This window comes from Lentzea sp. NPDC054927, assembly GCF_053610285.1.
Map to the genome: position 1 here is coordinate 1 of NZ_JBSGXZ010000001.1, position 114329 is coordinate 114329.

Annotated in this window: 103 protein-coding genes, 1 tRNA gene and 2 pseudogenes (1 of these 106 running past the window's edge); 54 read left to right on the plus strand and 52 right to left on the minus strand. The window is 65.9% G+C overall.

Annotation, left to right across the window (positions count from 1 at the left end):
* Positions 1 to 1302 (plus strand): MFS transporter (locus ACWGE0_RS00005; RefSeq protein ID WP_452258637.1); only part of this gene is annotated, 1302 nt, incomplete at its 5' end.
* Here ACWGE0_RS00005 and ACWGE0_RS00010 read toward each other — a convergent pair.
* On the minus strand, positions 1299 to 3167 hold the full coding sequence (locus ACWGE0_RS00010) for a heavy metal translocating P-type ATPase (RefSeq protein WP_452258638.1): 1869 nt from the start codon (positions 3165 to 3167) through the stop codon (positions 1299 to 1301). The two genes, ACWGE0_RS00005 and ACWGE0_RS00010, sit on opposite strands and share 4 nt — an antisense overlap.
* 50 nt (positions 3168 to 3217) lie before the next feature.
* Here ACWGE0_RS00010 and ACWGE0_RS00015 point away from each other — a divergent pair, with 50 nt between their 5' ends.
* The 3 genes from ACWGE0_RS00015 to chrA all read left to right on the plus strand — a co-directional run bounded on the left by ACWGE0_RS00015 (position 3218) and on the right by chrA (position 5375).
* Positions 3218 to 3577, plus strand: coding sequence for an ArsR/SmtB family transcription factor (locus ACWGE0_RS00015; protein WP_452258639.1), 360 nt, complete (start codon positions 3218 to 3220; stop codon positions 3575 to 3577).
* A 65-nt stretch (positions 3578 to 3642) separates the two neighbouring features.
* On the plus strand, positions 3643 to 4014 hold the full coding sequence (locus tag ACWGE0_RS00020) for a hypothetical protein (RefSeq protein WP_452258640.1): 372 nt from the start codon (positions 3643 to 3645) through the stop codon (positions 4012 to 4014).
* Positions 4011 to 5375 carry a chromate efflux transporter gene (gene chrA, locus ACWGE0_RS00025; RefSeq protein ID WP_452258641.1) on the plus strand — a complete coding sequence of 455 codons (1365 nt, stop codon included), beginning with the start codon at positions 4011 to 4013 and terminating at the stop codon, positions 5373 to 5375. Before ACWGE0_RS00020 ends, chrA begins: the two co-directional genes overlap by 4 nt.
* Here chrA and ACWGE0_RS00030 read toward each other — a convergent pair whose 3' ends face one another.
* The 8 genes from ACWGE0_RS00030 to ACWGE0_RS00065 all read right to left on the minus strand — a co-directional run bounded on the left by ACWGE0_RS00030 (position 5376) and on the right by ACWGE0_RS00065 (position 13804).
* On the minus strand, positions 5376 to 7352 hold the full coding sequence (locus ACWGE0_RS00030) for an amino acid adenylation domain-containing protein (RefSeq protein WP_452258642.1): 1977 nt from the start codon (positions 7350 to 7352) through the stop codon (positions 5376 to 5378).
* Complete coding sequence (locus tag ACWGE0_RS00035; RefSeq protein ID WP_452258643.1) at positions 7349 to 7579, minus strand: acyl carrier protein; 231 nt, start codon at positions 7577 to 7579, stop codon at positions 7349 to 7351. The genes ACWGE0_RS00030 and ACWGE0_RS00035 overlap by 4 nt, the downstream gene beginning before the upstream one ends.
* Positions 7580 to 7592: 13 nt before the next feature.
* Positions 7593 to 9143, minus strand: coding sequence for an MBOAT family O-acyltransferase (locus ACWGE0_RS00040; RefSeq protein WP_452258644.1), 1551 nt, complete (start codon positions 9141 to 9143; stop codon positions 7593 to 7595).
* The gene (locus ACWGE0_RS00045) at positions 9140 to 10288 is read right to left on the minus strand and encodes a hypothetical protein (RefSeq protein WP_452258645.1); all 1149 of its coding nucleotides are present in this window, start codon (positions 10286 to 10288) and stop codon (positions 9140 to 9142) included. The genes ACWGE0_RS00040 and ACWGE0_RS00045 overlap by 4 nt, the downstream gene beginning before the upstream one ends.
* A gap of 21 nt (positions 10289 to 10309) precedes the next feature.
* The gene (locus tag ACWGE0_RS00050; protein ID WP_452258646.1) at positions 10310 to 11662 is read right to left on the minus strand and encodes an aminotransferase class V-fold PLP-dependent enzyme; all 1353 of its coding nucleotides are present in this window, start codon (positions 11660 to 11662) and stop codon (positions 10310 to 10312) included.
* Between the two features lie 330 nt (positions 11663 to 11992).
* Entirely contained in the window at positions 11993 to 12772 is a 780-nt protein-coding gene (locus tag ACWGE0_RS00055) for an ABC transporter permease (RefSeq protein WP_452258647.1), read from the minus strand.
* Positions 12772 to 13413 carry an ABC transporter ATP-binding protein gene (locus ACWGE0_RS00060; protein WP_452258648.1) on the minus strand — a complete coding sequence of 214 codons (642 nt, stop codon included), beginning with the start codon at positions 13411 to 13413 and terminating at the stop codon, positions 12772 to 12774. Before ACWGE0_RS00060 ends, ACWGE0_RS00055 begins: the two co-directional genes overlap by 1 nt.
* A gap of 28 nt (positions 13414 to 13441) precedes the next feature.
* The gene (locus ACWGE0_RS00065) at positions 13442 to 13804 is read right to left on the minus strand and encodes a hypothetical protein (RefSeq protein ID WP_452258649.1); all 363 of its coding nucleotides are present in this window, start codon (positions 13802 to 13804) and stop codon (positions 13442 to 13444) included.
* Positions 13805 to 13932: 128 nt separating this feature from the next.
* Here ACWGE0_RS00065 and ACWGE0_RS00070 point away from each other — a divergent pair, with 128 nt between their 5' ends.
* The 4 genes and pseudogenes from ACWGE0_RS00070 (at position 13933) to ACWGE0_RS00085 (ending at position 16288) form a co-directional block, all read left to right on the plus strand.
* Complete coding sequence (locus ACWGE0_RS00070) at positions 13933 to 14634, plus strand: response regulator transcription factor (protein WP_452258650.1); 702 nt, start codon at positions 13933 to 13935, stop codon at positions 14632 to 14634.
* On the plus strand, positions 14631 to 15341 hold the full coding sequence (locus ACWGE0_RS00075; RefSeq protein ID WP_452258651.1) for a histidine kinase dimerization/phospho-acceptor domain-containing protein: 711 nt from the start codon (positions 14631 to 14633) through the stop codon (positions 15339 to 15341). Before ACWGE0_RS00070 ends, ACWGE0_RS00075 begins: the two co-directional genes overlap by 4 nt.
* 12 nt (positions 15342 to 15353) lie before the next feature.
* Positions 15354 to 15668, plus strand: a pseudogene (locus ACWGE0_RS00080) (sensor histidine kinase); the annotation flags it as partial.
* A complete protein-coding gene (locus ACWGE0_RS00085) occupies positions 15665 to 16288 on the plus strand; it encodes a LamG-like jellyroll fold domain-containing protein (protein WP_452258652.1) in 624 nt (207 codons plus the stop codon). The pseudogene ACWGE0_RS00080 and the gene ACWGE0_RS00085, both read left to right, overlap by 4 nt.
* Before the next feature lies 1 nt (position 16289).
* Here the strand turns inward: ACWGE0_RS00085 and ACWGE0_RS00090 are convergent, their stop codons facing one another.
* The 6 genes from ACWGE0_RS00090 to ACWGE0_RS00115 form a co-directional block, all read right to left on the minus strand.
* Positions 16290 to 16721, minus strand: a complete 432-nt coding sequence (locus ACWGE0_RS00090) for a chromate resistance protein ChrB domain-containing protein (RefSeq protein WP_452258653.1) — start codon at positions 16719 to 16721, stop codon at positions 16290 to 16292.
* Entirely contained in the window at positions 16718 to 17209 is a 492-nt protein-coding gene (locus tag ACWGE0_RS00095; RefSeq protein WP_452258654.1) for a Chromate resistance protein ChrB, read from the minus strand. Before ACWGE0_RS00095 ends, ACWGE0_RS00090 begins: the two co-directional genes overlap by 4 nt.
* Positions 17210 to 17332: 123 nt before the next feature.
* A complete protein-coding gene (ligD, locus tag ACWGE0_RS00100; RefSeq protein WP_452258655.1) occupies positions 17333 to 18646 on the minus strand; it encodes a non-homologous end-joining DNA ligase in 1314 nt (437 codons plus the stop codon).
* Between the two features lie 36 nt (positions 18647 to 18682).
* Positions 18683 to 19318, minus strand: a complete 636-nt coding sequence (locus tag ACWGE0_RS00105) for an ATP-dependent DNA ligase (RefSeq protein ID WP_452258656.1) — start codon at positions 19316 to 19318, stop codon at positions 18683 to 18685.
* A 74-nt stretch (positions 19319 to 19392) separates the two neighbouring features.
* Positions 19393 to 19719: a hypothetical protein gene (locus tag ACWGE0_RS00110; RefSeq protein ID WP_452258657.1), complete on the minus strand. Its 327-nt coding sequence runs from the start codon at positions 19717 to 19719 to the stop codon at positions 19393 to 19395.
* Complete coding sequence (locus ACWGE0_RS00115) at positions 19709 to 20038, minus strand: hypothetical protein (protein WP_452258658.1); 330 nt, start codon at positions 20036 to 20038, stop codon at positions 19709 to 19711. The genes ACWGE0_RS00110 and ACWGE0_RS00115 overlap by 11 nt, the downstream gene beginning before the upstream one ends.
* Before the next feature lie 109 nt (positions 20039 to 20147).
* On the opposite strand from ACWGE0_RS00115, the gene ACWGE0_RS00120 reads away from it, so the two are divergent.
* Positions 20148 to 20495: a helix-turn-helix domain-containing protein gene (locus ACWGE0_RS00120; RefSeq protein ID WP_091680007.1), complete on the plus strand. Its 348-nt coding sequence runs from the start codon at positions 20148 to 20150 to the stop codon at positions 20493 to 20495.
* A gap of 20 nt (positions 20496 to 20515) precedes the next feature.
* On the plus strand, positions 20516 to 21451 hold the full coding sequence (locus ACWGE0_RS00125) for a transposase (protein WP_452258659.1): 936 nt from the start codon (positions 20516 to 20518) through the stop codon (positions 21449 to 21451).
* Between the two features lie 181 nt (positions 21452 to 21632).
* On the opposite strand, the gene ACWGE0_RS00130 is transcribed toward ACWGE0_RS00125, so the two are convergent.
* Positions 21633 to 22415 (minus strand): winged helix-turn-helix transcriptional regulator, encoded by a 783-nt coding sequence (locus ACWGE0_RS00130; protein ID WP_452258660.1) that lies wholly within the window; start codon positions 22413 to 22415, stop codon positions 21633 to 21635.
* Between the two features lie 186 nt (positions 22416 to 22601).
* Here ACWGE0_RS00130 and ACWGE0_RS00135 point away from each other — a divergent pair, with 186 nt between their 5' ends.
* The 5 genes from ACWGE0_RS00135 to ACWGE0_RS00155 all read left to right on the plus strand — a co-directional run bounded on the left by ACWGE0_RS00135 (position 22602) and on the right by ACWGE0_RS00155 (position 26319).
* Positions 22602 to 23408 (plus strand): alpha/beta fold hydrolase, encoded by an 807-nt coding sequence (locus ACWGE0_RS00135; protein ID WP_452259315.1) that lies wholly within the window; start codon positions 22602 to 22604, stop codon positions 23406 to 23408.
* A 235-nt stretch (positions 23409 to 23643) separates the two neighbouring features.
* The gene (locus ACWGE0_RS00140; protein ID WP_452258661.1) at positions 23644 to 24321 is read left to right on the plus strand and encodes a hypothetical protein; all 678 of its coding nucleotides are present in this window, start codon (positions 23644 to 23646) and stop codon (positions 24319 to 24321) included.
* Positions 24288 to 24614 (plus strand): hypothetical protein, encoded by a 327-nt coding sequence (locus ACWGE0_RS00145; protein WP_452258662.1) that lies wholly within the window; start codon positions 24288 to 24290, stop codon positions 24612 to 24614. Before ACWGE0_RS00140 ends, ACWGE0_RS00145 begins: the two co-directional genes overlap by 34 nt.
* A 20-nt stretch (positions 24615 to 24634) precedes the next feature.
* Complete coding sequence (locus ACWGE0_RS00150; protein WP_452258663.1) at positions 24635 to 25831, plus strand: FAD-binding protein; 1197 nt, start codon at positions 24635 to 24637, stop codon at positions 25829 to 25831.
* Positions 25832 to 25986: 155 nt separating this feature from the next.
* Complete coding sequence (locus ACWGE0_RS00155; protein WP_452258664.1) at positions 25987 to 26319, plus strand: DUF6355 family natural product biosynthesis protein; 333 nt, start codon at positions 25987 to 25989, stop codon at positions 26317 to 26319.
* 15 nt (positions 26320 to 26334) lie between these two features.
* On the opposite strand, the gene ACWGE0_RS00160 is transcribed toward ACWGE0_RS00155, so the two are convergent.
* Together ACWGE0_RS00160 and ACWGE0_RS00165 are read right to left on the minus strand one after the other, a co-directional pair.
* Entirely contained in the window at positions 26335 to 27060 is a 726-nt protein-coding gene (locus ACWGE0_RS00160; RefSeq protein ID WP_452258665.1) for a helix-turn-helix domain-containing protein, read from the minus strand.
* Entirely contained in the window at positions 27057 to 27407 is a 351-nt protein-coding gene (locus tag ACWGE0_RS00165; RefSeq protein ID WP_452258666.1) for a zinc finger protein, read from the minus strand. The genes ACWGE0_RS00160 and ACWGE0_RS00165 overlap by 4 nt, the downstream gene beginning before the upstream one ends.
* A gap of 266 nt (positions 27408 to 27673) precedes the next feature.
* Here ACWGE0_RS00165 and ACWGE0_RS00170 point away from each other — a divergent pair, with 266 nt between their 5' ends.
* The 6 genes from ACWGE0_RS00170 (at position 27674) to ACWGE0_RS00195 (ending at position 33275) form a co-directional block, all read left to right on the plus strand.
* Complete coding sequence (locus ACWGE0_RS00170; RefSeq protein ID WP_452258667.1) at positions 27674 to 28849, plus strand: helix-turn-helix domain-containing protein; 1176 nt, start codon at positions 27674 to 27676, stop codon at positions 28847 to 28849.
* A gap of 6 nt (positions 28850 to 28855) precedes the next feature.
* Positions 28856 to 29596: a 5-formyltetrahydrofolate cyclo-ligase gene (locus ACWGE0_RS00175; RefSeq protein WP_452258668.1), complete on the plus strand. Its 741-nt coding sequence runs from the start codon at positions 28856 to 28858 to the stop codon at positions 29594 to 29596.
* A gap of 147 nt (positions 29597 to 29743) precedes the next feature.
* On the plus strand, positions 29744 to 30598 hold the full coding sequence (locus ACWGE0_RS00180; protein WP_452258669.1) for a radical SAM protein: 855 nt from the start codon (positions 29744 to 29746) through the stop codon (positions 30596 to 30598).
* Positions 30599 to 30616: 18 nt separating this feature from the next.
* A complete protein-coding gene (locus ACWGE0_RS00185) occupies positions 30617 to 31360 on the plus strand; it encodes an AAA family ATPase (RefSeq protein ID WP_452258670.1) in 744 nt (247 codons plus the stop codon).
* A gap of 47 nt (positions 31361 to 31407) precedes the next feature.
* On the plus strand, positions 31408 to 32187 hold the full coding sequence (locus tag ACWGE0_RS00190) for an aminoglycoside phosphotransferase (RefSeq protein WP_452258671.1): 780 nt from the start codon (positions 31408 to 31410) through the stop codon (positions 32185 to 32187).
* Positions 32188 to 32276: 89 nt separating this feature from the next.
* Positions 32277 to 33275, plus strand: a complete 999-nt coding sequence (locus ACWGE0_RS00195) for a helix-turn-helix domain-containing protein (protein ID WP_452258672.1) — start codon at positions 32277 to 32279, stop codon at positions 33273 to 33275.
* A 59-nt stretch (positions 33276 to 33334) separates the two neighbouring features.
* On the opposite strand, the gene ACWGE0_RS00200 is transcribed toward ACWGE0_RS00195, so the two are convergent.
* From ACWGE0_RS00200 to ACWGE0_RS00215, 4 genes are all read right to left on the minus strand, one after another.
* Positions 33335 to 34348 (minus strand): tyrosine-type recombinase/integrase, encoded by a 1014-nt coding sequence (locus ACWGE0_RS00200; RefSeq protein WP_452258673.1) that lies wholly within the window; start codon positions 34346 to 34348, stop codon positions 33335 to 33337.
* Complete coding sequence (locus ACWGE0_RS00205) at positions 34345 to 34662, minus strand: AbrB/MazE/SpoVT family DNA-binding domain-containing protein (RefSeq protein ID WP_452258674.1); 318 nt, start codon at positions 34660 to 34662, stop codon at positions 34345 to 34347. The genes ACWGE0_RS00200 and ACWGE0_RS00205 overlap by 4 nt, the downstream gene beginning before the upstream one ends.
* An 857-nt stretch (positions 34663 to 35519) precedes the next feature.
* The gene (locus ACWGE0_RS00210; RefSeq protein WP_452258675.1) at positions 35520 to 36365 is read right to left on the minus strand and encodes a hypothetical protein; all 846 of its coding nucleotides are present in this window, start codon (positions 36363 to 36365) and stop codon (positions 35520 to 35522) included.
* Between the two features lie 46 nt (positions 36366 to 36411).
* Positions 36412 to 37614, minus strand: a complete 1203-nt coding sequence (locus tag ACWGE0_RS00215) for an HNH endonuclease (protein WP_452258676.1) — start codon at positions 37612 to 37614, stop codon at positions 36412 to 36414.
* Between the two features lie 319 nt (positions 37615 to 37933).
* Between ACWGE0_RS00215 and ACWGE0_RS00220 the strand changes: the two genes are divergently transcribed.
* Both ACWGE0_RS00220 and ACWGE0_RS00225 read left to right on the plus strand, forming a co-directional pair.
* Entirely contained in the window at positions 37934 to 40081 is a 2148-nt protein-coding gene (locus ACWGE0_RS00220) for a molybdopterin-containing oxidoreductase family protein (protein WP_452258677.1), read from the plus strand.
* 151 nt (positions 40082 to 40232) lie between these two features.
* Complete coding sequence (locus tag ACWGE0_RS00225) at positions 40233 to 42437, plus strand: NACHT domain-containing protein (protein WP_452258678.1); 2205 nt, start codon at positions 40233 to 40235, stop codon at positions 42435 to 42437.
* 27 nt (positions 42438 to 42464) lie between these two features.
* On the opposite strand, the gene ACWGE0_RS00230 is transcribed toward ACWGE0_RS00225, so the two are convergent.
* A complete protein-coding gene (locus tag ACWGE0_RS00230) occupies positions 42465 to 43121 on the minus strand; it encodes a DUF6875 domain-containing protein (RefSeq protein WP_452258679.1) in 657 nt (218 codons plus the stop codon).
* A 1124-nt stretch (positions 43122 to 44245) separates the two neighbouring features.
* Here ACWGE0_RS00230 and ACWGE0_RS00235 point away from each other — a divergent pair.
* From ACWGE0_RS00235 to ACWGE0_RS00260, 6 genes and pseudogenes are all read left to right on the plus strand, one after another.
* The gene (locus ACWGE0_RS00235; RefSeq protein ID WP_452258680.1) at positions 44246 to 46315 is read left to right on the plus strand and encodes a hypothetical protein; all 2070 of its coding nucleotides are present in this window, start codon (positions 44246 to 44248) and stop codon (positions 46313 to 46315) included.
* Complete coding sequence (locus ACWGE0_RS00240; protein WP_452258681.1) at positions 46305 to 47225, plus strand: hypothetical protein; 921 nt, start codon at positions 46305 to 46307, stop codon at positions 47223 to 47225. The genes ACWGE0_RS00235 and ACWGE0_RS00240 overlap by 11 nt, the downstream gene beginning before the upstream one ends.
* A gap of 18 nt (positions 47226 to 47243) precedes the next feature.
* Entirely contained in the window at positions 47244 to 52733 is a 5490-nt protein-coding gene (locus ACWGE0_RS00245; RefSeq protein ID WP_452258682.1) for a DEAD/DEAH box helicase, read from the plus strand.
* A 544-nt stretch (positions 52734 to 53277) separates the two neighbouring features.
* A pseudogene (locus ACWGE0_RS00250) lies at positions 53278 to 53606 on the plus strand (transposase); the annotation flags it as partial.
* A gap of 275 nt (positions 53607 to 53881) precedes the next feature.
* Entirely contained in the window at positions 53882 to 56026 is a 2145-nt protein-coding gene (locus ACWGE0_RS00255) for a hypothetical protein (protein WP_452258683.1), read from the plus strand.
* A 1018-nt stretch (positions 56027 to 57044) separates the two neighbouring features.
* Positions 57045 to 59834 (plus strand): hypothetical protein, encoded by a 2790-nt coding sequence (locus tag ACWGE0_RS00260; protein ID WP_452258684.1) that lies wholly within the window; start codon positions 57045 to 57047, stop codon positions 59832 to 59834.
* 11 nt (positions 59835 to 59845) lie between these two features.
* On the opposite strand, the gene ACWGE0_RS00265 is transcribed toward ACWGE0_RS00260, so the two are convergent.
* The 3 genes from ACWGE0_RS00265 to ACWGE0_RS00275 form a co-directional block, all read right to left on the minus strand.
* Positions 59846 to 60688 (minus strand): DUF5753 domain-containing protein, encoded by an 843-nt coding sequence (locus tag ACWGE0_RS00265; protein WP_452258685.1) that lies wholly within the window; start codon positions 60686 to 60688, stop codon positions 59846 to 59848.
* A 63-nt stretch (positions 60689 to 60751) separates the two neighbouring features.
* Entirely contained in the window at positions 60752 to 61651 is a 900-nt protein-coding gene (locus tag ACWGE0_RS00270) for a helix-turn-helix domain-containing protein (RefSeq protein WP_452258686.1), read from the minus strand.
* On the minus strand, positions 61617 to 61874 hold the full coding sequence (locus tag ACWGE0_RS00275) for a hypothetical protein (RefSeq protein ID WP_452258687.1): 258 nt from the start codon (positions 61872 to 61874) through the stop codon (positions 61617 to 61619). The genes ACWGE0_RS00270 and ACWGE0_RS00275 overlap by 35 nt, the downstream gene beginning before the upstream one ends.
* Positions 61875 to 62836: 962 nt before the next feature.
* On the opposite strand from ACWGE0_RS00275, the gene ACWGE0_RS00280 reads away from it, so the two are divergent.
* Complete coding sequence (locus ACWGE0_RS00280) at positions 62837 to 63769, plus strand: hypothetical protein (RefSeq protein ID WP_452258688.1); 933 nt, start codon at positions 62837 to 62839, stop codon at positions 63767 to 63769.
* On the opposite strand, the gene ACWGE0_RS00285 is transcribed toward ACWGE0_RS00280, so the two are convergent.
* The 3 genes from ACWGE0_RS00285 to ACWGE0_RS00295 all read right to left on the minus strand — a co-directional run bounded on the left by ACWGE0_RS00285 (position 63758) and on the right by ACWGE0_RS00295 (position 66189).
* Entirely contained in the window at positions 63758 to 64108 is a 351-nt protein-coding gene (locus ACWGE0_RS00285) for a signal peptidase I (protein ID WP_452258689.1), read from the minus strand. The two genes, ACWGE0_RS00280 and ACWGE0_RS00285, sit on opposite strands and share 12 nt — an antisense overlap.
* Entirely contained in the window at positions 64105 to 65136 is a 1032-nt protein-coding gene (locus ACWGE0_RS00290) for a transcriptional regulator (protein WP_452258690.1), read from the minus strand. The genes ACWGE0_RS00285 and ACWGE0_RS00290 overlap by 4 nt, the downstream gene beginning before the upstream one ends.
* 669 nt (positions 65137 to 65805) lie before the next feature.
* Entirely contained in the window at positions 65806 to 66189 is a 384-nt protein-coding gene (locus ACWGE0_RS00295; protein ID WP_090062704.1) for a helix-turn-helix domain-containing protein, read from the minus strand.
* Between the two features lie 349 nt (positions 66190 to 66538).
* On the opposite strand from ACWGE0_RS00295, the gene ACWGE0_RS00300 reads away from it, so the two are divergent.
* The 5 genes from ACWGE0_RS00300 to ACWGE0_RS00320 all read left to right on the plus strand — a co-directional run bounded on the left by ACWGE0_RS00300 (position 66539) and on the right by ACWGE0_RS00320 (position 71770).
* Positions 66539 to 66877, plus strand: coding sequence for a WhiB family transcriptional regulator (locus ACWGE0_RS00300; protein WP_452258691.1), 339 nt, complete (start codon positions 66539 to 66541; stop codon positions 66875 to 66877).
* Positions 66874 to 67206 carry a hypothetical protein gene (locus tag ACWGE0_RS00305; RefSeq protein WP_452258692.1) on the plus strand — a complete coding sequence of 111 codons (333 nt, stop codon included), beginning with the start codon at positions 66874 to 66876 and terminating at the stop codon, positions 67204 to 67206. Before ACWGE0_RS00300 ends, ACWGE0_RS00305 begins: the two co-directional genes overlap by 4 nt.
* Entirely contained in the window at positions 67203 to 67796 is a 594-nt protein-coding gene (locus ACWGE0_RS00310; protein ID WP_452258693.1) for a hypothetical protein, read from the plus strand. Before ACWGE0_RS00305 ends, ACWGE0_RS00310 begins: the two co-directional genes overlap by 4 nt.
* Entirely contained in the window at positions 67793 to 69871 is a 2079-nt protein-coding gene (locus ACWGE0_RS00315) for a cell division protein FtsK (RefSeq protein WP_452258694.1), read from the plus strand. Before ACWGE0_RS00310 ends, ACWGE0_RS00315 begins: the two co-directional genes overlap by 4 nt.
* A 150-nt stretch (positions 69872 to 70021) precedes the next feature.
* A complete protein-coding gene (locus ACWGE0_RS00320; RefSeq protein WP_452258695.1) occupies positions 70022 to 71770 on the plus strand; it encodes a recombinase family protein in 1749 nt (582 codons plus the stop codon).
* Here ACWGE0_RS00320 and ACWGE0_RS00325 read toward each other — a convergent pair.
* Positions 71752 to 71834 (minus strand) — tRNA-Leu (locus ACWGE0_RS00325). The genes ACWGE0_RS00320 and ACWGE0_RS00325 overlap by 19 nt on opposite strands.
* A 491-nt stretch (positions 71835 to 72325) precedes the next feature.
* Here ACWGE0_RS00325 and ACWGE0_RS00330 point away from each other — a divergent pair.
* Positions 72326 to 73003: a squalene cyclase gene (locus ACWGE0_RS00330; RefSeq protein WP_452258696.1), complete on the plus strand. Its 678-nt coding sequence runs from the start codon at positions 72326 to 72328 to the stop codon at positions 73001 to 73003.
* Here the strand turns inward: ACWGE0_RS00330 and ACWGE0_RS00335 are convergent.
* Positions 73000 to 73422 carry a hypothetical protein gene (locus ACWGE0_RS00335; protein ID WP_452258697.1) on the minus strand — a complete coding sequence of 141 codons (423 nt, stop codon included), beginning with the start codon at positions 73420 to 73422 and terminating at the stop codon, positions 73000 to 73002. The two genes, ACWGE0_RS00330 and ACWGE0_RS00335, sit on opposite strands and share 4 nt — an antisense overlap.
* A gap of 207 nt (positions 73423 to 73629) precedes the next feature.
* On the opposite strand from ACWGE0_RS00335, the gene ACWGE0_RS00340 reads away from it, so the two are divergent.
* Positions 73630 to 73968, plus strand: coding sequence for a VOC family protein (locus ACWGE0_RS00340; RefSeq protein WP_452258698.1), 339 nt, complete (start codon positions 73630 to 73632; stop codon positions 73966 to 73968).
* Positions 73969 to 73976: 8 nt separating this feature from the next.
* Here the strand turns inward: ACWGE0_RS00340 and ACWGE0_RS00345 are convergent, their stop codons facing one another.
* From ACWGE0_RS00345 to ACWGE0_RS00360, 4 genes are read right to left on the minus strand one after another with little or no spacing between them, the layout of a single operon-like run.
* Entirely contained in the window at positions 73977 to 74582 is a 606-nt protein-coding gene (locus ACWGE0_RS00345; protein ID WP_452258699.1) for a response regulator, read from the minus strand.
* Positions 74579 to 75739 (minus strand): sensor histidine kinase, encoded by a 1161-nt coding sequence (locus ACWGE0_RS00350; RefSeq protein ID WP_452258700.1) that lies wholly within the window; start codon positions 75737 to 75739, stop codon positions 74579 to 74581. Before ACWGE0_RS00350 ends, ACWGE0_RS00345 begins: the two co-directional genes overlap by 4 nt.
* Positions 75712 to 76419, minus strand: a complete 708-nt coding sequence (locus tag ACWGE0_RS00355) for an ABC transporter permease (RefSeq protein ID WP_452258701.1) — start codon at positions 76417 to 76419, stop codon at positions 75712 to 75714. Before ACWGE0_RS00355 ends, ACWGE0_RS00350 begins: the two co-directional genes overlap by 28 nt.
* On the minus strand, positions 76416 to 77300 hold the full coding sequence (locus ACWGE0_RS00360) for an ABC transporter ATP-binding protein (protein WP_452258702.1): 885 nt from the start codon (positions 77298 to 77300) through the stop codon (positions 76416 to 76418). The genes ACWGE0_RS00355 and ACWGE0_RS00360 overlap by 4 nt, the downstream gene beginning before the upstream one ends.
* Before the next feature lie 247 nt (positions 77301 to 77547).
* On the opposite strand from ACWGE0_RS00360, the gene ACWGE0_RS00365 reads away from it, so the two are divergent.
* Both ACWGE0_RS00365 and ACWGE0_RS00370 read left to right on the plus strand, forming a co-directional pair.
* Positions 77548 to 79890, plus strand: a complete 2343-nt coding sequence (locus tag ACWGE0_RS00365) for a helix-turn-helix transcriptional regulator (protein ID WP_452258703.1) — start codon at positions 77548 to 77550, stop codon at positions 79888 to 79890.
* Positions 79887 to 82463, plus strand: a complete 2577-nt coding sequence (locus ACWGE0_RS00370; RefSeq protein ID WP_452258704.1) for a hypothetical protein — start codon at positions 79887 to 79889, stop codon at positions 82461 to 82463. The genes ACWGE0_RS00365 and ACWGE0_RS00370 overlap by 4 nt, the downstream gene beginning before the upstream one ends.
* A gap of 143 nt (positions 82464 to 82606) precedes the next feature.
* Here the strand turns inward: ACWGE0_RS00370 and ACWGE0_RS00375 are convergent, their stop codons facing one another.
* Positions 82607 to 85342 carry a BTAD domain-containing putative transcriptional regulator gene (locus ACWGE0_RS00375; RefSeq protein WP_452258705.1) on the minus strand — a complete coding sequence of 912 codons (2736 nt, stop codon included), beginning with the start codon at positions 85340 to 85342 and terminating at the stop codon, positions 82607 to 82609.
* 164 nt (positions 85343 to 85506) lie between these two features.
* Here ACWGE0_RS00375 and ACWGE0_RS00380 point away from each other — a divergent pair, with 164 nt between their 5' ends.
* The 8 genes from ACWGE0_RS00380 (at position 85507) to ACWGE0_RS00415 (ending at position 92681) form a co-directional block, all read left to right on the plus strand.
* Entirely contained in the window at positions 85507 to 85980 is a 474-nt protein-coding gene (locus ACWGE0_RS00380) for a peptidoglycan-binding domain-containing protein (RefSeq protein WP_452258706.1), read from the plus strand.
* A 124-nt stretch (positions 85981 to 86104) separates the two neighbouring features.
* Positions 86105 to 86773, plus strand: a complete 669-nt coding sequence (locus ACWGE0_RS00385; protein ID WP_452258707.1) for a GAP family protein — start codon at positions 86105 to 86107, stop codon at positions 86771 to 86773.
* 58 nt (positions 86774 to 86831) lie between these two features.
* The gene (locus tag ACWGE0_RS00390) at positions 86832 to 87989 is read left to right on the plus strand and encodes a PucR family transcriptional regulator (protein ID WP_452258708.1); all 1158 of its coding nucleotides are present in this window, start codon (positions 86832 to 86834) and stop codon (positions 87987 to 87989) included.
* A gap of 143 nt (positions 87990 to 88132) precedes the next feature.
* On the plus strand, positions 88133 to 88726 hold the full coding sequence (locus ACWGE0_RS00395) for a DUF6801 domain-containing protein (RefSeq protein ID WP_452258709.1): 594 nt from the start codon (positions 88133 to 88135) through the stop codon (positions 88724 to 88726).
* Between the two features lie 27 nt (positions 88727 to 88753).
* Positions 88754 to 89644 (plus strand): glutaminase, encoded by an 891-nt coding sequence (locus ACWGE0_RS00400; RefSeq protein ID WP_452258710.1) that lies wholly within the window; start codon positions 88754 to 88756, stop codon positions 89642 to 89644.
* Positions 89645 to 89663: 19 nt separating this feature from the next.
* Positions 89664 to 90989: a M20/M25/M40 family metallo-hydrolase gene (locus ACWGE0_RS00405; protein ID WP_452258711.1), complete on the plus strand. Its 1326-nt coding sequence runs from the start codon at positions 89664 to 89666 to the stop codon at positions 90987 to 90989.
* Positions 90990 to 90999: 10 nt separating this feature from the next.
* Positions 91000 to 91785 carry an SDR family oxidoreductase gene (locus ACWGE0_RS00410; RefSeq protein WP_452258712.1) on the plus strand — a complete coding sequence of 262 codons (786 nt, stop codon included), beginning with the start codon at positions 91000 to 91002 and terminating at the stop codon, positions 91783 to 91785.
* Between the two features lie 62 nt (positions 91786 to 91847).
* A complete protein-coding gene (locus ACWGE0_RS00415) occupies positions 91848 to 92681 on the plus strand; it encodes an alpha/beta fold hydrolase (RefSeq protein WP_452258713.1) in 834 nt (277 codons plus the stop codon).
* A gap of 168 nt (positions 92682 to 92849) precedes the next feature.
* On the opposite strand, the gene ACWGE0_RS00420 is transcribed toward ACWGE0_RS00415, so the two are convergent.
* From ACWGE0_RS00420 to ACWGE0_RS00430, 3 genes are all read right to left on the minus strand, one after another.
* Positions 92850 to 93293: a hypothetical protein gene (locus ACWGE0_RS00420; protein ID WP_452258714.1), complete on the minus strand. Its 444-nt coding sequence runs from the start codon at positions 93291 to 93293 to the stop codon at positions 92850 to 92852.
* Between the two features lie 186 nt (positions 93294 to 93479).
* Positions 93480 to 97121 carry an nSTAND1 domain-containing NTPase gene (locus tag ACWGE0_RS00425; RefSeq protein WP_452258715.1) on the minus strand — a complete coding sequence of 1214 codons (3642 nt, stop codon included), beginning with the start codon at positions 97119 to 97121 and terminating at the stop codon, positions 93480 to 93482.
* Between the two features lie 46 nt (positions 97122 to 97167).
* Entirely contained in the window at positions 97168 to 97908 is a 741-nt protein-coding gene (locus ACWGE0_RS00430; RefSeq protein WP_452258716.1) for an MmyB family transcriptional regulator, read from the minus strand.
* A 69-nt stretch (positions 97909 to 97977) separates the two neighbouring features.
* Between ACWGE0_RS00430 and ACWGE0_RS00435 the strand changes: the two genes are divergently transcribed.
* Positions 97978 to 98913, plus strand: coding sequence for an aldo/keto reductase (locus ACWGE0_RS00435; protein WP_452258717.1), 936 nt, complete (start codon positions 97978 to 97980; stop codon positions 98911 to 98913).
* A gap of 6 nt (positions 98914 to 98919) precedes the next feature.
* Here the strand turns inward: ACWGE0_RS00435 and ACWGE0_RS00440 are convergent, their stop codons facing one another.
* The 4 genes from ACWGE0_RS00440 to ACWGE0_RS00455 form a co-directional block, all read right to left on the minus strand.
* Complete coding sequence (locus tag ACWGE0_RS00440) at positions 98920 to 99132, minus strand: DUF5703 family protein (protein ID WP_030475146.1); 213 nt, start codon at positions 99130 to 99132, stop codon at positions 98920 to 98922.
* Positions 99129 to 99812 (minus strand): YncE family protein, encoded by a 684-nt coding sequence (locus ACWGE0_RS00445; RefSeq protein ID WP_452258718.1) that lies wholly within the window; start codon positions 99810 to 99812, stop codon positions 99129 to 99131. The genes ACWGE0_RS00440 and ACWGE0_RS00445 overlap by 4 nt, the downstream gene beginning before the upstream one ends.
* Positions 99813 to 99892: 80 nt before the next feature.
* Positions 99893 to 100495 (minus strand): carbonic anhydrase, encoded by a 603-nt coding sequence (locus ACWGE0_RS00450; RefSeq protein ID WP_452258719.1) that lies wholly within the window; start codon positions 100493 to 100495, stop codon positions 99893 to 99895.
* Positions 100496 to 100684: 189 nt separating this feature from the next.
* Complete coding sequence (locus ACWGE0_RS00455; protein ID WP_452258720.1) at positions 100685 to 101650, minus strand: aldo/keto reductase; 966 nt, start codon at positions 101648 to 101650, stop codon at positions 100685 to 100687.
* Positions 101651 to 101722: 72 nt separating this feature from the next.
* Here ACWGE0_RS00455 and ACWGE0_RS00460 point away from each other — a divergent pair, with 72 nt between their 5' ends.
* Genes ACWGE0_RS00460 through ACWGE0_RS00470 form a run of 3 tightly spaced genes read left to right on the plus strand, consistent with a single transcriptional unit; the run spans position 101723 to position 104299 of the window.
* Positions 101723 to 102772, plus strand: coding sequence for an LLM class F420-dependent oxidoreductase (locus ACWGE0_RS00460; RefSeq protein ID WP_452258721.1), 1050 nt, complete (start codon positions 101723 to 101725; stop codon positions 102770 to 102772).
* The gene (locus ACWGE0_RS00465; RefSeq protein ID WP_452258722.1) at positions 102769 to 103596 is read left to right on the plus strand and encodes an undecaprenyl-diphosphate phosphatase; all 828 of its coding nucleotides are present in this window, start codon (positions 102769 to 102771) and stop codon (positions 103594 to 103596) included. Before ACWGE0_RS00460 ends, ACWGE0_RS00465 begins: the two co-directional genes overlap by 4 nt.
* A gap of 10 nt (positions 103597 to 103606) precedes the next feature.
* On the plus strand, positions 103607 to 104299 hold the full coding sequence (locus ACWGE0_RS00470; RefSeq protein ID WP_452258723.1) for a histidine phosphatase family protein: 693 nt from the start codon (positions 103607 to 103609) through the stop codon (positions 104297 to 104299).
* Here the strand turns inward: ACWGE0_RS00470 and ACWGE0_RS00475 are convergent.
* Positions 104271 to 105443 carry an RNA polymerase sigma factor gene (locus tag ACWGE0_RS00475; RefSeq protein ID WP_452258724.1) on the minus strand — a complete coding sequence of 391 codons (1173 nt, stop codon included), beginning with the start codon at positions 105441 to 105443 and terminating at the stop codon, positions 104271 to 104273. The two genes, ACWGE0_RS00470 and ACWGE0_RS00475, sit on opposite strands and share 29 nt — an antisense overlap.
* Positions 105440 to 105814, minus strand: coding sequence for a YciI family protein (locus ACWGE0_RS00480; RefSeq protein ID WP_452258725.1), 375 nt, complete (start codon positions 105812 to 105814; stop codon positions 105440 to 105442). The genes ACWGE0_RS00475 and ACWGE0_RS00480 overlap by 4 nt, the downstream gene beginning before the upstream one ends.
* 108 nt (positions 105815 to 105922) lie before the next feature.
* On the opposite strand from ACWGE0_RS00480, the gene ACWGE0_RS00485 reads away from it, so the two are divergent.
* Complete coding sequence (locus ACWGE0_RS00485; protein WP_452258726.1) at positions 105923 to 106372, plus strand: YybH family protein; 450 nt, start codon at positions 105923 to 105925, stop codon at positions 106370 to 106372.
* An 85-nt stretch (positions 106373 to 106457) separates the two neighbouring features.
* On the opposite strand, the gene ACWGE0_RS00490 is transcribed toward ACWGE0_RS00485, so the two are convergent.
* The 4 genes from ACWGE0_RS00490 to ACWGE0_RS00505 form a co-directional block, all read right to left on the minus strand.
* Positions 106458 to 107930 (minus strand): M4 family metallopeptidase, encoded by a 1473-nt coding sequence (locus ACWGE0_RS00490; RefSeq protein ID WP_452258727.1) that lies wholly within the window; start codon positions 107928 to 107930, stop codon positions 106458 to 106460.
* Between the two features lie 365 nt (positions 107931 to 108295).
* Complete coding sequence (locus ACWGE0_RS00495) at positions 108296 to 109414, minus strand: site-specific integrase (protein WP_452258728.1); 1119 nt, start codon at positions 109412 to 109414, stop codon at positions 108296 to 108298.
* Positions 109411 to 110457: a threonine aldolase family protein gene (locus tag ACWGE0_RS00500; protein ID WP_452258729.1), complete on the minus strand. Its 1047-nt coding sequence runs from the start codon at positions 110455 to 110457 to the stop codon at positions 109411 to 109413. Before ACWGE0_RS00500 ends, ACWGE0_RS00495 begins: the two co-directional genes overlap by 4 nt.
* A complete protein-coding gene (locus ACWGE0_RS00505; protein ID WP_452258730.1) occupies positions 110457 to 110828 on the minus strand; it encodes a DUF4180 domain-containing protein in 372 nt (123 codons plus the stop codon). The genes ACWGE0_RS00500 and ACWGE0_RS00505 overlap by 1 nt, the downstream gene beginning before the upstream one ends.
* Before the next feature lie 219 nt (positions 110829 to 111047).
* Between ACWGE0_RS00505 and ACWGE0_RS00510 the strand changes: the two genes are divergently transcribed.
* Both ACWGE0_RS00510 and add read left to right on the plus strand, forming a co-directional pair.
* Positions 111048 to 111770 (plus strand): alpha/beta hydrolase, encoded by a 723-nt coding sequence (locus ACWGE0_RS00510; RefSeq protein ID WP_452258731.1) that lies wholly within the window; start codon positions 111048 to 111050, stop codon positions 111768 to 111770.
* Between the two features lie 54 nt (positions 111771 to 111824).
* Complete coding sequence (gene add / locus ACWGE0_RS00515; RefSeq protein WP_452258732.1) at positions 111825 to 112799, plus strand: adenosine deaminase; 975 nt, start codon at positions 111825 to 111827, stop codon at positions 112797 to 112799.
* On the opposite strand, the gene ACWGE0_RS00520 is transcribed toward add, so the two are convergent.
* The 3 genes in view from ACWGE0_RS00520 to ACWGE0_RS00530 are tightly spaced (at most 57 nt apart) and all read right to left on the minus strand, a layout consistent with a single transcriptional unit that may run on beyond the window.
* Positions 112766 to 113116, minus strand: coding sequence for a hypothetical protein (locus tag ACWGE0_RS00520; RefSeq protein ID WP_452258733.1), 351 nt, complete (start codon positions 113114 to 113116; stop codon positions 112766 to 112768). The genes add and ACWGE0_RS00520 overlap by 34 nt on opposite strands.
* Positions 113117 to 113169: 53 nt before the next feature.
* On the minus strand, positions 113170 to 113721 hold the full coding sequence (locus ACWGE0_RS00525) for a DUF4240 domain-containing protein (protein ID WP_452258734.1): 552 nt from the start codon (positions 113719 to 113721) through the stop codon (positions 113170 to 113172).
* A 57-nt stretch (positions 113722 to 113778) separates the two neighbouring features.
* A protein-coding gene (locus ACWGE0_RS00530; protein ID WP_452258735.1) for a DUF4240 domain-containing protein crosses the window boundary here: on the minus strand, positions 113779 to 114329 show its 3' portion. The gene runs 31 nt beyond the window's last position; 551 of the gene's 582 nt are visible here — the last part of the coding sequence; the start codon falls outside the window, past its right edge; its stop codon occupies positions 113779 to 113781.

Below are 114329 nucleotides of genomic sequence, written 5' to 3' on the forward strand. Positions count from 1 at the left end.
CTGTTCGGCGCACACGTCGTGGCCCTCACCGGCACCGGCCTGGCGACCGTCGCGCTGGGACTTCTGGCCTACGACCTGGCCGGCGCGGATGCGGGGGCGGTGCTCGGTACCGCACTCGCGATCAAGATGATCGCCTACGTCGGCGTGGCCCCGATCGCGGCCGCGCTGCTCGGGGCGTTGCCACGCCGCGCCGTGCTCGTGACGCTGGACCTCGTGCGCGCTGGGGTCGCGGTGACGCTGCCGTGGGTGGACCAGATCTGGCAGATCTACGTCCTGATCTTCTTGCTGCAGGCGGCTTCGGCGGCGTTCACACCGATCTTCCAGGCGACCATCCCGGACGTGCTGCCCGACGAACGCGAGTACACGCGCGCAGTCACCCTCTCGCGGATGGCCTACGACCTCGAAGGCCTGCTGAGCCCGTCGCTGGCCGCGGCGTTGCTCGTGCTGATGAGCTTCAACGACCTGTTCCTCGGCACGGCGATCGGTTTCGTCGGTTCCGCTCTGCTCGTGGTCTCGGCGGTGGTGCCGCGGCCGAGGCCGGTGAGGCGCGATGAAAGCCTTTATGCGGCAACGACTCGCGGTATTCGGATCTACCTGGCGACACCGCGCTTGCGCGGGTTGCTGGCCGTGCACCTCGCGGCGGCCGCAGCGGGTTCGATGGTGCTGGTGAACACGGTCGCCTACGTGCGTGATGTGCTCGGCCGCGGCGCCTCTGACGTTGCCATTGCGCTGGCGTTCAACGGCGTCGGATCATTGGCCGCCGCGCTGGTGTTGCCCAAGCTGCTTGACCGCCTGACCGACCGCGCTCTTGTGCTGCGAGCCTCGGTGGCACTGGTCGTACTCCTGTTCGCCGGTTCCACGTTTGCCTCGCTGCTCGGCGGATGGCATTGGCCCGCGCTGCTGGTGCTGTGGGTGTTGATCGGTGCCGGATGCTCGTTCGCGCTGACACCGGGTGCGCGGCTTCTGCGCCGATCCGCTGACTCCTGCGATCGGCCCGCGTTGTTCGCCGCGGACTTCGCGCTGTCACACGCCTGCTGGTTGCTGTGCTACCCGCTGGCCGGGTGGGTGGCCACCGCCGCGAACATGACCACGGCATTCATCGTCCTTGGCGGCATCACGGCGGTTGCGGCGCTCGTGGCATGGCGCCTGTGGCCGACGCATGACCCGGAGGTGGTGGAGCACGTGCATCAGGACCTCGAGCCCGATCACGACCATCTGCACGACGCGGTGCTCGCGGGCGGCGCGTGGCGGCACGCTCACGAGTTCCGCATCGACGACCACCACGAGCGTTGGCCTCGCTAGAGCCGTCGGCCGAAAGTCAGCAACCGCATCCCGTTGAGCGCCACGAGGACGGTCGAGCCTTCGTGGCCCGCGACGCCCAAGGGGAGTGGCAGCGTCCCGAACAGGTCCCACGCCGACAGCACCACGATGAACGTCCCCGCGATCACGAGGTTGGCGACCACGACCCGCCGTGCGCGTCGGGCGAGCGCTACCACCGCGGGGACCACGGTGAGGTCGTCGCCCACCACGACCGCGTTGGCGGTGTCCACGGTGAGCGCGGAGCCTTTGCGCCCCATGGCGATACCTGCGTGCGCCGTCGCGAGCGCAGGCGCGTCGTTCACGCCGTCCCCCACGAACAGCACGTTGCCGCTCATCTCGCGCACTGCCTGCACCTTGTCCTGTGGCAACAGACCCGCGCGTACCTCGCCGATGCCGACGGCAGTTGCAACCCGTTGTGCCGCTGCGTGATTGTCGCCCGTAAGCAGAGCAGGGCTCTGTCCGGTGAGAGCGGTGAGTTCGTACACTGCGGCTTGACTTGACTGCCGGACCTGGTCCGCGAGCTCGATGACGGCGACTTGGCGGCCGTCCACGACGACCTCGACCGCGGTGTTGTGCTGGGAGTCGTGTCGCCGCACGGCAACCGAGTGTCCAGAGACCCGCGCGGTCACGCCCACGCCCGGTGTGGCCTGGAAGTCGCCGGCCGGGGGAAGGCGAAGTTCTCGCCGCCGCGCCTCGGCCACGATGGCCCGCCCGATCGGGTGCTCGCTGAACTGTTCGGCCGCCGCGGCCAGCGCGAGCACCTCGTCCTCGTCCTGCTCGGTGGCGATGCCGACGACCTGCGGTGTGCCTTCGGTGAGGGTGCCGGTCTTGTCGAACGCCACCACGCTGACCGTGCCGAGCTGCTCCATGGCCACGGCAGACTTCACCAGCACGCCACGCTTGCCCGCGTTCGCGATCGCCGCCAGCAACGGAGGCATCGTCGCCAGCACCAGTGCGCACGGCGAGGCCACGATCATGAACGTCATCGCCCGCAGCAACGTGGGCTCGAGCGCCGCGCCGAACAGCAGCGGCAGTGCGAACAACGCCAGCGTCGCGGCCACCACGCCGACCGAGTAGCGCTGCTCGACCTTCTCGATGAACAGCTGCGTCTTCGCCTTCGTGGCCGAGGCCTGCTCGACCATCTCCACGATCCGGGCGATCACGGAATCCTTCGGATCGCGGTCGACCCGCACTCGCAGCACACCTGTGCCGTTGAGCGAACCCGCGAAGACCTCCTGCCCGCGTTGCTTCGGGACCGGTAGCGGCTCGCCGGTGATGGAGGCCTCGTCGACCTCGCTGCTGCCGTCCACGACTTCGCCGTCCGCGCCGATCCTCTCGCCGGGGCGCACGAGGATCTCGTCGCCGATCTGCAACGTTTCCGCGTCCACCTCCCGCTCGCTGCTGTCCGGCAGGAGCAGGCACGCCCGCTGCGGTGCGAGGTCGAGCAGGCCGCGCACCGAATCCGCGGTCCGCTGGGTGAGCACGGCTTCGAGCGCGCCGGACGTCGCGAAGATGACGATCAGCAGGCCGCCGTCGACGACCTGTCCGATGGAGGCGGCGCCGATCGCCGCGACGATCATCAGCAGGTCGACGTCGAGCGTGCGGTCACGCAGAGCCTTGATCCCGGCGAGAGCGGGTTCCCAGCCGCCGGCGACGTAACAGGCGAGCAGCAGCGTCCACCACGTCCACGGTGCCGAGTCCACGAGCTTCGCGCCGACGCCGAGCAGGAACAGGGCGGTGGCCGCGATCGCCCAGCGGACTTCGGTGATCGCGAACGGCGAGCGCTTGGGTGCTGGTGTCCGGTGCGGGCTGTCGATGAGGAGCGTCGAAGTCACGCCGGGCACCATACAGGAACATCTGAAGACCTCTTCATGTGTTCACTGAGTAGGATACCGTCATGGGTCACGGAGTCGAGGGCAGGACCACACCGCCGGCGCAGCTGGACGCCGAGTCGGCGGCGACGGTGGCGGCCACCCTTCAGGCGCTGGCGACGCCGAGCCGCCTGCGCATTCTGACCCGCCTCCGCCATGGCGCCTGCCCGGTCAACGAACTCGCGGACGCCGTGGAGATGGAGCAGTCCGCGGTCTCACACCAGCTTCGGCTGTTGCGGGCGCTCGGGCTGGTCACCGGCACGCGTCAGGGACGCAGCGTCGTCTACAGCCTGTACGACAACCACGTCGCGATGCTGCTCGACGAGGCGGTCTACCACATCGAGCACCTGGGCCTCGGCGTCACCGACATCGATACCACTGCCTGAGAATCCGCCTACGGCCGTCGCGGTTGAGTGTAACCACGGTTACAGTTCCGCCGACGGAGGTGGTCATGTCCGAGCGCGACAAGACGGTGCTGTTCGTGTGCCCGCATGGGGCGGGGAAGAGCCGGATGGCGGCGGCCTGGTTCAACGGTGCTGGTGTTCCGCACTGGAGTGCGACCACGGCGGGGATCGAACCCCAGACGGAGGTCAGCGCACACGCGGGTCGGCTGCTGGCCGGGACGCCGGTGGAGGCGTTGCTGGATGAGGAGGTGCCACGGCCGATCTCCGCTGTGCCGCAGGCGGATCTCGTCGTCGCGATCGACTGTGAGAACCCGCTCGAGGGCGCGGTGGCGTGGCAGCTCGCGCACTCGGTGTTCGACGACGCGATGTGTGAGGAGATCCGCAGCCGGGTCACGGAGCTGGCGGCAACGCTGCGATGACGGCGAGCGAGTCCGAGAAGGCCGCACGTCGTGACGTGGTGCCGTTTGGACAGGCGGTGAAGGCCTGGTTCACCATCTCCCTGCAGACGTTCGGCGGTCCGGCCGGGCAGATCGCGGTGATGCAGCGGCACCTCGTGGACGAGCGGCGCTGGATCGGGCAGAAGCGGTACCTGCACGCGTTGAACTTCTGCATGTTGTTGCCCGGCCCGGAGGCCCAGCAGTTGGCCATCTACGTCGGATGGCTGCTCAACGGCATGCGCGGCGGTCTCGTCGCAGGGACGTTGTTCGTGTTGCCGGGACTCGTTGCCCTGCTGGGACTGTCGGCGATCTACGTCGGATTCGGCGACACGAAGGTGGTCACTTCGATCTTCGCCGGTCTGGCGCCGGCGGTGGTGGCGATCGTCGCTCAAGCGGTGTGGCGGGTGGGTTCGCGGGCGTTGACCAGTTCGGTGCTGGTCGGCTTCGCGGTCGTGTCGTTCGTGGCGCTGGCCGTGTTCGGCGTGCCGTTTCCAGTGGTGATTCTCGTGGCGGCCGTGGCTGGATGGTTGCTGCACCGCTGGCGGCCAGCACTCGTCACGGCTGGCGGCCATGGAGGGGAACCTGATGGTCCGGTGCCGCTGATCTCGGACGACGAGTTGCACCACGACCAGCCGTCGAAGCGTCGCACCGCCGTCATTCTGGGTGTCGGGCTGACGGCGTGGTTCGTACCGGTCGCGGTGGTGGCGGCGGTGACCGGGATCGGCAGTGTGTTCACGCAGCAGGGGTTGTTCTTCTCCGGGACCGCGGTGGTCACGTTCGGTGGTGCCTACGCAGTACTTGCTTACGTCGCCCAACGTGCAGTGGAGCACTACGCCTGGCTCTCCGCCGGGGACATGGTGCGCGGGTTGGCTCTGGCGGAGACCACTCCTGGACCGCTGATCATGGTGGTCCAGTTCGTCGCGTTCCTGGGCGCTTATCACCACCCCGGCAGCGTGAATCCGTGGCTGGCCGGGGTGATCGCCTCGCTCCTGACGACCTGGGTGACGTTCGTGCCGTGCTTCCTGTTCGTCCTCCTCGGGGCGCCGTACATCGAACGGTTGCGCGGCAACCATGCCTTGTCTGCCGCGCTGACCGGCATCACCGCCGCAGTGGTCGGCGTCATCGCCAACCTCGCCCTGTACTTCGCGCTGCACACGCTGTTCGCGGAAACTCACACCGGTCCGCTGCGCATGCAGGTGCCCGACCTGGCCACCTTCCGGCCGAGCTCGCTCGTCATCGCGCTGGTGGCCGCGGTGCTCGTCTTCCGGCTCAAGTGGCCTGTGCTGCGGGTGCTCGGGGTGGCGGCGGTCCTGGGTCTGGTGGCAGGCCTGCTCGGTTGGTAGTCAGGGCAGTGCGGTGCGGTCGACCTTTCCGTTGTGGGTCAAGGGGAACTGGGGGAGTGCGGAGATGCGTTCCGGCACCAGGTAGGGCGGCAGTTTGGCCTCCAGGTGCTTGCGGAGGGTGTCGACGTCGGCGTTGGCCGGTGTGACGTAGGCAGCGAGGCGTTTGCTGTTGCGGCTGCCGGTGGCGACCACGACGGCGCCGGTGACGTCGGAGTGGGAGAGCAGCGTGGCTTCGATCTCGCCGAGTTCCACGCGGAAGCCGTTGATCTTGACCTGGAAGTCCTCGCGGCCGAGGAACTCCAGGTTGCCGTCCGGCAGGTAACGGCCGAGGTCGCCGGTGCGGTACAGACGTTCGCCCGTCACCGGATGGGTGATGAACGATCTGGCGGTCTTCTCGGGGTCGTGCCAGTACCCCAGGGCAACGCCGCGGCCGCCGATGTGAAGCTCGCCCGGCACCCAGTCGGGCTTGCGGCGCAGGCCGGCGTCGAGGACTTCGAACGACTGGTTCGACAACGGTGTGCCGTAGGGGATGCTCGGCCAGCTCGGGTCCACCGCGCCGATCTCGTAGAAGTTGGACCAGATCGACGCTTCGGTGGCGCCACCCATGCCGATCAGCCTGATGTTCGGGGTGGACAGTGCGCGGATCCGGTCCGGCAGTGACACCGGGATCCAGTCGCCGCTCATGAGCACCAGCCGCAAGGAGTCTGCGAGCCGCAGTTCGCGTCCGGCGGTGTACTCGACGAGCATCTCCATGAGGGCGGGGACGCTGTTCCACACGGTGACGTCGTGCTGGGCCAGGAGTTCGGCCCATTCCCACGGCGCGCGGTCCGTCCCAGGAGCGGGCAGGACGATGGCGGCTCCGACGGCGAGTGGGCCGAAGATGTCGTACACGGACAGGTCGAAGCTGAGCGAGGACAACGCGAACACGCGATCGTTGGCGCCGACGTCGAAGCGCTGGTTGATGTCCAGCACGGTGTTGAGGGCGCCGCGGTGGTCGATCATCACGCCCTTGGGCAGTCCGGTCGAGCCGGACGTGTAGATGACGTAGGCGAGATCCGTTGGCTCTTGTGACCACTCGACGACAGGTTCTTCACCCACGAGGTAGCTGTCGTCCATCTCGATGTGCGGACACGGCAGGTTTTCCGTGACACCAGGTTGGGCCACCGCCATGGTGACCTCGGCATGGTGGAGCAGGTGGTGTAGTCGTTCGGCGGGGAGATCCGGCGAGATCGGCACGTAGGCCGCGCCTGCGGCCAGCGCGCCGATCACGGCAGGCACCTGTTCCCAGCCCTTGTGCATGATCACCGCGATCATCCGGTGCCCGCGCACCAGCGAGGCGACCTGAGCGGCGCAATGACGCAGCTCGCGGTAGGTGAGGGTCCGCTCGCCGATCACGGCGACAGCGTCCGGGGTCAGTTCCGCCTGCTGCCAGAACGGCTCGTGCAGCAGCACGTCGTCGAACGGGCGATCGGTGGCGTTGACCTTCTCCCTGAGCCGGATCTGCTCCGGAGGCACACATTCCGGTAGCGGCTCGTGCCACGCGTGGTTGGTGAGGGTGTGCAAGAGGGCCTCATGTGCCGTCGTCATGGCGTCGACCACGCCGGCCGCGAACAAGCCGTCGGCGGTGTCCCACGTGAGGCCGTCATCGATCCGGTGGATCAGCAGAGAGCTGGCGGCGAAGGTTGTCGCGGGCTCTTGGAGCTGGGCGCTGATGTCGTGGGCGCAGTCGAGGAACGAGCGCCGCGGGTCCATGTCGACGGTGACTGTGTGATCCGGTGGCACGGTGAAGCGGATCTGCGGCTGGCTGGACCAGTCGGCGACCACGCGAGCGAACGCGGTTGCCAGCACGACCCACAGCGGAAGCCCGTGGCCTGCAAGGGCTTGCTGGACGGAGTCGGGCAGTTGGTGGTGGCGTCGGCACATCACCGGATCCCGCACCGTGGCGGGATCGGCGATGAGCGGGAGTCTGTCGCTCATGCGGCTTCGACTCCCTTGCGGGACAGAACGGAGCGGATGTCGCCCATGGAACGCATGGTCGCCATCTCGGCGTTGCTGAACCGCGTGCCGAACGCCTTCTCGATCCTGACGAGAAGGGCGACGTGGCGCATGCTCGTCCAGTTGGGCACCGACTGCTGGTCGGACTCGTCGGTGAAGCTGGTCGCGGGCTCTTCGAAGACCTCGGCGAAAACCTCGGACAGTGTCATGACTCTGCTCCCCTCAGAATCGGTAGTACAGGAACGGTGACGGGCCGCCGGCGAACACCAGCGCGGTTGCTGCGGCGGCCGCGGTGAGCAACGCCCACCGCATGTTCAGCTGCCAGCTCAGCCGGATCCGTGACGGCTTGTCCGGCAGGGCGCCGGCCATGGTGGGCAGGCCGACCTCGTAGCGGCCGAGGATCTCCTGCGTGTTGCGCGGGAAGAAGACCGCGATCGCCAGCAACGCCAGCACCCACAGCACCGCCGGAATGACGGTGACAGCTCCGAACAGGTTGGTGGTGCCGTAGAACTGGCCGATTGGAGCGCCGGAGGGACCGAACCCGAACATGGCCAGCAGGACGGTGTGGGCGGCACCGAGGTTGGGTGCGCGGAAGTAGGTCAGCGAGGACGCGAACACGATCATCATCAGCAGCCATCCGAGGACACCGGGCATGCGCAACTTGGCTTCGCGCCAGACGAGATTGATCGCCATGGCGACGCCCTGGATCGCACCCCAGATCACGAAGCCCCAGCCGGCGCCGTGCCACAGCCCGACAAGCAGGAACGTGATGAGCACGGGTAGGCACAGCACCAGCAGCACGCGGACTGCCGTGGAGTGCCCCTTGCTCATGCTGCGCCGCATGAGGGTGGCAGCCAGCGGGGTGTAGACGAAGTCGGTGAACCAGCGGGTCATCGTCATGTGCCAGCGACGCCAGAACTCGATGATGCTGGTCGCCTTGAGCGGTGAGTTGAAGTTCAGCGGCAGCCGGATGCCGAGCATGTAGCCGATGCCCAGGGCCATGTCGGTGTAGCCGGAGAAGTCGAAGTACAGCTGCAGGGTGTAGGCCAGCATGCCCAGCCACGCGTTGGTCACGCCGATGTTGTCGTGGCCGGAGGCGAACGTGAACAAGGTGCCCGCGTACGGGGCGACGCTGTCGGCGAGGACGGCCTTCTTGAACAGGCCCATCGCGAACATCGTCACGCCCACGGCGATCTGCGTGGTGCCGGTGCGCTGCCGCACCGGGGTGTCGAGCTGGTCGAGCACCTCGCCGGGACGCACCAGCGGACCTGCGGTCACGTAGGGGAAGAAGGTGCCGAAGAGCGTGTAGCGCAGAACGTCCGGCCGTTTGCCCTGACCGGCGAAGGAGTCGATCAGGAAGCCCATCTGGATGAACGTGTAGAACGACAGCCCGATCGGGTACGCGGCCGTCGACCCGCTGAGGTGCGTGCCGAACAGCGCGTTGATGTTGTCGGCGAGGAAACCGGTGTACTTGTACGCCCCGAGCAGGGCGAGGTTGCCCACGAGCCCGGCCGCGAGTGCGATTCGGCGTGCGCCGCTTCCTTGCTCGCGGGTGCTCATCCACCACGCCACCAGGAAGTTGAACGCCACCGATGCGATCAGAACGAGCAGGAACCCCTCGCCCTGCAAGGAGTAGAAGGCCAACGACGCGGCGATCAGCCAGATCAGCGCAGGCCGTTGACTGCTGAAGATGCAGGTGAGCAGGTAGTAGCCCGCGATGACGATCGGCAGGAAGCCGATCAGGAACAGGTAGGACGTGAAGGTCAGCGTCATCTCTTCACCCCGGTCACCAGGTCGGGCATGTCGTTGAACACGTCCTGCATGCACTGCCACGTCGGGTGGATGTGGTCGACGAAGTTCTCCGGCCCGCAGTTCGGGTAGCCCGCCGGGTCGTAGTGGTTGTACGCGATCGCGCCATGGGTCGCTTGCAGCTCGGAGGCGACTGCCTGCAGCCCGTGCAGCGTCTTGGCGAACGGGTAGCTCTGGATGCGTTGCCAGTACCCGGGGTGGTAGGGCGACTGGGCGACGAACACTTTGACGCCCTTGGCATTCAGCCAGTCGATGAGCTTGCCCATCAGCTCGACCTCGCCGCGGTCGATGCCCGGTTTCGTCGGTCCGGCTCGGAGGATCTCGCCGTCGACGAACTTGTCGACGAAAGCCTTGGTGAACTTCGCCTTGCTCTCCCCGGACCAGTGCAGTGAACCGTCAGCGGCGATGATGTCGAGATTCTCGGTCTCCGACTCCGCGGTCATCCTCGGACCGGACGCGGCGGCATCGACCTGCAACCAACGGCTGAACAGGTCTGGGAACGAGTACTGGCCCGACACCTGCTGCACCGGCGCTCTGTCCGCATAGGACACCGGCGGGACACCGAGGCGGCGTGCCATCTCGACGTAGTCGGACTGCCAGCCCTTCCAGTCGTACGTGGTGCGCTGGGGTACCGGCTGCAGCGAGACGAACCGCAGGCTGAACACCATGGTCTTCGGCAGCCTGCCCGCCTTGTCGAGGATGTTGGTCAACGCCAGCATGTCCTCGACCTGGTCGTTGCTCACGAAGGCGTTGAACACCTTGTGGCCGCCGGGGACGATCTCCGACCGAGCCTCCTGCCACCGGCTGCCACCGAAGATCACCACGTCCGGTGTGGTCGTCATCCGCTCGATGGTCGCCTTGCGCACCTTGCGCAGGTCGATGTTCGGGTCGTAGTTGGCCAGGTTCTTGCCGTCGGCCAGCCCCTGCGCGATCTCGGCGATGGCCTTGTCGTCGTATACGTACGGATTGAGCCGGGCGTTGGCACTCCCGACCGCCGCGAACACCGCCGCGGCCAGCAGCACCACGACGAGCACGTACATCAGGGCCGCGCGTTTGCCCGGTGGACGGTCCGTTCGATCCTGCGGTTCTGTTGTCACTGTTGTTGTCATCGGTTCCCCCCTTGTTTCTGATCAGGCCATGGCCCGTGACACGCGCCAGGCGGAGTCGAGGAACCGGTCGACGTCTTGGCGGTGGTGGAAGAGGTGAGTGGACACGCGCATCGCGTAGTGCGGTAGCGGTGATCCGATCACCGGGACGATGGTGTTGCGGATGGTGATGTGGTGTTCGGTGAGCAGTCGCGCGACGAACGCGTCAGCCTTGGCCTTGTCCTGCACGTCGGCGGGCCGTGCGAACGGGTTGAATGCGGTCATCGCCGAGAGCAGCCTGGGATCGGACTTCGCGCTGTAGAGGGCGCCGACGCCCCACCGTTCGGCGACGCCGGCTTTGAGCCGGTTCGCCAGGCCGATGGCGTAGTCCTGGATCTTCTTGCGGCCCAACCGGTCCCAGGTCGCGCAGGCGGTGGCGAAACCGGTCATCTGAGCCAGGCTGGGGTTGCCGACGTCTTGCAACAGCGCTGCGACGTCGTAGGAGGCGGCGCCGTTGGTGGTGCGGGGCGGGAGGCCGGCGTCCGGGTAGTCCTGGGTGGAGGTGATCGCGGGCCAGAACTCCGGCAGCGGGTTGGGGTTGAAGGCGGGCAGCACCTTGTTGCGCAGGTACAGCACGCCGGTACGCGCGGGGCCGCACTGCCACTTGCCGCCGGAACCGGCGAGGAAGTCCACGCCTAGCTCCCGGTACTGGTACGCGAACAGGCCCGGCACGTGCGCGCCGTCGCACACGCTGATCAGCCCGTGCCGCTGCGCCAGCTGCGCGAGCAGGCGGATCGGCAGCATGGTGCCGGTCCGGAAGATCGGCGCAGAGAACAGCAACACCTTGGTGCGCGGCGTGATCGCGTTCTCGAACAACGTCACGTAGTCCTCGGCCCGCTGGTTGTCGCCGACTGGGAGAGCGACGCGCTTGACGGCGATGCCGCGCCGGTTGCGCAGGATCGCCAGTGGCGTGTTGACCGCCGGGTGCTCGTGGTTGGTCGTGAGCACCTCGTCACCGGCACCGAGCGCGAGTCCGTTGAGGACGGTCCCGACGCCTTCGGTGGTGTTGCCCGAGAGCCACAGCTCGTCGGGGTCGCAGCCGAAACCGGGCGCCACCTGGGCGCGGATGTCGGGGAACGTGCCGTGGTAGTTGCTCGCCGCCTGCCGTGCCACCCGGTTGAGCTCGTTTGTCTCGGCGGTCAGCACGGCGCGCGGGGGAGAGCCGACCGTGCCGACGTTCATGAACAGCGGGTCGCGGTCCAGCACGAAGAGGTGTCGCCACGACTCGCCGTCGTTGGTGGTCGATGGATCGGCGTGCCCGACGGCGGGAAGCCCGATTCCCAGCGCTGCTCCGGCTGCACCAGCTGACAACAGCAATTGGCGGCGGTCCAAATTCATCAGTCCTCCGTGCGGGCGTGCCGAATAAACCCTTCGCCGACAGGCGCGGGGCTTGAGTGCAACCGTGGTTACTCCCCGTGGAACGCAGGAATGCTAACCCCTCGATAGCCGAGCTACAAGAATTCGTTCCGCCCTTCACCAGCGGTTTTATTGCTTGCCAAACGGCAAGGAATTAGCTGGTTGCGGTCGGTGGACCAGTGTCGTTCCGCCGGTTGACCCGATTGTCATTTGCAACGCGAATGGGCACTTGCCGGTCGAGAAGGTGTCGAATTATGTGTCGTTTAGTGTTCTGGAGGGCGACCATAGGAAATGTCAATGCCGATGTTTTTACTATGGCGCCACGGACAAGTTGATCAGCCGGTGGGCGTCGTCGAAAAGTGTGCGCTCGGCCAGACGGGCGGTCGCGAGCGCGGCCAGCGCGGCTGCGGCGAGGAGCATGTACATCACCACGATCTGGTACCGGATCGCGGTCAGCGGGTCGACGCCCGCCAGGATCAGCCCGGTCATCGCCCCCGGCAGGCTGATCAGTCCGACGACCTTCGTGGAGTCGATCGCGGGCATCAACGCGATGCGCAGCGCGGAGCGTTGATGGGGGAGGAAGGCCTCGCGGGCGGGTAGGCCGAGGCACAACCGGGCCTCGATGGCCGGGCGAGACTGGCGGACGTCTTCGTTGATGCGATGCAACGTCACGCCGGCCGCCTGCATCGCACCCGACACGATCATGCCGCCGATCGGGACGATCACCCTTGCCTGAGTGGAGATCACACCCAGCACCACCAGTGCGCCGAGCGTCACGGCACTGCCCGTCGCCACCCCGGCGGTGGCGGCCCAACGGGCGCGTGGCAGCCCGCCACCGCGGCGACCGGCCACCTGACCTGCGATCAGGATCATGACCACAACCCAGGCAAGGGCACCGGGAAGACCGGTGTGGGCGAACAGAAAGACCAGCAGTGCCCCGACCGCGATCAGCTGGACCGCCGCGCGAACGGAGGCGATCGCAAGCTCGCGAGTGACGTGCAGGCGCTGCCAGTACGTCACAGCGGCGACGAGGACGACTAGCAGCAGCGAGGCGGCGACACCGCTCCAGTCGAGCGGGGACACATCGGCCATCACCGCGCCTCTCCTCGAGCGACGAGCCTTCCGTGCTCCAGCACGAGTACCTCGTCGGCGACGTCCCGGACGAGGTCGAGGTTGTGGCTGACCAGCACGACCGTGCCGCCTCCTGCCGCGTGTGCCTTGGCGAGGTCGGCGATCAGCGCGGCGCTCACCTCGTCGAGTGCGGAGGTCGGTTCGTCCAGCAGTAGTACCTCTGGCTCGACGGCCAACGCTCGCGCGAGACAGACCCGCTGCGCCTCACCGCCGGACAGCTCGCGGGTCGCACGCGCCGCGAAGGACGAGGGCAGGCCGACCATGGTCAGGAGGTCGTCGGCCTGGCTCTCGGACAGCTCATGCCGTCCGATCCGGAGCTCGTCGGCCACGTGGTTTGTGAGCAGGACCGGTCTCTGGGCGATCAGGGCGACACGGCGGCGCAGTGGCAGTACGTCGAGCTCGGTCAGAGGCACGTCGTCGAGCAGGATCCTGCCGGCATCGGGTTCCTCGAGCCGGTTGAGCAGGCGCAGCAGCGTGGTCTTGCCCGCTCCGCTCGGGCCGATCACGCCGGTGCAGCGACCGGCCGGGATGCGGGCGCTGACCCCGTTGAGCACGTGCGCCGAGCCGCGGCGAACCGTGACGACGTCGAGGACAAAGGTCACATCGGCTAATGTAACCGTGGTTTCAAACTCAGTAGAGGTACACGTCGACGACTAGGGCGGCGAGAGCCGCCAGCAGTGCGTACGCGGCGACGCGGCGGGACGGTTCGGCGGGAAGGAGCCCGTAGGTGAGAACCGCGGCGGCGAGGGTGAACACGCCCGAGCCGGTGTCCTGCCAGCTGACCGGGAACGCGGCGATGGGGGCGTCGACGAAGAACTGGGTGCCGTTCGTGGCGCGCAGGATCGCGTTCCACGCCACAGGGCCGATCACAGCGGCCGCCGTGCCGAGGGCGATCACAGCAGGTCGGCGGCCGCGCACCGCCAGGGCGAGCAGGACTGCCGCGGCGACCGCGGACAACGCGGCGCCGTAGAGGATGGTGTTCCAGTCGATCACAGTGGTCGCTCCTGAGGAAGTCGCGGAGTGCTGATGCACGGTTGTAGTGACCGGAGATGAAGACCGGATGAAGGTACCGAGCGTGATCTTCATCGGGGCTTCACGCAGGCGGGGCAGGGTGACGGGCGATGCGGATTCTGGTGGTGGAGGACGAGCCGAAGATGCGAGGGTTGCTGCACCGCGCCCTGACCGAGGAGGGCTACGCCGTCGACACGGCGGCTGATGGTCGGGAAGCGCTCACGCTGGCGGCCGTCGCATCGTTCGACCTCGTCGTGCTCGACGTCATGCTGCCGGAGGTGAACGGCTTCCAGGTGGCCGATCGGTTGCGCCGCAACGGAGTCTGGACCCCAGTACTCATGCTCACCGCGCGCGATGCGATCGCCGACCGAGTGCGCGGTCTGGACGGCGGCGCCGACGACTACCTCACCAAGCCGTTCAGCCTCGACGAGCTGTTCGCCCGCCTGCGCGCGTTGATTCGCCGCGGCCCGGTGGAACGCCCAGTGCTCCTCGAAGCGGGCGACCTGCGACTGGACCCCGCCACGCATCAGGTATGGCGTGGCGACTCTGCGATCGAGCTGACGGGCAAGGAGTACGCCGTGCTGGAGGCGCTGATTCGGCGGCCAGGCACGGTGTTCACGCGCGACATGCTGCTCGAACACTGCTGGGACCTGGCCGGCCGCGGCGGTTCGAACGTCGTCGACGTGCACATCCGCGCCCTGCGCGACAAGATCGACCGGCCGTTCGAGGCGGCCGCGATCGAGACCGTGCGCGGTGCCGGATACCGGCTGCGCCGCGACGGCGGCCGCACTCGTGTGCCAGGCCCGCGGTGAACCACCTGCCGTTGCGCGTCCGGCTGACCGCGGTGTTCGCCGCGGCGATGGCCCTCGTCCTCGCCGGAGCCGGTTACCTGACGCTCAACCGGTTCGAGGAAACCCAGACTGAGTATCCGTCCGGCGATGCGGGTGAGGCGGCACTGCGCGACCTCGGGGTGGAACTCCTGATCGCGCTGCCGTTGGTCCTGGTGGTGGCGACAATGGGTGCGTATCTCCTTGCGGCAGCGGCATTGCGCCCGGTGGAGCGACTGCGTGCCCAGGCTGCGGCCATCACCGACACCACGCCGGATCGCCGTCTCGACGTCCCTCTCGGTCGTGACGAGATCGCCCGTCTCGCCGAGACGCTCAACGACATGCTCGGCCGGTTGCAGGCCGCACTGGACCGCGAACGGCAGTTCGTCGCCGACGCCAGCCACGAGCTGCGCACGCCTTTGAGCCTGCTGCAGATCGAGCTGGACCTGGCACTGCGCCGTCCCCGCACCGTGGAGGAACTCACCGCCGCACTCGGGTCGGCGCACGAGGAGACCCGGCGCGTCGTCAGGCTCGCCGAGGACTTGCTCCTGCTCGCCCGTTCCGACCAGCCACGTGCCGACGTGCCAGACTCCGTGGTCCTCCTGTCCCCGTTGCTCGATCGCATCGCGGGCCGGCGCGGCTGCGACGTCGACAGTCCTCCGGAGCTCGCGGCGGCGGCCGAGCCCCTGTGACTCGAACGTGCGGTTACGAACCTGGTCGACAACGCCCAGCGGCACGGCCGCCCGCCGGTTGTCGTGACCGGACGCTGGGTGGACGGACAGGTGGAGGTCAGGGTGCGCGACCACGGCTCCGGCTTCCCGCCGGAGTTCCTCCCGCACGCCTTCGACCGCTTCAGTCGCGCCGACGCCGCCCGTTCGGGCTCGGGCACCGGCCTCGGGCTGGCGATCTCCGCAGCCGGCGCCATCGGGCACGGCGCCGCCAACCACGCGGAAGGCGGAGCCGAGGTGTGGCTCATCTTCCGTGCCGCCACCAGCGATCGCGAGGCAACGCCAAGATGATCCGCACACTGTTCGCACTGACGCTCCTACTGGCCGGATGCACGTCCAGTCCGGTCGAAGGACGCGCGCCCACTCAGGGGTCGACCGCTGCGGCAGGCCACACCGAACGGTTCACGTTCGACGAGAACACCGACGTGCCCGCCGCGTTCGACGGCACCTGGACAGTCCGTCCGGAGAACGGAACCAACGCGCTGTGCCAGACCGGGGATGCGACCTTCCCCGCGATCGCGTTGACCACCGGCAACTATCGCGACGGAGTGGTCACCGTGCGGTTCAACCCCATCTCCGGCAAAGAGGACCAGGCCGCCGGAATCATCTTCCGCGTCGTGGACAAGGACAACTACTACATCCTGCGGGCCAACGCCCTCGAGGGGAACGTCAACTTCTACACCTACGTCGACGGCAAACGCAGCAGCATCAAGGAGTCCAGCGTCCCGGTGGCCGCGGGCTCCTGGCACGAGCTGCGCCTCGAGGTGGACGGTTCGACCATGACCAGCTACCTCGACGGCACCCGCCTGGTCACCGCGACCGATTCGACCTTCACCGCCGGGCGAGTCGGCCTGTGGACCAAGGCCGACTCCCAGACATGCTTCGACGACCTGACGATCACCGCTCGCTGACTTAAGCCGGCTCGCGGCCGAGGAGCCCAGCGCGTTTGAAGTACTCGTAGAGCCCGTCGAAGATCGGCTTGGTGACGGTGAGCGTGTGCTTGTCGTCGCCGATCATGGACAGACCGCGGAGAACGACGTCGAGGCCGGGAGCTTCAGGCGCGTCATAGCGTTCGTCGTCGATGTCGGCTTCATGGATGATCTCCGCGATCCGCCACAGCACCGGGTCGGTGATGTCGTACCGGCGCAGGATGGTCTCGAAGCTGCAGTCCCCGCCGTGGTGGCCGAGGTCGACCCCGCGCATGTCGAACGGTGTGGCGTCCGGTGGCACCTCAGCGGGGTCGGTGACGAACACGAACTCCGCCTCGGCGTCGACGCTGCGGCGGATCAGCCAGGCACAGGCGGCGCGGTCGATGTGGATGCCGGCGCGGGTGGCCCACTTCATGCGGTCTCCTGCTGTGTGTTGTCCGGGTGCAAGCCGGTGACCGCGCGTTCGGCGGCCAGTCGTTGCGGGGGAGGGAAGTAGTCGCGGCGGTGGATGCGGCGCAGTTCGGCACGCAGTCGTCGCATGACCCGAAGCCGCTCCGGCTCCGTCGATGCCGCAGCTTGCTCGGCGTCGGCGAGAACGTTGGCGTATTCGGCGGCGCGGGCGTCCGCCATGGTCTGGGCGAGCTGACGCTCCTGGTCGAGGCTGGCCGGTTGGGCCAGCCACACCATGGCGGAACCGTCGGCCTCGAGGACCTCCTCGGCGATCCACTCCAGGTGTTCGCGGGTGCGGGCGTCCGCGGGCAACGCGACCAGTCCGTCGCCGAGCTGAGCGACGCCCAGCCGCTTGAGTTTGCGCCACACCGTGATGCGGGGTGTGGACGGCTCGCGGGGAATCCGGTAGGACAGCAGCACCCACTGACCCGGTGTGCCCGATTGGCTGGACATAGCGCTGCTCACCCGATCAGTTTGGCTGCTCGCTCGTCACCGGTCAGCTCGTGGGGTGCGTGTTGTGCGTATCGACAGCGGTCCGCAGCCTCGCACCGTTGTCGACGACCCGTTCGCGCGACGTCAATCGGGAAGGGGTGCTCTGTCCCGCTCGACTGGCGAGAAGAGGTCTCCGAGTTCTGTGGCGCGGTCGAGCATGTCGTCGGCGTGGAACGTCAGCTGTTCCGTGCGGCGGCATCCGCGGACCTCGTCCCAGGTGATCGGTGTCGCGACGGTCGGCTCGTCACGACCGCGTAGTGAGTATGGCGAGATGGTGGTTTTGGCGGCGTTGTTCTGGCTCCAGTCGATGAACACCTTGCCCTCGCGCTGCGCCTTGGCCATCGTGGCTGTGACCAGGCGTGGTGTTTCCCGTTCGAACGCCACCGCGATGGCTTTTGCATAGGCCGAGGGACTTTTGGCGTTCGCCGTCTCGATCCCCGCATAGACCTGGAGGCCCTTGGAGCCTGATGTCGTGGCGACCGGAACGAGCTCGTCGGCGACGAGCACGTCGTACAACCGTTCGGCCACCCGGCAACAGTCGACGATCGTGGTGCCAGGACCGGGATCGAGGTCGAACACGAGCCGGTTCGGCAGGCCGCGCGTGCCGCCCGAAACAATCCACTGAGGAACATGCAGTTCGAGCGCGGCGAGGTTGGCGGCCCACACGAGTGCGGCGAGCTCTTCCAGCAGGGGATAGCGAACGATCTCGTCGGCGTCGGCTCCGCGTCGGGAGCCGCCGCCGCGCAGTGGCACGGTCGGCAGCCAGTCCGGTGCGCTGGCGTCGGTGTTCTTCTGGAAGAACTTCTGTCCGTGAACCCCGTTGGGGAACCGTACGAACGTGACAGGCCTGTCGCGCAGATGTGGCAGCAGGATCGGCGCGATGCGGCTGTAGTAGGCGATGACCTCGCTCTTGGTGGTGCCGTCCGGATACAAGGGCTTGTCCAAGTTGGACAGTATGAGCGTGCGTCCACCGGCGTTCACCGTCACGCGGTTTCTGATCTCGGGTGGCGCAGCTGCGGGTTGAGGGCCGGGGCGGCCGGGTTGCGGCGCGATCACCTCGGAGGGTTCCCGGTCCGCGCGCAGGCCGCGCCACGCGGTGTGCCGCAGCCGGCCGTCGTCGCCGCGGGTGAACTGCCGGAACCGCACCTCGCCGACCAGCACCGGATCTACCCACCGGGCGCGCACCACGTCCTCGCGCGGTGGAGTAGTCGCGAAGGGATGACCGGAACGCTCCAACGGTTGCAGCCGGTCGCGCAGCTGGTCGCGTTCCTGGCGGGTGAAGCCTGTGCCGACGTCGCCGATGTAGACCAGCTCGCCTGTGTCTGGATCGTGCGCGCCGAGCAGGAGGCCGCCGACGGTGCCGGTGAAGCCGCTCTGGCCGGGCCGCCATCCGCACACGATGACCTCGCGTGTCTGTACGAGCGGGTGCTTGCACTAGAAATCGGGGCGCTTGCCAGGGAGGTAGGGGGAATCCAGTCGCTTCGCGACGAGTCCTTCGTGGCCTTCCGCGGCCACGCGTTCGAGGAGCCGCTGCGGGGTTAGGCGCTCTGCGGTGAGGTCGCCGGTGGTGAACGAGGGCACGACGGTGATCCGGAACGGATCGGGCATCGGGAGCTCGGCGAGCTGATGCCGTCGCTGTTCATACGGCTGGTCGAGGAGGAGTTGGTTGTCGAGCTGCAGGAGGTCGAACGCCAGGAAGCGGACCGGCACGTCCTCGAAGGGGTCGGCGCGTTTGGCGGTGCGGTGTTTCTGGAAGCGGCCCCGACGTTGCTGCAGCAGGCCGAAGTCGATCTGGCCAGCCTCGTTGTAGACGACGACCTCACCGTCGAGCACCGCGGCGCGCCCTTGCAGCGCCGCGGTGAGCACGCCGGTCAACTCGGTGAACTCGGCGGTGAGGTCGAGACCGTTGCGACTGGTCAGCACTGTCGTTCCGTCGGCCGCGATCCGCATTGCGACGCGGTAGCCGTCCAGTTTGTACTCGTATGCCCATTGCCGCCCCTCGCGCAGGCGGCCGCCGTCGGGTTTGGCGAGCATGGGGTTGATCCAGGCGGGAACGGAGTCGTGTGCCACCGCGGCCTCCGATCCTGGCGTGTTGCCTGCTCACCAGGAATCTGAAGGTAACCCGAACGGCCTAGCTTCGCCCGTCAGCGCAGCTCGGCTCTGTCGCGCAGGCGCAGCACGTGGAACGGAACCAGTTGGTCGACGAGATACACCTTCTCGGGCCGGCCGTCGGCGTAGCCGATCTCGTAGTTGACGACGCCGAACCAGTCGCCGTCGACACTCGGGAATCGGCCGTGAAGCCTGCCGGGCACCTCGCCGGTCATGTCCAGGCCGGTCTCGATCACGTGTCGAGGTGCACCTGCGACGCGGGCGAACAGGCGATCCAACTGGACCCCGACGCTGGTGAGCACAGCCCGCCGGCCGTGGACGTCGTCGCCCTCCCAAACGGTGTACGGACTGTTAAGCGCCATGTCCGCCTACCGTGGTCAACGCTCGGCTTGCGCGGTGGAGTACGAGTTCGAAGTAGCGCTCCTCGGACAGCTCGGCGCTGTCGGGAGCGGGCGCCGTGGCCGCCAGCCGCCAGACGTCGTCGGCGCCGTTGGTCGCGCACGCGAGGCAGCTGATGTGAGCCTCACCGTTTCGCACGACCGCGCGGAACCGGGCGTGGCCGAGCGTGTGCCGCCCGAGCTTGCACCTCGCCGGCAGGAGGGCCACCGGTCGTCCGGTCGAGTCGTACCTGTAGGTGAGCGTGCCGTCCATTTGGGACGGTTTGAGAAGCTGCCGATCCATGACGCGAAAACCTATCACCGCGTTCGTACATATGTTCGATTGGATGCGTGTGGAGTGCGTCAGACTTTGTGGCAGGGTCCGAGGCTGATCGGTCACGAAGGGTGTCTGGGTGAGCAGATCGCAGAAGCCGTCCCGGCAGGTGCAGGTGGACGAGCAGATCCAGGTCGTCTTGGCGGTGTTGAAGGGCGAGTTGTCGCTGGCCGAGGCGGCGCGCCGGCATGGTGTTTCCTCGGCGACGGTGGGGAACTGGCGGGACCGGTTCGTCGACGCGGGCAAGGCGGGCATGGACCGGTCGCTGCCCGGCCCGGACGGCGGTCAGTCGCAGACCGAGCGGCGGCTCCGCACCGAGTGCAAGGAGCTCAAGCTCGCCCTGGCGGAGGCGACGGTGCAGCTGCGGATCTGGCAGAAGGGCTCGGAGTACATCGACGCGGTCCCTTCGCCGACCTCGAGGCCCTAAGAGCGACACATCACGTGTCGGTGTCGAGGTTCGCAGCACTGGCCGGGATCCCGGAGCGGACCTACTGGCGGCGACTCGCGCGTCACCGCGCTGGCGGCCCGTCGAAGGGTCCCTGGTCCGCGCCGAAGGTGGACACAGTCGAGGCGACCGCGGCGAAGTACGCCGCGGACTGGCCCGCCTGGGGACACCGCAAGATCGCCGCGATGATGCGCGCCGACGGCCACACAGTGTCCACCTCGACCGTGGAACGGGCGTTACGCCGCCGCGGGCTGCTGCTGCCGTCCGGGTTCCGCGCCGACCGCAGATCCTGGTCACGGCTTCGCAAGCGGGTGTTCCGTGACCCGCCGACCGAGCGGAACCGGGTCTGGCAGATGGACTTCAGTGAGTTCGAGACCGCCCGCGGCGGGATCTGGCGGATCTGCGCCGTTATCGACTACGCGAGCAAGTACTGTCTGGCCGCCACCGTCACCCCAACCAGCCGCGGTCAGGACGCGCTCGCCTGCCTGCGGCGTGCGGTGGTCGAGGCGGAACGGGTCCTCGACCTCGATGATCTCCGCGCCGACCGGGGCTGGATGGACGTCATCGACGCCGACGACTTCGTCATCGGCGAAGCGCCCGCACCGGTCGCGGTGGTCACCGACAACGGGCCGTGCTTCCGCGGGACCGTGTTCGCGGAGGCGTTCACCGGCGACGACCCGCTGTTCCGCCATATCCGCACACGGGTGAGGAGCCCACAGGCCAACGGCGTGGTCGAGCGGTTCTTCGGCACGCTGAAGTACGAGCACCTGTATCGGGCGGTGATCGGCGACGGCAACGCGTTGGCCGTCGAGATCAACTGCTTTCGCCACACCTACAACACGTTGCGACCGCACCAAGCCCTCAACGACCGGACGCCGCGACAGGTGTACCTCACCAGCCGGAGAGCCAGTAGCCACCCGGTCCTGTCGTCCCGTTAGGGGATGGGCTACTGCAACAAGTCGATCATGCTCGGTCGTGGACCAGCGCCAGGCGTTGAGCTGCGGGTCGCTATCCAAGTGGTGCGTCGTCGTCTCGGCGATGAGTTCCGCGGGCCCGCGGAGTCTGAACTGTCGGCCGGCGTAACCTCGCCACCGGTGTCCGGGGTCCGCGGACTGCCGCTCACCCCCGACGACTTCTTGCGCTGACGGCGGGATCCGGGTGTTCGGCGTTCGGTGACTCGGGGCTAGGTGAAACGGGGCCCGGCGACACGGGATCCGTCGGCCCGGGGTCCTGTGGCGCCGGATAACGCACGGCTGCGGGAAAGCAGCGCAGCAGTGCGGCGAGCCGCGTGGTATCGCCCGCCACCTCGGTGTCTGCCCGCTCGACGGCGTCGTGCAGCGCCGCACCGGCGAACACCAGATCGCGCAATGTCGCCGCCTCCGGCACGGTCAGCCACGCCTCGGGTTCGGCGTGCTCACCGCGGTCCAACTCGAGGCGCCCGCCCGCAACGGTGATGCGGAACCGATCGCCCGCGACGTCCAGCTGGCAGCGCAGCGACAGCTCACCCGCCAGTGCCGGATCGAAGGTGGCGCGCAGGGCGAACAGCAGCGCGTCGACGCTCAGTTCCGCCGCGCCGTCCTCGGGCAGCGGTGCGCGGCTGCCCCAGTGGGCGAGCGCGCGGAGCACGGGCTCCAGTTCCTGCCCGCGCTCCGTGAGTTCATACACGGCGGCGGGCGCAGGCGGTCCCAGGCGCCTTCGCCGCACCAGGCCGTCGGCTTCGAGCTCGCGCAACCGCTGCGCGAGGACGTTCTGGCTCATCTGCGGCAGCCCGCGGTGCAGGTCGGAGTAGCGCTTCGGGCCGAAGACCAGTTCCCGCACGACGAGCAACGCCCACCGCTCGCCGACCGCATTCAGCGCTCGCGCGATGCCGCAGGGGTCGTCGAACAGCCGCTTCTTGCTCATGCACCCGATTGTACTTGCACAACAGGTGTGAATGCTACTAAATTAGGAGTGTGAATCTGTGGCCTCCGTCGACGGCACCGTCATCGGCTACACACGGCACGGCGACGGGGCCCCGGGTGGTCCTTGGTCGACATGCTCCGACGGTGACGACCACGCATCGAGAAATGGAGAGAAGCAGTGAACGAGATGACACTTCGTGTGACGTCTACCGACGGTACGAGGATCGCCTACGACCGGAAAGGCACTGGCCCGGCGGTAATCCTGGTCGGCGGCACCCTAGACGACGGCGCTGAGAACGCGCCGCTGGCCCGGCTCCTTGCCAACCATTTCACGGTCTACAACTACGCACGACGCGGCCGGGGCGACAGCGGCAATACACCGCCGTACGCCGTGGCGCGGGAGGTGGAAGACCTCGACGCGCTGATTGCGACAGCCGGCGGCTCAGCTCACGTGTACGGCGCCTCATCTGGCGGCGCCCTCGCGCTGGAGGCAGCAGCGGCAGGTTCGGCGATCGACAAGATCGCGGTGTGGGATGTGCCGTACGTGATCGGGGACGACCTGTGGCCGAGGTTCAACCAGTACATCGCGGACACCCACGAGGCATACAAAGCCGGCCGGGACGAGGAGCTCCTGGAACTGTTCATGAGGCTTACCGGCGGACCCGACGCGGACATTGCGGCTGGCAAACAGCACCCGCTCTGGGCCTCGTCCGTCGCGCTCGCCCACACGCTCGTCAAGGACGCCATGGTCCTCAATGACTACAAGATCCCCACAAACCGACTTGCCCGCATCACTCAGTCGGTCCTGGTGACCACCGAGGGTCCGACCACCCAGCCCCAGTTCGCAGGCCTCCCGACCGACTTCTTCGACCGCGCCGCGAAAGCGATAATTGCTGCCATTCCCCAGACCGAACGACACACGCTCGACGGGCAGGGACACGTCGTCGCCCCCGAACTCATGGCCCGTGTACTGAAGACGTTCTTCAACCAGTAACCCGTCGACTGATCAGGTCGCGACCGTGGGTCGCTTCGGAACGCAGGCCCATCGGCCACGTCAGCATCGGTCGGTGAGCGGCGACTCCTGAGTTCCGGCAGTCCACCCGCTTGGCTGCCACCGGCCACGGGTGCCCGACCGGTTGGTGTTCTGGGGAATCTTGATCCGCCTCACCACGGGGGGCGTCGTGGGTCGACATCGAAGCAATCCTCGAACACGTGCCGCTCTGTCGCGTTTGGTCGATCTCTACCTGAACACCGGAGCCGCGGCGATCCGGATGTTGTGGCCGTCCCGGCCGAGGAGGCCGCTCGATATCGCTCGGGTCGACATGGCGACGCTGACGTTCAATCGGCCAGCTGATGCTGTCCGGTGGTTCGAGGACGAGCTGCAACTCCTCGTTCGTCTGGTCCGGTGCGGCGCTCGCTGGAACCTCACCTCGGTCGCGTACCTGCCGGTGGTCGTGAACGAGATGCTGTTCCACCGCCGCGCCTGGTCGTGGTGGGTGCCCGCTCTGCGGGACGCGCTGGAGATGGCGCAGCAGGGTGGCCACCGCGATGCGGAGGCGTGGGCGCTGGAGACACTCGGCGACGCGGGCATCGACGAGTTGAAGGCCGCGTCGTCTGCTGGCCCGTACCGGCAGGCAATGCAGATCAGGACCGAGCTGGGCGACCTCAGCGGAGTCGCCGCGTGCCACGTCGGCCTCGGCCGGGCTTGCTACCAGCTCAACGACCTCGACGCCGCCACCACACACCTTGAGGCCGCTCGCCAGTTGAGCACAGAGGCCCAAGACCAGTGGGAGTTCGCGGTGGCGTCCGCGCACCTGGCATCCGTGCTGGCCGCTTCGGGCGACGCCGCCGGGGCACGACTCTGCTCACGCAGGTGCAGACGATCTTCGACGAGGCCGAGGACCTGATGTCCTCGGGGTGCACGTCGACCCTGCTGGCGGGTCTGGCCGAGTCGGGTGCCGAATACGAAGTCGCTCTGCACCACCTGGAGAACGCGCTGCGCACCTTCAACAAGGTCGCCGACGTCTGGAGCCAGGCCCACATCCACAGGCGCGTCGGCGACCTGCACGCCGCCCGCGGCAACCTCCACGTCGCCCACAAGTCGTGGTCCGCGGCCGCCGAACTGCTCAGTGGAAACACCGAGCCGACCGCAGCTGGGTTGCGGGAACAGCTGATCGAGAACCTCAAGGATGACGTCTAGTGCACCAGGCGCTCAGCACCATGCCCGCGCTCACCGGAAGTCTGGACATCGATGAGAACGCGCTCGCGTGGGCCGCGCACGACTACGGCGACACCGTTCACCACCTTCCGACAGCCGTTCTGCGGCCTGCCGACGCGGCCGACATCAGCGCGGTGATCAAGCACGCCGGCGAGCACGACTTCGCCGTCGTCCCACGCGGACAAGGTCACTCCACCAGCGGCCAAGCTCAGGCGCCCGGCGGAGTCGTCATCGACATGACTGCTCTCTCCGCGGTCCGCGAGGTGGGACCAGACCGGGTGGTGGTCGACGCGGGCGCGAAATGGAGTGACGTGCTGCGCGCGACCCTGCCGCACGGGCTGACGCCGCCAGTGCTCACCGACTACCTCGAACTGACTGTCGGCGGCACCCTGTCCGTCGGCGGCCTGGGCGGGGCCAGCCATCATCACGGCGCCCAGACCGACAACGTTCTCTCGCTCGACGTCGTCACCCCTACCGGCGATGTCGTGACGTGTTCGCCGAGTTCGAACCGCGCCGTGTTCGATGCAGTTCGCGCGGGCAGGGGACGCAATGGCGTGATCACCCGCGCCAGCCTGCGCCTCGTCCAAGCCCCTGAAACCGTTGCCTGGCACAAACTCCACTACGACACCATCGGCCAGCTCGTTGCCGACCAGCGCCAACTGGTGACCACTGGAGAGTTCGACTACGTGGAGGGGCAACTCAAGATCCGTGAAGGTGAACATGTCGCTGAACTGGAGGCCGTCACGTTCACCGGAACGAGCAGCGGATCAGGTGATCTCAGCGGCATGTCCTTTCGCGAAGCCGAAACCCAGGCTGTGACCTACTGGGACTTCGTCGATCGGCTCGCACCTGGAGAACCCGTCCTGCGTGAAGTCGGGCTCTGGGACTCGCCGCACCCGTGGTGCAACCTCCTCGTACCAAGCGCCGCAGCAGAGGATCTGCTTCACCACGCTGATCGCGAACTCGGCGCCGATCTCTACAGCGACTTCGGCCTCGTTCTCGCCTACCCGTTGCGCACCGACAGGATCACCACGCCGCTGATTCGCCTGCCCGGCGATGACCTGGTGTTCCTCGTCGCAGCTCTGAGGTACGCGCCAGCAGCATCACCACAGGTCCTCACCGCGATGCACGAGGCCAACGACCGCTTGATCGGCGAGACGCTCGCCGCCGGAGGCACCTTGTATCTCGATCCGCTGTGAGCCGGGCGTCTTCCGTCTGCTGTGCACGGGCAGACGGAAGACGTCTTCCGAATCCACTGTGGACGCCCGAAAACTGAAGTGCACCAACCACTTCAGGAGAAGGGCAGAACCAAACCATGAACGGACGACTTGCTCGCACCGCTACGGCGGCAGGGATGGTGCTCGTGAGCGTTGCCCTGGGCTTGATCGACTCACCTTCCAGCGCAGCCGAACCCAATGAGCTGCCACCCTGTGGCTTCTCCGAGCTGAATCCGCCACGAGGTCAGCAGACGGCACGCTACTACCACTGCGGAGGCGGCTTCATCCTGATCAAGTATCACTGGAGCCGGGGAAGCACTGGCACAACATGCCTTCCTCCGTGGGACGTGCATCCGTTCTTCTGGGACGGGGAGTACAGGGTCGTGAACGCCTACTACGTCACCACCAGGCCGAACCTCACCGGTCCGCCCGATGACCTCAGGTGCTCGTTGGTCCAACCGCGAGTTTGACCGACAAGCGTCGAGTCACCGAGAGGTGCTGATCGTTGTGCGCTGGGGCCTTGTTCGAGCAAGCTCGCGAAGGCGACGTTCGGCGAACTTGTGAGTGAGCACCGCACGGAACGTCGGTTCGGCGACTCGCAACGCCAACACCTGCTTGTCGGGCTTAGAGCGGCACGTAGCTTGGACGATCAGGTCGGCCGCGTCGACCTTGTAGACGTGAGCGAGCTCGGCGAGCGTGATCAGGGTTGGTACTGCGCGCCCGTTCTCGAACTGCGACAGCTCGGTGTTCGAGATAGTCGACACCCTCTCGGCAACCTCTGCCTGACTTGGTCCGAACGCGATGCGCGCGTCGCGCAGTGCTTTGCCCAACGCGACCGCATACGGCTGCTGCGTGGAGAAGTCTCCCAACGCACGGTCGATGTCGAGTCCGCGCTCGGCCGCCAGTTCCCGGAGGTCGGCGTCGTCGGCTTGTTGAACCAACGCGCGTGCTCGGTCGACGCGTTCCGCCGACAACCAGAAGTGATCTTCGGCGGGGAAGACATCCACGTCGGTCCGCCGACCGAGCACGCGCACCTTCGTGAACCGGCGCAGTTGGTTTAGCAGGTCAACCGCCGCGAGGCGGGTTAGCTCCGAGAGACGAGCGACGTTGTGCTCGACGCCCACTCGGTCGAGGAAGGCCACCAGGACGAGGCCGCCTTTGCGGTTCCAGGACAGACGTGTGTCCTTGGAAGCCCGTTCGGTGATCTTCATTGGCGGGCTGTTTGGAGATGGGCGCCCTGAGCGATCAACGTGTCGACGACGAGCGCAAGCACGTCGATCGGACCGTCGTTGTCGGATGCCTTGGACGCTCCGGGACGCGAAGACAAGGGCCCAGCGTCTCGACCCTTTCGTGGCCACGGCAGGATGCCTTCGGATTCTCGCCACGCCAGGTCGCACTCGTTGCACGTCGGCCAGTAACGAGCTTCGTTGGGCCACCTGTCAGGACCCGCCGTCACCTCGATACCGCAGAGGGTGTGGCCGACGTCGTCGACGCCTAGTTCCTGTGGTATCGCATGGCGGCCCTCGTCGTGTGGCTGCCATTTGTAGCTTCGAACCATGCCCGATCACTTCCCGTGAACGTCTGCGCGAACAGCGCACCTGATGTCGGCAGTGATCCACGGAAATCGACATAACTGTGGAGAACCAGGGCGGGTATCCATCCGCGACCCAGCAGGAATCGGTCATCTGGCGCTCCTGCCTGCGTAAACGCCGGGATGACCCGACCGGGTGGAAATGAAGTTCTCTTGGCGGAACGGTTGTTCGGTAGGTGTTCCGAGCTAGCCTGTGCAGGCACAATGCGCCGAATTCGCGTCAGGGGAGACCGATGGCGAAGCCGAGGAAAGGGCTAGCCGCCCGCCGCAAGGCTATGGGGTATTCACAGGAGAGCCTGGCCGAGCTCATGCGAGTCACTCCCGGAACCGTCGGTCGCTGGGAGCAGGGCAAGTCCGCCCCGGAGGCCTGGCTCCAGCCGCGCCTCGCGAAGGTGCTGGTGGTGTCCGTTCAGGAACTGATCGACATCCTGAACCCGCATGCTGAGTCGCCGGCACCAGGGCCCGATGACGCTGATCGTCTGGAACGCGCGCTCGCGAACCCGTCAAAGGTCGACCTCGTCACGGTGGCGGAACTTCGTCAGCGCGTCGCCCTGTTGAGCGTCCTCTATGACGGCGAGCGATCGACCGGGTTGCTTGCCGAGGCGGGACAGGCGCTCGGGCAGACCCGATTGCTTCGCGACCATGCCCGCGAGTACCGAGTGAAACGGGACCTTCTGGCGGCTGAGGCAGAAGCGTCCACCTTGATGGGGCAGTTCGTCTGGGACGCGTCTCAGCGTCGCGATCACGACGCCGCGAAGAAGCACTTCACGACCGCGGCAGAAGCAGCCCGCAAGATCAACGATCCGGTGCTGAAAGCTGTCGCGCTCCTGCGAACGTCATACGTTGAGCTGTACGGCACCGAGGACCCAGTCGAGGGCCTCGTTCTGACCGAACGTGCGGCCGACGTGGCTCGGGGGCACAGCGATGTGTTGACGGGGCTGGCAGAACTGCATGCCGCTGAAGCGCAGGCGATGGTCGGAGAACGCGATGCGTGTGAGCGTTCGCTGGACCGAGCGCAAGACCACTTTGGACGGATCTCGGCCGACGAGCCAGTCGTGGAGATGTTCTCCGAGACGCAGTACGACCGCCTGGCGGGATCCTGCTACTTGCGTTTGAACGACGCTTCCAGGGCTCAGTCGACGCTGGAACGGATTGCTTCCCAAGCGCCATCCCGCTCGAAGTCGCGCAGCATCGTGCTGGCGAACTTGAGCTTGGCGCACATCCAACAGCGCGAACTCGATCACGCCGCGGCGGCCTTGCACATTGCGATCGACTGCGTCGAGAGCACATGGGGCAACGGTGGCCTCAAGGTGATCTTCGGCGTGGCACGGAAACTCCGGCCCTGGCGGAAGGAACCTGTGGTAGGTCAGGTGTATGACCGCCTGTTCACGATGATGGCGGCGTCGTAGAAAGGTTTGCCTGTGGCGAATCCGGACGAGGCTAAGAACGAGATCCGCCACCGCGTCTGGGACTTGCTCACCGAACACCGCGCCGCTCAACCTGACGTGCACGGCTCGATCCCGAACTTCGTGGGTGCCGAGCTGGCAGCTCAAAGGCTCGCGGAGCTGTCGGTCTGGAAGCAGGCACACGTGGTGAAGGTGGTACCGGACAAGCCGCAGGCGCCGGTCAGAGTGCTAGGTCTTCAGCAGGGCAAGCTGCTTTACGTTGCGGTGCCCAAGATCGCAGCGGCGAAGCCGTTCTACGAGCTCGATCCTGCGAAGCTGCCTGTCTCGCCTGAGGAAGCTGCGGTGCCGAAGAAGGCTGCGTTGTTCGCGAGGACCGTCGACACGGACGACATACCCAAGATCGACCTGCTCGTGTGCGGAACGGTGGCGGTGAATCGCCGAGGCGTCAGGCTGGGCAAGGGCGCGGGATACGCCGACATCGAGGTCGCCCTGCTTCAGGAGGCAGGGCTGATCAGTGAGGCGACGACGATCGTCACAACCGTCCACGACCTCCAGGTGGTCGATGGCGATCTCCCGGAGACCAGCCACGACTTCTCCGTCGATCTGATCGTGACCCCGACTCAGGTCATCGAGTGCGGGCCGCCTCGACGGCCGGCGGGGATTCTGTGGTCAGAGCTGGATCCAGCGAAGATCGCTGCCATTCCGGCTCTCGCCTCGCGGGCAGCTCGGCGCCCTGCGTCTGACCAGTGACTACCTGATCGGCACAGCGACGTCCTCTGGCTTGGAGCGCCTCCAAGAACTACGCAGGTAGTACGGCGGAGCGCGAGAAGCGAGGGGAAACAACACGTGGGGGCTCAACTCGACCTGCAAGCGCAGGTGAGGTTCGCATGGCTTGAGGTGACTGGGAAGTGTCAGCTGCAGTGTGACCACTGCTATGCCGACTCTGGCCCGGCTGGTTCGCATGGCGCGATGACTGCCGAGGACTGGGGTAGGTCGATCGATCAGCTCGCCGGCCTCGGAACGCGCATGGTCCAGTTCATCGGAGGCGAGCCGACACTGCACCGCGCACTGCCTGGACTCGTCCACCACGCTCTTGACCGCGGGCTGAGGGTCGAAGTGTTCACGAACCTGGTGCATATCCGTCCAGAGCTGTGGGAGGTCTTCTCACGGCCGGGCGTCCAGCTCGCCACCAGCTACTACTCGGATGACGCCAAGGAGCACGAGCGGATCACACGAGGTGCGCGTAGCTACGAGCGAACGAGGTCGAACCTCGTCGAAGCCGTTCGGCGATCGATTCCGGTGCGGGTGGGCGTGATCGACGTCGACGAGGGGCAGCGTGTCGACGGGGCAGTGGCCCAGTTGAGAGGTCTCGGCGTCGAAGGCGAGGTGCGGATCGATCGTCTGCGGCAGGTCGGCCGTGGCGTGCGTGACAGGTCGCCTGACCTGGGTGAACTGTGTGGCCAGTGCGGTGACGGTAGGGTCGCGATCGCACCGGACGGGTCGGTGTGGCCGTGCGTGTTCTCCCGGTGGTTGCCGGTAGGCAATGTGCGGGAGGAGTCGCTCGCCGACATCCTGACGGGATCGAGGATGACGGAGACCGCATCATTGCTCGCGACGGATTTCGCCCGGCGAGCTCTGAACCCGTGTGTGCCCAACATGTGTGATCCGCAGTGCGGGCCCAGCTGCAGCCCGGCGTGTCGGCCTGCCGGCAACTGCACGCCTACGGGAGCCTGCGCTCCGGACTACGACTGATCGAAGGAACTTCCACCTATGCTCGCCCGCCGTGCGTACATCCCCAAAGAGCTGCTGCCTCGTGGCTCCCGGAGGCCGTGGCCGCTCGATGTTCCGTGCGTCGCCCAGCTGGCAGACGAAGGGATGACCTTCGAGCGGCCGGTGACCTTCCTGGTCGGCGAGAACGGCTCTGGCAAATCCACGTTGGTTGAGGCCTTCGCTGAGGCGTGGGGGCTGGACGCGCAGGGCGGGCGGGCGGGGCGGAAGTACGTCAACGACAGGCCGAAGTCCGAGCTCGGTGAGATGGTGCAGTTCGACACCACCGCCCTGGGTGCCCGGCACCGCATCGGTCCGCGGACCAAGCGCAAGGGCTACTTCCTCCGTGCGGAGACCGCGTTCGGGTTCATGAACGCGGTCAGCGGCATGAACGGGTACTGGGACGAAGACACAAGCGAGATGAGCCACGGCGAAGGCTTCCTCACCGTGTTCGCAGCGATGTTCCGCGAACCCGGCTTCTACCTGATGGACGAGCCCGAGGCCGCGCTGTCGTTCCAGTCCTGCCTGCGCTTGATGCACCTCATGCACGAACTGGGCAAGTCGGGTGCGCAGATCATCTGCGCGACCCACTCGCCGATCCTGGCGTCCACACCGGACGCCGACATCATCGAGGTGGGGGAGCACGGCTTCCAGCGGTCGAAGTGGGAGGACCTCGCGCTGGTTGACCACTGGCGCCGGTACATGGCCACGCCCGAGGCCTACTTGCGCTACGTCACCGAGGAGTAGCGGTGCCCGAGGACCTCACCGACGCTGACGCCCAGTTTCGTGAATGGATGCGTGAGAACCTTCAGCGGGCCGCAGCGCACTTCGGACTCGCTCTCGCCGGCGAGCCTCGGCTCGGTTGGATGGACCGCTCGGTCAGCGCACTTGCCGTCCGTGGCGAGGAGCAGTTCTGGTTGCGGGTGGTGTCGGAGAACAAGCAGTGGATTGACGGAGCCTTCTGGACCGGCAACTTCGACGCCAACGTGTTCACCGGCCTGGCCAAACCGCGCGTGCTGGACGTCTACGAGTGGGAGGAGCACCGGCAACAGCGCGCAGAGGTGCTGACCTTGTTGCCAGGCTCGCCGTGCTCCCACACCGACGCACTGCGCGAGCCGATCGATCTGTCCGACGCATGGTGGGCTGAACTTCGTCGCACGATCGACACCGTCGCCTCGACACCGACGGATCGGGTCAAGGCGGACCAGGAGCTGGTCAGCAGCCGAATCCGGCAGCGGTTCGGGGACGCCATGAAACCTGTTGTCTCCCAGTGGGAAACCGTGCACGGCGACCTGCATTGGGCCAACCTCATGGGACCTGGCTTCGGCCTGCTCGACTGGGAATGGTGGGGACGCGGGCCAGTGGGCACGGACGCCGCGACCTTGCTCTGTTACAGCCTTCTGGTGCCGGAGATGGTCGAGCGGGTTCGGTCCGTCTTCGGCGATGTGCTCGAGTCCGAGCCAGGGCGACTTGCTCAGCTCTATGTGGTGGCCAGGCTCTTTCGCCGGATCGACAAGGGTGATCATCCGGACCTCGCCTCAGCGCTTGCGGCTCATGCAGAGACGCTGGTGTGAGCGTCCTGGCGATGGCGCAAACACCTGATCGGGCTACCCCTGCATGCCCGCGGCATTTCTGCAGGTGAGACGTAGTAGTTGCGGGATTTGTGCTGGGTTGCTGCGCGATTGATGAGCTGGTCTGCGCTGGGCTGGGGCAGTTGGCTGATTGTGCCTGGCACAACAGATCCCAGCTACAGCAAGGAATTTCCCATGCCGAAGAGGTTCTCCACGCTCACGGCCGCGAGTTCGGCGACGGTCTCCGCGCGGCCATCAACGCCTCTGGCATGACGGCGCGGAGGATCGCCGAAGTTCTCGACTGGAACGAGGCCAAGGTCTCGGACTTCGTGAACGGCAAAGGGGGATGCACCGAGATCGAGCTAGCGCTGCTGCTGGGTGTCTGCCGCACGCCGCCGGAGGAACGTGACCACCTGTTGGAGCTCTTCCACGCGGCGGAGGAGACCAGGGGCTGGTGGCAGAGGCACGGGTCGTGCGTGCCTGTGCGGCTTCGCACGCTCGTCGAGCAGGTTGCGGCGGCCAAGACCTTGACCACGTGGCACCCGCATGGGCTTCCGGTGTTCCTGCAGTCGGTCGACTACATGCGTGCGGCGATCTCGGCTTCTGCGAATGTGCCGGCCGAGGAGATCGATCAGCGGGTGAAGGCGGGACAGCAGTTGCAGGAGCTTCTCTCGGGCCGTGGGCTGCAGTGCACGTTCTACATCCACGAGCAGGCGCTGCACCTACCGGTCGGAGGCCATGACGCCCACGTCGGGCAAGTCCACCACCTACTGCTGATGACAGTCCGCTCCAACGTCAAGATCAGGATCGTGCCGACCGCGATCGGTGCCCACGCGGGCATGAGCGGGGCCTTCACGCGCCTGACCTTCAAAACGTACGAGCCGCTGGTCTTCCTAGAGCACGAGAACTCCACGCTCATCGAAGAAGACAAGGCTGCGGTCGACGGCTACGAGGAGGTTGTTCGCTCGCTCGACAGCGCCAGCCTGGACGCGGACCAGTCGAAAGCCGTGATGCTCCAACTCGGAGAAAACCTGTCCGCCGTCGATTCCTCGGGACATGCGGGGCCTCTGCCCGGCAACCACACTTCGTGAGTCGAGGGCTGCCCGCTCGTCCTGCGTTGAGCGGGCAGCCCTCGACCGATCTGGACGAGCTACGTAGTCAGCGGGTGGTGTTCGTCAGTGAGTGCGGCGAGTGCTGCGGCGACTTCTTCAAGGGTGGCGCGGATGTAGGTCGTGGTGCTGCCCGCGTCGGTGTTGGTGTCGTTATGCCCTGCGAAAGCGCGGGCGACGCCGTAGCCGAATTGGCGCTCGACCCACGTGAGCGTGGTGTAGCGGATCCAGTGTGTGCTGACGCCCTGCTTCGCGGCCCAGGGCAGGTTCTCGCCGACGCGGCTCCAGAGGTGGTCGTAGCGGTGGTAGGTGATCTGTCGGCCGTCCGCGTAGCGGAGGAGGCGTCCATTCATGGGTGCGCCGCGATGTTCGACGTGCTGGAGCAGGTGCCACATCAGCGTCGGCGAGACAGGCTGCCAGCGTGAGGTCTCGCCCTTCTCCCGGAGGTAGACGAGACACTGCTCCTCGTCGAGGTCCCTGGGACGCAGTGCCAACGCTCCGCCCCGGCGGGCCGCGGTCTCGGTGTGAAACCGGACGATCAGCGAGTCGAGTTGGGGATCGTTGCCGGTTGTCGCGACGACATCGTTGAGCTGGTCCATCTGCTTGCCGGACAACGCCCGTCGATTGCTGGGCTGGCGCCGGGGCTTCGGAACCTTGGCGGCGGGGTTGGAGCGTTCGTCGATGAGCTCGTCGCTGACGGCGTGCCGGTAGAGGCAGCGCAGGGCTGCGATGAGGTGTTCGGCGGCGGAGTTGCCGTTGCGGGTGTTGCGGCGGACGGTCAGGTTGGCCTTGATGTGCTGGACGAGCCGGTGGATGTCGGTCGGGGTTCGGTCGCTCAGCGAGATGTCTGCCCACTGGTCCAGCACGCGGTTCCAGTACGGGCTGTAGGCGCGGCGGGTGCCGTCGCTGACAGCTGCGGCCACGACCGGGATGTACTCGCCGAACGTGGGAGCCGGCGGCTTGACCGAGTTGAGCAGGTCCTCGGCGGTCACGCCCATCCGGTCCAGAACCAGACGCGCGGCATCGAGCTCGGCTTGGGTCGGCGCGCCGGTCATACCTCCTCACCGCCTGGCAGAACGGCGAGAAGCAGCTCGTCCAGTGCGACAGGTGAGAACACCGTGATCGTCTGACGGTCGATATGAGCCGTCAGGAGGACCCGGTCCCCGGAACTCAAGCCAGCGACACGGCGGGCGTCGGCAGGGATCCGGAGATAGCCCTCTTTGGTGAGCTTGAAGACGCCGTGAGAGTCGGCGGCCACGACCAAGAGGCCGTCGTGTTCGCGGATGCTCAGGCGGGTGCCCGCGTCCCAGTCCAGCGCGACGGTGATGTGGCGGTCCGCGACTCGGCCGCGTTGATCTACGGCGGCCATGCGATACACGACGTTCGTCTGCCGGAGCGGCCGTGATGCAGGGACAGCGATAAGCGGGAGCGGCTGACCGGCAGCGCGAGTGGAGACGCCCGTCGTATTTCCTGGGCCGCTGCGGGGAACGATGGGGCGGATGTAGGAAAGGGTCATCGAACGCCACCTGCATGTGGCGCCGAAACGCAAAACAGGTGCTCAAGTGGACTTGAGCACCTGCCACGCAGTTGTCGCAAATTTGCGACATTTTCGTGTCCGAGGGCGAAGTCGCACACTATTCACCCACGTAGCCCTACCTGGCCCTGGGTAGCCCACCTGGCCCGTCCGGCACATGAGGCCCGTCCCGCGGCGGTCACGCGGGACCGGCCTCATGTCGTGGAACTGGGCGCCTCTACCTGCAGACATGTGACGGCGGGACGCGGGACAGCCTGAACCACACATGTCCTGGCGCAGGGAGACACGCCTCGGGTCGGGTAGATGAGAGCGGTCGCGCTGCCGGGACGGCTGACGCTTGCTGAAGGGTCGTTGGCGCACTTGCGTCCTGCGTGGCGGGGTCCGCTACAACCGCCGTCGACCACACCATGTACGGCACCGCACGCCACCGCCACCCGATCGCAGAGCCGGGACATGGACCCGCAAGTTGCCGGCGAGTCCTCGGCGGCTGATCAACGAGTGCGAACCTGCAGTAGCTCCGGCCCTTACACGCCCCCTGCAGGCGCTGGAGCACGCCATCCACGCCCTGGACATCTTCCGCACTCTCGACGACCCGGTTGGGAACCTGGGCGCTCAACGCAGTTCCTTCTTGCCAGTACTGCTGTACCTTGTCAGTCGCGTTCGTCAGTTCCGGTCGTATGTGCTCCACCTTACTAATCAACATCTCCGTGGCGGCGCTCAGAGGCCATGATTGTGGTGGCGGCCTCGTCAATCGCCTTCGTGGATGGCAGATGTACTTCGCCGAACTCGGTGGCTCGGTCAAGCGTGATGTCAAGGTAGTGAAACCCGGGACTTGCGCCACGTAGGAGATCCTGGACTCTCTTTTTTCGGCCTGCCCCCTTGCTTCGGAAAAGCTCGTTCGATACCCAGAGGCTGATTATTATGTCCCCCATCCAGGCGTCCGTCCTGAAAAGAGCATCGGCGAGCGGGTGTACCCGCAGGTCCACGCCCCGTGAGCGCAGTGCAATCACGGAGTAGACCTCGCGCAAGAAACTATAGTAGGAGAGTCCAATGCGCCATTTCAAGGATTCTCCGGCGATCCGCGGACTGACTCCACTCCTTTCGATTACCTTCTTCCGGTTTGCAACCTCCTTTCCGAACAGCTGATACCCTTCCTCCTCCTTGAAAAGGAACTGGTAGAAATCTTGCCAGTAGGGTAAGTGACCTCTTGTCTCCATGAGATGATGAAAAAGATGAGTGAAGGCGAAACTTGGATACCAGTCCCGCGCCTTTTTGACCGACTTGATCGCGGCTTTCTTGATGTCGCCTAGTGGGTGCTCGGTTGCCGAGCACACCTCCTGGACGTCCTGTGGAGTTAGCTGGTACAGCACACACGTCGTGTGCTCGCGAACGAGGTTCACCACATGGCGCCGTTCAGGATCCCCCTGCCAGCGTCGGTACTCACTGTCCATCGTCTCCGTTACAACGAACTTGGCCTTCACCTGATCGAACGAAGTTGTGATGCTCGTCTGGGTCCCACTCGGCAGCTCATTGGTCACGCAAGGCAACATAGCGACGAGTGCTCCAGAGCGGAGGTGCTTGTCGTTATCCGCGGTAGACGTTGGCGCGGTGCCATGTGAAGTAGTGCTGCGAGCTGGTGCGGTGTGCTCCGCAGGGACGTCCGTGCAGCTGGTTCAGGTGATCGCGCAGCCGGCCGCGGAGTCCGTCCTCGAACCACGAGAGAACGCGACCGGTGTCGTCCACGGTGATGTGGCCGGATTCGAACAGGCTGTCGCAACCGAACGTGCATGCCAGCATCGCCACGTTGGTCAGGTCGTTGCGCTCGTCGTCGGTGCACAACGATCGCTTCTTGATGTGCGCCGCGACGAGGAAGTCCCCTGGGTAGTCGTGTCCGCACAGGTCGCAGGGTGCGGCGGTTCGGCCGCCGAGCAGCACCCTGCGCAGTTCCCTCTGCTCCTTGCGGGTCGTGACCTGCGCGCTGCCGTCGAGCACGGGGAACCGCCGGATGCACACCGGGAACTTCTGGTCGTGCAACGTGACCATGGCTGGCCGGCGAGAGACAACTGTGCCCGGAATGGTCGCGAGTACAGCTCCGACGAACGAGGAACGGTGCCCGAGCTCGTCGACGCTCACGAGTACCGATCCCTGCGCGTGCAGCTTCTCCAGGCCGGCCTCGACATCGCGAACATCGACCCATTGCCCCTGTGGTGACCGGTCGGTGGTCACCCGTACCTGTTTCTGGTTGACCTCGACGATGGTGTTCACGCTGCCGGTCACCGTCTCGATGGGATCTCCTATGAGCAAGCGCAGCAGAGCCAACGCGTCCGGTGCCTTGCCGCGGTTCGCCGGTTGTGCCAGGTCCGCGGCCAGACGGTCGGTATCGTCGGCGGCGTATCCAGGCACCCGCAGCCTGAGTCGGATCTGCTTGGTGGCGTTGCCGTCCGGGTTTTTACCGATCTTTCCCTGTGCGCGGCCCAGCTTCTTGCGCAGCGCCTCGATGTCGGGCGTCGTCGCCAGAACGACCGGCGACTCGACGATCGTGCGTTCCGTCTCGGGCAGATGCTTGACCGGGGTGGAGTCCACGACCCCGCTGTCCAGTACCGCGCCGTGTTCGCGAAGGCGGTGGAGCAGCAGCTCCAGGGCGAGGTTGTACTGGTGGTTGCGGCCGTGCGGCCTTCCGTTGACCTTGCCGCCCGCACTCTTCATGACCAACGCGAGGTGGTCGCCGTCCGCCTCGATCTCGAACTCCGCGTTGAGCACGGCGCCGGCGTCGTCTGTTGCGCGCATGCCTTCGTCATCGGCGCTTGCTACGACCGAGTTACCGCAGCCATACGCCAGCAGATGATGCCTGAGTCTCCTTGCCCTGGGCTGCGGCCTGCCGAGGAGAATCGTTGCGCGAGGTGTTCGCAGGTCCGCCTGAACCGAACCACCGCGCATCGGTAGAACCAAACGGTGGGCGGGCGCAAGCCATCAGCAGCAGACGGTTGAGGGCTAGAGTTCAGCTTAGGAGGACGATGGAGTGGGATCAAGTCCGCGTGGCGATTTGGCATCGCCGTTCAATAGTGATATCAAGAATCAAGAGGACAAATTGAGTGAAGCTTCGAATGTGACCAAGAAGCGTACAATCTGTGGAATATGTGAAGCTTCCTGTGGACTTATTGCAACCGTGGTCGACGGGAAGCTCGCAAAAATAGAGCCAGACGCTGACCATCCAGGCTCAGGCGGATACGCCTGCGCAAAAGGTTTGAACTTCGACGAAGTGGTTTACGATCGTGACAGAGTGGTTCACCCACTGCGTCGTCGCGAGGATGGAACTTTCGAGGAGGTCGAGTGGGAGGTTGCACTCAAGGAAATATCTAAAACTCTTCGAGGGATCGTAAGGAAGGACGGTTATGAGGCCACTGGTCTCGCATGGGGAAACCCGATGGCATGGAACTTCTCGGGATACATTACGACGATAGGAATGGCTGCAGCATTAAAAACGAAGCACGCGTACTCGTCGTCTTCTCTTGATATCAATAACTATTGGGCCGCCGCTCACATGCTATACGGTGATCCGACTGTAAACCTACTACCGGATTTCGCGAATACAGACTTTGCCTTGATCATTGGAGCGAATCCCATGGTTTCGCGTGGAAGCATGGTCACAACCGGGAGAATCGCTGAGGTGTTGCGGGAAATACCGAAGCGAGGTGGTCGCGTGGTGGTTATTGATCCACGGAGAACTGAAACTGCGAAGCTCTTCGAGCATATAGCAATCCGGCCAGGGGCGGATGCATGGCTATTGGGAGGAATCGCAAAGATCATTATCGACGAACAACTCTATGACGCCAAATTTGTGCAACAAAGCACAACGGGATTTGACAGCCTGCGCGCATCGCTAAACGGGTTTAACCTCAAACGCGTAGAATCTGAAACAGGTATTCACGGTAGCAGCATAACTCTGCTTGCGAGGAATTATGCGGCGTCTCCGCGCGCTAGCGTATACGGCCGATGTGGTGCCTCGCTTGGTCGGCACTCGACACTGACCAAGTATCTTATCGATGTACTATCTATTCTTACCGGGAATTTAGACCGGCGCGGAGGCATGATCTTCGGTGTGCCCGTTTTCAATATTGCGAAAGGTGCACGCATTCGAGGTCTATCTGGACGTGGGCGATGGCGAACTCGTGTTGACGGCGTACAGGAATTGATGGGTACGGCACCAATGGTGTGCATGCCGAGAGAAATATCCACCCCAGGAAGGGGTCAGCTACGCGGCCTCATCATGTGCTCCGCGAATCCAGTTACGTCGGCGCCGGGCTCAGCTGAGTTCGAGGCTGCTCTCAAAGAGCTGGAGTTGCTGGTTTGTATAGATCCGTATATCACCGAAACCACACAGCATGCACACTGGATTCTCCCTCCATCGCTGTGGCCCGAGCGCGAGCAAATGCCCATCTTCACTCAACAGCAAGCAACTGTGCCTCATGCGCAGTGGGCGAAACCCGTGATAAATCCGCCTACGGATGTGCGCGACGACTGGTGGATCCTCGACCAAATATCACGGAGAATCGGAATCAATCCTTCGCTTCTTCCTGGAGCGCAACTGCTGGGAAGGATTGGGTTTAGACCATCTCCTTCTGCGATCCTTAACATGATCCTCCGAATAGGAAGTTTCGGTGACCGTTTCGGACTGCGGAAGGGGGGACTCAATAGAGGAATGCTGCAAGAGCACGGTGGTGGAGTGAAGCTGGCTGACGAGTGTCCAGTCGGCGTGCTTCACCGCAAGATCCAGACAGGTGACGGCAGAATACGCCTGCACCAGAAAGAGATCCTCGCTGAAATTGGTCGAATGGCCACAAATTCCGAATCGATTGACGACGAACGGCTTCGTCTATTTAGTATCAGGCAAGCGCGCTCACACAACAGTTGGCTCCACAACATCCCATCATTGGTATCGCGCACCAGAACGTGTGCGGCGAGGATTAACCCGATAGACGCGAGCGCCCTTGGCGTTAGGTCGAGTGAAGACGTGCGGTTGGTATCAGACTGGGGTGAAATAGTTGTCCAACTCGACGTGACTGATGAGATAATACAGGGTGCTGTCGGATTGACCCACGGTTGGGGACACGGCGGATTGTGGGAACAGGCGAGAGAGGCGGGCGGCGCTGGCTACAACCGATTGACATCGGCGGGTCCAGGTGATTTTGATAGGCCTTCTGGAAACGCAGTTTTTAATGGCATCCTTGTGCGCATCTTGCCCGTCAGAAGGTGAAAATATCTGGTGTCGTCACCTCGCTATGAAGTGTCCGGGCACACTCACTGGCAGACGGAAATTCCAGACCAAGTGTAATTATCGACAAATCATTGCCAAGAAGTGGCTGATTTGTTACTTCGTGTCGGAACTATGCAAGTAGCATCTTCGGATGCGGAAGTGGTCGATCGGAAGAGTGGTCGCTGTCGTCGGCGGGTTAGCCGCGATTGGATGCACCTGGTGGTTGCTTCAAATCAGCACAAGAGGTGCCGAGATCGCCAATATCATCGCCCTTCCGGTTGCCGCTGTGAGTGTTGTTGCTGGTATATTGGCATTAAAACCGTTTTCTATTCGAGATGCTTCGCGGAGTGCGACGATATGGCCTGCAGACGTCGTGAGTGAAGCTCTCGATCGGCTCGCTGAACAGGTCAAGTTCCAGTGGGAAGATGAAGAAGCATCTCGCAGATTGCATGATCCACACCCGCTGAATGTACGTGTCTCTGCAGCCGCACGCGAGCTAGGTGACCATTCGCAAGTCGTCTTCCTTGATCGAAACAAACGCCGACCAGCGGCCCTCAATGGCGATCTCGCAACCATCAGCGAGGTATTTGAGCGTGTGTCGACTGGCCGTGCTGTCTTGATAGGGGCCAGCGGGTCAGGCAAAACCGTTTTAGCAATGAGACTGACGTTAGCACTGCTGGAGAAAAGACCGAAGGATGCTAGCGGGGGCGGTGTACCTGTTCTGTTCCATATGGCCACTTGGGATCCAGCCGAGTGTTCTTTGAGAAGGTGGATGGAATCGGAATTACGTAGAAATTATGCGCACCTGAATCTGACTTCTCCTCAGGGTGAAAGTTTGGCAGCCAGGCTATTGCGGACCGGTCAAATAGTTCCGGTTCTCGACGGCATGGACGAGGTTGCCGAGAGCGCCCGAATCGACGCGGTACGCGCCATTAATGCCTATCTTCGTCCGGCGCAGAGAATCTTTGTGACCTGTCGATACAAGGAGTACCTTGACGTCATCGCCCGCGGAGATGTGATTACTGGTGCTGCGGTGCTTCGCGTGGACGCGTTGAAACTTGACGAATCTATTAGGTACCTCAAGTTGACAAGCAGAAGCGAGGCTGAATCACAGTCTAAGTGGACGGATTTGAATACAGAGCTACGACAGGTTTCGCCTCCTATGATAGTAGAGGCACTTAAGATAGTGCTGTCTTCTCCGTTGATGCTGAGCCTGATGAGAGTTGTATACAGCGAGAGTGATCGGAATCCGGGCGAGCTGTTGCAGCAGCCGCCTAAATATAGGTCGGTGACTGAGTGCGTGCGAGCCATCGAGGAGTCGCTACTTGATCTGTACATTCCGGCGGTGATCAGCACGGCTTCCTTTGCCGGCGGAAACGACCACCGACAGACATTGCCATCAAACTCGCACTACTTTACCTATTTGGCGAAGCATCTATCGAGTTTAGGTACCTACAACATCGCGTGGTGGGAGCTGTATAGGGCGATTGGCAAGCCGATATTTGGACTTGTTATAGGCTTGACGCTAGGCTTGCCGATATTTGCGCTGGCCGTGGTGGATGCCCTTCTTCCTACCTGGCCATGGCAGGAGGCTCCACGACTCATCTTAATATCAGGAGGAATCTTCTCTTTGTCTGCAGCAATCGGAGTTGGACTTCTTACTGCGCATGGCTTTCATGTTCGCCCTGCTCTGATTAAGCCTAGCTTACGCCGAAGATCTCTCGTCGAGATTTACCGCGTGGGAGTCGAAGCCCTCCGGGGAAAGTTAGTGGTAATGAGTTGGATCGGCGCGTTTGAACTAGGCGGGATTGCCCTGGGGGTTATGTCATATCAATTGACCGGGCGACCGGAAGCTTTTATTGTCGGTCCCGTTGGATCCGGAGTAATTGCAGTCGGCATGCTAGGTGCCGTAGTGTTCGTGTTAGGCTTGAATGAGCCTGTCGACCTGAATGCAGCAGCAAGTCCAACGAGGGTTCTAGCCTTAGATAAGGTTAAAGCAATTTCGCAAGGTATTTCCCTGGGGGCAGCTGGCGCCACCATGTTTTGGGGTGTGGGATCCTTCTGCTTCTATCCGCTCTTCGGCGTCTCTATGTGGCTGGTATTCAGTTGGCCTGTGTTCTTTGCTTTGTGGGCGTTGACGATTCTGGTGGGCGCGACTGTCTGGGTGACGCTCTTTTCGGCGTGGGGAATGTTTTGGGTTGCGTCGAGGTGGCTCGCGTTCCAGGGGCGACTACCGGGCGATTCGATGTCGATGTTCCAACATGCGCACAGGCTGGGTATACTTCGTATTTCTGGACCGATGTACCAGTTCCGTCATGCCAGACTGCAGGATCGACTGACCGACTCGTCGCCATGACGGGCTAGAGCTGGCAGTAGAGGGTCCTCAGGATCTTCTTCTGGTCAGCCATTTGTCAAACTCTTCTAATCGAAATTCCCGAGTCTCTGGCGATAATTCGAGGCTTGCAAAGATTCGTCGGTCCTGCGGCAAGAGGTTTCGCACGAGAATCATGGGAACAGGGCTTCTGAGTGTTAATTCTCCGCTGTGCGTGAGAGATCGACGAGTTCTCTCTTGGTGGAAAAGTCCAAGCATTAGACCTTTCTTTAGGGCTAGTGTTTTGAATGTTTCTTGTTGTTGTTCAAGTTGAGCGTATATCCGCCTTGTCGCGAGCAAGAAAAGTATTCCGGTTATATGGTGCAGTCTCCCGGGCCCTGATTGTGGCAGTAATAGATCAAACGCATTTATGGCGTCTTCCGTTGATTTTGCAATCGTTGAAGGATCGTCTCCTTCGTTGTGCAGCCTTAAGTGTATCGTGTCGAGCCTGGTCGCAGTCGAGGCCCAAGGGCAAATAGGTCCAAGATGTTCCTTGCCGGGGATTTCTTTGCTAATGTAATCTTTGATCCACTTGGCTGCGCTATCGACGACATTACTGGCGTCGCCATGAAGGTGCTGTTGTAAGTCAGAGACTGTGCGGAACGCCTGATTCAGGTTTCCTTGTTTGTTGGCCAGGGGTTCGTCTGGCCGTGGGTAGTGGCCTGCCATTTTTGGCCTTTCGGTGAGCTTTATCGTTAGTGGTCCACTGAGCAAGATTTCTCGTGGTCGATCGACTCTGGCGTCGCCGGTCGGCGATTGATCATGCAGTCAAGCTAGTGCTCTGAAAGCATCAGTTGGAGTTGATGTTAGACGTCAGAGGGCTGAGTCGTTGCCTGGATAGTCGTCACTCTAGTTCGGCCCGTTACTGCCATAGGGAGCTGAGTGATAGGAGTTTCATATGTGCTTTTGGCCGGTTGCTGGAGTCGGAGGACTCTGTTCGCCGGGTCTTCGAGGTAGTAAGGAAGTCCACTGACTCATGCTGTGCTGTGCGGTTGTCGTCGCGCATGGTGTGTTCAGAACTCATGGGACGGCTGGTTCGATCCTGAGCGTGTTGCGTTGATCCTGCGGTTTGGGGCCGACGCGCTGGAGTGCTTCGGACCAGCGATCATGGGCCTGTTTGGCACAACGTGAACTCGCCCTCTAAGGCGCATTTGAGGAAGACAAACCTGGGTTACGAGCCGGTGTTGCCTTCGTTGACGTCCTTGACTAACAGACCTCTCATGAGAGCAGGACCACCGAACATCGTGCAGGCGGAGAAGAACGTCTCGTCGTCCGTAGATCAAGTGCCGCGTCGCGGGCGCGATGTTAAGGCTCACCTCTGCGTTCACGACATCGGTGTGGTCAGGTGTACCTGCTCTGTTCAGCGAACGTGGGGCGGTTCCGCGACCGCCGGTGTGAAGGTGCCTGCGAGCCGGTCAGCTCGAGTTGTAACACGCGAGCGGTGAGCGCCGAATGTCAGCGCAAGAGCAACCCACGGTGCATGCACGCGCACCCCGCGCACCGTGTGAACAAGCAGGCGGTGTGCAGTTGTGAGGTCATGACCGCTGACGGCGCAAGCCAGTGTATGAGCCACACGAGTGTGCACCCCATGTGCCATGGCGGTGCCACTCAAGGAGACGCGGGTGCGCTCGCATTGCCACACAGCACTGTTGCGATCGGCCGAGCTGCCGTTACTCAAGTTGCGCCGGTCGGCTATCGGAGATTGCGGGCGCTGTAGCGGCGTCACGCGAAAGAAAGGACGGGGAGGTCGTCGCGAGGTGCTGTCACTGGATACGCCTAGCATCGAGGCACGAGTGAAGACGGCGGATTACGGGTATTGGCAGCAGCTGCTCGCCGAGACGTTCCTTACCCGCCCGATGGTGCCTGTTGTCTTGTTCATCGACGACGACGAGCTTCTACGTATCGCACCGGCCGACCTGAATCCAGCCGACTCTCTGGCCGCTGCCGTCGGTGAGTTGCTATTTCTCAGCGGTGGACGTAACACCTTCAGTCGTGTGCGCCACATGCAGAAGGTCTGGCAGCAGGGTGATCAGACGCTGCCGCCGCCCACGCTTCCAGTACTGGCGTTGAGTGTCCTTGCCGCGTCTCGGATGCACCGTGACTCCGAAGTAGCTGCAAACAACTTCTATACCCGCCTGGCTCAGGCTCTTGCCCCACATGCGTCTCAAGAGGCGACGGCGAACGTCCGGGCCGCGCTGAGAGAATCAGGCGCGTTCGCCGATGTGGCTGACATGTGGAGAGTGCTCGACCACTGGCTCAAGAGTCTCGGTGGCGCCCGCGGCATCTCGACAATCCGCGATCATCCAGGCTTGACTCGCATCGGCTACCCGCTCTCGCAGGCAGTGCTGAGGCGTTCTGATCGTGCCCGGCTGACCAGGTTCTTCGCGAAGCTAGACGTGAGTACTGCCGGCGTACCTGGTACCAACGCTCTTCTGTCGTATCTGAAAATGTGGATGTCAACGCCGCGTGGTCTGAGTCCGGCCTTCCAGCAGCTGGTCAGCGATCCGCTGCAGGCGGAACTTGTGGGTCAGCTGCTTGTCGGACTCGCCGAAGACTGGGATGGGCGCGTCATCACCGCGGATGGTCTGCGTCGCCTGGACATCAAGCTTGCCCTCGACGTCAAACGCCAGCGGGTCAGCTGGGTGATCACGACAGCGGACGGGGTAGACGAGGACGTCTTGCGGGGTGAGATCGCAGGCAAGCAGTGTGAGGTGGCGATCTTCAGGGATCCGTACAGCTCGCTGTACACACTCGACCGCGACTTGCCGGCAACTGTGCAGGACCTGACGCGGGGACTTCGCTTCGCAGGACAGCAGTGCGCCGCGCGATTCTCGCCTGCGGAGGTCCTCGTCTTCGCCGAAGATCCTGACGTGGGTTGCTGGCTTTCCTGCCAGTCGGTCAACCCGCATGAGGAACACCTGATCGCTGCGCGGGACGACGTTGCTGCCGGATTGGAGCGCGTGCTCGTTGAAGCTGCCGAACCTGGCTGGCGGCCGGTCGGCCGGTCAGGTCCGGCACAGCTGTTGCCGGGCTGGAAGCTGTACAGGTCCGTGGTGTTCGGTGATGCGGGACGCCTAGATGCCGCGCTGAGCCGGACACCAGTGCTGCGGACGAGCCCGGTGCGTCCGGACCTGGTTGCCCGGCCGCAGCTCACGAATGGATTGCGGCTGGCGCGTCACGTCACCCGCTTTGCCTATCTGAGCGGCGGCGAACCCGATCTGCTCCTGCCTTCAGGGCAGCAGTCCCGCACAGTGGAGGCTGCGCTCGACGGAGTGGTGCAGCAACCATCGTTCGTCGCGTCGGGCTTCCCGATTTCCTTGCGGCGCATAGGTCCGCTGACCGCAGATAGACACGAGTTGCGTGTCGACGGGGAAGTACTGGTCTTCCACGTGATTGACGCGGAGCCCAGCGATGACGGATCGAATCGGGGCGAGCTTGGCTGGGACGGCAATGCCTCTCTCTCCGACGACCAGGATCGCTTCGAAATCTGCGGAGCTGAGGTTCACGGGCCTCCTGACAGCGAGCCCGTGCTCGCTCGCCGAGGTCAAGACGAGACCTGGCTGTTGCGCGAGGACGGCATCTGCTCGCAGATAGAAGAGCCAGAGCCTGCCGAGGTGCTGGCGCGGGTCTACGGAATCACGCCGTACTACTTCGAGGTGACCACCACTCCGTCGGCGGCATGGCTCGCGCAGCGACGTGGCGACGCCTGGCAGGTCCGTTTGCTGCAGCCGAACCGGCCCGCCTTCGGATACTTGGATGCCGTATCCGCGTCGTTGTGGGCACGTATATCTGGACATGAACAGCCCGCAGAGCCGTTGTGGGGCAAGTATCTGCTGCAGTGGGAGCGTCATTGTGGACGCTGAGTTGATGCTGCGTTGGATGAGTGAAACAGGCGCGGGCAGCATTCGCGACCTCGGAGACAAGCTGCGGTGGCTGGCACGCACATCGGATCTGAGCATCCACTCGTTTGCTGGCGAGCAATGGGTACGTGACGCGTCCTTGCTGGCACATGCCGAGGTGAGGTGGGACGCGGACCGCTGGGCCATCGCCCCAACCGTGATTACCAGGCTTCCCGCTGCTGACGGCTCAGCTGTCGTGGCCGGCGCAAGACCAGCCAGCCTGCGTGAGCGGCTAGAGGAAAGCAACGTCTCATTCCTCGCCTGCACGGCAGAGCGCGTTGCTGGCTATCTGCCCTCGCCGGAGACGTGGATCATCCAGTTCGACGACGTCGCGACGCTGCAGAAGATCGCGGAGGAGGCCGGAGCCGTCTACGGAGGCTGTGCCGCCGTGCGGCTGTCCAACCGCCTGCCCTCGCTTGCGCTGGGCAGTCCCGCGGCGCCTCCTTCGGCGGTCGCAGTGGACCTGGACCAGCTGCAGCCAAACGGCCAATTCAGCTCAGCCGAACCGAATCCGACCCGGGACGGCCTGTACCGCATGCGCGTGAACAACCGGCGGGTACACCTGTACCGACACGACGGCGACTGGTACCACTGCGATCGCTCGACGGGTATCTACGTGGTTCTCGCTCGGCGCGGGACATCTGTCCTGCGGTGGCGTCGTGACAAAGGTCGCGGGCGCGAGACAACCGGCACGCTGTTCGTGGACCGGAGCGCCCCGCTGCCCGTTTTGCATGCGCGAGCCGCCACGTTGTGCAGCGGATTTACGCCTCGCCTCAACCAGGCCGCGCAGACCTTCAGCTACGGCAACGTACCTCGCACAGTGGCGGGCCAGATTGCGGTATCGCTAAGCCAGAACCTCGAAGAAGTTAGATGAACGGGAAGCGAGCAGCGAGTGAGCTCTCCGCACGATGAACCTCAGCGCCACCTTGGCGCGCTGGCAACCTTCCAGCGCCTGCGGGATGCGTACTTGAGGTACTACGACACGCCCTTCGGGCTCGCTGACCGCCGACTGGAAAAGGAGCGACGCGACCTGCTGAACCGCGATGGGGGCATCTACCGCCTTCCTCTGCTTGAACTACGGCAGGAGTACGTGACCGCGCAGCGGTCACTCGCAGAATCCGCCGCAGCCGCTGGCGCGCCACCCGAGCTCGCGGATTTCGCGAACGCGGGCCTCATCCCAGTGGGGCGCCCGCTCTACCAGCATCAGGAAGAGGCCCTCATCGCAGGCCTGACGCGTGGTCAGAACATGGTGATCACCGCCGGCACGGGCTCGGGCAAGACGGAGTCGTTCCTCCTGCCCCTGCTGGCGACGCTCTTGGAAGAGTCCAAGCAGTGGCAAGGCGGGCTGGCCGAACCCACGAAGCCTTGGTGGCGGTCGGACACTGCACCGTTCACTGAGCAGCGCAGCGGCGAAACCGGGCGCTCCGCAGCCGTTCGCGGCCTGATCCTCTATCCGATGAACGCGTTGGTGGACGACCAGCTCACCAGGTTGCGCAAAGCGCTCGACAGCGACATGGCGAGACAGTGGCTGGACGCGAACCGCCGCGGCCACCGGTTCTACTTCGGCCGCTACACCGGCGCGACGCCAGTGACCGGCAGTCCGGCCAACTCGCTCGCAGTGAAGGACCTGCGTACCTACCTGCGCGAAACCGAAAAACGTGGTACTCAAGCGCGTGCGGAGTCCCTCGAGTTGGGGCGGGAGGAGGTCCAGTACTTCGTGCCGCGCCTCGACGGCGCTGAAATGCGTTCGCGGTGGGACATGTCGGCAGCACCGCCCGACATCCTCATCACCAACTACTCCATGCTCAACGTCATGCTGTTGCGCGAGCGTGACGGGCACTTCTTCGACTCGACGCGCAAGTGGCTCGACGAGAGCGTGGACAACCGGTTCACGCTCATCGTGGACGAACTTCACATGTACCGCGGTACAGCTGGAACTGAAGTCGCCTACTTGATCCGCACGCTGAAGAGCCGTCTGGGACTAGACCAGCGGCCCGGACAGCTGCGTGTGCTGGCGGCGAGCGCATCGTTGGATCCACATCGCGACAGGAGATACCTGCAGGAGTTCTTCGGCGTGGATGCCAGTACCTTCCGATTCATTGCCGGTGACACCGTAAGGCCCGCCGATGGGGCGGGCGGGACACCGGCGGACGCGGTGAAGATCGCGGCCGCGGCGCCGGGCCACGCCGCGCCGCTGGCACGCGAGCTCGGCGTTGTCGATGCCCTGCGCCGTGCGTTCTATGACCCTGCTGGCGAAACCGGTACGACTGCTGTCGCCAAACCCGCAGCGGCCCTGGCCAGGCGGCTGTTTCCCGATGGCCAGCCGGAGATCGCCGAGTCAGCTCTAGAGCGGATGCTCGACGAACTTGCACGAAACCCGGAGCCTGGCGACCCGCGGTTGCGAGCACATCTGTTCTTCCGCAACGTGCCTGGCATGTGGGCATGCACCGACTCTCGTTGCCCCGACGTACCTGGAGGTGCTTATCCAGATCGCACTGTGGGCAAGCTCTACTCCGAACCAGTCTCTCGCTGCAGCTGCAGTGCGAGAGTGCTCGAGTTGTTGTACTGCCAGAACTGCGGCGACGTACTGCTAGGCGGGTTTGCGCCCTCAGGAGCCACACAACGCTCCAGCGTGGACACCATGCTCTTGGCCGACATCCCCGAGCTGTCCAAACTGCCAGACCAGGTCAAGCTCGACCGCACCGCTGCGAACTACCTGGTCTATTGGCCTCGTGCTGCCGCCACACTGACCCAGCTCGACGACATCAAGTGGACCGCCGACAAGAACGCAGTGAGCTACGCGTTCCGCCGCAGTGTCCTAGACCCGCGCAAGGGTGAACTGCGCAACGATCCGGATGGGTTCACCGGCTGGAGTTTCCACGTCACCGCCAGCCGGAACAAGGCCGGCAGCGTCCGGATCAACCCGGAGGTACTCAGCCCGTATCCCACCCGTTGTCCCTCGTGCGGAGACGATTGGGAGATCAAGTACGGGCCCGGGCCGCTCCCATTGACTGATCGGAGGCGGCAGCGCTCGCCCATCCGCGGGATGCGCACCGGTTTCGAAAAGATCAATCAGGTGCTCACGACTGAATTGGCTACTGACCTCGTTGAGGACGAGCGCAAGGTCATCGTGTTCACCGACAGCCGCCAGGACGCCGCGAAGCTCTCAGCTGGCCTGGGACTGCGCCACTATCAGGACCTGCTGCGGCTGCTCCTCTACACACAGCTGCGACAAGGCGCCAGTTCCGCCGACGATGTGACCTTGGCACGCGAACATGTCGTCAACGGCGTTCGCACCGAAGCCTCGTTCCTGGCGTTGCGCCGCTTGCGTGAACGCGACAACGCTGCCTTCAACGCCCTGCGTGATGTCTGGGAGGGGGCACCAGGCACCACTCCGGAGCAGGAACGATCACTCGCCGCGCAGATGGCACGGCCGCTCACGCTCGCGGAGTTGTCCGGCGCCCTAGCCGGTGACCTGTTGTCGATGGGAATCAACCCCGGTGGTCCCCAAGCCAGCTTGCAAAAACGGGGGTGGGGCGCCACCTTAGTGCGGTGGACCAGTTTGTACGACTGGGAATCGAAGCCGCCGAGGCCTCGAGGAAACCTGAGTTCTGAGCAAGACGCCCTGCTGTCCTCGATTCAGGATTCCTTGCTGACAGAGATGCTCAACGGTCTGTTCTCGGGAAGCGGCAGGGACTTCGAGTCGCTTGGACTGGGATGGTTGTCCGTCGACGACGACCAGGAGCCTGCAGACTCGTCTCCAGACACGCCAACTGCGTACACCAGAGCTGCGTTGCGAGTCCTGGCTGACCAGCGGCGCTTCAACGGGTTACGCGACGGAAGGCCCGAACCCACCACCAGGCTGCGTGACCTGTGGAAAGAGATCGAACACCGCGGCGGTCCAGCTATGGACGACATGCGCGACATGGTCATCGCCAGGTGGGGCGATGCAGTGCGCGACTACGTCATCGATCCCCGCAAGGTGACGCTGCGAGCAGCAACTGGACAAGCTTGGACGTGCACCTCTTGCCAGCGGCAACATCTCAACGTCGGGTGCGGCAGATGCACGAAATGTCATGCCCCTTTGCCGACAGAACCTTCCGTGTTGCAGACCGAGGACGACTACTACGCGTGGAAGGCCATCAGCGGGGACGGGTGCTTTAGGCTCAACTGCGCTGAGCTCACGGGGCAGACCGATCGCATCGACGCACAGTCGCGGCAGTCACGATTCCAAGGGGTCTTTCTCGAACGGGACGAGTACGAGCTGCCCGATGCGGTTGACCTTCTCTCGGTCACCACCACGATGGAGGCAGGTGTTGATATCGGCGCGTTGTCGGCGGTGGTGCTAGGCAACATGCCCCCGACGAGGTTCAACTACCAGCAACGTGTCGGACGCGCTGGACGCCGGGACACACCGGTAGCCGTCGCACTGACCGTGTGTCGTGGCCGCAGTCATGACGAGTACTACTTCGACCGCCCGGAAGCGATCACGAACGAGCCGACGCCCAAGCCGTACCTGACGCTGGACCGGAACGAGATCTACACCCGGTCACTGCGCAGTGAGGTGCTGCGTCTTGCCATGGCGGACATCTCTGCTGACATCATCGGAAACGGTGAGGCGCTGGACTTCACGGCGAATGTCCACGGCCAGTTCGGGCTGGTGTCCGATTGGCCCAGACTGCGTGTTGAGCTGGACAACTGGCTACGCAACAACATCGAGGTTGTGGAGCGTGCGGCAGCAGCGCTGGCAGGACACACTCCGTTCGCCGGCAGCTCTGCAGATGTAGCACGTGCGTGTAGTGAGCGCCTTGTATCGGTCATCGATGAGGCTGTGGACGCGCCAGCTGGGCATCATGAACTGAGCCAGCGGCTCGCCGGCCACGGAGTGCTGCCGATGTTCGGATTCCCGTCCAGCGTCCGCTACCTGCATTTGCAACGCCCGAAGAAGGCGTACCCATGGCCACCGCCTGGCGTGATCGACCGTGACCTGGCCATGGCTGTGGGGCAGTTCGCGCCCCTGAGCGAAGTCGTTCGCGACGGCGAAGTCCATCCAGTGGTCGGCATAACCGCATTCAAGCCCATACGCCCCACCCCGAAGCCGGAAGCCGAGCCACTGGGACCGCAGCGGCAGATCAGCGTCTGCCGCTCCTGTTCTTACCTCACGGAGGCGCCATCCAGCACCGACGACCCGGTGGACGCGGCTGATTGCCCGCAATGCGGCGCACCGCCCGGCACCTACAGCACGATGCCGCTGAGGGAGCCGCTCGGATTCCGCGCGGGCAAGGCTCGTGACTTCGACGGCAACTTCTCATGGTCGCCCAAGTCCATCTCGTCGCGCGCGCACACTAACCTCGCTGCCCTCACTCAGGTTCAGCAGAAGGCCGCGGTCGTCTACTCCGGACCTGGCCGCCGATTCGTGATCAACGACAACAGCGGTCAACTGTTCGCCTTTAGCGCTGTCTCAGACGACAAGTTCGACTGGGGCGGGTACGTCTCACTCGACGCGATCGAGAAGGGCCTGCTGCACCCGAACGCCGCTGGTGGCGATCCTTTCCACGTCGCCCTCGGCGCAGTGCAACCAACAGACTTCCTGTTCCTCGGGCCACAGCGTTCCACTTCGGACCACGGGATTAGGCTTGACCTGTCGGTCAGCAGACGACAGCCTTCAGGCGCGCGAGACTTGGCCGACGGACGGCGTGGAGCGTGGTACTCCCTCGCGTTCTTGCTGCGCACCACGGCGGCAGCCCTTCTAGACGTGGAGCCACGGGAGCTGAACGCCGGAATCTACGCTGGGAACATCAATGGCACGCCAGTCCCGTTCGCGTTCATCGCGGACACCCTGGAGAACGGCGCCGGGTTCAGCAGTCACCTTGGCAGCGAAGCGGTGCTACCCGATCTCCTGAGCCGCATCGACGTCTATATGGAAGAACTGTCTGAGGCTGCCCACGCCACGGAGTGTGACTCTTCGTGCTACAGGTGTCTCCGCGACTACGGCAACATGGCCTACCACGCACTGCTCGACTGGAGGCTGGCGTCCGACCTGTTCGGTGTGCTCATGGGGCGAGGTCTGCGCATTCGAGTCGCCGAGGAGTCCAAGGCGCTAGAACGATGGGCGAAGGCGTACAGCGCAACGATGCTCGAGGGCACGCCGGCAGCAGCGGCCCTGTACAACGATCCCTATGTCGGTGAATGTGTGGTGATTGCCCGCCACCCGTTCGAAGCATCCGATCGCGCCCTCCTGGCGCCACGCCTTGCTGACATGCTTGCGGTGGCCAAGGCTCAGCATGCCGAGGCTGTGGTCGTCTTCATCGACACGTTCACCCTCGATCGAGATCCTGGGCGAGTAGCCGAGATGTGCGAGGAGGCAGTCAATACTTATTGACGGCAATACCTTTATGGGAGCCTTTCGGGATTGGCGAGCGAAGTCCTGATCACCTATGTATTTTCGATGCCCGAGGACGAAGTCGCACACTATTCACCCACGTAGCCCTTCCTGACCCCGAGTAGCTCCATGTGGCCCGTCCAGCGCATGAGGCCCGTCCCGCGATGTTCAGGCGGGACGGGCTTGCGCATTGCGTCTGAGGGGCGCACCAGCAGGTATCCGCAGAGGGACAGGGGACAGCCTGATCCAGACGTGTCCCGTCGCGGGAAGACGTGTCTGAGGGGATGGTGGGAGTCGTGTCGCCGGGACGGCTCCGTGGCCTTACGCAGACAAGTCCGCGCAAGGCCAGCTCGGCTGGCGGAACGCGCGACTCCACAACTCCCGGTTGACCGGTCCAGGCGTCGGCGTGGATCGCCTACCATCTTGAGGTGGACGAGCTCGACATTGTCGAGGGAACTGGGCAACGCCGGAAGCGACACCACTACTTCCCCGTGTCCGGTCTGGCCGGACGGGCTGACAGCAAGGGGCAGGTCGCGGTGGGGGTGAGATCACCGATCATCTCGGCTATGACAAGCGCGACCCGGCCGGCTGCGGGACCGGTAACTCGCGCAACGGCACTCGCGCCAAGACTGTGCTCACCGATGTCGGCCCGGTCGAGATCGGTGTGCCGCGTGACCGCGACGCGAGCTTGGAGCCGAAGATCGTCGCCAAGTGGCAGAGTCGCTTGCGTGATCTGGACGAGATGGTGATCTCCTTGGCTGCCAAGGGACTCACGACCGGGGGATCTCCGCGCACCTGACGGAGGTCTATGGTGCCGGGGTGTCGAGGTAGACCATCTCCACCATCACCGACGAGGTCGTCGAGGGCATGGTTTAGTGGCAGAACCGGCCGCTAGACCCGATTTATCCGGTAATCTTCATCGACGCGATCCACGCGATACGGCTGCGAGCCGTAGGCAGCGACGGACCAGATACTGCCAACTGGCGGCTAGCCTCATGATTCACGTCAAGATGACGCCGAGTTCAGCGTGCCGAATGAACCGAGTCGCTCCTGGGTGGTGCACAGCCAGATTCTAGGTCACGTAGAAATCTAGCCTGATGTGGCTTTAGACTCTAGAAACAATCATGGTCCGGTTTCATCATTGGTGTATGGTCAAATCTCCTTCGCGTCCATCCGTATTGACCTGGCAACGGCTGACAACACTGGCGGTCGCCTTCCTGCTCGTGCCATCACTAGTTGCTGGAAGTTGCACTCGCAGTACAGATCAACCGGAACAGCCGCAGATTCCTAATTTGTCGACAACTGTGCACACTGAAACCGTAAACAGTGTGAAAGAAGTTGATCATGCAGCGGCGCGGTACATTAATCAGCTTGGCGGCAGTGTTGATGATCGATCCAATGCTTTGCTTCAGTTGTATCCGATGATGGGCTATCCGGTAATTGATGATAATGGCACCCGTGTTATCACCGCTGGTTACAGTGGTGAAGGATTTGCTGCATATTGGTGGGAAGTCTGGTATCACGCAGCGAGTCCGCACGCGGGTGGGCTTAGTGTGGCCGACATTGCAGACATGCTAGCCGATGCTGCGGTTAATCCTTCGACGGTTCCTGAATTCGCGCGCTCGGGAATACGAAAATCCATGCTCAATGATCTCAGTGAGGCCGGCTCTAGCTCGGATCTGCGCACGAGGGCGCTGGGAGCGGCTGTGCGTTCGGCCGCCCGTGTTCACGGGAAGGGGCAGTTCGGCGACCCTGACCTAGATCCCTCACAGGTCTTCGTCAGTTCAGATGTGGCCTTGCTGGTGCTACGAGCGGGCGCGGCAGACCTTACTTTCTCGGCATCTCACCAGATTACCTCGCAAGGGTCGCTATCGAATGGTCCGGCCACCGACAAAGGCGACATTGAAGAATCCAGGCCGTGTCAATTCAACGCGACGGAAAGTGGCGTTATTCGCATTGCGGAAGAGGTAATAGCTCGTGGGTTTCGTGGACAACACCTAATTCCGGCGCCGTGGGGTCCTGAAGGTGCGCTGGGCTGGAAAGTTAAACTGCCCGGCCTTCAGCAGGTGTTGGAACAGCTTGGTGATCGGACCAAGTCGTTGTTGGGGAAACTTGGAGTTGCGCAACTTGTTCTCGACCTGCTGAAACTCCTAGTTCAGCTGTTTTCTTTGGATGTGGAAATCATTCCCGATAAGAGCCCATTGGTACGCACGAAGGAAGTTGGAAGTGCAGGTGAGCGGACTCATCTGACCGCGAAGCTTACCTATAACCTCGGCTCTAAGGCTTTTGTAAATTGTTTTAGACTGGTCTTCGCGAACATGGGAATGAAGTTTAGCGTACCATCTGACGGGCCACTATACGACGCCGACGTTACGTTTGTTGGCCTTAATGGATTTGGTCCTGCCTTCCTCTCGCGAGGTTCCGGTGAAAAGCTAGTCGAGCTTTGGGACCATCCCGGCGGGACCTATCACGCGCCAACCGGCCGCGATGGCACCGTGCGAATCGGGGTTCAGGGAACGCCTCAGAAGAAGCCGTTATCATCGCCGATTTCGGTGAGGAAGAGCTATGGGATGATGCTCGACATCCAGCTCCGTCGCGCGAACGTGTTTAACGACTTTTGGGATGCATTTAATACTGCCGTGAAGGGTACGCCTTACCAGAGTGCTGCTGACTTCATGATCAATATTATGAAGCGTAGTCGATGGGGATCAGGCGCGTTCGACTTTGAGCTCACCGACTGGACAAGTATGCCGTCTTTTGTGATAGATGAGTATCGCGAAGAGGTCCGTGCCACACTTGCAAACTCTGAGGGAACCGGCAACCATGACGAGGTCAGCCGCTCGGTCGGGCGTGGCCCAACTTCGTCTATGGACTGCCATCCGCTGCGATCGCCTGAGTGCTGGCTTTTCTTGAAAGTCCATACCGTGAGTACATATAGCGGCGCACTAAGCTGCGGAGAGGTTTATCCACCCCACGAAATCGACAATGGCGAGCAACACCTCGCGACGCTTGCGTACGATCCTACCCTGAAGGCAATCAATTGGTCGTATTCGACTTCTTTACTTGTAGGTAGCTACGCTACCGGGAGCTGTATCGCCGATGGGGCAGTCCAGAATCCAAACCTAGTGGCTACAATCAATATTGGTGATTTGATGAGTGGTCGACAGGTGAGCGTTGTATGGAAGGGTGGAGGTAACACTCTCGGTGTGGCCGGTGGGAGTATGGGGTATAAGGTCGACGTTACCGCAATAATTAGGAGGGTTAATGGAGATGGTACGCCTTACGCAGAATAAGATTCCCTGGCGATGTTCTGACACGCAGACTCCGCATGCGTGCGTCCGAGCACCTTCTTGCCTACCTGACACTTCGTCGTGAGCGGCAGCAACACACCGCACCATGCATCTTCTTTACGTGAGTCACGGGCGAGCGATAGACGCCCACATCTCGTGAACGTGAAGGCCGTCGGTGTTATTGCACCACGATCGTATGAACCACACGCACGCCCTTGAGACCATGGCTTGGTCGTCGAGTCTTATGCCGGACCCTGTGTCAAGTTCCGTGCCGCGTTCCATATCGGAATATGACCCACCAGGCGGCATCTGTTGCCATCTAGGGACTACTTCCCCCCGAGACTGAATGATCTTGCGTGCCGGGCAGTGGATGCACCAGCAGCTAGGGGCCACTGTGGTCGCTTGGCCGCGGTGAGCCAGTCTGTTGTCAAAACGCCGCGCCAACGGATCGCAGGTCTGATGAGCATGCCAACGGGCCTTGTTCTGCGAGTTCGACTTGAGCAGGGCATCTGAGATCGGCGGATCTGTGGCCATGATGATCTTCATCGTCCCGTGTGGCGGCCGGAAGCTGTCACATCCGGCGCCAGCCCCAGCCCGCGCCGGCCGACGAGCGTCGATCGCCTCAAGCTGACGGGCCGTGGGACAGGACGGCATCCTGCCACTGTCGGCCGCATGGTGGTCCAGCAGCAGGTTCACAACCAAAGTACGTCCAGCATGAGATCCGCCGACACGCGCCGCTGGGGTGTCGCTCCGCGGGAGTCGGTGCCAGCGGGCCGATTGTCGGCGCGCTCGGCACGCGCGGTCGTAACGATGGACCGGTGTGGTGGCGAAGTAGGAGGCATAACAGCCAGCCAAGTAGAGAACGGAGGTTCGGGTACATTCGCCATTCGATGGGCTCAAGCCGCCAATCGGGTGATGGATCGAACGTGATCGACGGAAGGGGTGAGCGTTACGGGCTACATCTTGGCGTGAAGAATGCTTTGATCTGGAGAAGCAGCTTATGGAATGAGGTTGTGTCGCCGTGCAGATCGCCTTCTTTGACTCGGATAACGACGAGCTGGCGGCTTATCGCAAAGGGCGTCTTTTTGAGCGCTTCACTGAGAGGCTTGTCGATCTGTGCGGGTACGAGCAGGTTGTGTTGCGGGCGAAGCGGGCAAGCCTCGAATATGACATCGAGGCGGTCTCAAAGATGACCCTGCGTCAGCTAGATGGTGAGGCGAAAGCTCACGAGTCCTCAATCTCCGGCAAGGAAGTCAGTGCTTTCGTCGGAAAACTGATTCCCCTCGCTGTTACTAGGGGTGGGGTAGATGGGCTCTTCATCTCGACGTCGCCGTTCACGCCAGATGGCGCTGATTATCTGCGGTCGCTTACCCCGGAAATCTTGACGGCGACCAAGATGACAATTAGGACGTTGGTTGGCCAAGAGATAATTGATTTTCTCTTCAAGAACGGGGCTTGCGCATCTGAAAGCGCCATCCGCGCCAGGGTGCACCAAGACACTCGCCTAGAGCCGCTCGACTCGTGGTATGTCATTGGAGAGCACGGCGATGTCATTGTTGCGTCTTGTGGGCCAAGTGCGGCCTCAGCGCCTACCAACTTCCTCGCGTACAGCACTGCCGGCGAGAGAACCGACCTGAGCGAGTCAGATGTCGCGCGGTTGAGGCTTCAAGTATCTGACCTTCAAAACCTTGCCTACTTTCGAGTGGGCGAGTCGACGGGCGAGACGGTTGAGCGCGCCAGCTTGCCAAGCGTGCTTGCCGGTGCTGGGTGGTTCGACTACAAGTTTCCCAGCCCTCCGGAATGCTTCATTGGGCGTACCGATCCACTTGACGAGATAGTCGGCTACCTTAATAGGGTCCGCGAGGAAGGCATCACTGCTCGGACGATCCAGGTCTTGAGTCGATCTGGCGTTGGAAAGAGTTCGCTCCTTCTGAAGGTTGCAGCTTCCGAAGGGGCAATTGCTTCGGTGACGGTTGACGGACGAAATCTGCTCACGCCTTCGGATCTTAGACTTGTCGTATCCAGTCTGGTGAAAAGCCTAAACGATGCCTGTGAGGCGGTCCTTAATCCTCCAGGTAGACAAGAGGATATATCGGGAAAGCTCGGCGAAGTGGGCTCTCTAATTAAGGAGCGCAACGAGGTTGCGACGATCCAGATTGACCAATTTGAGGCGCTGCTCTCCCGCCCGAGTGTGTTCCAGGGTGTTCTTGACCTGGTAGTGGAAACTACAGAGCGCACGCTCCCAATCGTCTGGATCATGGCGCGTAAGAACGACCTGGCTGCCACATACGATGAGGGTGCTGCCATTGACCTTGCCCGCCTAAACGAGCTTAGCTACTCGATCGAGCTGGATGATTTTTCGGTCGTTGAGGAGAAGGCTCTTTTGAATCGGCTCTCAACTGAGCTTGAGACTAAATTGTCACCTCAATTGACAGAGGCTATCCTCACCTTCTCCGCCGGATTTCCGTGGCTTCTAAAGCGAGTCTGCGCACACATACTTGGGATGGCTAAGTCTGGTACAGACGTCGGTCAGCTGGCGCGGGGAGGCTTGCGCGCCGAGGATCTTTTTGACGAGGATCTTGCAGGGCTGGACGAGGCAGACAAGGCTCTGCTTAGAGTCTTTGCCGCGAACCTGCCAAATACTGCGGCTGAACTCAGCAGGCGTCTGGAGGGGGAGGTCAGCTTTCAGCGGTTGACCGACAAGCTAAACGATTTCCTTGGTCGGAAACTGCTGCGACTTGCGGGAGACGTTTACGACACCTATAACGACGTCTTCAAATCTTACCTACTGACCAACCGGATACCTTTCCAGGCCCGCTATGTGTTCAGAGTTACCCCTGGCGCGGCACTTGGGCTGTTGACAACTATTTCCGATGAAGGTCCTCTCGATGCGGCCACTTTTGCTAAACGTATCGGAGGCAACCCGACTGCTGTGTACAACAAACTGCGGGAGCTTCGGCTGTTGGGTTTTATTGATCCACAGCCTGGCAGGGTAGCGCTTTCGGCGGAGGCTACAGCTGCGATTGATTCAGAGCAGATCGGAGATTTCCTGCGAAAGGCACTCCGTGCCAATGCGCTGGTTTCGCGTGTCCTGGATCTCGTTGCGAGCGAGGAAAAGGTAGATCTCGGTGCTGTTACTACACTATTGCAGCGAGAGCTTCCTCACATTAGAGTGAACAGCACTACGTGGGCGCAATACTCTAGCATTCTAGTGAACTGGCTCCGTTATGCCGGGATTATTGACGTTGAAGGCGACCTTATTAGACAGCGTGAGTCCGCGTCGGACGAGATGCTGCTGCGGCGTGAGTTCAACCTTGGTAACTTTACTCCTGGAACTTTTGTTCCATCAACAAGGCCACCGAGGGTTAGGGGGCTTGTCGAATTTTTGCGGAACGGCACAACGAAGCGCTCGGAGGTGCGATCGCATTTCGGGTCGAAATATGTGGCTGCAGTTGTAAGGGATGCGCGAGCCCTAAACCTTGTAGAGGACGACGGTGACGTCGTGCGCCTCACAGCGCAAGGGCGGGCACTCGTGGCGAACGGTGCGGAGATCACTGATCGCGATATTGCGGTTCTGTGTCTATCGAAGCAGAATGTTGCCGCTCTCATTGATGCGGCATCTGTCGGTGCGCTTAGCAAGAATGATCAGCGTGAGGTATTGAGCAGATTCGGGTCGGCAAACTGGTCAGAGCAGACTTGGGGTTGGCGGGTTGGGATCATCACCTCGTGGGTGGTGGCAACGGGTCAAGCAAAGGGCGGCCGGATAGGGCTTCGAAGCACAACTCCTGCAAGGGAACGCGGGCAATCTTGAACGGGGTGTGACTAGATGTCTGCGGCGGTCTCGGCGATGAGTTCCAACGAGTCGCCTTCGTCGAGAGCCAACGTCCGTAGCACCGAGAATCGTTCCGCTACCTGCTCGATTCGAGCGTGGGTTTCGACGTACTCGGAGCACAAGAACGTCTCCGTGTACACCACGTCGTTGTGCTGTCGGTGCGGAAAGCTCATCCATGTGAAGGGGCAGCTCGTCCTGGGGTAGGCCCCAGCCGCGTACGGCACCACCTGAAGGCTCACGTCTGGCAGCTCGCTCACCTCCATGAGGTGAAGCAGTTGGGCTTTCAGCACGCGCCTGCCGCCCACTACCTGTCGCAGCACTGCTTCCGGGAACACTGCCTCCACCGCTAGGGAATCGTCACCGCTTGATCGGGTCGCCCATGTCTCCCTGACGCGCCTGAGCTGCGCAGCTATGGCCGGGTCGTCCCACTGCGTCGTTGCTGTGGTGTAGTCGGCGAGCTGGAAGATGGTCGGCACTGTGTCGGTGGCGAACGTCCGCATCCGTGTTGCATCAGCAATCAGGAGAGGAAAGTCCTCAGCCGGATCGAAGATGGCCGCTTGGGGCTGCCGGAGCGCTCTCAGATCCGCGGCGTGCTGAGCCTGCGACATCACGAACTGCCACTCAGGTGTGGGCACCTTATAGACATAGCCCAGCGCCATGACGTCGATGGCCGCGGAGGGCTGTATCGAGTTCTCCATCATTGACAGCTTGGCGCTGCTGAAACCGACGCGACTGCCTGCTTCGACGAGACTGAGGTCGCGTTCGTCTCGCCACTTGACCAGCTTTCGGCCGACAGCGCGTTCGAGCGCAGTGGCTCGGAAGTCCTTAGGCATGAGGAGATCGACGCCTCACGATCAGTCTGCTCGCTCTCATCTCGGTGGCGAAGCGCTTGTCGCCTACAGCGGCGGAAAGGGCTCGTCCTCGTCTTCGCGGATCACGTCCTCGGCTCCGTCGGACTCCTGGAGGCGCACGCATCGGCGGGAGATCCACTTCAGCGACTGGTCCTCGTCGAGGCTGATCGCGTCGAGTGCCTGGACGACTGCTTCGTAGCCTTCGACCGCGTGTTCCTCTTCGACGAAGAGGCTGGAGTTCTCTGTCATGGTCCAGTTCAGCGGCTGGTACTTCGGGAACGTGAGCTGCGTGAACGGTCCAGCCATGCCGGCATGCGCGCCAGCTGCCGCGGGCACGATCAAGATCCGGATCTTCCTCCAGGCCGCCATGCGCATGAGGTGTTGCAGCTGGGCGATGTGCCCTTCGCGCCCACCGACCTGGAGTTCAAGCGCGAACTCGTGGATGTAGAACGTGCAGTCGAGGCCGTTGCGGAGCAGCTCCTGCATCTCGTGCAACGCACGCAGCCGCTCGTCCAGTTCGGTCGCCGGCATGGTGGCTGAAGCGGCCAGCACTCCACGCGCGTAATCAGTTGTCCGGAGGAGGTCCGGGATTGCATGAGGTTGCCAGCTGACGAGGGTCTTAGCCGCGGCAAGGTTGCTGCGGGCTGTGTGCGATCGGACTGGTGCGCGCTTGCCGTGTGGCTGCCACCAGCCGTTCAGCTCGGTAGCGGGGAAGAGGCTGAGCAGGTACTCGCGCTCGGGCTCAGGTACTCGGCAGATGCCGAGTACCAACGCGAGTTCCAAGGTGGTGACCCCGCCCTTGCCGTTCACCATGTCCGAGACCTTGGCCTCCTGCCAGCCCAGCAGGTCGGCGAGCTGTCGAGAGGTCATGCCCGCCTGCGTGATGGCTGCTCGCAGCCTCTCGCCGAACTCACGGCCGCGTGCGGTGGAGTACCTCTTGGGCATGTCCCGATTCCTTGCTCTGGTGCGAAGAACTTGATGAGAAGCTCGGCATCGGTGTGCTCGCGGACCTGGAGGGCTGGCCGTTCTCGCCGTGGTTGTTGGGCGCCTCGTCGAGCGCCTTCTCGTTGAGCTGGTTCTCGCGTCGCTGTGATAGCAACTCGGAGCGCTGCTCGTTGGTGAGCGACAACCACTTCTCGCCGAACGCCGCGGCGGTGAGGCCGTCCATCCGAGCGCCCCGCCTAATGGCTGGGGCTCTGGTGACGTCGGCGTGCGGCTGTTCGTTGCCACCAGTCGAAGTGGTCGCCGATGACCCATGACCATGTCGCCGCTGCTATAAGGCCGAAGACGACCGTGATCGCGGTCATGGCGACTCCCTTCCCGCAGGCGTGCGTTTTGGGGTGTCCGGTGACGTGTCTGAGGCGGACGCGGAGTCCTCACGTCACCGGACGGTCTGACGGGTGTTGAGTGGGCGTGTCAGACTGAAATCAAGATTTCATCAGCGCTCGGTCAGCGGTACGGCCTGCGGGCGACCTGGGACGTCCTGATTCGACCTGGGGGATAGGAGGGGCGATGCGGACGTTTCGCACTGTGCTTGAGCAGCGGATTTGGGAACGCCGGCAGACGCTGGAGGAGTTCGTCGAGGAAGCCGAGTTGTACGCGCGAGAGCATCGGGAGCCGGGGTCGCTCGGGCTTCGGCACCTTCAGAGGCTTGTTTCCGGGCGTCGGTCTGGTGGTGAGCCTCTTGGCCAGGTGAAGGCGAGTACCGCCCGACTGCTGGAGAGCATGTTCGGTGCGACGGTCGAAGTGTTGCTGTCTCCGTCGGCGGAGCACGGTCCTGCGGAAAGCGCGGTTGGCGCGGCGGCTCATCCGGGCTTGGCGGGTGCGTTCGAGTGGCTTGACGGTGCGGCTGGCTGGCCGTCAGGTTCGGCCGCGGCGAAGCTGAGTGCCGGGTTGAAGGTCGCTGACGTCGGGGTACTCCAGGGACAGCGGGCACGGCGGGGTGGGATCGGCCGGAGTCAGATCGCGGACGTTGTGAGGCGGTACTACCGAACCGACGCCACGTTCGGGGTCCGTGGCCTGGACTTGGATGTTCGGACCAGCGTGTTCACGCGGGCCGAATGGAATGACCTCGGGCTGTCGCTCGACGCTGGCCACGAGCGACTGGCTCTCGTGCAGCGAGCTGGGGCGGTGCCTGCTTTGGACACAGGCTGCGCGGAGGCGGCTGTCCAACGGCTCGTGGTGACTGCTGCTTTCGGTGTGCGGTTCGCGAACCTGCCGCTGTACCGGTTGGCGGAGATCAACGTCGGCTCACGGGGCATCGGCGGAGCCGTCGACGTGGGGAGCTTCGTCGAGTACGCGCTGACGATGGACCTGCTCGAAGCGGATCTGGCGGATGCGGTGGCGAGCGGTTCCGGCGCGCTGCACCCGTTGCGGGACAAGTACTTGCCGGACATGTGTGCTGTGCTCGATGTCGCTGGGCGCGTCTGCGCGGGTGGGGTTCTGTCGCTTGTGGCGATTGCGCGGCCGGCGGACCCGTTCCGTGGTGCTGCGGATTATGCGTTGATCGTGCAGATGCGGTCGGACCAGGTGGTGAACGCCGCTGGGAAGCTAGCGGTCATCCCGAAGGGCTTTCATCAGCCGCTCACCGATCCTCGGGCTGATGTCCGGATCGGTGCCACGCTTCGGCGAGAGCTGGAGGAGGAGTTGTTCGGCCGCGGCGATGTGGACGCGACTGCTGGTGGTGCGCGGGCGGCATCGCCGATGCATCCTGGGCGCTGGTCTGCGCCGATGCGGTGGCTGGAGGACGAGGTCGGTCGGATGAGGATGGAGTGCACCGGGTTTGGGCTGAACCTCGTGAGCGGCAACTACGAGTTCGCGACGCTCGTGTTGATTGAGGACGAGGAGTTCTGGCCGCGGTTCGGTGGGCAGCTTGAGGCGAACTGGGAGGCGTCTGGGCTGACGTTGTACTCCAGCTTGGACGGCGAACTCATCACGGATCTGGTGCAGCAGGAGGCTTGGAGCAACGAGGGGTTGTTCGCGTTGCTCCAAGGGCTCCGGCGGCTGCGTGAGGTCGGTGGCTCGCGGGTGAAGCTGCCGAACTTCGAGCTGTCAGGTCTGTGACGGCCAGCGGACGGTCATGACGATGGAGTCCGCGAGGGCTTCCCACGAGTGGTCGACGCCTGGACCCCACATGATGTAGTCGCCCTGACGACTCATGGTCTTGCTTCCGTCGGTGGTGTCCACGCGGAAGTTGCCTTCTATCAACAGAACCAGCGTCGTGCGCTGGTCGTCGGCAGTCCAATCCGGACGCTTGTCACCAGCGGGGTGCGTGCCCCACTTCACTTCGACGTCCTTTTGGGAGCGGACGCCGATCGACGGGTCGATGAAGTGTCCGACCAGCCAGCCGCGGGTTTCCGTGCTGTCGTCCGCGGCGTTGCCGGCTTGCCAGTTGGCGGTCACCTGATCTCCCATTCGATCTCTGGCAGGTCTACGCGGGTGCCGCCGATTTCACGGAGGCGGCGTAGGCCCTGCAGAAGGGCGAAGAGCCCTTCGTTGCTCCAAGCTACATCGTTGACGAGTTCTTCCAGGAGCTCCGCGTCGCGGCTGGAGTACTGGTGCAGACGGGTCGCTTCCCAGTTGGCTTGGACGTCTCCGCCGTAGCGCGTCCAGAACTCCTCGTCCTGGATGACGATGAGGCTGGCGAACTCGAAGTTGCCGCTCACGAGGTTCAGGCCGAAGCCTGTGCACTCCATGCGAAGGCGGCCGGGTTCGGCCAGTAGCCAGCGCATCGGCTCGGAGAGTCGGCTTGGGTGCATGGGGTCTGCGTGGCGCTGCTCGCCGACGGTGTTGTCCACGTCGTCGCGGCCGAACAGTTCCTCTTCCATCTCGCGGCGGAGGGTCGCACCAACCTGTGTGTCGGCGCGGAAGTCCGTTAGCGGCTGGTGGAAGCCCTTGGGGATCACGGCCAAGCGGCGGGCTGCGTTGATCACATGGCCCGACCGTTCCTGGACGAGCAGGAGGTAGTCCGGCTCGCTGCGGAACGCGTCCGCGGGGCGGGCGATGGCCGTGAGCGCGAGGGCTCCGCCTGCGCACATTCGGTCGCCGATGTTGAGCGCGGCCGTCAGGTTCGGCATGTAGGTGTCGCGGAGGGGGAGTGCGCCGGGGCTCGTCGGCTTGTCGGTGGTGAGTGCGTCGACCAGCTCGCCTTCGAGCAGGTCCATCGTCACCACGTACCCCACGAAGTCCGTCACGCCCACGGTGCCCGCGAGCTGGTGCTTCCGCATGTTCACGTCGAGCAGCCGGAACAGCGGCATGTTCACCATGCGGTGTCCCAGGGCCAGCGTTTCGGCCAGCCGTTGCGCGGCGCGGTCTGCGCTCGCCTCGTCCATCGTGATGTTGTCCGCCGGGGTTACGCCGGCGAGCTTGAGCTTGTCGTGCTTGGGGAACAGCGGGCAGTCGAGGTCCAGCCAGTCCGGGTGCGTCAGCACGGTCGTGGAGGCTGCCGTGTTCGTGCCGAACGTTGCGGAGTAGCGGCCGTGGCCGGTGGTCGAGGTGCCGTAGTAGTTCGCGAGTGCGCTGGCGGTGTCGCGTTGGTTGACGCGGCCACGGAGGACTCCGCGGTCCTGGAGGGCGTGCAGGTCGAGGGCTGCGAGGCGCGCGGCTACTTCGCTGCGGGCCGTACCGGGGTCCCAGCCTGCATGGGCGTCGAGCCAGTTCAGAGCGGCAACGATCGTCGAGTCTTCGCTGAGGCGGAGTTCGGCGTCTGCGGACGCGCCGTCCGGGGAGGTCCAGCGGGCCGCCGTTGACCAGCTCGTGAAAGCGGCCGACCGCGTCGGTTGGTGCGTTGGTCAGGGCCTGGTCTAGTTCGCGCTGGAGTCCAGAACGCGGCTTGGTGTCCGGCTTCTGATGCCAGGAGGCCACTGTGCGGACGCCGATGCCTAGATGTTCGGCGAAGGCCTCGTGAGTCATGCGTAGTGCTGCCTGTAGGCAGCGCGCTGATTGACCGGTCCACTCGTCGTTCACGCTCATGCTCGCGCTACCCCCGGAGCGCAGAACCTGCATTGAACTTACATTGGACATGCATGGGTTCGGGCGCTGATTCACGCTGGAATTGGTGCATGAAAATCAAAGCGCTCAACCAGCAGAAACGCACCGCGCTACCGGTTCTCGCGGACTTGCTTCGCTACCGACGCGAGGTCCGACTTCAGGTCGTCGAGGCGTTCGGTGATGTCGATCAGGCGCTGTTCGACACTGTCCAAACGCGACCAAAGCGAGTCGCCGGGGTCGGTGATCGGCTCGTCTCGCTCGGGTGGGCGGCGGCCGTGGAGCACTGCGTCGAGGTGCATCGGGTGCCAGCCCATGGCTGTAGACAAGGACTCCAGCGTCCGCGGCCCCCGCCGGCGCTCCACTGTGTTGTGTTGGATCTCGCGAACGATCGCCTGGGAGACGTTCGAGCGTTCTGCTAGCTCACGTTGACGCCAGCCGAGCTCGTTCACGCGCTCGTTGATGGCTCTGGCGACTGCCGCCCAATCCTCCGACACGTAATTCCTCCGCGTTCCGCCTCGGCGCTGATATTAGCCGCCTTGCGCTGTTTGGAGACGTGACACGGCGCATTTCGCGCTGTGCGAGATCAAGCACGCCTTCGTGTGCGCTGAAATCAATCAATTAGAGCTGAAATCGTCAGCTCACTCTTTGAAGGGCCTATTCCTATGCGTACTTCTGTGTCTTCTGTTCACTCCATCCGCGAGACCGCTTGGGTGCTCGGCATCAGCCAGGGACTTGTGTTTCGGGCGATCCGGCTCGGGTTGTTGACGGCTGAGCGCCAGTACGGCCGTCTCGTCGTCTCCGGTAGCTCGCTTCGGCAAGTGCTTTCGGAGCCGGGGGTGCTTCGTGACTGATCTACGGCAGGTCGGGATCGCCTGGTCGCTGGACCACTTGCGATGGGTGCCGACCGATGAGTTGACCGACGTCGTCCAGAGCGACGGGCTGTGCATGTGGGCGTTCACGGGGGAACCACCGTGGGCGGACGAAGAACTCACCGATCGGGAGCTGGCTGAGCGGCAATGCTCGGGGTGTCCATTGCGGGACGAGTGCTTGGAGTTGGAGTTGCGCACGGCCGGTGCTGAGACGGTCGGTGTGTGGGGTGCGCTGCCGGAGGACGAGCGGCGCGAGGTGCACCGGCACTGGCTTCAGCGCGGTGAACGGGCCGAGAGGGGGTCGCGTTCATGAACGCCATCAGCGTCACTCCCACTCAGGTGCTGGCCGCGGTCGGTCTCCTCTTGGTTCTGGTGTTGGTCTGGCGGGCCGGTTCTCGTCGGGCGAAAGCAGCGGCGAACGCGGCGCGGACGGGCGTTCGGCTGATGTCGCTCGGTGGCCGGGTGGCCGTGAACGCGGTGCTGATCGTGATCGTTCAGTGGGTGGTCGTGACGCACGGCGGGAACGGCTGGCTGTTGTACGCGGTGCTCGGAGTGCCGGCATTGCTCGCCTCGTACACGCTGACGAAGGCGCTCACGGTGACCACGTACGAGCCTCGCGGCCGTGGTGGTGATCGGAAGTGAGCGAGCCGATCGAGCGGGTTGCCGTGCAGGTGGACCGGTTGTGCTGGACCGGGATTCTGCTGGGGCTCGCGTTCACGATGACCAACGTTCAGCAGTTCGCTGCGGCCGGTGCGGCGGTGTGGTCGCTGGCCTGGTTCGCGGCGTGGCTGTTGGACCCGATGGTGTCGCTGGTGCTGCTGGCGATCCTCCGTGCCGAGCAGGTGACTGCTCGGCACGGGGTGCGGCTTGGTGGATGGGTGCGGGCTGCGAAGTGGTTCACGCTCGGGGCTACGTACGTCATGAACACCTGGAGTGCGTTCGTGGCCGGGTCTGCGGCGCTTGTGGTGTTGCACTCGGTGCCGCCGCTCGTTGTGTTCGTTGCTGCTGAGGCTGTGACGGAGTTGCGGGACAAGCTTGGTACCGCTGCGGGTGCCACGGTGGAGGCCGTGGCACCGGCTCCGCGGACGTCGTTCGCGGAGTACCTGGCGGTGGCTCGCAAGGCTCGGAAGTCGAGCGCCAAGGTCTCGCCGGCCTGGGTTCGTGAGGTCACGGGGTGTTCGCGCGGGCTGTCCTCGAAGCTGGCAGCCGAGCTGAACGGGGACCAGCGATGACCGGTGAGCTGGTGCCTGCGGAGCAGGTCATCGAAGGGGAACTGGTCGACGAGCGTGCGGCGCTCGTCCGGCGGATCGAGACGACCTGGCGCTACTCGCATGTGGTGCCTCCGGCGCTGAAGTCTCGGGAGGCGTTGAAGCTCGCCGCAAAGGATGCGCTCGCGTGGGTCCTTCGGGCTCCGTTTCGGTGCATGAGTGCGGTTGGTCGTGGCCTGGTGGTTGCGGCGCGTGGCTGGCGGAACTGGGTTCGGGTGCGGGACTACCGCGACGCTGCCGAGCAGTCGGAGAAGCTGGCGGACAAGTTCGTTGAGATCCGCGCGTTGACGTTGTTCCGATGGAAGGTCACTGGGACCGTGCTGCTCGCTGGCTGTGCGGTGATCACGGTGGCTTGGGTGCTCTACGGCGACTTGGTGTTGTGGAGCGTTGGAGGCGTCGGAGCGGCCGTGCTGGCGATCGTCGGGCGGGCGAAGGACGGCTCACCAGGACGGAAGTCCGTGCTCGCCGGACCACGCACGCTGACGTGGACCATGGACTCTCAGGTGCTGGTCGACGCGTTCCGGGACGCCAAGCTGATCGGGAAGGACGAGTCGCTGCGGCTGGTCGAGCGCGCGTCTCGGCAAGGTGCCGGCTGGGCGATCACGGTGGATCTGCCTGCCACACGCAAGGCGGCCGACGTCGTGAAGCACCGGGAGGACCTGGCGTCGGCGCTGGCGGTGGACGAGATCCAGCTGAGCGTTGAGCGCGTGCGCGGCAATGGCGGTCATGCCGGACGCGTAGCGATGTGGGTTGCCGATGAGGATCCGTACGCCTCACCGCCGATCGGAACGCCGTTGCTCGCGGTCGAGCGGTGGGACGCGTGGCGGCCGGTGCCCTTCGGTACCGATGCGCGTGGACGGCGGATCGACCTGCCGTTGGTGTGGACGTCGGTCCTCATCGGCGCGATTCCTCGGCAGGGCAAGACGATGGCCGAACGGCTGGCTGCGGCGGGGCTCATTCTCGATCCGTACGCCCGGCTGTACGTCGCCGACTTCAAGAACGGGAAGGACTGGCAGGCCGCGGAGCAGGTCGCACACCGGTTCATGGCCGGCGACGACAGTGAACACGTCTTGACGTTCCTGGACTGGCTCGTTGAGTTGGTCGCGGACGTTCAGCAGCGGTATCGCCGGATGCAGGACTTGGACGACAACGTGTGTCCCGAGTCGAAGGTGACGCCGGCAATGTCGCGTGATCCATCGCTGGACATGCCCATCACGGCGCTGGTTGTCGACGAGGTCCACATTGCACTGGAGGATCGCACTCCTGTTGTGGTGCAAGGGAAGAAGCTCACAGCAGGGGAGCAGATCGGCGAACTCCTGACGTGGCTCGCGAAGAAGGCGCCAGCTGCGGGGCTGGTCCTGGTGCTCGCTACACAGCGGCCAGACAGCAACACGATTCCGTCGAAGTTGCGGGCGGTGCTCGGGTCACGGTTCGCGTTGCGGGTCATGGACTGGCGGGACAGCAACATCGTGCTCGGCGAGCAGATGAACACCCGCGGGTACGACAGCAGCCGGTTGCTTCCGTCGCACAAGGGAGTCGGCATCCTGCGGCCGGACGGCGAGACGCAAGCCGGGGCCGATGTGCTCGCGCTGACCGTGCGGACGTTCTACATGCCCAACGAGGACTGGCGGGCGATCTGCGAACGAGGCCGTGCGCTTCGAGAGGTCGAAGGCACGTTGACCGGTCAGGCTGCTGGCCGGGACGCGCCGCTGCTCCATCGCGCGGAGGTCGTGCAGGCGATCGGTGGGCCGAGTCTCGACGAGATCGAGTTGCCAGAGCCGTTGTCGGCGGTCGTGGACTACATCGGTGATGGGCTGGACGAGCGCGAATTCGTGCCCACGGCCGAGCTGGTGGAGGCGCTGGACGTTGAGCCGACGACGTTCGGGAAGGACATGGGCGACCTTGGTTGTCGGCCCACGCGGCAGTACGTCCAGGAGGAAGAGGGCACGCGGCGTGTCCGTGGCTACCTGACGGCGGACATCCGAGCTGCGATTGTTGAAATCGGCTTATCGAGCCTGCCTGCCGTGGACCAGCTATGACCGGTGATGATCCGGACCGCGGAGAGCTGAAGGTCAACCTTCCGGCAGATCTACCTGTTCTCACCAGGCGAGTAAGCCGCATACTGCTAGACATCCTGTTCGAGCTGAGCGAGGCGGAGGCCCTGAACGGGCCTCCAGGAGGGAGGTGTGATGACTGTTGAAATCAGCCGGGACCCGTGGGCGACGCTCGATGACCTGTGGGGCATCGAGGTCAGTGAAGTCGTGGATGACGGCATCGGTCCGGTAGCGGGCTACGGCCGGTGCTCGACTGAGGACAACCAGGACCCCGAGACGTCGCGCGGCTGGCAGTTCGGCAACGCGGACAAGTTCGTCGGGCCGTTGGGCGGCCGGATCGTTGAGGAGTTCTTCGACATCGGCAAGTCGCGGTCCGTGCCGTGGGAACGCCGGGATGAAGCCTCACGGTTGCTGGCGGCGCTGAAGAACCCGCACCGTGGTTGGAACGCCGTCGTGGTGGGGGAGGGGACGAGGTGCTGGTTCGGCAACCAGTTCTCGTTGATCGCTCCGCGGTTCGAGGCGTACGGGGTTGACCTGTGGGTGCCGGAGTTGGGCGGGAAGTACAACCCGCGTAACCCATCGCACAAGATGCTGATGAGCGTGCTCGGTGGCATGAGCGAGTCCGAGCGTCAGCACGTGCAGGCTCGCGTTCGGGCCGCGATGGATACGCAGGTGCTCAACGAGGGACGTCACCAGGGCGGCCGAGCGCCGTACGGGTACGTGACGGTAGACGGCGGTCCGCATCCGAATCCGCGCAAGTCAGCGGAGGGCTACCGGTTGCGCGTGCTCGCGATCGATGATGAGTCCGCATGGGTCGTCCAGCGCATCTTTGCCGAGTACTTGAGCGGCATGGGTGATCGGGCCATTGCCAACGGGCTCAACCGTGACCGGATTCCGTGCCCGTCCGCGCGCCGGCCGGATCAGAACAAGCATCGGCCCGGCGATGGTTGGCAGGGCGGCACTGTGCGGGCGATTGTGGAGAACCCTCGTTACACCGGCTATGCGTTCTTCGGTCGCTCTACGAAGTTCGAGACGCTGCTCGACCCTGACGACGTGTCGGCTGGTCACGTGGTGCGGTTTCGGAAGGCCAGTCCGGATCGAGTGGTCCGGTCGCGTAATCCTGCGCACCCGAAGATCGTGGAGATTGAGGACTTCACGGCTGCGCAGCTTCTGCGGAAGTCGAAGGGCAGCTTGCGGAGCGCGCGGAAGACGGAACGGTCTGGGCGTGCGCTGAAACACCGCTACCTGTTCCGCGGTCGTATCCGGTGCGACATCTGCGGTCGGAAGAGGGAGGGCAGTCCGCGTAAGAAGGCGATGTATTACCGGTGTCCTGCGCGCACGTTGGCTCCGGGATCGCCAGTGCTCACGTCGCATCCTGGCGCGGTCTATTTGAGGGAGGATGCTCTTCAGGATGCGGTGAATGGCTGGCTGGGGCACGTCTTCGATAGGAAGAACCGCGACCGGACCGTTGCCGCGTTGATGGACTCGCAAGAGCCGGTCATCCAGATCGGTCGCGATGCCGCGAAGAAGAGGCTCGCTGAGGCGGAAGCCAAGCTGACCAGGTTTCAGAACGCGATCATGGCCGGTGTGGATCCTGCGGCGCTGGTTGAGGCGATAAACGAGGCGCAGGCCGAGAGGCTCGCGTCACGAGCGGCCTTGGACAACGTCCCTGCACCGGTGGAGGTGGACGTCGCTGAGATTTACGCGGCGATCGACCTGATAGGAGACGTCAGCGCGGCGCTGAGAGGTCATGCGCCGACGAGACTCGAAGAGCTGTACGAAGCGATAGACCTGCAAGTTCGGTACAAGCAAAACCCCCACGAAGCTGATGTCTCCATCAACCCCGTGGGGGTGAATAACGCTCGTGTCCGAGGGGGGACTTGAACCCCCACCCCCTTTCGGGGACTAGCACCTCAAGCTAGCGCGTCTGCCATTCCGCCACCCGGACGTATTCAGTTCTGCCGCGGCTCGCGCCGTGGTGTCCATAGATTACATGATCGTCGACGCACGCCAAAATCGGGGTGTTGGGTTGGTGTTTGTGCTGGTGGCGGGCGATGTCTGTGGGTTGGGAGAAAGTCGATCAAGTTGCCTGTGGTGTGGGGCCTGTGAGGTGCGGCGGACGTTCGGTCGTCGACGCCGATGAGGTGGTGTTGGTCGGGGTTGCGCGTTGGCTGGTCGGGCTAGGGTCGCTGGGTGCGTGAGTTGACGGGGTGGTTGCTCGACTCGGATCCGGCCCTGCGGTGGCAGGTGCAGAAGGACTTGGTGGGTGAGCCGCCGGCGGTTTGGGAGGCTACGCGGGCTCGGGTGGCGACTGAGGGGTTTGGGGCTCGGTTGCTTGGGGTGCAGGGTGCGGACGGGATGTGGGCTGGTGGGGCGTTCTTTCCCGCTGGGTTTGAAGGGGGAGAGGGTGGACAGCCTTGGACGGCTACTACGTGGTCGTTGACCTCGCTGAGGGAGTGGGGGCTCGAGGCTGAGGTGTTGCGGCGGCGGGGGACGGTTGAGTTGTTGGCCGCCAATGCTCGGTGGGAGTACGAAGGGCTGCCCTACTGGGGTGGTGAGGTTGATGTGTGCATCAACTCTTGGACGTTGGCCAACGGGGTTTGGCTTGGGGCTGATGTTCAGGGGATTGCTGAGTGGTTCGGTGCGCATCAGCTTGGGGATGGTGGGTGGAATTGTGAGTGGGTTGAGGGGTCGGCCCGGTCGTCGTTTCACTCGACGCTCAACGCGCTCAAGGGGTTGTGGGCTTACGAGCAGGTGACTGGGGTGGGTGGCTCGGCGCGGGAGCAGGGGGAGGAGTACCTGCTCGAGCGGGAGTTGTACAAGCGGTTGTCCACTGGTGAGGCGGTTGGTGAGTGGGTGGCCGAGTTCCGGTCGCCGTTCAGGTGGGGGTACAGCGTGCTCAACGCGATGGACTACTTCCGGGCGGTGGGGAGGAAGGATGCGCGGATGGGGGCGGCTGTCGAGATGATTCGGGCGGCTCGGCAGGAGGACGGGACTTGGGTGCAGGCCGGGCGGCATCCTGGGGCGGTTTGGTTTGAGGTCGATGTCCCGCGAGGGGAGCCGTCCAAGTGGCTCACGTTCTACGGCACGCGGGTTCTTGAGTGGTGGGACGACTAGTAGTCCAGTTCGAAGTTGCGGTGGTCGTCGGGATCGACCGCCGCGACGAGCTTGTTCCCCGGCTTCAGGCTGGGGTCGTACCTGGCGTCGTGCTCGATCACGAACTCGGGCACGTCCGGGCCCTTGATCAGGAGCCGGACGCGGACCGTGGGGTCTTCGCTGATCGGCTCCACGGTCAGGACCACGGCGGTCGCGGGCAGGCCCACCTCGTCCAGGCGCAGCAGCCGCCGCTTGGCGCGCGCGATACCGCGCCACACGGCGATGCCCAGCGGTAGCAGCACCACGGTGAGCACGATGCCGACGGTGCCGTCGTTGGCCGCGTAGACGATCGGTCCGGTGACCATCAACGCCACGGCGAAGAGGTGCAGCAACACGTTGTTGCCCCGGTTGGCCCCGCGTACGAACCCGTCCTCCGCCATTCCGTCACCTTAAGCGGGTCGTGGGGTGCCGTGGGCCGTGATGGCTGCGGTGAGCTGGTCGGCTCTGAGGCAGGGATAAACCGCTACTTCGGCGGTGGTTGTGGTGCGTACGGTGTGGCTGTCGCCGGTGATCGCGTGCAGCGGTGGCGTACGGATACCGCCGCGGACATGAAGGAGCGAATGGTGCCAGGCGCTGTACTGCGAGGCGTGACTCTGGACTGTGCCGACCCGCAGGCGCTGGCGGGCTTCTACGGTGCGCTGACCGGGATGCGCGAGCTCTTCAGCGCGGACGGGTTCGTCGCTCTGACGGACGGCTCCGGCTGTGATCTGGGATTCCAGCGGGTCGACGGATACCGGGCTCCGCAGTGGCCAGGTCAGGACGTGCCGCAACAGTTCCACCTGGATTTCCGCGCTGACGATCTCGATGCGGTGGAAGAGCTGGCGCTGGGACTTGGAGCGGCCAAACCGGACCATCAGCCCGGCGACGGACGCTGGCGGGTACTCCTGGATCCGGCCGGCCACCCCTTCTGCCTGACGTCTTCCTGACATCACAGCTAGATCCAGCCTCGGGCTCGGGCGAAGCGGGCGGCCTCGTGGCGGTTGGAGGCGCCGGTCTTGCCCACGGCGGAGGACAGGTAGTTGCGGACTGTGCCTGGGGAGAGGGAGGCTCGGCGGGCTATCTCGTCGATCGGGGCGCCTTCAAGGGCCAGTTCCAGGACGTCGGCTTCCCTTGGGGTCAAAGGGTTGTCGCCTGCGCTGATGGCTTCGGCGGCCAGAGCGGGGTCCACGTAGCGGCCTCCGGTGTGGACGGTGCGGACGACGGTGGCGAGGACGTCGGACGAGACCGTTTTGGGGAGGAAGCCGCGGACGCCGGCGGCCAGGGCTCGTTTCAGGTGGCCTGGGCGGCCGTGGCTGGTGACGATCATGGTGGAGCAGGTCGGTAGTTCGGTCGACAGGACTTGGGCCACGGAGACGCCGTCCAGGTCTGGCATTTGCAGGTCGATCACGGCCACGTCGGGGCGGACTACTCGGGCGGTGGCCAGGGCTTCGGCGCCGGTGGCGGCTTGGGCCACTACTTCTAGGTCGTCTTCCAGGGACAGGAGGGCGGCCATGGCGCCTCGGATCAGGTGTTCGTCGTCGGCCAGCAGGATGCGGATCACGGGAGCTCCACGGTCAGCACGAAGCGGTTCGGGGGTTCGGGGGTCGCCGTTACCGAACCGCCGAGGGCTGAGACGCGTTCGCGCAGGCCTGTCAGGCCGCTGCCGAAGCGGAAGCCGGACGGGGAGGCGCCGTCGTTGGTCATGGTGAGGACGTTGCCGCGCAACGTGATCGTGCACGTGCTGGCTTCGCTGTGGCGCAGGACGTTGGTGACGCCTTCTCGGACGGCCCAGCCCAGGGTGTCCGCGTGGTCGGCGGTGCTCACCTCGCCGATCACGCGGCAGTCGATGCCCGCGGAGGCGAGCAGGGAGCGGGCGCCGGCCAGTTCCACGGACAGGTCGGCGGTTCGGTAGCCGCTCACGACGGCGCGCAGTTCGTCCAGCGAGTCGTGGGCGATGCGGCGGACCTCGAGCATCTCGTCGATCGCGGAGGGGCGGCCGCGGCGTGCCAGTTGGGCGGCCAGGTCGGCTTTCAGAGCCACGACGGAGAGGTTGCGGCCCACCACGTCGTGCAGGTCACGGGCGAAGCGGAGGCGTTCTTCGGCCACGGCCAGGCTGGCGCGGATGTCGCGGGAGCGGTCCAGTTCCCACACGAGGCCCAGCATCCACAACGTCGTGCGGAACGCGAAGATCACGAGCTGCAGCATGAGCGCGCCGAAGAAGGCCTGGTCCGGCGGAGCGGTCAGGAACAGGAAGGCGCCGCCGACCGCGGCCACCAGGACGAGCGTGCGGGGGCGGAGCACGGCCGAGAGGGTCGTGACCGTCAGGACCAGGAAGATCACCGCGATGCCGTTGGCGGGGCTGTCGTACTTGCCGGGCGTCGGATGCGGGTAGGCGAGTTGGCCCGCGACCAGCACGACGCAGGTGAAGACCAGCAACGCCACCAGCAGCCGACGAGGGAACGGGGCCTTGCCGAGGTGATGCTCGATGCCGAAGTGGACGAGCGGGGCGCTCAGCGCCGTGTGGATCAGCACGGCCGCCAGCAGTGCGACGAGGGCGGCGGTGCTGATCTCCGCGGTCAGGCTGATGATCAGCAACGGTGGCAGGACCAGGTAGCTGAGGTAGAACGTCGCGCGGACGAAGAAGTCGAAGCGCTTAGCGTTGCCGCGGGACTGCCACCAGCCGAGCAAGGTCACCTCCTGGGATCCCAGCGGAACCACCGGCGTACAGCGTAGATCCCCAGGCCGATCCACACCGCCAGGACGATCATCGGCTGCAGCACGGGACCGTCGGCCCAGCTCGCCCGCACCAGGTCGAGGACCGGGGTCAGTGGCAGCAGGCGCACGACTGCACCGACGCCGTCCGGGAAGACCGACATCGGGAAGAACAGGCCCGACCCGAGCAGGCAGGCGATCAGCACCGGCAACGACGTCACCTGTGCCATCTCCACGGTCCGTGTGAACGCCGACGACACCGCCGCCAGCAGCGCGAAGACTGCCACGCCACCGACAACGCCCAGCACGAGGAACCACGGCCGTGTCGGCAAATCGGCACCGGTCACCACGCCGACGATCACCGCGAACAACACGATCTGTCCCAACGCCACCACGATGGATGGCAGGGAAGCGCCGAACAGGATCTCGGGATCCCTCAGCTCGCCAACGCGAAGACGCTTCAGAACGAGCTCTTCACGCCGTGCGACGAACGTGGTGACCAGGTTGTAGTAGACCGCCATCAGCAGCACGAACCCGATGAGCCCCACGATCAGCGGCACGCCCTCCGCGTTCGCGGCCATCAACGCCGGCGCGATCAGCAACGGCAGCAGAAGCGAGTTGAACAGCGCGGTCTTGTTGCGCCAGAACAACGTCAGCTCGGCCTGTCCGACAGCCACGGCCCTCATGCCGCCTCCTCTGCGATCGCCAGGAACGCCTCCTCGAGGGACGCCGACCGGGCGTCCAAACCGGACAGTTCCACCGAATTGGCATGAGCCCACGCAAGCAGCTCGTGCAACGTTTCCTGCAAGTTGTTGGTCCGCACGTTCGCGCGTCCCGATGCGTCGACATCAGCCACAACGGGCAGCGCGACCCCGGCGGGAGGGACGAACGAAATGCGAGACGGATACGCGTCCACCACCTCGGACACCGTTCCCTGCGCGACGATCCGGCCGCGGTGCATGATCGCCAGCCGGTCGGCCAGCGCCTGCGCCTCCTCCAGATAATGCGTGGTCAGCAGCACCGTCACGCCCTCACGCAGCAGGGCGCGAATCAACTCCCACGTGTTGCGCCGGCTTTCCGGATCGAGTCCGGTCGTCGGCTCGTCCAGGAACAACACCTCGGGCTTGCCCAGCAACGCCAGCGCCAGATCGAGCCGCCGCCGCTCACCACCCGACAGCTGTTTCACCCGCACCGAAGCCCGATGCGTCAGGTCAACAAGAGATAACGCTTCATCAACTGCACGCGGGGAGGTCAGCGTCCCCGCCCACATCTTTGTGGCCTCGGTCACAGTCAGGTCGGGCGGGAAGCCGCCTTCCTGCAGCATCACGCCCATCCGAGGCCGAACGAGAGAGCGCTCTCGAAACGGATCGTGCCCCAGCACCGAAACAGTGCCCTCCGCCGGACGTGAGAGCCCTTCCACCACTTCGACGGTCGAGGTCTTCCCCGCACCGTTCGTGCCGAGCAAAGCGAACATCTCGCCCCGCTCGACATCAAATGAGACGCCCCGCACGGCTTCGAATCCCCCGCTGTACCGGCGCGTCAGCCCTCGCACCTCGATCACTGTCATAAGCCCAGGATCTCGGCAAACACCGCTCGAAGGCAGTGCGGTGGCACACCAGAAAGCCATGACAGATGTCATGCCCGCTATCTGAGGGGTTTCCCCGAGTCCACTCGCGACGGTCGCGCTCTCACCTAACCTCGCCTCAGTGACCGACCCGGTCCAGCTGCGCCGCCGCGCCGGGTGAGGTCACCGCCGGGGTCCGGCGGGCGGCAGGGGTCCGCCGGGCCCCGTTCAAGCCGAGGGGAGTCGTCACGTGCAGGAACAGCTGCGCGGACGCCACGGGGAGCTCGCCGCGCTGCGGGCCGCGTTCGAGGCCTCCGCCACCCGCGGGCGTCTCGCCGTGGTGCGCGGTGAGCAGGGGAGCGGGCGAACCGAGCTGCTGCGGCAGGCCGCGGCGATGTGGCGGGCCGAGGGTGTGACGGTCGTCAGCCACCGCCCGCGATCACGCGCCGTCGTGCTGATCGACGACGCCGACCACCTCCCGGACCCGGTCCTCGCCGCGACCGCCATGCGAATGCCGGGCTGCCTCGTCGTCGCAGTCTGCGTGCACGACACCGAGCTGGCCGAGGCCGCGGACGTCCTCATCGACCTGTCAACGTTGTCGGACGACGTCGTGACCGAGCTGATCACGACCAGGGAGCCCCTCGACGGCAGCGTCGTCGAAACGCTTCGCGCCGCGTTGGGCCCGCTGTACGGCAACCCCGGCACGGTGCTCGCGACCCTGAACAAAGCCGAACTCACCTGGGTCGGCGACCTGCTCTTCCTCGCGAACGACAGGGTCAGCCTGCCCGAACACCACAGGCTGCTGGAACACGTCCACGGCCTCGCACACCGTGTCGCGCTGTTGTGCGTCGTGCGCCAGGGCATCGAGGTCAACGACCTCAAGCTCCTCAACGAAGACCTCGACGCCTGCGGCCGTGCACTAGATGAACTCGTCGAGCGCAACGTGCTCACGCACGACCTCAAAGTCCTCTGCCCGGCCCTGGCGAACGCGATCATCGACCGGAGCGGTGAGGACGAGGTCCGCAGGATGCACCTCGAACTCGCCGCCGACACCGCCGATCCTGATCTCGTCGCGCTGGCCGGTCCCGATCTGCCCGACGCGCCGCGCAAGGCCCGCTGGCTCGCCGACCGCGCCGCCGAGATCCAGGCCACCGATCCGGAACGGGCCGGACGCTGGCTCGCCGCCGCCGTCCGGATGACCGCCGCCCAGGACAGGCCCTGCGGCAGACTGTTCTTCGTCGCGCTCACCGTCCTCATCGGCACCGGCCAGGACGAGTTGCTGCGTACCGTTCTCAATGAACGGCGCGGCGACGACGCGAACACTGATGCCGCCGCGATGCTGTTGCTGCTCAACGGCGAAAGCCAGCCAACAAGCGGCCCGGCGGGAGAACTCGCGCAGTGGTGGCTCGGCGAACGTCCCGAGTGGACACCGCTGCCGATGCACACGCACGACGACGAAACGGTCATCACGAACGCCGAGCTGAACGCGATCTACTACGCGCTGCGTTTCGACGCCCAGGCCTGCCGCACCGCGTTGAGGTTCGTCCGCGACGAACATGCACGGGAACGTTTCGACGAGGTGGTCGAGGCCGGTACGGCCGGCGACGTCGCCACGGTGCTGGAGCTTGTACTGGGCACGAGATACCGCACTCCGGACCACGGCCCGTTGAAGCTCTACCAGCGTGTGGTGCGCGACTACGCCAAAGCCGACTTCACCGCAGCGCTGCAAGCCGTACGGCAGCTGGAACTCGTCAAACGCCCGATGCCCGCCCATCACCACGCACGCGTAATCGCAGCAGCAATGCACTCAGCGCGCGGCGAGCACCGTCAGTCGTACAGCTGGCTCGCGAAGGTGAGCCACGCGGCGAGGTACGCGCCGACCAGGACCATCGTGGAGGCAGGCCTGTTGCACGGCGCGGGCGACTCCCAGGCCGCGGTGAACCTCGCTTGGCGCACGATCCAACGGGCGAAGCGGGCGAACGTCAGGCCTGGCGTCGACCGGCTGATGTTGCAGGCGTTGCAGATCGCGTTGCGCAACAACGACATCGCGATCGCCCGCACGTTGATGACCGAGATCACCGAGCTGCACCGGCAGGACGACTGCCGCTGCACGCTCCAGGTCCTGTTGCTGGCCAAGGGACTGCTCCACAACGACCCGGCGGAGGCGGCGAGAGGCGCCGACGTCGTTCGGCAACGAGGTCACCGGCCGGACCTGCTGTGGGCGTGCCACATCCTCGCCCAGTTCTGCGACGACCCGCGTCACGTCGTCCGGGAGCTGCACGCCATCGCGAGAGAGGGCGGTTCGTCGTTCCTGTTGCCCGCCAGGGTTTCCGCGTTGATGCGCAAGTTCGGTGTCGCCACACCGCGCACCACGGCGAGCCCAGCCGAGCTCAGCAGCACCGAACTGCGCATCGTCGAACTCGTGCGCGCCGGGCAGACGAACCGCCAGATCGCCACTGAGCTCGTGATCAGCGAGAAGGCCGTCGAGCACCACCTCACCCGCCTGTTCCTGCGCACCGGCGTCCGGTCGCGCGTGGAACTGGCCGCCGCGAGCCTGTCGGGCAGGCTCGACGACAGGGGAGCCACCGGATGACGGGAACACTCACCGACGCGCACGCCTCGAACCTGATCGCGAGAGATGACGCGCACACGAGCGTGGTGTGGCCGCTGTTGTCGGGGACCACGCGGCTGGTGCTCGTCACCGGCGCCGCGGGCATCGGCCGCACCGCCCTGCTCAACGAGGTCCGGGACACGCTCGAACATCAGCGTGTGCGCACAGCAGACGTGCCACTGCTGCGCGCCGACCGCAACCGCCCCCAGGCTGTGGTCGCCCGGATGAAGGAGGAGCTGGCGCGCTGGTCACGCCCGCCGGTGCTGTTCCTCGACGACCTGCACCGCCTCAACCACGACGTGCTGCGCGCGCTGCTCGACGCGTTGCCGCAACTCGCCACTTGCGTCGTCGGTAGCTACCGCACGCCCGTGCGGCTCGAACACACCGATCTGGCCGATGCACTCCGCACGAGTGCACTCACCGAGATCGTGCCGCTAGCGCCGTTGAACCGGGCCGAGGTCAGCCTGATGTTCACCAGCCTGCTGCACGTCTCCGCGGACCCCGAACTCGTGCGCACGCTGCACAAGGACAGCCGCGGCGTGCCCGGCCTGGTCGATCTCGCGGTGGACGGCTACCTGCGCGGCGGGGCGCTGAGGATCATCGACCGCACCGCCTACCTGGTGGACGAACCGCGCGCCACCGGCCACCGGCACCCGGCCGTCGAACGCGTCCGGCTGCTCGGCGAGGCCGCGTGGCAGACCGCCAAAGCAATGGCGGTCCTGCATCCGCTCGGGCCGGCCGCCGAGGAACTGCTCGGTGACACTGGTGCGTTGCCGGAGCTCGAAGCCGAGGGTGTGCTCGTACGGCACGACGACGGCTGGCGGTTCCGTGCACCCGTGCTCGCCCACGCGCTGTCGGCCAGCCTTGGCCCGTACGAGCGCCACGACCTCGGATGGCGTGCGGTCAGCGCGATCTGGGAGGGCAGGGCGTTCTGCGCGAACCCGGGCTACCTGCCGGACCGGCTGATCGACGCGGGCGGGTTCGCCGACGCGGACAAGGCCGCGAGCCAGCTCCTTGCCGCCGGACGCGCTGCGGTGCTGCATGATCCGTCGGCCCGGCGCTGGCTGTGCGCGGCCGCTGACCGTGCGACAACCACGGCACAACGAGCAGAAGCGTTGTTCATGCACGCCGTCGCGGGTGCCTCGCACAACGACTTCGTAGCAGCGATGGCCAGCGTCGACGCCGCACTCGAGCTCCCGGACGAGTTCACCGGTGACCAGCTGCAGGAGTTGCACCTGATCAGGCTGGTCGGCATGTGCGCGGCGGGGGACAGGGCCGCACTGCGCAAGGTCGCCGACGGCAGCTGGCGCTCGTTGCCCGGTGGCACCTCTGCGCGGTTCATAGGCCGTGCGGTCGCGATGTGCTACACGGACCGTTGGGACGATGCGGCGACGTTGCTCGCGAGCACACGCGGCATGTGGCGGCTGGGCAACGCCGCCACGGTGACGTTCGGCGAGCTGTTCGGGATGAGCGCGGCGCTGATGTCTGGGCGGATGGCCGAGTTCGAGCGCGTTGTCAGCGATCCGGGTCTGTGCCCGCTCTACGCCGTCGAACGGCACCGGCCCGCCCTGCAGTCGGCGATGGCGCGGTGTCTGCTGCTGGCGGGGGAGGCCAAGCGCGCCGAACGGTTGCTCGCCGGCCACACGCTGTCGGCGGCCGATCAAGCGCTGCTGGAAGCCGCTGATGGACGCTGGGACGATGCGCTCGGCCACGCGCGTAAGGCACTGGTTACCGGGTCAACGCTTGGCCAGGTCGCAGCACACACGGCGGTGGCACGCGATCTGGCCACCATGCTGTGCACACGAGCGAAGCTGACCCGTGCGCGTGAGGTCATCGCGGAAGCGCGGGCAGGCCAGAACGTCCTGCCGCACCTGCTGGACGTGCCGGAGTCCGACGTCGAACTGGTGCTCGGCGCGCGCGACAAGAGCCGCCGGGTGCTGCAACGAGGACTCGCGTTCGCCGCGCAGCACGCGATCGTGATCGGCACCGACGAGCTGGAGCTGCGGCTCGCGGTGATGTCGCTGGAGGACGGTGACCACGAGGACGCCGAGTTCCGGGTGGAACGGCTGGCGGACATCGCCGGGAGGATGGACACCGGCCGCGCGCACCGGAACCACCTGCTGGCTCGCGCGGTGACCTGGCGCGACCGGGCGGCCGCGGCTGAGGTGCGCAGGCTCGTCGACGAACGCGGCCAGCCGCACGAGATGGCGTTGACCCTCACGGCGTTGGCGTCACACGGTCTTGGTGACGCGCGGACGCTGCGCGAGGCGTACGAGCTGTTCGGGCCGATGGACGCGTTGCTGCCCAGAGCGTTGCTACGGCACCTCATGCGCGAACGCGGCATCGCGATCCCTGGGCGTGCGGCGACCACGGCCGAGCAGGAACGCCTGCTCGCCTCGCTGGTCGCGGAAGGGCTGACGAACCGCGAACTCGCCGGAGTCCTGCGCACGACCGAGAAGAGCGTCGAGGCGAAGCTGACGCGGTTGTTCCAACGGACCGGCTACCGGTCGCGGGTGGCGTTGGCGACGGCGATGCTCACGGGTGAGTACCGCTAACGAGCGCATCCACCACCAGCGGAACCGCCGTGAGATCCATGACCGCCATTTAAACGGGTCACAGGTGGTAGCGCCCCAGAATCTCAGTGATCTCCCCAGCACCGTTGAACGTCAGGCGCGGCGCGTACGGCGCCCTGCGTGCCTCAGCCGAGCTCGTCGAGTTGTCGTTGCACGCGCGCGGCGTCCTCGTCGCGGCCCTGGTCCCGGTACAGCTGCAACGCCTCGCGCCAGGCTGCGCGCGCCTGCTCGGGCCGGCCGAGCGCGGCGAGGGGATGGCCTATGCCGTCGAGGGAGTTCGCGACCTCGTAGGCGTCGCCGAGGGCGCGACGCAGGGCGAGGGCTTGGTGGTAGTCGTCGACGGACTGGTGGTGGTCGCCGGCGCGATGAGCGATGAACCCCAGGCTGTCGAGGGTGGCGGCCTCGCCGTCGGGGAAGTGGTGGTGTCGCTGCAGGACGAGGGCGTCGTGGCAGCACGCGCGAGCGGTGTCGAAGTCACCCAGGGCAGCGGCGTACCAACCCACCTGGTTGAGCGCATAGGCCTCCCACGACGGCTCGACGGCTGAGCGGTGCAGGTCCAGGGCCTGCCGGGCGTGGTGCAGAGCCCGCCGGTCGTCTCCCCGTTGTCCCCAGGCTGACGCGAGTGCCCGGTGGGTGTGTGCTTGTTCGGCGCGGTCGCGGTCGGACACGGCCAGTTTGAGGGCCTGGTCCAGGTGTCCGGTGGCTTCCTCGTGCAGACCCAGCCGGGAACAGGCGTTGCCGAGGCTTCGGTGGGCGCGGCTGCGGGCGGTGGGGTCGTCGGGCAGGTGGCCGAGCGCCGTCCGCCACACCGCGACCGCGTCGCGCCGGTGTCCGCGCCGGACGTGGAAGGTGTCCAGTGCCCAGGCGAGGTGCCACACCACGTGGCGGCGGCCGAGGGCCGCGGCGGCGCGCTGGGTCGCGAGGAGGGTGGCGTGCTCGGCGTCCAGCCAGGCCATCGCGGCCGCGGCGTCGGGCAGCGGTTGTGGCTGGACTCCGGGTGCCGGTGGATCGGGGTGGACGACGGGGCGGTGAAGGTTCAGGAGAAGGTCGGCGGCGTGGGCGGTGTGCAGGTGAAAGTCCATCACGCGTGTCAGAGCCGTCAGCCGCACGTCGCTGCACAGGTCGTGGGCGGTGGTGGCGGCGTAGGCGCGGACCAGGTCGTGCATCGCGTACCGGCCGTGCGGTCGTCGTTCCAGCAGGGACGCCTCTTCGAGCACCGACAGGGCGTTACGTGCGCGGTCCGCAGGTAGCCCGGTCAACGCCGCCACGGCGGGCAGGGTCGTGTCGGGGCCGGGGGTGATGCCGAGAAGTCCGAACACCGTGCGCTGCTCGTCGGTGAGCCGGCGCAGGGACCAGGACAGCACCGCGGGCAGGCTCGCGGCCGGGTCGGTGTCGTGGTCGAGCATCTTCAGGCCCAGTTCCCGCAGTTCGGCGGCGATCTCGGCCAAGGGGACGCCGGGGCGGTCGGCGTTGCGGGCGGTGACCGACAAGGCCAGCGGGTAGCCGCCGCACAGGTCCAGCAGCTCTTCGACGGCATCGGGCTCGGCGGCGACGCGGCCGGTGCCGAGGCGCGCGGTCAGCAGTGCGCGTGCCTCGGCCCAGGTGAGGGTGCCCAGGTTCAGATGCCGGGCGCCGTGCCGGTCGATCAGGGAAGCGGGCCGGTGGCGGCCGGTCACCAGCACGGTGCAGGTGGCGCCGCCTGGCAGCAGCGGAACCACCTGCTCGGAGCTGGCGGCGTTGTCCAGCACGATCAGCATTCGCCGGTCAGCCACGAGGCTGCGGTACAGCGCGGCTTTGGCGTCCACACCCGTGGGCATGCGGTCCGGCGACACCCCGAGGGCCGTGAGGAACCCGAACAGCGCGGCGTCGGGCGCGACCGGTTGTTCGGTGGGGTTGAAGCCGCGCAGGTCGGTGAACAGGTGCCCGTCGGGGTACAGGTCGGCGTGCTGGTGTGCCCACTGCAGCGCCAGCCAGGTCTTGCCGATCCCGCCCGCTCCGCCGATCGCCGAAATGACCACCGTCGTGGCGGCTGGTGTCAGCACCTCGTCCAGGCGGGCCAGTTCGGCGCCGCGGCCGGTGAACCACATCGGCAGCGCGGGCAACTGCCGAGGCACCGGCCGCGTCGGTCCCGCTGGTGTTTCGCCGGTGAGGATGCGCTGGTGGAGATGTTGCAAAGCGGCACAGGGGTCGGTGCCCAGCTCGTCGACCAGCCGGTCGCGCAGTTGCCGGTAGTGAGCCAGGGCGTCTGCCGTGCGTCCGGCACGGTGCAACGCCTCCATGAACTGGCCGGCCACACGTTCGTCCAACGGCCATTGGGCGGCGCGAGCGCTCAGCGCGGCCACGAGATCTTCACCCTCGCCCAGCCGCAGCAGAACGTCGGTCAGGTCGCACTCTGCGCTCAGGCGTTGCTGGTTCAGCCGGTCGCGTTCGGCCGCCGCCCACTCGCCCGTCACCCCGGTCAGCGGCTCGCCGTGCCACTGCTCCAGGGCCTGTTCCAGCAGTGCCGCGCGCTTCCTGTCGTCATCGCAGGACCGGGCCTGCCCGCACAGATCGGTGAAGCGGTGCAGGTCGATCGTCGAACGCTCGACCTCCAGGCAGTAACCCCCGGAGCGGCGGACGATCACCGAAATGCCGGCGTCGGCGAGCAGCAGGCGCAGGCGGGACAGGTAGTTGAGCAACGTCGCCCTGGCCCGCAGCGGCGGGTTCTCGCCCCACACCCGCTCCATCAGCCGGTCCGCCGAGACCACGTGGCCCGCGTCCACCGCCAGTGCGGCCAGGACACATCGCTGCCGCGCAGGTCCGAGGTCGAGCTCGCGGCCGCCGGTCAGCACCGCTGTTCCACCCAAAAGCAGAAATTCCATCCGGTGGTCCCCGAAGGTCACTGGTTTTGGTTCGTCCTACCAGTGCTGACCAGCGGATTGTTGAAGAACACTGAAGTTTCACGGAGATGGCCGCCCACTGTGGATCCCGCCGCAACAGACACCCGGACAGCGGGGTCACGGCGAACCACCGGAGGGGGATCTGCATGTTCGCAACACTCAAGAGGACCGGCCTGGCCCTGGTGCTGACTGCCGCGGCCGTGCTCACCGGAGCAACGGCCGCAGAAGCGGGGCCGGTGGCCGCCGCCGAGGTGGCGTGCGACAGCTACACCCACGTCGCCGTGCCCAGCGTCCGCGGGTGGTACCTGCACGTGCCGTCTCTCGGCTCGAACTCCGGGAACTACAACTGCGTCGTGGTCCGGGGGCACCGCGGCTTCCCGGTTCTGGTGCTGCAGGAGAGCCTGTTCGCGTGCTACGGCCAGTACGTCGGCCCCAACGGCCCGGACGGCGATTTCGGTGGCAACACCGAGCACGCGGTGAAGAACGCCCAGGCGAGGATCAACCAGCCCTCGGTGAGCAAGGACGGCCGGTTCGGCCCCAAGACCAGCCAGTACTTCCTCTTCCAGGCCTACGACCACAACAACGGCGGCCGGCACACCAGCGTGTGCTACCGCAGGTGATTCGCGGGCGCGTTGCGGTCGTGAGATCGACATCGTAGTATCACGACCGTACTAAAAACCTGGCGGCGAGCCGGGACGGCGGGGAGGCCGTCCGGTTCGCCGCCTTCGGCCGACGGGGGAACGAGTGACACTGGGGCTGGTCGCGGCGCTGGCGGGGTTGGCGTTGCTGGACTCGACGAGCATCGGGACGTTGTTCATCCCGATCTGGCTGATGCTCACGCCCGGACGGCTGCGGCTGTCGAGGTTCGGCGTCTACCTCGGCACGATCACGGTGTTCTACTTCGCGGTCGGCCTTCTGATCGTGCTCGGCGCCTCGCGGGTGATGGATCACCTCGACGGCCCGGTGGCGTTGTGGACCCAGCTGGTGATCGGCGTGTTCCTGTTCGTCATCAGTTTCCGGTTCGACAGCAAGAAGAAGCCGAACACCGGCAAGTGGCAGAACCGGATCAACGCCAACGGGTCGGTCGCCGCGCTGGCGGGCGTCGCGGTGCTCGCGGGCGTGGTCGAGCTCGCCACGATGCTGCCGTACCTGGGCGCGATCGGGATGATGAGCGCCGCGGACCTCGGTCCGGCCCAGATCGCGCTGCTGCTGGCCGGGTACTGCCTGGTCATGATCGTGCCGGCGGTGCTGCTGCTCGGCGGGCGGCTGGCGTTGCGCAGCCGGATCGAACCGTTCCTGCGCCGGATCAGCACGTGGTTCGCGGAGAAGGGCGCCAGCACAACAGGCTGGATTCTCGGCATCGCAGGGTTCCTGGTGGCACGGGATGCCATCGCTCGGCTGTTCTTCCTGTGAACCATTTGGTCCAGTTGGCTGAACGACCGGGTTTCGTTTTTCTCCTACACTCGCGTGGATGACTCAGCTGGACGATCCCCGCAGATCGGTCCCGCGGGAGCTGGCGCCGTTGCTCCGAATGGAAGTGGCGCCGGTGGCGGTCAGCATTTTCGAGGCGATCGAGAAATCGATTCCGGAATACAGCCAGTTCAGGGACAACGTCGTCGATGGCATTCGACAGGCGTTGGTGAAGTTCGTCGACATGATCGCCGCACCGGATTCCGAACCGGATCCGCACGACGACATCCACCGCAAGCTCGGCGCCTGGGAGTTCAAGTCCGGCCGCAGCCTGGACAGCCTGCAGGCGGCCTACCGGATCGGCGCGCGGGTCGCCTGGCGGCACGTCTGCGGGTTCGCTGAACAGCGGGAACTGTCGTTGCGGCAGATGTCGGTGCTGGGCGAGGCGATGATCGCCCACGTCGACGAGCTGGTGAGCCTGTCGGTCGAGGGGTACGCGGCCGCGCAGGCGAGTGCGGCGGGCACGCTCGAACGCAAGCGGCGCAGGCTGATGGAACTGCTGGTCGGCGATCCGGCGAGCAACTGGCAGGCAGTGCTCGACGCGGCGCAGGCGGCGGCGTGGCCGATGCCGGACCGGCTCTCGGCGGTGGCTCTCGAGCCGTCCGCCGCACCGGCCGACGACCTGCCGGCCGAGGTGCTGGTCAACTTCGAGGACGCCACGCCGTACCTGCTGGTGCCGAACCCGGCGGCGGTGTCGCGCTGGCTGCGCAGGGCGTTGCCCGGCTGGCGGGCGGCGGTCGGGCTGCCGGTGGCGCCCGCGGAGGCGCGCGGGTCGCTGGCCTGCGCTCGTCGCGTCCTGGCGCTGAGCAGGGAGAAGGTGCTGCCGGACCGTCCGGTGCTCGACTGCGCAGACCACCTCGTCGAACTGACCGTGCTCGCGGACGAGTTCCTGGCCAGGCAGCTGGCCGAACGGGCGCTCGCGCCGCTGGCCCCGCTGACCGACCGGCAGCGCACGAAGCTCGCCGAGACGTTGCTGGTGTGGCTGTCGGCACGGGGCGGCGCACCCGAGGTCGCCGCGCGGCTGCAAGTGCATCCGCAGACCGTGCGCTACCGGGTGAACCAATTGGACGAACTGTTCGGCGACCGAATGCACGACGCGGGAGAGCGGTTCACCCTGGAGCTGGCACTGCGCGCGCACTATTTGTTGCAGCGCGACTGATAAATCGCGCGAAGTCATTTCGTACGCAGGTGACAAAAGTGCGTTTTTTCTTGCACTGCGGAATCCCGGGTGGTTACTTTACTGACGAGTAAAGCAACACCGCCTTCTTGCAGTTCAATGTCGTACTCAGGAGGTCCCTGCAGATGAAGACCGGACTATTCGCACGCGCCGCCGCCTGCGTTCTGGTGGCCGGAGCGCTGAGCGTGGCGACGGCCGGCACGAGCTCCGCCGCGACCGCCGAGCTGAGCATCACCTACTCGTGCGTGTTCTCGATCGCCGGCACGCACGACATGCCGTCCACGGTCACCTCGAACGACGTGCCGGACTCCGCGACCGTCGGCGTGCCGACCGCGCCGTCCACGACGTCGGTGGTCACCACCGTTTCGGACGACGTCCGGAACACCCTGTGGTGGATCGGCGGCCGGTCTGTCGACGGCACGCTGACCACCAACGTGACGGTGGACAACGCGGGCTCCGTGCAGAACCTGACGTCGACGTCGACGATCCCGAACACGGCGGTTCCGTCGTCGGGTTCGTTCCAGGTGACGGCCACGGGCACGTTCCCGGCGCTGACGCTGGCCAACGCCGGCACGGCCACGATCTCACTGGGCAACGCGGCTCTCGCGCTGACGCCGCGCTACGCGAACGGTGACCCGACGTGGATCGGCGTCGTGAACGTTCCCTGCACGGTCAAGGCGGGACAGCCCACCAAGTTCCACGAGTTCCCGGTGGCGTAGTGCCGGTCCCGTGATGGGATTGGCGGTATGGAGCTCCAGGATCTGGTCGACCGCATCGCCACCGAGGTCATCCCGGGTGGTGAGGTAGCCGACTACATCCCGGCGCTCGCCAGGATCGACCCGCACGCCTTCGGCCTCGCCGTCGCCACACTGGACGGCGAGGTCTTCGGCGCCGGGGACTACCGGACCCCGTTCTCCATCCAGAGCATCTCCAAGGCGTTCATGCTCGCTCTGGCGCTCTCCCAGGACGACGACGTGTGGTCGCGCGTGGGCCGTGAACCGTCCGGCTCGCCGTTCAACTCGCTGGTCCAGCTGGAGACCGAGCAGGGCATCCCGCGCAACCCGTTCATCAACGCCGGCGCGCTCGTGGTCACCGACCACCTCGGGCTCGGCGCCGCCGACCGGTTGCTCGGCTTCCTGCGGCAGGAGAGCGGCAACTCCGCGATCGACGTCGATCCCGAGGTCGCGAAGTCCGAGCTGGACCACTCCGACCGCAACCGCGCGCTCGCGCACTTCATGGGCTCGTACGGCAACATGCGCAACTCCGTCGACGTCGTGCTGCACGAATACGTACGGCAGTGCTCGATCGCGATGAGCTGCGCGGATCTTGCTAAAGCCACGTTGTTCCTCGCACGGCACGGTGTCCGCAACGACGGCACACGGCTGTTGGGCGTGAGCGGCGCCAAGCGGGTCAACGCCGTGATGCTCACCTGCGGCACCTACGACGCCGCCGGCCAGTTCGCCTACCGGGTCGGCCTGCCCGGCAAGAGCGGCGTCGGCGGCGGGATCATCGCCGTGGTCCCCGGGAAATGCGCGATCTGCGTCTGGAGTCCAGCATTGGACGCGCGCGGCAACTCCGTCGCGGGCCTGGACGCCTTGGACCGATTCACCACTCTCACGGGCTGGTCGGTGTTCTGACAGGTGGTAGGAAGACGGGGTGAGCACAACGGGGAACGCACTTGCACTGGCAGAAGACGAGGCTGTGACGCTGGTCAGCGAGCTGATCAGGATCGACACCACCAACACGGGTGATCCCGCCACGGTGGTGGGGGAGCGTGAAGCCGCCGAGTGGGTGGCCGAGAAGCTGTCCGAGGTCGGCTACGAGACCACCTACGTCGAGTCCGGGGCCAAGGGCCGCGGCAACGTGGTCGCGCGCCTGGCCGGCGCGGATCCCAGTCGTGGCGCGCTGCTGGTGCACGGTCACCTCGACGTCGTGCCCGCGGACGCCTCGGAGTGGTCCGTGCACCCGTTCTCCGGTGCCGTGCAGGACGGTTACGTGTGGGGGCGCGGCGCTGTCGACATGAAGGACATGGTCGGCATGACGCTGGCCCTGGCGCGGCACTTCAAGCGCAACAACATCGTGCCGCCGCGCGACATCGTGTTCGCGTTCCTCGCCGACGAGGAGGCCGGCGGGCTGTTCGGCGCGAAGTGGCTGGTGGAGAACCGGCCTGAGCTGTTCGAGGGCGTCACCGAGGCGATCAGCGAGGTCGGCGGGTTCTCGATCACGCTGAAGGACGACGTCCGCGCGTACCTGGTCGAGACCGCCGAGAAGGGCATCCGCTGGCTCAAGCTGCGGGTCAAGGGCACCGCGGGGCACGGCAGCATGATCCACCGCGACAACGCGGTCGCGAAGCTCGCCGCCGCCGTCACGAAGCTCGACCAGCACAAGTGGCCTTTGATCGTGCGTCCGTCGGTGCGGGAGTTCCTGGACGGGGTCAGCGAGATCACCGGCCTCGACTTCCCCGAGGACGACCTCGAGGGCTCGATCGGCAAGCTCGGCGCGCTGTCGCGGATGATCGGCGCGACGCTGCGCGACACGGCGAACCCGACCATGTTGTCCGCCGGGTACAAGGCGAACGTGATCCCGTCGACCGCCGAGGCCACTGTGGACTGCCGGATCCTGCCGGGCCGCGAGGAGGCGTTCGACCGCGAGCTCGCCGAGCTGCTCGGGCCGGACGTGGAACGCGAGTGGGTCGGCCTGCCGCCGGTGGAGACGACGTTCGACGGCGCGCTGGTGGACGCGATGACGGCGTCGCTGATCGCCGAGGACCCCGGCGCTCGCGTGCTGCCGTACATGCTGTCCGGTGGCACGGACGCCAAGTCGTTCCAGCAGCTCGGCATCCGCAACTTCGGTTTCTCACCGCTGAAGCTGCCGGCCGACCTCGACTTCTCCGGGCTCTTCCACGGCGTGGACGAGCGCGTGCCGGTGGAGGCGCTGAAGTTCGGTGTGCGCGTTCTGGACCGTTTCCTGCGCAACAGCTGAGGAGAGTCTCGTGTCCACTGTGGACCTGACCGGTCAGGTAGCGCTCGTCACCGGTGGCGCGGGAGGTATCGGCGCGGCCGTGGTGCGCAGGCTCGCGAAGCTCGGTGCACGGGTGGCGGTGCTCGACCTGAACGCCGCCGGTGCGCAACGGATCGCGTCCGCGGTGGGCGGGATCGCCATCACCGGCGACGCCTCCGATCCCGAGACGATGCCCGCGGTGGTCGAGCAGGTGGAGAAGGAGTTCGGGCGGGTCGACGTCGTGCACCTGAACGCCGGGATCGGTGGCGGTCAGGCCGGGGTGGACGACGCGCTGGACGTCGCCCGGTACCGGAAGCTGGTCGGGGTCAACGTCGACCACGTCGTCTACGGGCTCTGCGCCGCGGTGCCGGCGTTGCGGCGGCAGGGTGGCGGGAAGATCGTGATCACCGCCTCGCTGGCCGGGCTGGCGGCCATGCCCGCGGATCCGTTGTACACGCTGACCAAGCACGCGGTCGTCGGGTATGCGCGGGCGGCGGGGAGAGCGTTGGCCGCCGACGGGATCGTGGTGGCCGCGCTGTGTCCCGGGTTCGTGGACACGCTGCTGCTCGGCGCGGCGAAGGAGGAGTTCGACTCGATGGAGTTCCCGTTGCTGACGCCGTCGGACATCGCCGACGCCCTGCAGTCGGTGCTGGAGCGAGGCGAGCCGGGGGAGGCCTGGATCATCCAGCCGGGCGGGCAGGCGTCGGCGTACAAGTTCCGCGGTGTGCCAGGGGTTGGCGGCCACGTGCCACCCGATGTGGTGCTCGGCCGCGTTTAGATCGTGTCCTTTCGCCGTGTTGTCTCGTTAGGACGAACAGACGACACGGCGAAAGGAAACCCATGGTGCGGCTGGAGGACGGGACCGAGCTCAACGTGGTGCGCGCGGGTGACCCCGAGGCGCCGGTGACGGTCGTGCTGGCACACGGCTACTCGCTCGACCACCGCAGCTGGCACAAGGTCGCCGAGCTGCTCTCCACGGAGTTCCAGGTCATCTCCTACGACCACCGCGGGCACGGCAAGTCCGGGCCGGCGACCAAGGAGACCGCGACGATCGACCAGCTGGGCGAGGACCTGGGGGAGTTGATCGAACGGGCCGTGCCTGCTGGTCAGGTCGTGGTGGTCGGGCATTCGATGGGTGGCATGGCGGCGCTGGCGATGGCCGAGCGCAGGCCGCGGCTGTTCCGGCAGCGGGTGCTGGGCAACGTGTTCGTGTCGACGGCGGCGAGCGGGATGAGCGAGACCTCGCTGGCGTGGCCGAAGGCGGTCGGGAAGCTGGTGCGGGAGCTGGAACGGGCGTTCGGGCCGATCGTGCGGGCGGTGCGGGAGAAGATCGAGCCGACCAAGACCGCGGGGCTGCGGTGGTGGCTGTTCGGCGACCAGCCCGACGACCAGGACGTGGAGCTGACCGCGGACATGGTGTGGGGGCACTGGCCGGAGACGGTCGCGCTGTTCCGGCCCGCGGTGGACCGGTACGACCGGGAGGCCGGGCTGACCGTGGCCAAGGAGAAGGCCGTGGTCGCCGTGATCGGTGACGAGGACCGGCTGGTGCCGGAAACCGACGCGGTGAAGTTCGGCGGCACTTCGGTCATCTTGGCCGATGCCGGACACATGCTTCCCCTGGAACGGCCGTCGGAGCTCGCGAACCTGATCCGCGAGGTGGCCGCCAAGGCATAGCTGAGGGCTGGTGCTGAGGTACCTGGAGCCGCGGACGTGCCCGCGGAGAACGACCCGCCGTCGGTGTGCCGTGGACGAACTCGCTGGCGCACGCGGTCGTGTTACCGCGTCGGGCCGGCCAGCAGGCCGACCCGACGTCGTGGTTCCACCGGTAGCGCCAGAAGGATCTCAGCGACCTGCCGGGCTCGACCGGCGTCTTCCCGGCGGACGGCCGAAGAGCCGCACGTGCTCGTCGACCAGCCAGTCCTTCAGCGGCGCCCACTCCGGATGGTGGTTGAGCACCAGCAGGCGGTGCATCCACCAGTTCGGGTCGTCGTGACGGGGGAACGCCGCCAGCCACGCGGCGCGCTCGTCGGCCGACAGGCCCCACAGGTGGGCGAGCTGGCCCTGGGCATCTGTGTCGAGCTGGGCGGTGATCTGACCGCCCGCGGTGTGCCATTCCGCGCGGAGTTCACGCAGCACGGCCATGGCGCGTTCGTCGCCTTCGTCTGCGGAGACGACAACTGTGTGCAGGCCCTGCGCCGCGGCTTCGGCGAGCAGGGCACGGGTGGACGTTTCGTCGTGCGGCAGTGCGCTGTGCGCGACCCCGACTTCGTGCGGCACGAGCTCCATGACAACGAATCTGATCACATCTGCAACCAGTTCGGTGCATTTTATTGCTTCAGTGTTGGCTGAAACACACCGTTCCCCGGTTGCCCGTCGCAGTTGCACGAACGTTGTTGTACGACGCCGGGACATCGACACCGCACAACGTTTTCGCACTACAAAGGGCGTTGAGAGGGCAGGTGAGGGTGTTGTTCAGCAAAGAGGCCTCGGGTCGACGCCGGGGAAGTAGTGCTCCCAGTGCCGAGTGGACAGGTGCGCCGTCGTAGTAGCGCACACGCGGGTCGCGGTCGCCTCGACGTCGATGTCCCAGATGCGGACCGTGCGGTCCGTTCCGGTGGTCGCGAGGGTGCGGTTGTCCGGCGCGAAGGCCACGCCCCACACCCGTTCCGTGTGACCGTGCAGCACTGCCCGCACCTGGGGGTTGCGGGGATCGCGCACGTCCCACACGCGAACGGCGTCGTCGGTCGTCCCGGCGGCGATGTGGGTGCCGTCGGGGGAGAAGGCGAGGCGCTGCAGCGGTCCGCCGTCGTTCGGCAGGGTGCCGAGCTTGCGCGGCTGTGCGGGATCACTGATGTCGTACAGCGCGCCGCTGCTGCCCATGTTCGCGAACGCCATGACGTCGCCGTGGATGACGACGGTCATGACCTCCTCCCGGCCGGCCTGCCCGCCGCGGCGGATGGGGTCGGGGTTGTCGTCGGTACGCAACGCGGGGTGGGCGCGCGGCTTGGCGGGGTCGCTGACGTCCCACAGCTGGAGCTCGCGGCTGCCGTTGGCGACGACGAGCGTGTGGTCGTCCTGGGAGAACTCGATCTGCCACACGGTGTCGGCCTTGCGGACGGCGAAGCTGCCGGTCTGCACCGGCTTGGCGGGGTCGGTGACGTTCCAGAGCCCGATCAGGCCGTTGTCCTCGGAGACGGCGAGCGTCCTGCCGTCGTGGCTGAAGGTCGCGGCGACGAGCGGTGCCGTTCCGGTGATCGCCCTGCTGAGCTCGCGCGGCTCGGCGGGGTCGCGGACGTCCCACAGGACGCTCGCGGAGTAGGTCGAGGCGAACAGGAGGTTCCCGTCGGGGCTGATGTCGACGGTGGCCGCCTCTTCGCCGGGGGCGAGCTTCGGCAGGGTGGAGATCTCCTGGGCGTGCCGGTCCTCCGGTCGCCACAGCTTGACGGTGCCGTCGGAGGAGGCGGTGGCGAAGAACTTGCCGCCCCTGTCGTAGTCGAGCTTCCACGTCGTCCAGCGGTGACGCGGGTAGTTGAGGTTGGCGACGTCGAGCACGCGGACCTCGGCGTCGGTGGTGGCGGTGACCATCTGCCGGGAGTCGGGGCTGAACGCGACGGACCAGACGGAGTCGGTGTGGCCGGCCAGACCCGCGGCCAGCTGGATGTTGCGCGGGTCGGTGATGTCCCAGATCCGGGTGCTCTTGTCGCCGCCGCCGGTGGCGAGGAACCTGCCGTCGGGGGAGAAGGCGAGCGCGTGGACCGAGGAGTCGTGCCCGCTGGCCGTGCCGAGCAGTGCGGGGTTGCGCGGGTCCCTGACGTCCCACAGCCGCACGCCCTCGTTCTCGGCGCCGGTGGCGAGCATGCCGCCGTCGGGGGAGAACGCGACGGCGTCCGAGGAGAAGTTGGTGAAGGAGAGGACGATCGTGGCGAGGTGGTCGCCGGTCGCGAGGTCCCAGATCTTGGCGGTGCCGTCCCAGGACGAGGACGCGATGGTGGTGCCGGCCTTGTTGAGCGCGACGGAGTGCACGAGTTTGTCGTGGGCCTGGATGGTGCGCACGAGGGTGGCGGGACCGGAGATGTCCCAGACTCGGATGGTCTTGTCCTCGCCGCTGCTGACGAGCGTGCGGCCGTCCGGGGTGAACTGGACCGCCTGGACCTGGCCGCTGTGGCCGCTGATGCGGGCCTTCTCGACGGGTTTGCGCGGATCCGTGAGGTCGTAGAGGCGGATGAGGCCGTCCCAACCGGCGGTGGCGAGGGTGCGGCTGTCCGGGCTGAACGCCATGTGGTGGATGGCGTCGTCACCGGCGGGTACGCGGCCGAGCTCGGCGGGGTGGTAGCGGTCGGCGACGTCCCAGATGATCAGCATCTTGTCGTCGGCGGCCGTGGCCATGAGCTTGCCGTCCGGGCTGAACAGTGCGAACGAGGTCGCGTCCGTGTGGCCCCTGGCCACGGTGACCTGGGGCTTGGTGAACGTGCTGAGCAGGCTGTCGCGGGCGGCCGGCAACCCGGTCAGGCGGTAGGCGGCCAGCCGGAGCTGGCTGGCGAGGCCGGGATCGCGGTCCTGCAGGCCGTTGGCCTCGGCGATGGCTTTCTGGGCGAGCGCGTTGGTGCGCTGTTCGGTGGTCTGCCGTTGCGCGCGTACGGCGAACACGGTCGCGGTGGTGGCCACGAGCAGCAGTACGGCGAGCAACGCGACCACACGGCGCAAGTTGGTGGTGCGCTGCTTTTCGGTGGCCAGCTCGTGTTGGGCGGCGGCTTTGCTGGCGTCGAGGAACGCCTGCTCCTCGGCGTTGAGGGCGCCGGGGTCGCGGTTGGCCCAGTCGGTGGCCTGGGTGAGCGGGACACCGCGGTAGACCGAGCCGGGGTCGCGGTCGTGCGCCTCCCAGTACGCGGCGGCCGCGGTGAGGCGGCGGTGCACGCGCAGGTCGTCCCGCGCTTCGGCGAGCCAGTCCTTGAGCCGCGGCCAGCTGCGGATGACGGCTTCGTGGCTGATCTCGACGCTGTCGTCGTCGACGGTGAGGATGCGGGCGTTCGCGAGGTGTTCGACGACCTCGTCCGCCGCGAGCTCGGACCGCTTGACGCGGCGTTTGGTGTCCTCTGTGGTCTGTCCCGGGGTGACCAGGCGCAGGAACACCTGGCGCGCTTGGGTTTGCTGCTGTTCGTCGAGGCCGGTGAAGGCGTTCTCGGCGGTGGTGGCGATGGCGCGGGCGATGCCGCCGCTCTCGTGGTAGCTGGTGAGCGTGAGGGTGTTGCCGCGCTTGCGCTGCCACGTCTCGAGCAGCGCGTGGCTGACGTGGGGGAGTACGCCCGGTTCGCCGGTGGCGTCGGCGATGAGGCGGGCGACGAGTCCGGTCTCGAGTGCGCAGCCGACCTCGACCGCGGGCTGGGTGATGGCCTTGCGCAGTTCGTCGGTGGTCATCGGGCCGACCACGACCTGGGCGTCCTCGACGGCGTCGACGAGGTCGGGGTAGCGGGCGCAGTGGCCGTAGAAGTCGGCGCGCAGGCCGATGACGGTCTGATGGCGCCGCTGCGTCAGGGCCGCGATGAACTCGTCGCGGTGGGGGAGCGTGAAGATCTCCTCGAACTGGTCGATGACCAGCAGCTTCTCGGTCTGGGGGAGGGTGTCGTGGGTGCTCGGGGTGATCAGCTCGCCGCTGCTGCGGGCCAGCAGACCGGCTCGCAGCAGCGAGGACTTGCCTGATCCGGACGCGCCGACGACCAGCACGGTGTCGTGGTGTTCCAGCTTGCCCAGGAGCTTGCCGACGAGCCGTTCGCGGCCGAAGAAGCGGTCGGCGTCCTGCTCGGTGAACGCCTTGAGGCCGACGTAGGGGGAGTCCGCGGCGGGTTCGTCCGCGTCCTGCTCGCCGATCTCACGCCAGCGTCGTTCCCAGGTCTCCTCGTCGCCGCCGCAGGCCCGGACGAACGCGAGGGTGACGGCCAGGCTCGGGAGCTTCTGGCCGCGGGCGGCGTCGGCGAGGGTGCTGGCGGAGTAGTGGCTGAGCCTGCCGAGTTCGCGGTAGCCGGGGGAGCCGGCCTTCTCGCGGAGCTTGCGCAGGTCGAAGGCGAACTGTTCCACGGGCCCGGCGAACGGGTCGAGCGGTCGTTCCGGGCGAGGCATGACGGCGATTCTTCCATCCGGCTTCGGATCGTCATGCTCTATAGCTTCAGTGTTGACTGAAGTAAGCCATCAACCGGTGTTCGGCTTCTCCTGCCAGGTACAGCGTCTCGAACACCAGGAGGTGGGAGCCCCAGCGCTCGGTGCCCCAGCGCTCGGTGCCGGTGGTGGGCGGGAGCGAGGCGGCGGAGTTGTACCGGTCGGCGAAGGCGGCGCCGGCGGTGATGGAGAGTTCGAACGCGAGTGCCGCCGCGGCGTGGTCGCCGAGATCCGCGGCCGCGCGGAGGGCGGCGGCGCGGTCGTCCGCGATCTGCTCCCAGTCGGGGTAGTGGGCCTTGGCGTCCTGGCTGAAGGCGAAACGGACGAGGTTGGGTTCGTCGCCGAGGCCGGAGATCTCGCGGAACCGCTCGGTGCACGCCAGGACGTCGCCCGCGGGGCTGAGCACGCAGGCGGCGTTCGGTTCGAGTGCTTCGAGTGTCCTGAGGACGGTCGGCCGCAGTTGTGGGGGACCGGGTGGCGCGCAGGTGCTGTCTGCCTTGATCAGGCGGTACAGGTGGACGCGTTCGTCGGTGGTCAGCGCGAGCGCGTCGGCGAGGGAGGTGAGGACCTGGCCGGAGGGGGAGCGGTCGGTGCCGCGTTCGAGACGGGTGAGGTACTCGACGCTGATGCCCGCGCGATCGGCGAGCTCGCCTCGCCGTAGACCTGGGGTGCGGCGGCGTTGCGTGTCTTCCGGTGGGGTGGTGGCTTCGCGGCGGGCGCGCACGAACCGGCCCAGTGCGTTGTCGGCCATGTCCGCCGAGTTTAGAGGGGCCCTGAGCGGGACTCCCTCCGTTCCGGCTCGGCCGTGATGCTGTGGATCATGCGATATCGGTTGTTCGGGCGGACAGGTCTGCGGGTCTCGGAGTTGTTGCTGGGCACCATGACGTTGCGCTCGGAGGAGGAGGCGCGGCGGGTGATCGACGTGTACGCCGATGCCGGTGGGAACTTCCTGGACACGGCTTCGGCGTACGGGGAGAGCGAGGAGGTGCTCGGCGCGGTGTTGCAGCGGCGGGACCGGTTCGTGGTGGCGACGAAGTACACGTTGTCGCGGGACGTGCGGGATGCGAACGCGGGCGGGAACCACCGCAAGAACCTGGTGCTGTCGCTGGAGCAGTCGTTGCGGCGGTTGCGCACGGACTACGTGGACGTGCTGTGGGTGCATCTGTGGGATCGCCACACGCCGGTCGAGGAGACGATGCGGGCGCTGGACGACGTGGTGCGGGCGGGGAAGGTGCTCTACGTCGGGGTGTCGGACGCGCCGGCGTGGTTCGTGGCGCGGGCGAACACGCTGGCGGAGTGGCGAGGGTGGACGGCGTTCGCGGGGTTGCAGGTGCCGTACAACCTGCTGCTGCGCGACGTGGAGCGGGAGTTGCTGCCGATGGCCTCGGCGTTGGGGATGAGCGTGGCGGCGTGGGCGCCGTTGGCCGCGGGCAAGCTCTCCGGTGGCACGCAGCGGGCAGGCCGGCTGACCGAGCGGGAAGAGAGCGCGGCGTCGGCCGTGCGGGCGGTCGCGGGGGAGTTGGGCGCGACGCCGGCTCAGGTGGCGCTGGCGTGGGTGCGGTCGTCCGGTGTGCTGCCGCTGGTGGGCGCGCGGACGCCAGAACAGGTCGCGGACTGCCTGGGCGAGGTGGTGCTGCCGCCGGAAGCGGTCGCGCGCCTGGAGGCGTCGGCCCCTCATCAGCGGGGCTTTCCGGCGGACTTCATCGCGGAGTGCGAGGCGAGTCCGTTCGCGTTCGGTGAGGCTGTGGTCAGCTGACGGGGGTCAGGTGATCAGTCCTGGTACCAGTGCGGGCTGGCGCTTGCGGCGCAGCCAGATCTTGCGGGAGCCGTCGCCGTAGAGGAGCGTGCGGGACAGTTCCCAGCCGGCGAACTCGGCGTGGATGGCCAACTGCGTGGTCGCGGTGCGGCGTGAGATTCCCGGCGGCAGACGCAGCGGCCGGTACTCCCAGTCCCCGTCGATCACCCCTTCGTTCATGGCGAGATCACCTGTATCCCTCCGTTGTCGCCGGACGTGACCGTCACACGTCCGGAGTCCTGGTCGACGCTGACCGTGTTGGGCTGACGCACGGTGGAGAACCGGTGCTTCTCGGTCGGTTCGCCACCGGCGACGTTGAGTCCGACGACCTCGTTGCGCTCGGTGAGCGTGATCCACGCGATGTCGCGCTTGGCGTCGTAGGCGATGCCGTAGGGCGAGCCGGGCACGGGGTAGCGCTGGCGCATGATCAGCGGGTTGATGGAGAACGCGATGAACTCGCCGCCGCGGGTGTCGACGACGAGCAGCCGCCCGAAGCGGTCCGGCACGCCGTTGGTGGCGCCGTCTCCCGCCCGGATGCCGGCGCCCCTGGTCTCGGTGCCCTTGTCGTCGGTGGTCATCTCGAACACCGCGCTGCGCAGCCGGTCGAGCTCGACGTCGCGGTCGTTGACGTGGAACTTCAGCGTGGTGTCGCCCTCGGTGAACGTGCCGCCGGGCGTGATCTGGCCGGGCGGGGTGGCGTTCTGGGCGGGGGAGCGGGCGGGTTTGGCCGCCTCGAGGGTTTCCGCGACCTGCAGCGGATCTTGCGACCCCTCGCTCTGGCCGCACGCTGCCAGCGTGGCGGTGGTCAAGATCAGAGCTACGAGCCGGCGCAAGATCGGGTCCCTTCCCAAGGTCGTCACTTCCAGCATCCCTGACGAGCGCTCATAGGTCACGCAAGGGGTGGGGTGAAACCTCGGTTGGGCGAATCTGTTGGTTATCTCTATTGCTTCAGTGTGGACCAAAACTGATGCTTCACCAATGTCACCACCCGGCCCGACCTCAAGTCATAAGAAGCCGCCACAACACCAAGCGCGTTTCTCGCCATGGCCGTGCGGATGATGACGCTGCGTTCTTGCAGGATTTCGGCCGTGCGGAGGGCTTGTTCAGCGACGCACGCGGCGAGGAACGCGCGGTCGTCTGTGTGTGGAGCCGTGGCGCGCACGGCGGGTTCGATGGCGCGCACGGCGGGTTCGATGGTGCGGACGAGCGTGCTGATGTCGCCGGTGACGTGGCCTTTGCCGCGGATGACGTCGATGGTGGCGCTGACTGCGCCGCAGCCGGCGTGTCCGAGGACCACGACGAGCGGGACGTGGAGGTGTTCGACGGCGTACTCGATGCTGCCGATGACGCTGGAGTCGAGAACCTCGCCGGCGGCGCGGATGGTGAAGATGTCGCCGAGGCCGTCGTCGAACACGATCTCTGGTGGTACGCGGGAGTCGGCGCAGCCGAGGACGCAGGCGCACGGCTTGTAGGCGTGCGAGCGGTTGGAGGCAGGGCCCCGCCCTCCCTTGGGGGCTGACCACCTGAGGCCGCCGAACGTCACTTTACCTGCGAAAACGCGCTGTCAAGCCCTCGTTCGGCGATCTGTGGACAAGTCAGCGGCGGGTGCGAGTTGTCCACAGATCGGTCAGCGGCGCCTTGACAGGCTGGTTTCGCGAATAGCCTGAGGAGGCCTGGTGGTAAGCCCCCTGGGAGGGCGGGGCCCTGCCGTCAGTTCGCGAGTTATCGCAGGTCAGGGCATGGGGCGTTCGGGATAGCCGAGTTCGATGGCGCTGACGTCGTCGAGCGCCGCGCGGATCGCCGGTGGCAACGTCAGCTGCTCGGCTTCCAGTGAGGCGATCAGCTGGTTCGTGTCGCGTGCGCCCACCACGGGTGCGACGACGCCGGGCCGGTCCCGCACCCAGGCCAAAGCCACGCACAACGGCGAGGTGCCGAGCCCGTCGGCGGCGGTGGCGACGGCCTGGACGATCCGGGCCGCTCGCTCGTTGCGGTGCTGCTCCACATAGCCCGCGAAGTGCGCGGATGCGCCACGGGAGTCCGGTGGGGTGCCGTTGCGGTACTTGCCGGTGAGCACGCCGCGGCCGAGGGGTGCCCATGGCAGCAGTCCGAGTCCGTGGTGCAGGGCCGCGGGGGCGACTTCGCGTTCGATGCCGCGTTCCAGCAGGGAGTATTCGACCTGGGTGGAGATGAGCGGGTAGGTCGAGGGGGTGAGGACGGCGGTGGCGAGTTGCCAGCCGCTGTAGTTGGAGATGCCCGCGTATCGGACCTTGCCGGAGGATATCGCCTGGTCCAGGGCGGACAGTGACTCCTCGATGGGGACGTTGGCGTCCCAGGCGTGCAGTTGCCAGAGGTCGATGTGGTCGACGCCGATGCGTCGCAGGGAGCCGTCCAGTGCGGACAGGAGTGCGCCGCGGGAGGCGCCGCCGCCGAAGGGGCCGTCGGTGCGGCGGGCGACGGCTTTGGTGGCGATGACGAGTTCTTCGCGGGGGACGATTTCGCCGAGCAGGCCGCCGAGGATGCGTTCGGCTTCGCCTTCGGTGTAGACGTCGGCGGTGTCGATGAGGGTGCCGCCGGCGTCGGCGAAGGCCATGAGCTGGGTGGCGGCCTCGTCCGCGTCGGTGTCGCGGCCCCACGTCATCGTGCCCAGTGCCGTCCTGGACACGCGGAGGCCGCTGCGGCCGAGGTATCGCTGTTCCACGTGCGCGATGCTAAGGGGTGATCATCGGCTGAGCCTGGCAATCGGTGTTACTGACCGGTAGGGTCACGGCTCGTGAAGCTCGGATTGAACCTCGGATACTGGGGCGCCGGCAACGACGCCGCGAACCTTGAGCTGGCCAAAGAGGCCGACCGGCTCGGCTTTTCGGTGGTGTGGGCCGCGGAGGCCTACGGTTCCGATGCGCCGACGGTGCTCGCGTGGGTGGCCGCGCAGACCGAACGGATTGACGTCGGTAGCGCGATCTTCCAGATTCCGGCGCGGACGCCGGCGATGGCGGCGATGACCGGGGCCACTTTGGACACGTTGTCCGGTGGCCGGTTCCGGATGGGTCTCGGCGTGTCGGGTCCGCAGGTGTCGGAGGGCTGGCACGGTGTGCGGTTCGACAAGCCGTTGGCGCGCACGCGTGAGTACGTGGAGATCGTGAAGAAGGCTCTCTCGCGCGAGAAGCTGCGCTATGAGGGTGAGCACTACACGCTGCCGCTCCCGGATGGTCCTGGTAAGGCGTTGCAGCTGACGGTGCATCCGGTGCGGGACCAGATTCCGATCTACCTGGCCGCTGTGGGTCCGAAGAACCTGGAGCTGACGGGTGAGATCGCGGACGGCTGGTTGGCGATCTTCTTCTCGCCCGAGTACTCGGCGGAGTCGCTGGCGAGTGTGAAGGCCGGTCGGGAGAAGGCCGGCAAGACGATGGACGGTTTCGACGTCGTGCCGACCGTTCCGTTGATCGTCGGTGAGGACTGGAAGGCGTGTGCTGACCCGGTTCGTGCGTACACGGCGCTGTACGTGGGCGGTATGGGCAGCCGCAAGCAGAACTTCTACAACAACCTGATGGTGCGCATGGGTTTCCCGGCTCAGGCCGAGGAGATCCAGGAGAAGTACCTGGCGCGTGACTACGCGGGTGCGATGGCCGCGATTCCGCTGGAGTTCCTGGACGCGACGTCGTTGCTGGGCCCGAAGGAGCGCATAGCAGACAAGATGAAGGCGCTCGCTGCCGCGGGGGTCACCACGCTGTCCGTTTCGCCGATGCTGCAAGATCTCGAGCAGGGGATCGCGGGCCTTCGCACCGCGGCCGAAGCTTTGGATCTGGCAGGAGTGGGTAGTTGAGCTGGTTGCAGGCTCTGGTCCTCGGACTGGTCCAAGGACTGACGGAATTCCTGCCGATTTCCAGCAGTGCGCACCTGCGCATCACGTCGACGCTGTTCTTCGGCAACGACGCGGGCGCTTCGTTCACCGCGGTCATCCAGCTGGGTACCGAGGTGGCGGTGCTGATCTACTTCGCCAAGGACATCGGGCGGTTCATCTCCGCCTGGTTCCGCGGCCTCTTCAGCGCGGAGGCGCGCAAGGAGAAGGACTACAAGCTCGCCTGGTACGTGATCATCGGTTCCGTGCCGATCTCTGTTCTCGGTTACCTGTTGAAGGACGAGATCCGGACGTCGGCGCGGAACCTGTGGATCACGGCGACGATGCTGGTGGTGTTCGGTCTGCTGCTCGGTCTGGCGGATCATCTGGCCAAGCAGCAGCGTGACGAGCTGCGGATGAAGGACGCGATCGGGATGGGGCTGGCGCAGGCGCTGGCGCTCATCCCGGGCGTGTCCCGCTCCGGTGGCACGCTGACCGCGGGTCTGTTCCTGGGGTTGAACCGGGAGGCGGCGGCCCGGTACTCGTTCCTGCTGGCGATTCCGGCGGTGTTCGGGGCGGGGTTGTTCTCGATCCCGGACGTGCTGGAGCGCTCGGGTGGTGGCGAGCAGGCGTCGATTCCGCAGATGATCGTGGCGACGCTGATCTCGTTCGTGGTGGGTTACGCGACGATCGCGTGGTTGCTGAAGTACGTTTCGAAGCATTCTTACTCGGCGTTCGTGTGGTACCGGTTGATGCTGGGTCTCGTGCTGATGGGGCTGCTGTCGATGGGGTTGCTGCAGCCGATCTAAGGTGGGTGCCGTGGCCACGGTGATCCTGCTTCGACATGCTCGTTCGACCGCCAACGGTTCCGGTGTGCTCGCCGGGCGATCTCTCGGGGTCGGGTTGGACGAACGCGGTCAGGCTCAGGCCGCGGCTCTGGTGGGCCGGTTGAAGGACATTCCGGTCGCGGCGGTGGTGTCGTCTCCTTTGCAGCGGTGTGAGGAGACGTTGGCGCCGTTGCTGGCGGATCGTTCGCTGGCGGCGGTGGCGGAGCCGGACGTGTCCGAAGTGGACTACGGCGCGTGGACCGGCAAGGCGTTGAAGGACCTGTTCAACGAGCCGTTGTGGGCTGTTGTGCAGCAGCATCCTTCCGCCGCTGTGTTTCCCGAGGGTGAGGGTCTCGCGCACGTGCAGGCTCGTGCGGTGGCGGCTGTGCGCGCGCATGATGCCCGGATCACCGCGGAACACGGTCCTGGTGCGGTGTGGGTGCTGTGCTCGCACGGTGACGTGATCAAGGCCGTGCTCGCCGACGCTCTGGGCGTGCACCTGGACGGTTTCCAGCGCATCGTCGTCGATCCGTGCTCGATCTCCGTCGTCCAGTACACGCAGACGCGGCCGTTCGTGTTGCGGGTCAACGACAACGGGGGCGATCTGGCGGGTGTGGTGCCTGCGGCGCCGCCGCAGGAGGAGCCGTCGTCGGACGCTACCGTGGGTGGCGCGACCGGGAGCTGAGGTAGCGCCGCTCCGGCACGCTCAGCGTCCGCTTGGCCGCCTTCTCGTACTCCAGTTTCGCCGCGTCGTTTTCTCCTTGCAGGTCAAGGAGATGTGCTTTCACGGCGTGCACGCGGTAGTGGTCGAGGTCCAGTGTGGACAGTTCGTCGAGTGCCTGCTGCGGGCCGTGGACCATGGCGACGGCGACGATCCGGTTGAGCGCGACCATCGGGCCGGGCGCGGTGACGGTGAGCAGCTCGTAGAGGCCGAGGATCTCGTGCCAGTCGGTGTCGTCGGCGGTTTTCGCGTCGGCGTGGACGGCCGCGATCGCCGCCTGCAGCTGGTACGGGCCGATTTTCGCGGTGTTGAGGGCGTTCTGGATGAGTTCCGTGCCCTCCGCGATGGCCTGCGGGTCCCACTTGGCGCGGTCCTGTTCCGCGAGTGGGATCAACGCGCCCTGTTCGTCGGTGCGGGCGGGCCGGCGTGCGTCGGTGAGCAGCATCAACGCGAGCAACCCGCTCAGTTCACCGTCCTGGGGTCGTCTGCGGTGCAGCTGACGGGTCAGCCGGATCGCCTCGGCGGTGAGGTCGACTCGGACGAGGTCGTCGCCCGAGCTGGCGGTCGAGCCCTCGGTGAAGATCAGGTACAGCACGTGCAGGACCGCGGTGAGGTCGTGTGGTGCGCGGAACTTGGCGCCTTTGACCTTCTGCTTCGCGCGGCTGATCCGTTGCGCGACGGTGGCTTCCGGCACGAGGAACGCCCGCGCGATCTCCGCCGTGGTCAACCCGCCGACGGCCCTGAGAGTGAGGGCGATCTGCGAGGCCGTGGTGAGGCTTTCGTGGCAGCACATCGCGAGGATCGTGAGCGTGTCGTCCTGGGCCGGCGCCGGGTCCGGCGGTGCGGGGGTGAGCGCGACGACCTTCTCCTCGCGCTGACGTCGTGCGGTGTCGGACCGGTACTGCTCGATCCAGCGGCGGCTGGCCGCGGTGATGAGCCAGCCCTTGGGGTTGTCCGGGATGCCCTCGACCGGCCACTGCTGGGCGGCGCCGAGCAGGGCTTCCTGCACGGCGTCCTCGCACACGTCGAACTGGCCGTGGCGTCGCACGAGCACGCCGAGGACCTGCGGCGCGAGTTCGCGCAGCAGGCCCTCCAGGTGAGGCGTCACATGTCGTCCAGCATCGACATGTCCCACACCGGCCGGACCTCGATGCCGTCGTTGTGGGCGTCGGGCAGGGTGGCGGCGTGGGCGATGACCTGGTCGATGGTGTCGGCCTCGACCAGGTAGAACCCGGCGAGGTATTCCTTGGCCTCGGCGAACGGCCCGTCGGTGACCACGACCTCGCCGTCGCGGATGCTCACGCCCTTGCCGGTCTCAGGTCCTGGCAGGCCCTCGCTGACGATCAGCTCCCCGGACGCGCGCAGTTTGTCGCTGAGGTCGTAGTGGTCCTGGCCGAACTTCATCTGCTGCTCGTCGGTCAGCTTCTCCCACGCGGCCCGCGACTTCGGGTTGCTGTAGATCAGGATCAGGTACTTCACTCCCGGCCTCCATCTCGTCGGCTCGAAAAAATCTTCTCACCGCCATGTCGAGACCGCGGGTCGTGTCTCGACATCGGTGTGTCAGCCAACTTGACGGAGGGTTTCGAGATGACGCACAGGCTGGTTCAGGACGAGGTCGCGATCCGCGCGTTGTTCACCGAGTTCGTGGAGGGCATGCGGGAGCGGTCGCCGTCCCGGATCGTCGCGCGGTACGCGGAGGACGCGGTGACGTTCACGCTGGCCCCGCCGCTGCGCAACACCGGTCTGGACGCCCGTGACCCGGAGGCGCTGGCCGGGTGGATGGCGGGGTTCGACGGGCCGATCACCATCGAGCACCGTGACCTGGAGATCGTCGTGTCCGGTGACGTGGCGTTCGTGCACGGGTTGTCGCGGATGGCCGCGGTGCCGGTGGGATATCCGGAGGGGTTCTCGATGTGGATGCGCACGACCGTGGGGCTGCGGCGGCGTGACGGGCGGTGGCTCGTCACGCACGAGCACCAGTCGGTGCCGTTCTACATGGACGGGTCGTTCCTGGCGGCGACCGATCTGAAGCCCTGAGGCAGGGGCGCTGAGACAGGGGTTTGCCGAGGCCCGGACCGTGCAGGGGGTCGGTCCGGGCCTCGGCGCTCGTGGGGCGGGCCGGCTACTTGACGTTCACCGCGGCCCAGGCCCGGTTGACCGCCGCGTACTCGGGCGACGAGGCGCCGTAGAGGTCGGCCGCGGCGGCGAGGGTTCCGGTGCGGGCGGCGGCGTACTTGGTGCTGGAGGTGAACTTGGTGGTGAGGGCGCGGTACCAGATCTTCTCGGCCTTGGCGCGGGTGATGCCGGTGACGGGCTGGCCGTCGGCGGTGGGGGAGTCGTAGGCGACGCCGTTGATCGTCTTCTGGCCGCTGCCCTCGGAGAGCAGGTAGAAGAAGTGGTTGGCGATGCCTGAGGAGTAGTGCACGTCGACGTTGCCCGCGGTGGAGGACCAGTAGTCGAGGCTCTTGCCGTCCTTGGAGGGCTTGTCCATGTAGCGCAGCGGCTTGCCGTCGCCGCGGATGTCGATCTTCTCGCCGATCAGGTAGTCGCCGGCGTCAGTGGCGTTGGCGGCGTAGAACTCCGTGGTGGAGCCGAAGATGTCGCTGGTGGCCTCGTTGAGGCCGCCGGACTCACCGGAGTAGACCAGGCCGGCGGTGGCCGAGGTGACGCCGTGCGACATCTCGTGCGCGGCGACGTCGAGCGAGGTCAGCGGCTTGCGGTTCTGGGCTCCGTCGCCGTAGGTCATGCAGAAGCAGGAGTCGCTCCAGAACGCGTTGCTGTAGTTGTTGCCGTAGTGGACCTTGCTCAGCGCGCCCACACCGTTGTTCTTGATGCCGCTTCGGCCGTGGATGTTCTTGTAGTAGTCCCACGTCTTCGCGGCGCCGAACGCCGCGTCGACACCGGCGGTGGCCTTGTCGGTGTAGGTGCCGTTGCCCCACTTGTTGTCGGCGTCGGTGAACAGTGTGCCGGTGCCCGAGCCGTTGTTGAGGTTGTTGACGGCCTGGTTGCCGCGGGCGGGGTCCTTGAGCTGGAACGTCGATCCCGACTGGGTCGTGCTCAGCGCGACGGTGCCGCTGAAGGTGGACTGGCCGGTGCCCTCGGCGACGTGGATGTCGTCGTAGGACAGCAGCGTCTCACCGGTCTTGGCGTCGGTGAACGTGTGCAGCTCGCTGGGCGTCTGGTCTTCCTTGACGCTGTGCTTGACGGTCTCCCACGCCAGCACGGGCGCGTGGTCGAGTGCGAACACCACGAGCTTCGCGTCGGCCTGTGCGGTGGCGGGCGCCGAGGTGTCGAGGCCGGCGAGGGAGGCCTCGGTCGCCTTGACGACGCTGCTGAGCTCGCCGGCCTTCTGCGTGACGACGAGGTCGCCGCCGATGACCTTCAAGCCGTTGAGGGTGCGGTCGAACCGGAGGTGGTGCGTGCCGTCGGCGTCGCGCACGACGTCGCGGGGGACGAGCTGCTCACCGCCGGACAGGCCGAGGGCGGTGGAGATCGTCCCCGCCTGCTCGGCCGCGCTGGCTCCGAACGTGCCCGTGGCGGCCAGGGCCGCCGCGGACACCAGGGCGGTGGTGATGCCCATGGTTTTGCGCTTCATGAACGCTCCTTGTTCCGGTGCAGGGAGTGAGCGGCCCGGCGTTACAGGGGTGCCGGGTCGAACACCGTGGAACATCCCGACCATCGTCGATGACCGGGCGTGGTGATCGTATTGCTCTCAGTGCATGCGACCAGCCACTCCCAGAATGCGAGATTGCTTCACGAATTGAGCTGCTCCGCTGGTCAGGAGATCAGGATTTGCCCGAATGGTGGAACAAAAGAGCAGCTCAACCACCGTGGAAACACAACGGAAACTTCCGGGTTCGGCACTGCCGATGGCCCAGTCCACTACTCCGGTTGGTGCAGCCCTACCGGAGGGGATCTTGTTTAGAGTTAACCGCCCGCGCTGAGACCTGGGTCACAAGATCACAGGCCCAGGCGGGTCACGGCGTTGTCCTCGAGCGGGTTCGCGGTCCGGATGTAGCGGTGCACCGTCCGCGGATTCGTCCACCGGCCCTGCCGCATGATCTCCCGGTCACTCGCACCGCCCAGTGCCGCCTGCGTCGCGAACCCCGCCCGCAGCGAATGCCCGCCGAACAACGCCGGATCCAGCCCCGCCTTCAGCGCGTACCGCTTCACCAGCTCCGCCACCGCACGCCCCGACATCGCCTTGGTCCCGATGCCGCCGTGCCGGTTCACCACCGGGAACACCGCGCCGGTCCGGCGGGTCATGTCGTAGCCGTGGCACCGGTGCAGGCCGGTCTCGGTGATCTCCTTGCCGTCCAGCACGTCCGCCCAGTCCGCGAACGCGCACACCGGGCACGTCGGCCGGCGGCTCCCGCGCGGCAGCACCACCGACTGCTGGTGCTTGCCCGTCTGGTCGGTCTTCGTCGTCCCCAGCCGGATCAGCAGCAACGGCTCGTGCGTGCGCGGATCCACGTCCACGCTCACGTCCTCGAACTCGACCTGCGCCAGCTCACTTCTGCGCAACGCGCCGGCGAACCCCACCAACAACAACAGGGCGTCCCTCGCGCGCGCCGGACCGTCCTGCGGCCGTTCGTTCAGCAATGCTTCCAGCGTGTCGAGCAGCACGGGCCGTTTGCGCTTGGGCTGTGCCTTGCGGCTGCGGCGGATACCTCGCAACGTCAGCCGCACGACATCACTGCGCGTCGGGCTCGGCAACCCGTTCGCCGCGTGCACCGCCGAGATCGCCGCCGACTTGCGTTCCAATGTCGACGCCCCGAACGCCGGCGACCCATCAGGTTTGACGGTGTCCGCCGCGGCCGCCAGGTAGACCGCCACGTCCAGCGGGTCCGCCGGCAACGCCTGCCGTTCCTCGGCCTGGCACCAGCCCGCCCACGCGATCCAGTCCGACCGGTACGCCCGCACCGTGTTCGGCGACTGCGCACTGCGCAGGTAGTGGCTCAGCGAGGCCGCCTGCTCGTCGTCGAACCGCTCGCGCACCCTCGCGAGCGCGTCGACGTCGATCAGCACCGAGTGCGAGACCCTGACCAGCGCGTGCTGGACGGGTTCGGGCAGGCTCACACCCGCGATGGTAGTCCTCTGATCAACTCCGCGACCTCCCGCGGCGCGAAGTCCAGCGCGTTGATCCCCACGCTCACCTCGAACGCGCACCGGCGCGGATCGGGATTGGACCGCACGTACAGGAACAGCTTGATCCCCGTGTCCTCCGCGAGGTTGCGCGCGGCCTGCTCGGCGTCGTGCCGGGACATCGGCAGGTGGACGTGGAACAGGGGAGTGGCCGGCACTTCCGGTGTGGTGTGCGCGAACCCGTCGTCGTTGATCGCCTTCGCCAGCGCCCGCGCGTGGGCCTGGAACTCGCGCATCCTCGGCAGGTTCTCGTCCATGCCCATCAACGCGATCGCCGCCAGCGGCCACGCGTCCACGATCGCCCCGCCCAGCCTGCGCCGCCACACCGCCGCGTGCTCTATCAGCTCCGCGTCACCGGCGAGCACCGCACCCCGAGCGCCTTCGAGTCCTTTGTAGAGCGACACGTACACCGTGTCGAACAGGCCCGCGATCTCCGCCAGCGACGCGTCGTACCCGGTCTGGGCCTCCCACAGCCGCGCACCGTCACAATGCGCCGCCGCACCCCGCTCGCGGGCCCATCTGGTCTGCGCCTGGAGGTCCTCGAACGCGGGCAGCCGGCCGCCGATGTCCCGCTGCGGCAGCTCGATCACCACCGCCGCCAGCGGTTCACCGACGGTCTTCAGGTCGTCGAGGGTGAGCAGCGCGTGGCGATCACCCGCGGGATGGAACCTCAAGCCGTGCACCGCGCTGTAGCCCTGGTTCTCCCACACGTGCAGGTGCGTCTGCGGATGTCCCGCGAACGCGTGCCGGCCCGTCCGCTCGGCATGCACCCGCAGTGCGGCCTGCTGCGCCATCGTCCCCGACGGGAAGAACAGCGCGCGTGGCTTGCCCAGCAGGCCCGCGACCCGTTCCTCCAGCTCCCGCACCGGATCCTCCGGCTCGACCCCCGGCGTCATCCACTCGGTCAACCGCCGCAACACCTCCTGCGGCGAGCGGCGCGGACCGGCGTGGTTCGACAACGAACGCACGACGTTCATCAGGCGGCCGCCCGCAGCCGCGCGTCCAGCTCCGCCTCGTCCGCGACGAACCACAGCTGCCGGCCCTTGTTCGACTCGTACACGAAGTCGCGCAACGCGGTGCTGGCCTCGACATACCCGGCGATGTCCCCGACCACCACCACACGGAACCCGTACTGCTGGAACTTCTGCACCACCGCGCCCGCCACCCGCGTGCGCAACACGAAGAAGTCCTCGGTCAACCGCTGTGCCGGCAACACCAGCCACTGCACGTCCTGACCCCACAACGTGCCGATCAGGTCCACAGCGGACTGCTCGTCGGTGATCGGCGGCCCGTCCGCCGCGCACATCAGGACCGTCGCGCCGTGGCGCGTCTGCACAACATCAGGCATGACACCAAAACCTAGTAGCGCCACCCGCCCCCTGTCGCCGCCAATTCCGGCGACGGAGGCGATCACCGCTTGATAGGGTCACCACACGCGATAGGCCGGAGGAGGTGAGTCCCATCAACGCGGTGAACCCAGGTGGGCGCTCCTCCACACGTACGGCCTGACGCCTTCGACGCGCGTCGCCACGGGAGCGCTCCAAGCAACCCCGAAAGGCGAACGACCATGCGCTTTCTCTCCGAATCCACGTCCAACGGCACCACCGAACGCGAGTTCGTCCACGACGGTGTTCCCGGCATCCTCTGGACCCCGGCCGGCACCGACCGGCCGGCACGACTCGTGCTCGGCGCCCACGGCGGCGGCCAGCACAAACGAGCGCCCCGCTCGGTGCAGCACGCCTCACGTTGCGTCGCGGCCGGTCTCGCCGTCGTCACCCTCGACTCACCAGGTCACGGCGACCGGCCCCGATCAGCACAGGACGACCGGTTCATCGCCGAGATCCGTTCCGGCATCGCCGCGGGCCAGGACGTCGCCGAGCTCCTGTCCGAGTACAACGCCCTGCTGGCGGCGCGAGCGATCCCGGAATGGCGGTCCGTGCTGGACGCGCTGCTCGGCCTTCCCGAGATCAGCGGCGACGGCACCGGGTTCTGGGGCATGTCGATGGGCAGCGCCATCGGCATCCCGCTCGTCGCCGCCGAACCCCGCATCCGCGCGGCCGTGTTCGGACTCGTCGGCGCGTCCGGCAGCCTCGCGAAAGCCGCGGCACAGGTGACCGTCCCGCTGCGGTTCCTGCTGCAGTGGGACGACCAGCTGATCGCCCGCGACGCCGCGTTGGCGTTGTTCGACGCCTTCGGGGCCCGCCAGAAGACGCTGCACGCCAACCCCGGCGGGCACCACGACGTTCCCGAGTTCGAGATGGACAGCGCCGTGCGGTTCCTCGCCGGGTAACCGACGGGGAAAATGCCGGGCGCCCGCGGGTGGGCCTGGGTAGCGTCGCGCCACATGCGTGATCTTGCGACGTTGCCCAAAGCCCACCTGCACGTGCACCTGGAAAGCACCGTGCGCGCGGACACCCTCACCGAACTCGCCGACCACCACGGCGTCGACGTGCGGGCGCACACCGGGCCGTTCGACGACTTCACGCAGTTCGCCGCCCACAACGGGGCAGTGCGGGACTGCCTGCGGCGAGCCGAGGACTTCCACCGGATCGCGTACGAGTTCTGCGCCGAGGAAGCAGCGCAGGGGACCCGTTACGCCGAGGTCACGTTCACCGCGGCAGCGCACGGAGAACGGCTCGGGGATCCGGACATGCCGCTCGAGGCGGTGTTGTCCGGGCTCGCCGCAGGACAGGCCGCCCACGGCATCGAATGCCGTGTGATCGTGGACCACCCCAGAAAGCGGTCGGTCGAACGGTTCGAGGCCTCGCTCCGGCTCGCGACAACGCACCCACAGGTCGTGGCGATCGGGATGGCGGGCGCGGAGGACTACCCGCTGACGCCGTTCGCCGCTGTGTTCCGTGCCGCGCGAGAAGCCGGGATCGGGCTCGTGCACCACGCCGGGGAATGCTGCGCGGCACCGAGCGTCGCCGAAGCCGTGACCGTCGGGCTCGCCGACCGGATCGGCCACGGGTTCCGCGCCCTCGAAGACCCCGAGGTCGTCGCGCTGCTGCGGGACCGCGCCATTCCGCTCGAAGCGTGTCCGTCGTCCAACGTCGCGCTGGGACTGGTCGACTCACTCTCCTCTCATCCGTTGCCACAGTTGATGGACGCCGGGCTGACCGTCACGCTCAGCACCGACATCCCGTCCTCGACCGGCACCACGCTCACCGGCGAGTACCAGGCGCTGCGCGACGTGCTCGGCTTCGACGACGACACCATCACCGCGATCGCCACCAACGCCGTCGACGCCTCCTTCGCACCCGAGGACACGAAAACCCTGCTGCGTCAGGACATCGCCACCTGGCGCGCCGGCTCGTAACACACCAGGCCGTGCCGCGCCGCCAGCAACGCCACCAGATCCAGCACCTGCCGCTGACCCGGCCACACCACGTGCACGATCACCGCGTCCGTGCCCACCGTCAGCGCGTCGTTCCACGACACCGCCGACGACGGATCCGGTGACGTCTGCCGCAACTCGCGCACGAACGCCGCCACCGCCGTGTCGAACGCGCCCAGCGGCGAGGACCGCAACTCCGCGTACCGGGCCGCCGCCTCCGCGAACGACGCCGGCCCAGGAGCCCGCCACACCACCACGTCCACCGGCACATCTACTCGCACATCCAGTGCGACATCCACGGGAACATCCACCGCTGGACCATCCACTGCTGGACCATCGACTTCGACGTCCATCACGCCACCTTCCCGAACAACGCGCCCAACCGCGGAACCCGCGCCGAGATCTCCGCCGGATCCGCGAAATCCCACTGCTCACCCGCCGGATCCGGCGACGTGAGCACCTCACGCCCGCGCCGCGCCAGCACCGGCTCCAGCTCACCGCCGAACGCCTCGGCCGCCACGTAGTCGAGGCCCTCCCAGTCCGGCCACTCCTCATCGGCCCACGCGTGCACGCCACCACGCGACGCCAGCACCCGCACGTGCGGCACGTCCGCCAACGCGTCCGGTGACCGGGCCACCGACTCGAACACCTCCCGGCCCTGACCGACCAGCCACGCCTGGAAGTAGAAGAACCCGTCGTCCGAGCACAGCCCACCGCAGATCACGTCCGCCGCCTGCCAGTGCGCCCACGTGTCCACCCGCCGCCGCACCTCGTCCAGGCGCAGCGCGAACTCACACGCTTCCTCGCCCGCCAGCGCGGCGGTCAGCCACTCCAGCCGCTCGTCCTGCCCGGAGGTCTCCACGGCGGACCTCTCGACCAGGGCCCAGAACGCGTTCAGGTCCATGCGAAGCACGCTAGCGAGAGGGTCTGACAATTTTTGAAGCCCGGCTTCCGGCGCAGTTCAGGCGGCCTCCTCGAACCCCTGAGCCAGCTCCCACAACCGCGGCAACCGCACCGCGGCCTCCAACGGCGAGTCGAGATCCCACACCGCACCCGAGAACGGCCCCGCGTCCGTCACCGGCACACACCCCAGAACCGCCAGCGCGGCAGCCAGCGAACGCCCGGTAGCGGCGAAGAACGCGTCCTGAGTCACCCGCTCCAGCCCCTCCCACAACGGCCACGCCGCGTCCGGCCACGACTCCGCGCCGACCGCCAGCAACGTCCGCACCGCCGGCACCTCCGCCAACGCGTCCGGACACGACGCCACCTCGGCCAGCACCCCGCGGCCCAGCCCGATCAGCCACGACTGGAACGCGAAGAATTGCTCCGCCGAACACAACCCATCACACAGAACATAAGCGCCGTGCCAGTGTGAGAACGTGTTTACCCGACCACGGGTCGCGCTTAGCAGCACCTCGAATCCGACAATGTCGCCCGGCAGCAGCGCGGCAAGCCGAGAGGTCAGCCACAAGCGGCGTTCGTGCTGGTCAGAGGTAACGTGAGCCGACTCGT

What these genes read in the sequence shown, in the direction of transcription:
- ACWGE0_RS00010 (WP_452258638.1), bottom strand. Translation starts at nt 3,167, where the DNA reads ATGGTGCCCGGCGTGACTTCGACGCTCCTCATCGACAGCCCGCACCGG.
- ACWGE0_RS00015 (WP_452258639.1), top strand. Translation starts at nt 3,218, where the DNA reads ATGGGTCACGGAGTCGAGGGCAGGACCACACCGCCGGCGCAGCTGGAC.
- ACWGE0_RS00020 (WP_452258640.1), top strand. Translation starts at nt 3,643, where the DNA reads ATGTCCGAGCGCGACAAGACGGTGCTGTTCGTGTGCCCGCATGGGGCG.
- chrA (WP_452258641.1), top strand. Translation starts at nt 4,011, where the DNA reads ATGACGGCGAGCGAGTCCGAGAAGGCCGCACGTCGTGACGTGGTGCCG.
- ACWGE0_RS00030 (WP_452258642.1), bottom strand. Translation starts at nt 7,352, where the DNA reads ATGAGCGACAGACTCCCGCTCATCGCCGATCCCGCCACGGTGCGGGAT.
- ACWGE0_RS00035 (WP_452258643.1), bottom strand. Translation starts at nt 7,579, where the DNA reads ATGACACTGTCCGAGGTTTTCGCCGAGGTCTTCGAAGAGCCCGCGACC.
- ACWGE0_RS00040 (WP_452258644.1), bottom strand. Translation starts at nt 9,143, where the DNA reads ATGACGCTGACCTTCACGTCCTACCTGTTCCTGATCGGCTTCCTGCCG.
- ACWGE0_RS00045 (WP_452258645.1), bottom strand. Translation starts at nt 10,288, where the DNA reads ATGACAACAACAGTGACAACAGAACCGCAGGATCGAACGGACCGTCCA.
- ACWGE0_RS00050 (WP_452258646.1), bottom strand. Translation starts at nt 11,662, where the DNA reads ATGAATTTGGACCGCCGCCAATTGCTGTTGTCAGCTGGTGCAGCCGGA.
- ACWGE0_RS00055 (WP_452258647.1), bottom strand. Translation starts at nt 12,772, where the DNA reads ATGGCCGATGTGTCCCCGCTCGACTGGAGCGGTGTCGCCGCCTCGCTG.
- ACWGE0_RS00070 (WP_452258650.1), top strand. Translation starts at nt 13,933, where the DNA reads ATGCGGATTCTGGTGGTGGAGGACGAGCCGAAGATGCGAGGGTTGCTG.
- ACWGE0_RS00085 (WP_452258652.1), top strand. Translation starts at nt 15,665, where the DNA reads ATGATCCGCACACTGTTCGCACTGACGCTCCTACTGGCCGGATGCACG.
- ACWGE0_RS00090 (WP_452258653.1), bottom strand. Translation starts at nt 16,721, where the DNA reads ATGAAGTGGGCCACCCGCGCCGGCATCCACATCGACCGCGCCGCCTGT.
- ACWGE0_RS00095 (WP_452258654.1), bottom strand. Translation starts at nt 17,209, where the DNA reads ATGTCCAGCCAATCGGGCACACCGGGTCAGTGGGTGCTGCTGTCCTAC.
- ACWGE0_RS00110 (WP_452258657.1), bottom strand. Translation starts at nt 19,719, where the DNA reads ATGGCGCTTAACAGTCCGTACACCGTTTGGGAGGGCGACGACGTCCAC.
- ACWGE0_RS00115 (WP_452258658.1), bottom strand. Translation starts at nt 20,038, where the DNA reads ATGGATCGGCAGCTTCTCAAACCGTCCCAAATGGACGGCACGCTCACC.
- ACWGE0_RS00130 (WP_452258660.1), bottom strand. Translation starts at nt 22,415, where the DNA reads ATGAGCAAGAAGCGGCTGTTCGACGACCCCTGCGGCATCGCGCGAGCG.
- ACWGE0_RS00135 (WP_452259315.1), top strand. Translation starts at nt 22,602, where the DNA reads ATGACACTTCGTGTGACGTCTACCGACGGTACGAGGATCGCCTACGAC.
- ACWGE0_RS00150 (WP_452258663.1), top strand. Translation starts at nt 24,635, where the DNA reads ATGCCCGCGCTCACCGGAAGTCTGGACATCGATGAGAACGCGCTCGCG.
- ACWGE0_RS00155 (WP_452258664.1), top strand. Translation starts at nt 25,987, where the DNA reads ATGGTGCTCGTGAGCGTTGCCCTGGGCTTGATCGACTCACCTTCCAGC.
- ACWGE0_RS00160 (WP_452258665.1), bottom strand. Translation starts at nt 27,060, where the DNA reads ATGAAGATCACCGAACGGGCTTCCAAGGACACACGTCTGTCCTGGAAC.
- ACWGE0_RS00165 (WP_452258666.1), bottom strand. Translation starts at nt 27,407, where the DNA reads ATGGTTCGAAGCTACAAATGGCAGCCACACGACGAGGGCCGCCATGCG.
- ACWGE0_RS00170 (WP_452258667.1), top strand. Translation starts at nt 27,674, where the DNA reads ATGGCGAAGCCGAGGAAAGGGCTAGCCGCCCGCCGCAAGGCTATGGGG.
- ACWGE0_RS00185 (WP_452258670.1), top strand. Translation starts at nt 30,617, where the DNA reads ATGCTCGCCCGCCGTGCGTACATCCCCAAAGAGCTGCTGCCTCGTGGC.
- ACWGE0_RS00190 (WP_452258671.1), top strand. Translation starts at nt 31,408, where the DNA reads ATGCGTGAGAACCTTCAGCGGGCCGCAGCGCACTTCGGACTCGCTCTC.
- ACWGE0_RS00200 (WP_452258673.1), bottom strand. Translation starts at nt 34,348, where the DNA reads ATGACCGGCGCGCCGACCCAAGCCGAGCTCGATGCCGCGCGTCTGGTT.
- ACWGE0_RS00205 (WP_452258674.1), bottom strand. Translation starts at nt 34,662, where the DNA reads ATGGCCGCCGTAGATCAACGCGGCCGAGTCGCGGACCGCCACATCACC.
- ACWGE0_RS00215 (WP_452258676.1), bottom strand. Translation starts at nt 37,614, where the DNA reads ATGCGCGCAACAGACGACGCCGGCGCCGTGCTCAACGCGGAGTTCGAG.
- ACWGE0_RS00225 (WP_452258678.1), top strand. Translation starts at nt 40,233, where the DNA reads ATGCGGAAGTGGTCGATCGGAAGAGTGGTCGCTGTCGTCGGCGGGTTA.
- ACWGE0_RS00230 (WP_452258679.1), bottom strand. Translation starts at nt 43,121, where the DNA reads ATGGCAGGCCACTACCCACGGCCAGACGAACCCCTGGCCAACAAACAA.
- ACWGE0_RS00255 (WP_452258683.1), top strand. Translation starts at nt 53,882, where the DNA reads ATGGTCAAATCTCCTTCGCGTCCATCCGTATTGACCTGGCAACGGCTG.
- ACWGE0_RS00265 (WP_452258685.1), bottom strand. Translation starts at nt 60,688, where the DNA reads ATGCCTAAGGACTTCCGAGCCACTGCGCTCGAACGCGCTGTCGGCCGA.
- ACWGE0_RS00270 (WP_452258686.1), bottom strand. Translation starts at nt 61,651, where the DNA reads ATGCCCAAGAGGTACTCCACCGCACGCGGCCGTGAGTTCGGCGAGAGG.
- ACWGE0_RS00275 (WP_452258687.1), bottom strand. Translation starts at nt 61,874, where the DNA reads ATGGACGGCCTCACCGCCGCGGCGTTCGGCGAGAAGTGGTTGTCGCTC.
- ACWGE0_RS00305 (WP_452258692.1), top strand. Translation starts at nt 66,874, where the DNA reads ATGAACGCCATCAGCGTCACTCCCACTCAGGTGCTGGCCGCGGTCGGT.
- ACWGE0_RS00315 (WP_452258694.1), top strand. Translation starts at nt 67,793, where the DNA reads ATGACCGGTGAGCTGGTGCCTGCGGAGCAGGTCATCGAAGGGGAACTG.
- ACWGE0_RS00320 (WP_452258695.1), top strand. Translation starts at nt 70,022, where the DNA reads ATGACTGTTGAAATCAGCCGGGACCCGTGGGCGACGCTCGATGACCTG.
- ACWGE0_RS00335 (WP_452258697.1), bottom strand. Translation starts at nt 73,422, where the DNA reads ATGGCGGAGGACGGGTTCGTACGCGGGGCCAACCGGGGCAACAACGTG.
- ACWGE0_RS00355 (WP_452258701.1), bottom strand. Translation starts at nt 76,419, where the DNA reads ATGAGGGCCGTGGCTGTCGGACAGGCCGAGCTGACGTTGTTCTGGCGC.
- ACWGE0_RS00360 (WP_452258702.1), bottom strand. Translation starts at nt 77,300, where the DNA reads ATGACAGTGATCGAGGTGCGAGGGCTGACGCGCCGGTACAGCGGGGGA.
- ACWGE0_RS00370 (WP_452258704.1), top strand. Translation starts at nt 79,887, where the DNA reads ATGACGGGAACACTCACCGACGCGCACGCCTCGAACCTGATCGCGAGA.
- ACWGE0_RS00375 (WP_452258705.1), bottom strand. Translation starts at nt 85,342, where the DNA reads ATGGAATTTCTGCTTTTGGGTGGAACAGCGGTGCTGACCGGCGGCCGC.
- ACWGE0_RS00380 (WP_452258706.1), top strand. Translation starts at nt 85,507, where the DNA reads ATGTTCGCAACACTCAAGAGGACCGGCCTGGCCCTGGTGCTGACTGCC.
- ACWGE0_RS00390 (WP_452258708.1), top strand. Translation starts at nt 86,832, where the DNA reads ATGACTCAGCTGGACGATCCCCGCAGATCGGTCCCGCGGGAGCTGGCG.
- ACWGE0_RS00395 (WP_452258709.1), top strand. Translation starts at nt 88,133, where the DNA reads ATGAAGACCGGACTATTCGCACGCGCCGCCGCCTGCGTTCTGGTGGCC.
- ACWGE0_RS00400 (WP_452258710.1), top strand. Translation starts at nt 88,754, where the DNA reads ATGGAGCTCCAGGATCTGGTCGACCGCATCGCCACCGAGGTCATCCCG.
- ACWGE0_RS00415 (WP_452258713.1), top strand. Translation starts at nt 91,848, where the DNA reads ATGGTGCGGCTGGAGGACGGGACCGAGCTCAACGTGGTGCGCGCGGGT.
- ACWGE0_RS00420 (WP_452258714.1), bottom strand. Translation starts at nt 93,293, where the DNA reads ATGGAGCTCGTGCCGCACGAAGTCGGGGTCGCGCACAGCGCACTGCCG.
- ACWGE0_RS00425 (WP_452258715.1), bottom strand. Translation starts at nt 97,121, where the DNA reads ATGCCTCGCCCGGAACGACCGCTCGACCCGTTCGCCGGGCCCGTGGAA.
- ACWGE0_RS00430 (WP_452258716.1), bottom strand. Translation starts at nt 97,908, where the DNA reads ATGGCCGACAACGCACTGGGCCGGTTCGTGCGCGCCCGCCGCGAAGCC.
- ACWGE0_RS00435 (WP_452258717.1), top strand. Translation starts at nt 97,978, where the DNA reads ATGCGATATCGGTTGTTCGGGCGGACAGGTCTGCGGGTCTCGGAGTTG.
- ACWGE0_RS00440 (WP_030475146.1), bottom strand. Translation starts at nt 99,132, where the DNA reads ATGAACGAAGGGGTGATCGACGGGGACTGGGAGTACCGGCCGCTGCGT.
- ACWGE0_RS00485 (WP_452258726.1), top strand. Translation starts at nt 105,923, where the DNA reads ATGACGCACAGGCTGGTTCAGGACGAGGTCGCGATCCGCGCGTTGTTC.
- ACWGE0_RS00490 (WP_452258727.1), bottom strand. Translation starts at nt 107,930, where the DNA reads ATGAAGCGCAAAACCATGGGCATCACCACCGCCCTGGTGTCCGCGGCG.
- ACWGE0_RS00500 (WP_452258729.1), bottom strand. Translation starts at nt 110,457, where the DNA reads ATGAACGTCGTGCGTTCGTTGTCGAACCACGCCGGTCCGCGCCGCTCG.
- ACWGE0_RS00505 (WP_452258730.1), bottom strand. Translation starts at nt 110,828, where the DNA reads ATGCCTGATGTTGTGCAGACGCGCCACGGCGCGACGGTCCTGATGTGC.
- ACWGE0_RS00510 (WP_452258731.1), top strand. Translation starts at nt 111,048, where the DNA reads ATGCGCTTTCTCTCCGAATCCACGTCCAACGGCACCACCGAACGCGAG.
- add (WP_452258732.1), top strand. Translation starts at nt 111,825, where the DNA reads ATGCGTGATCTTGCGACGTTGCCCAAAGCCCACCTGCACGTGCACCTG.
- ACWGE0_RS00525 (WP_452258734.1), bottom strand. Translation starts at nt 113,721, where the DNA reads ATGGACCTGAACGCGTTCTGGGCCCTGGTCGAGAGGTCCGCCGTGGAG.